The following is a 115,343-nucleotide window of genomic DNA, read 5'->3' as shown; positions in this document are numbered from 1 at the left end:
CCGGATCAACAGCATCATAGCGGTAGCCGCTGCGATCCGTGACCCAGCCACACGCGCCGCAACTCGTCATCGCCACCGACATCTGATGGCCGCCCGGGGTCACCATGCGGCGGAACGGCGCCTGCGCCGCGATCGTCTCGATCGCTGTGATAAGCTCCGCCTCCTGCGGCCGCGCGAAGCCGCGCAGCAGCACCGCGCCGGGCGCGAGCTGCTCGCGAGCCGGTCCTACCGCCGCGAGTCCATCGAACAGATCCACCGTCATGCGCCTCACTTCGCATCGTGAAAGATCACGCCCAGCGTATGGCGCCGGCCGGAGCGCAGCCGGCTGACACCATGGCGCATGTTGACGCGGTAGCTGCCGCGCGTGCCCTGCACCGGACGATTGTAGACCGCGAACACCACGGCATCGCCCTGCCGCAGCGGCACCACCTCGGCGCGCGACTGCATGCGCGGCCGCTGCTCGGTCAGCACGAACTCGCCGCCCTCGAAATCACGCCCCGGCTCGGACAAGAGGATCGCGACCTGCAGCGGAAACACGTGCTCGCCATAGAGGTCCTGGTGCAGGCAATTGTAGTCGCCCTCGACATATTGCAGCAGCAGCGGCGTCGGCCTGGTCTGGCCGGCCCGATGGCAGCGCGCGAGAAAATCATCGTGGTCGCCGGGGTACCGGACGTCGATCCCCATCGTCGCGTTCCAGCGGTTGGCGACCGCAACAAGATGCGCGTACAAAAGCGGCCGCAGCCGCGCGATCGGATCCGGCAGCGGATAGCTGAAATATCTGTACTCGCCCCGCCCGAAGCCGTGCCGCGCCATCACCACCCGGCTGCGAAAGCGACTGTCGTCCGGATAGAGCGCCGCCAACGCGCGGCAGTCGTCGGGCGAGAGCAACTGCGTCAACACGGCGCAGCCGCGCGCATCGAGGTCCCGTTCCACCATCGCCCAGTCGATCGCCTCGGGGCGCGGCGTGGGTTCGGGCGACGATGGAGTCATCTTGCGTGCCTTGATCATGCAAGCAATGTGGCCATCAGGCTGGCCCAGCGCCACCCGTTTTCCGGGGTAGAACAAACTCGATCAGAGACAACGCTGCTCGGCAAAAACGAGCTCACGTAGCTCGATACCAAACCGCAGACATGCCGAGCCGCCGCCTCAACCCCGCACCACGCCCTCGATCCCGGCCGCGATCTCCAGCAGCTTGCGGTCGTTGCCGCCGGATTGCGCCAACATCAGGCCGACCGGGACCTCGCCATGGCGATGCGCCGGCAGCGAGATGGCGCAGCCGTCGATCATGTTGATGAAGGTGCAGTTGCGCAGGGCACGGATGTTTTCGCGGGCGAAGACCTGATCGTCGGCGAGATCGGCAATCCTGGGCGACGCGTTGGCGGTGGTCGGCATCACCAGCGCGTCGTACGGCGCGATCCGTGCGGCGGCCCGCTTGACCAGCGAGCGGCGGGCGTTGAGCATCTCGATGTAGTCCGGCACCGTGATCGCCTCGCCGCGCAGGATGCGGACGGAGACGCGCGGATCATAGACGTCGCCCTTGGCGATCAGCAGGAAGCGGTGCCAGGCGTAGCTCTCGGCCGCGGCAAAGCCGCCCTTCATGCCGATGACGCCGACGTCGAGAAACTCCGGAAATTCGATGCGCTCGATCAGCGCGCCCTGCTTCGCCAGGGTCTGCAGCGCCCGCTCGAAGGTCGCGGCGACCTCGGCATCGAGCTCGTCGAGCACGATCGTCGTGGGCACCGCGAGCCGCAGGCCCTTCACCGGTCGCGCGGCCAGCGGCCGGATCGGCTCATCGGCCAGCACGGAGTCGAGGATCGCGCAGCATGCGACGGTGTTGGCGAGCGGCCCAAAACTGTCGAGCGTCGAGGACAGCGGCACGCCGCCGTCGAGCGGCACGCGGGCCTGCGTCGGCTTGAAGCCTGTGATGCCGTTGAAGGCGGCGGGGATGCGGCAGGAGCCGCCGGTGTCGGTGCCAAGCGCGCCATAGGCCATGCGGTCGGCGATCGAGACGGCGGCACCCGACGACGAGCCGCCCGGCACGTGGCCGACCTCGCGCTTCCACGCGCTCTTCGGCGTGCCGTAATGCGGGTTGATGCCGATGCCGGAATAAGCGAACTCGGTCATGTTGGTGCGGCCGATCACGACGAAGCCGGCCCGGCGCAGCCGCGCCACGGCGGGCGCATCGGCCTCGGCCGGCGCGGAGTCGTCGAGCGCGCGCGAGCCGGCGCGGGTCACCTGGCCCTTGATGTCGAACAGGTCCTTGATCGAGACCGGAATGCCGGCGAAGGGCGACGGCGCGGCATTGGCCTTGCGCAGCGCGTCCATGCCGTCGGCGGCCGCCAGCGCGGCGTCCTTGTCGACATGGATGAAGGCGCGCTCCCCCTCACCCGCGGGATCGGCAATGCGGGCGAGACACTCCTCCACCAGCTTGCGCGCGGTGGTGCGGCCGGCGGCGAGATCGTCGGCCAGCGCGGCCAGGGTCGGATTTGAAGCGGTCATGGCGTCCTATCGCGTGTGATCAGCGGCATCGGCCGCGATATCCATATCGAGCAGCGCGGAACTCAGCGACTTGCCGTGCGCATCCAGCGCCAGCGAGCGGGTCACCCCGCCGCCGAGCGCCCGGCTCATCACGAAATTCAGCGCCGCAATGTTGGGCAGCTCATAGCGGACCACCTCGCCCCGGACAATGCCGGCAAAGTGGGCCCTGACCCGCTCGGCCGTCACCTGTGCGCGCAGCAATGGATAATCCTTGGCGTCGTAGGCGATGACCGAGATGTTCGAGGTATCACCTTTGTCGCCGGTCCTGGAATGGGCGATGTCGCGCAGCTTCATCTCGTCTCCGATCATGCGGCCGCATCAAAGACCAATTTTCACCGGACGGCAATTGCTGCCCGGGACACCTCTGCGCTTGCCGGAGAGCGGCATGCGCGGCGTGATGGACCGTTGACGCGTCTGCTTCAAATGGCGCATCACATCCGGCAAATGAGCAGGCGACGGAGCCCGCCACAGGGAGGATCCATCGGATGGCCGAGCCAGCGCGCGCACGTCCCAAGCCGACACCCGAGACCCAGCATTTCTGGGACGGCACCAGAGCCGCTGAATTGCGACTGCAGCGCTGCGACGCCTGCGCCCACGTCTACTTCCCGCCGCGCCCGTTCTGTCCGGCCTGCGCCAGCCGCAAGGTCAGCGTCTTCAAGGCCTCAGGCCGGGGCACGCTCTACAGCTACGTCATCAACCATCGTCCCCCGGCGCCCGGCTTCACGCCGCCCTACGCCATTGCCGTCGTGGCGCTCGAAGAGGGCCCGCGCATGATGAGCAACATCACGGGCTGCCCCCAGACACCGGAGGCATTGGAGCTCGACATGCCGCTCGAAGTCACTTTCGAGCCGCTCGACGAACAAATCACCCTGCCCCTGTTCCGGCCGGCGAAAGGATAGCGCCATGCGTCGAAACCAGGTTGCCGTGGTCGGCGCCGCCGAGACCACCGAGCTCGGTATCATCCCGACGATGTCGCAGATCCAGCTGCATGCGGACGCGGCGCTGAATGCGATCGCCGATGCCGGGCTCAAGCTGTCGGACATCGACGGCTTCGCCACCGCGGTCGAGACGCCGCAGCAGATCTGTCATTACCTCGGCATCACGCCGACCTGGGTCGACGGCACCTCGGTCGGCGGCTGCTCCTTCATGCTGCATGTCCGCCACGCTGCCGCGGCGATCGAGGCCGGCCTGTGCAAGACCGTGCTGATCACCCATGCCGAGAGCGGCAAGTCGATGATCGGCAAGCTGCCGCGATCGATTCCGCCTGACAGCCTGCAGGGCCAGTTCGAGGCACCGTTCGGCGTCTACGGTCCGCCCAGCATGTTCCCGATCCCCGTGCTGCGCTACATGAAGACCTACGGCATCACCCATGAGCAGTTGGCGATGGTCGCCGTCGTCCAGCGCGAATGGGCCGCGAAGAATCCTCGCGCGATGATGAAGGATCCGATCACGGTCGAGGACGTGCTGAACTCGCGCATGATCGCCTATCCGTTCCGGCTGCTGCAATGCTGTCTCGTCACCGATGGCGGCGGCGCGCTGATCCTGACCTCGGCCGATCGAGCCAAGGATTTTCCGCAGAGGCCAGTCTATATTCTCGGCACCGGCGAAAGCGTGGAGACGCCGATGGTCAGCCAGATGGAGACGTTCAATTCGTCGCGTGCCTTCAAGGTCGCGGGCCCCCTCGCCTTCAAGGAGGCCGGCATCGGCCATGCCGACGTCGACCATCTCATGATCTACGACGCGTTCGCGCATCTGCCGCTGTTCGGGCTCGGCGATCTCGGCTTCATGCCGCATGAGGAGACCGGCCCGTTCATCGCTGCCGGACACACACGTCCCGGCGGCAAGCTGCCGCTCAATACCAATGGCGGCGGCCTGTCCTACATGCATTCGGGCATGTACGGCATGTATGCGTTGCAGGAGAGCGTGCGCCAGATGCGTGGCATCGCCCCGGCGCAGGTACCCGGAGCCAAGATCTCGGTGTGTCACGGCGTCGGCGGCATGTTCGCCGCGTCAGGGACGATTATTTTTACGAACGAAAGATAACCACCGTCATTCCGGGGCGCGCGAAAGCGCGAACCCGGAATCTCGAGATTCCGGGTCTGGTGCTGCGCACCAGCCCGGAATGACGGGGCAAAACAAGGAGACCTCCCCATGACCAAATCGCTCCAGGACAAAGTCATCATCGTCACCGGCGCCGGCCGCGGCATCGGCCGCGAGATCGCGCTGCTGTGCGCCGCCGAAGGCGCCAAGGTCGTGGTCAACGATCCCGGCGTCGCCTCCGACGGCTCGGGCACCAGCGCAGCGCCGGCGGAGGAAGTGGTCGAGGAAATCAAGAAGCGCGGCGGCACGGCGGTGGCGAATTTCGAGAGCGTGTCCGAAGCGATCCCGGCCAGCAAGATCGTGAAGGCCGCGACCGACCACTTCGGCAAGCTCGACGGCGTGGTCAACAATGCCGGCATCCTGCGCGACATGATCTTCCACAAGATGAGCATCGAGGCGTTCGAGGCCGTCATCAAGGTCCACCTGATGGGCTCGTTCTATGTCGCTCACTCCGCCGCGCGGCTGTTCCGCGAGCAGGAGAGCGGCTCCTTCGTCCATTTCACCTCGACCTCAGGCCTGATCGGCAATTATGGCCAGGCCAACTACGCCGCGGCAAAGCTCGGCATCGTCGGCCTGTCGAAGTCGATCGCGCTCGACATGGGCCGCTTCAACGTGCGCTCCAATTGCGTCTCGCCGTTTGCCTGGAGCCGCATGATCGGCACCATCCCGGCGGAGACCGAGGCCGAGAAGGAACGCGTCGAACGCATGAAGCGGATGGGGCCCGAGAAGATCGCGCCCGTCGTCGCCTATCTGCTCGGCGATGCCTCGAAAGACGTCACCGGCCAGATCTTCGCCGTTCGCATGAACGAGATCTTCCTGATGAGCCAGTCGCGCCCATTACGCTCGGTGCACCGCGGCGAAGGCTGGACGCCGCAGACCATTGCGGAGCATGGCATGCCGGCACTGAAGCCGTCGTTCTACAAGCTCGATCGTTCCGCCGACGTGTTCGGCTGGGACCCGATCTGAGATTTGCAGCGCCAAAATCCGCTTGCAGCGCACACCATCTCAAGTTGTTTTTTGTCTAAACGACCCGCGCGCCGCCATGATTTCGTCGTATGGTCGCCTCCCAACAAAAGTCGGGAGGACATAGATGACGAATGCACGACACGACATCACGCAGGATTCGCCGGCCGGAACTGACGGCTTCGACCGGCGCATGCTCCTCAAGGGCGTCGCCGGCTTTGCCGCGGCGGCAGCGGCAGTCTCGCCGGCCGGTGCCCGCGATTTCGGACCGGGCGCGCAGCCGCAACGCTATCCGGATCCCGACATCGTTGTGATCGACGAGAAGCGCTTCAAGGCCAAGGTTGGCAACACCACGATCAAGCGTCTGTTCACCGGCTGCCTGTGGGCGGAAGGTCCGGCCTGGAACGCGCAGGCGCAGTATCTGGTCTGGAGCGACATCCCGAACAACCGACAACTGCGCTATCTCGACGACGACGGCCACATCTCCCAGCAGTTCCGCAAGCCATCGAACGAATCGAACGGCAACACCTTCGATTATGAAGGGCGGCAGATCACGGCCGAGCGGACCCGCCTCGTCCGCTTCGAGCACAACGGCTCGGTCACCGTTCTCGCGGAGAAGGCGAACGACAAGCCCCTCAACGGCCCGAACGACATGGTCGTCAATCCCAGCGACCAGTCGATCTGGTTCACCGATCCCGGCTACGGCTCGATCAACCTGTATGAAGGGCAGAACGCCCGCAACGGCTCCAATCAGCCGTTCCAGAAGGAAGCCGTCTACCGCGTCGATGCGCAGTCCGGCGCGATCACCAAGGTCGCGGACGAGCCGTTCAAGCCGAACGGCATCGCCTTCAGCCACGACTACAAGAAGCTCTACGTCTGCGACACCGGCATCACGCACTATCCGAACGCCAAGAACGTGATCTGGCAGTACGACGTCAATGGCGACAAGCTGGCGAACCCGAAGGCGTTCATCGACATGACGCTCGACGGCAAGTCGGGCTTCGCGGACGGGCTGCGGGTCGACATCGACGGCAACATCTGGGTCGGCGCCGGCTGGGTCGGCGAAGGCTATGACGGCGTCCACATCTTCGCGCCGGACGGCGTCCGCATCGGCCAGATCAAGCTGCCGGAGATCTGCGCCAATGTCTGCTTCGGCGGCAAGAAGCGCAATCGCCTGTTCATGACCGCGAGCCAATCGCTCTATGCGGTCTATGTGGAGACGCAGGGCGCGCATATCTGTTAGGCCGGAAAACCGCCCTTGCTACGAGGCGTCCCTGCGAAAGCGGGGATGCCTCGTCAACGATGGGGCCACACTCACACTGCCGTCCCGGACAGGCGCGCGGTACGCGCGCGCAGATCCGGGACCCATACCCCCAGGGAGACGTGCGAGGCACGATGGTCGATCCTCCTCGCCCAGCCACATCTGCCTGCGGCTCCGGGTCCGAATCAAGACCGGGACCCGACGAACGGACGCACCTCGCCTTCTGAAACGAATAAAGCGCTTGCTATTTTTCGGAAATCATGTTCTTCTCTCGCCATCCCGCCTCATGCAAGGGGCGTAGCGCGCGATCGTCACGACACGCGAGGCGGGGATGCGATGGCCGCGGTTGAGCCGCAGCGTGTCCCTGGATGCGCGGACGAACGGCTTTGCCGCGGACGTGAAATCGCGTGGTCCTGGCGCCCCGAAGCAGGCGTCAAGTCCGTGGTGATGCCCAGCGCATCGCGCGGGCGACGGTGTCTACGAGCCGGCACACCGGGGAGATCGCGTATAAGCGTGAAGACATCGCGCGGGGAATGCCGGATGTTCGGCTGAACCTGTGGTGACTGCCGCCTGCTTTCTTTTCTGCAGGCGGGCCATGGGTGAGGCCTTCACCCGGCATTCCCCGCGCCCTTGCACGCTCGTGAGGGACATGTTCGCTGCATGCACTCGGGCGCGAAACGCCGCGAGGACGAGATCGTATGTCATTTGCTGCTTGAGCCGCAAATCAGTCGCACCACCGCTGTCGTCCCGGGCAAGCCACGATGCGCGCAGCGCGTCGTGGCGCCGACCCGGGACCCATACGCCGCGGCGGCCGTGATAGGCGAAGGTCGACAACGCATTCGCCCCAAACTACTCCCTGGGGTTATGGGTCCCGGCGTTCGCCGGGACGACAGAGAGTCTGTGGTTACAGCCGAGCTATCCCGTATTTCTCAACCCCGCCGAGATGCCGTTGATCGTCAGCTGAATCCCGCGCAGCACCTGCTCGTCCGGGTTCTGCGCGCGGTGCTCCTTGAGAAGCTCGACCTGCACGTGGTTAAGCGGATCGAGATAGGGAAAGCGGTTGCGCACCGAGCGCTCCAGCAGCGGATTGCCCTGCAGCAAGCGCTCCTGTCCCATGATATCGAGCAACGTCTCGATCACCAGATTCCATTCGCGCCGGATGCGGCCAAAAATCTTTTCACGCAGGGCCTCGTCCGGGACCAGCTCGGCATAGCGCGAGGCGATGGCGATCGAGCTCTTGGCGAGCACCATGTCCATGTTCGACAGCAGCATGCGGAAGAACGGCCATTCCTGATAAAGCTCGCGCAGGAATGGCATGCCCTGCTCCGGATTTTCCGCGATCCAGGTCTCGACCGCGCTGCCGAAGCCGTACCAGCCCGGCAGCATCAGCCGGCACTGCGCCCAGGAGAACACCCAGGGGATCGCACGCAGGTCCTCGATCGCGCGGGTTTTCTTGCGCGAGGCCGGGCGGCTGCCGATGTTGAGGGTGGCGATCTCGTTGATGACCGTCGAGGCCCAGAAATATTCGACGAAGCCGTCGGTTTCGTAGACGAGGCCCCGATAGGCCTTGAAGGCGAGCTCCGAGAGCCGGTCCATCGCAGTGAGATATTCGCGCTTCGGCGCCGGCTGCCGCGGATGCAGCAGGCTGGCCTCGAGCGTCGCGGCGGCGAGAATTTCCAGATTGTTACGTCCGACCTCGGCGTTGGAATATTTGCTGGAGATGATCTCGCCCTGCTCGGTGATGCGGATCTGGCCGTTCACCGCGCCGCCGGGCTGGGCGATGATGGCGTCGTAGCTCGGACCGCCGCCGCGGCCGACCGATCCGCCGCGGCCATGGAACAGCCTGAGCCGGATGCCATGGCGTTCGAAGATGTCGACCAGGCCGATCTCGGCCTTGTAGAGCTCCCAGCCCGAGGTGACGAAGCCGCCGTCCTTGTTGCTGTCGGAATAGCCGAGCATGACCTCCTGCACGGCGCCGCGGCTGTCGACCAGGCGGCGGTAATCGTGCAGCGCCAGCATGCGGTCCATGATGGCGCTGGAGGCCTGCAAATCCTCGATCGTCTCGAACAGCGGCACGATGTTGACGGCGCAGCGGCCCGATGGATCGATCAGGCCGACCTCCTTGAGCAGCAGCGCCACCTCGAGCATGTCGGACATGCCCTTGCACATCGAGATGATGCACTGGGGGATCACGTCGGCGCCGAAGGTCGCGTGCGCCTCGGCAGCGGCGCGGAACAGCGCGAGCTCGCCGACGGTCTCATCGCTGTACTTGACGAATTGCGATACAAGCGGCCTGGCGTTGCGCAGCTCGCTGACAAGCAGGCCGACCCGCGCATCCTCGCTCAGCGCCATATAGGACATGCCGGGCATCGCGGTGTCGATCAGCTCGGCGACGGTGCGCTCGTGCACCGCCGAATTCTGGCGGATGTCGAGCCGGGCCAGATGGAAGCCGAAGCAATCCAGGGCACGCCGCAGCAGCCGCAGCCGCCCGCGGGCGATCACCTCGGCATTGTTGGCGATCAGCGAGTGATGCAGCACGTCGAGATCATCCTGCATCTGCTTGACGCTGTCGTAAGGCGCCACCGCCGCCACGGGAAGGCGGCTGATCGGGATACTGAGCTTCTTCGCCGTCGCCGCCAAGCGCGCATAGATGCCGGACACCGCCAGGCGATATGGCTCGCCGTGACGATGCGGCGACGTGTCCGGCGAGCGCTCGGCCAGCGCACGCAGCTCCTCGGAGACATCGGCGAGATGCGCGGCGATGGACAGCTCGCTGCCGAGCAGGTGCAGTTCCTCGAGATAGTAGTGCAGCGCCAGGCTGGATTGCAGCTTGAGCGTTCCGCGCATCACCTCGGCGGTGACGAACGGATTGCCGTCGCGATCGCCGCCGATCCAGCTCCCCATGCGCAGGAACGAGGCGAGATCGCCCGCCACCTCCCCTCCGTCATTGAGCCGATCCTCGAGCGAGCACAGCAGACGCGGCACCTCACGCAGAAACGTGTAGTCGTAGAACGACAGCCCGTTGGTGACCTCGTCGAGCACCGTCAGCTTGGTCCGGCGCAGCAGGTTGGTCTGCCACAAGGTCAGCACGGCGCGGCGCAGCGCCTCGTCATTGGCCTCGCGCTCATCCGGCGTCAGCTGCATCCGCTCGCGGCGGTCGAGCAGCATCGCGATCTCCATCTCGCGATCCATCGTGCTCTTGCGCCGCACCTCTGTCGGGTGCGCGGTCAGGACCGGGCTGACCAGCGCCGTCGAGAAGAACTTGCGCAGATCGGAAGCCTCGAATCCGGCGGATTTGGCGTGAGCGAGCGTCGCCGCCAGCATGCCGGCCCCGCCATTGGAATCGCTCTTGGCACGCATGCGCCGGATGTTGTTCTGGTCCTCGGCAATGTTGGCGAGGTGCGAGAAATAGCTGAAGGCGCGAACGATGCGGACGGTCTCAGCCGTCGTCATGCCGTCGAGGATCTGCTCCAGCTCGCGCCGCGCCTGGCGGTCCTCGTCGCGGTGGAAGCGCACCGAGGTCTGGCGGATGCGCTCGACGAGGTCGAACAATTCGGCGCCTTCCTGGTCGCGGACGGTATCGCCGAGGATGCGGCCGAGCAGCCGGATATCGTCCCGCAGCCGCGCATCCTCCTCCATCGCCTGCACCTCGGCAGCGCGGTTGGGACGGATTTCCTCGCTCATGGTTTGCGGCGACATGGATGCGCTCTCCAGCAGCTGCCCATTTACGGGTCAGTCTGCCGTATCTATACCGCAGCGCAAGATCAAGAAAGAGGCGTCGCCTGCCCTATTCAATGCTCACGTGACGTCTTCTCATCGCTGAGAGCCGCCAATCGATCAGATCTTTCGCCCTGCCTGCGCCCAATAGGGGTCGCGCAGCCGCCGCTTGAAGATCTTGCCGGAATCCTCACGAGGCAATTTGTCCTGGATTTCGATGTGCTTGGGCACCTTGTAGTCGGCCAGAGAAGCCCTGAGCCGGTGTCTGATCTCGCCGGTATCCAGCACGACGCCGGGCTGCGGCTCGACCACGGCCATCAGGGCTTCCCCGAACTCGGCATCGGGAATGCCGAATACGGCGCAATCGTGCACGCCGGGCACGGCATGCAATACGGCTTCGATCTCGGCCGGATAAATGTTGACGCCGCCGGAGATCACCATGTCGCGCTTGCGATCGCACAGGAAGACGTAGCCCTCAGCGTCCATGTAGCCGACGTCCCCGGACGTAATGAAGCCGTCGCGGTCGATCTCGGCACGCTTCTCCGGCTTGTTGTGATAGGCAAAATCCGGATTGCCCGCGATACGCGAATAGATCTCGCCAACCTCGCCCTGCGGCAGGATGCGGCCGTCCTCGCCGAGGAAACGCAGCTCGGCGCCCGGCGCGACCTTGCCGACGGTGCCGGGCTTGCGCAGCGCGTCCTCCGAGGTTGCGAAGGTGACGGCGCCGGATTCGGTCGAGCCGTAGAACTCGTAGATGACCGGCCCCCACCAGTCGATCATCGCGCGCTTGACGTCGGCCGGGCACGGCGCGGCAGCGTGAATGACATGGCGCAGCGACGATACGTCGTAGCGGCGGCGAACCTCCTCCGGCAGCTTCATCAGCCGGATGAACATGGTCGGCACCATGAAGATCGTATCAATCCGCTCTGTCTGGATGATGCCGAGAAATTCTTCCGGCTCGAAGCGCGGCATCAGCACCAGCGCGCCGCCGAGACGTCCGGCACGCAGGCCGAACGCATTCGGGGCAGAATGATACAGCGGCCCCGGCAAGAGCGCGCGCGAGCCCGGCTTCAAGCCGTAGATCAGCGCTCGCATGCGCTCGGCCGAAGCCGCCTGCTCGACCGTCGGCGCATTGCGGCGCACGCCCTTGGGATGACCGGTCGTGCCGGAGGTGTAGATCATGTTCTGCGGCTGCGGCACCTGCGGCCCCTCGTAAGGACCCTGTTGCATGAGCCAGCTTTCCAGGTCGGTCGCGAACTCCGGTGTTGCGAGCAGATCCGCGCCGATCTTGTAGTTGGACAGGATCTCCGGCGGCGTCGGCACGCTGAGCACGGTGCCTCCGGGTGGAATCAGGCCGCGAAGCTGATGCAACAGATCGGCGTGACCGATCAGCACCTTGGTCGCGGAGTCCTTGAGGATGTAGTCGATCTCCTCCGGTTTGAAGTGCCAGTTCACCGGCACGCCATAGGCGCCGAGCCGCATCGCGCCATAGGCGGCCTCGATGAAGGCGATGTCGTTGCGCATGAGAATGCAGACGCAATCGCCCTGGCCCACGCCGAGCTTCGCGAGGCCGCTGGCGATCCGCGCGGCGCGGTCGGCGATTTCGGCGTGGCTGCGCCGGCGCTCGCCGGAGATGATGCCGCAGAACAGGGAGGACGTTTCCATTTTCTTTGTTATCCGATCTGGCGTCGGTTTGAGTTTCGGCCGTCATTCCGGGGCGATGCGCCGCGACAAAACGGCGGAGCCGTCTTGCGCGGAGCATCGAACTCAGGTGCGCAGTTGCGCACCGGAGAATCTCGAGATTCCGGGCCTGCTCCTTCGGAGCATCCCGGAATGACGGACTCAGTCCGCAAACTTCGGCGCGCGCTTCTCGATGTTGGCGCGCACCGATTCGAGCTGGTTCGGACTGCCGATCAGCTTCTGCTGCTCGACCGATTCGGCGAGCAGCGCCGGCCCCGGATCGACCGAGAGATTGTTCAGCATCCGCTTGGCGGCGCGGATCGCATCCGGATTCTTGCCGGCGATCTCACGCGCGGTCTCCAGCGCAGCCGCGCGCGGATCGGCGCAGATGCGGGTAACGAGGCCGTAGGACTGGCCTTCCTCCGGCGAGAACACCCGGCCCGTGTAGGTCAACTCGCGCAGGATGTCGTCGCGCATCAGGGTCGCCAGGATCGGCGTGCCCGCCATGTCGGGCACCAGACCCCACTTGATCTCCATGATCGACATCTTGGTGTCGGGCGCGACGTAGCGCATGTCCGCGCCGAGCGCGAGCTGGAAGCCGCCGCCATAGGCGACGCCATGCACTGCAGCAATCACCGGCACCGGCAGCTGCCGCCAGCCCCAGACAGCCTGCTGGGCGAAATTCGCCTTGCCGTGGGTGCGAATGGTGAGGTCGCGCTTCTCGCCGCCGGGTATGCCGTTGCCGCCGGACTCCTTCATCGCGGCGAAGCGGCCCATGTCGAGGCCCGCGCAGAAGGCACGCCCCTCGCCGGACAGCACCACCGCCCGCAGTCCCTTCTCCTTCGACAGCCGGTCGGTCGCCGCGACCAGCGCCTCGAACATCTCCATGTCCAACGCATTCATCTTGTCGGCGCGAACCAGGCGAACGTCGGCGACGCCGTCCTTGATCTCGATCGCGAGGCGGTTGTCCATCGAGCGGTCTCCCTACGGATGTCTTTGTGACTTTACAGAATGCTGTCGGAGCGATTTAGTCAATCGACCAATTAACTCACAACATGTCAGGCGGAAACTCCCATGTTCAAGGACAATCTCCTCGAAGGTCGACGCATTCTGGTGACCGGCGGCGGCACGGGCCTTGGCAAAGCGATGGCTGCCCGCTTCCTGCAACTCGGCGCCGAAGTGCATATTTGCGGCCGGCGGAAAATCGCCTGCGACGAGACCGCGACCGAACTGATGGACCTCTACGGCGGCCGCGTGACCAGCCATGGCGTCGACATCCGCAATGCCATGGCGGTGGAGGAAATGATCGAGGCCATCTTCCAGGAAGGCGGTCTCACCGATCTGATCAACAACGCGGCCGGCAACTTCATCTCCCGCACCGAGGAATTGAGCCCGCGCGGTTTTGACGCGGTCGCCAACATCGTGATGCACGGCACGTTCTACGTGACGCATGCCGTCGGCAAGCGCTGGATCGCCGCGAAGCAGCCGGGCAACGTCGTGTCGATCACGGTGACGTGGGTGCGCAACGGCTCGCCCTATGTGGTGCCATCGGCGATGAGCAAGTCGGCGATCCACGCCATGACGATGTCGCTCGCGACTGAATGGGGCCGCTATGGCATCCGCCTCAACACCATCGCGCCCGGCGAAATCCCGACCGAAGGCATGAGCAAGCGCATCAAGCCCGGCGACGAGGCCGGCGCGCGGACCAAGGCGATGAACCCGATGGGTCGCGTCGGCACCATGGAGGAGCTGCAGAACCTCGCGGTGTTCCTGATCTCCGGCGGCTGCAACTGGATCAACGGCGAGACCATCGCGATGGACGGCGCCCAGGCGCTGGCGATGGGCGGCAACTTCTATCAGTTGCGCGACTGGAGCGACGACGACTGGACCAAGGCCAAGGAGTCGATCAAGGCGCAGAACGAGAAGGACCGCGCGACGCGCACGAGCTGACGGCCGAATCGCCCGGTTGATCGGCGACGTGCGCCCTGTAGACTGATCGAGAGATGCTTGCTCCGGCGCGATCCGGGGCGAGGACCACGACAAGACATCAAACAAAGAACAAGACGCAATCGGAGGGGAAACATGTCCGTCTCGACGGCATCGTCGACGCTCGTCGACGTCGTGCGCGACAGAGCGCAAACGCTGGGCTCCGCCACCGCCTATGAGTTCGAGGGGCGCATCACCAGCTTCGCCGCGTTCGACCGCAAGACCAACCAGGTCGCCAACGCGCTCCGGGCCCTCGGCCTCAAGCCGAATGAGCGGATCGCCTATTTCGGCAAGAACAGCGACGTCTATTTCGAGCTGCTGGTCGGCGCCATGAAGGCCAATGTCGTGATGGCACCGGTCAACTGGCGGCTCGCCGGACCCGAGGTCGCCTTCATCGTCGAGGACTGCAAGGCCCCTGCACTGTTCGTCGGACCGGAATTCACTACGATGATCCGCAACATCCGCGACCAGATCCCGAGCGTGCGGCACATCATCACCACCGAGGGCGGCGCGCCGGAATGGCAGGACTACACGGCTTGGCGCGACGCGCAGAGCGCGGATGATCCGGGCGTTCCGATCACGCCGCAGGACATCGCGCTGCAGCTCTACACCTCCGGCACCACCGGCAAGCCGAAAGGCGCGATGCTGTCGCACGCCAACTTCCTCAACCTCGTCAACGCCGGCAATCCCGAGGAGAAACCGGACTGGAACAAATGGTCGACCGAGGACGTCTCGCTGATCGCGATGCCGATCTTCCACATCGGCGGCTCCGGCTGGGGCCTGATGAGCCTCTATCACGGCGCCCGCGGCGTCATCGCGCGCGAGTTCGATCCGACGAAGATCCTCGACTTCTTCGAGCAGTCCGGCATCACCAAGCTGTTCATGGTGCCCGCCGCGATGCAGTTCGTCGTGCGGCAACCGCGGGCGCGCGAGGTGGATTTCTCGCGCCTCAAATACATGCTCTATGGCGCCTCGCCGATCCCGGCGGCGCTGCTGAAGGAGTGCATCGAGGTCTTCAAATGCGGCTTCGTGCAGATGTATGGCATGACCGAGACCACCGGCACCATCATCGCGCTGCCGCCCGAGGACCATGTCGAGGGACTGGAGCGCATGCGCTCCGCCGGCAAGCCGTTGCCCGGCGTCGAGGTCGCGATCATCGATCCCCTCGGCAATCCGCTGGGGCCGCGGCAGGTCGGCGAGATCGCGACGCGCTCGGGCTCCAACATGACCGGCTACTGGAACCTGCCGGAGGCGACCGCACGCACGCTCGGCAAGGACGGCTGGCTGCGCACGGGTGATGCCGGCTACATGGACGAGGACGGCTACGTCTACATTCACGACCGCATCAAGGACATGATCATCTCCGGCGGCGAGAACATCTATCCGGCCGAGGTCGAGAGCGCGATCTGCGATCATCCCGATGTCGCCGAGGCCGCGGTGATCGGGATTCCCGACGACAAATGGGGCGAGGCCGTCAAGGCGATCGTCGTGATGAAGCCTGGCACGCGCGCCACCGAGATCGACATCATCAATTTCACCCGCACGCGCATCGCCGGTTTCAAGACGCCGAAGAGCGTCGACTTCCTCGACGCCCTGCCGCGCAACCCCTCCGGCAAGATCCTGCGAAGGAATCTGCGCGACCCCTATTGGGCGGGCAAGGATCGGCAGGTCAATTGAGTGCACGCACCGCCATCCTGGATCGCTTCGCTTGCGCTCGCGATGACGCCGTGGAGAGAGTGCGCGCTCCCTCTCCGCCGTCATTGCGAGGCGCCTTGCGCCGAAGCAATCCAGGGCTCCGGAGACGACGCTCGATTGCATCAATTGCGCTTGCGACAGGGCCCTGCCGCTCAACAGCGTGTCACCGCTTGTTCACCCCCATGTAGCCGAACAGGAAGCCGGCGACCTTCCGCATCTGGATCTCCTCGCTGCCCTCGGTGATGCGGTAGCGGCGGTGGTGGCGGTAGATGTGCTCGAACGGCTTGTGGCGCGAATAGCCCATGCCGCCATGGACCTGGATGGCGCGGTCGGCCGCCTCGCAGCACAGACGGTTAGCCCAGTAGTTGCACATCGAGACCTTGTCCGAGAGTGTGTGCTCGACCTGGGCCTGGGTGAGCCGGTCCATCTCCCAGGCCGTCTTGCGGATCAGCAGCCGCAGCATCTCGGCCTGGGTCGCCAGCTCGACCAGCGGCCACTGAATCGCCTGGTTCTCGGCCAGCGCCTTGCCGAACGGCTTGCGCTCACGCGCGTAATTCACACTCTCATTGATGCAGTAGACGGCCGCGCCGAGCGAGCTCGCCGCCTGGCGGATGCGGTTCTCATGGACGAAGCATTGCGCCAGCGACAGCCCGCGCCCGACCTCGCCGAACTGCGCATCCTCCGGCACGAACACGTCGGTGAAGCTGACGCGCGGATGATCGGTCGGCATGTTGAAGGTCCAGAGATACTCCTCGACCTTCACACCCTCGGTCTTGGCCGGCACCAGAAAGCAGGTGATGCCGCGCGCGTCACCATCATTGCCCGAGGTGCGCGCGAACAGTGCACAGTGGGTGGCGACGTGCATGCCCGTCGTCCACATCTTCTCGCCGTTGATCAGCCAGCCCTTGATGTTGTCGCGGGTGGCCGGAACGGCCTTGGTTTCCATGTGGGTCGCGTCCGAGCCGTGATGCGGCTCGGTGAGACCGAACGTGATGCGGTACTTGCCGGTGATCGAGCCGTCGATCATCGCCTTCTGGTCGTCGCGGCCGTACCGGTCGAGCATGGTGACGATCGGCAGATTGCCGACGATCGAGTGCTCGTTCTGCAGGTCGTTGTGCAGGCCGAGGCCCTTGGAGGCGAAATGCTCGCGGATCACGGCCATCCAGAGGTTGGACCCGTCCTTGCCGCCATAGCGCTTCGGAATTGCAAAGCGCAGATGGCCGGCCGCATCGGCACGATCCTTGGCCTTGCGCAGCAGTTGCTCCCATTCATGCCGCGGCAGGCCGCCATTCTCGAAATCGGTGCGCGCCCATTCGCGGCGATGATCGAAGAAGCGGATGTTGTCGTCGGCCTGCTCCAGCGGCTTGATCTCGGCGGCGATGAAGCGATCGAGCTCGTCGAGATAGGCGACCAATTCCTTCGGCAAGGAAAAATCCACGGCGTGTCTCCCAGTGTGTTTCGTTGTTGTTGTTGATCCTGGTCGGCGCGACCTCCCGTCGCGTGCTTGTGGCGCGCAGCGCCGTTGCGTATTTGGATGACTGCAACACCTGCGCAGGCGCTAAGCTGATGCGCGACAGCCAATCAGAAGACAGGAGGAACAGCCGATGGAGCTGAAGTTTTCGAGAGTGACGCGCAAGGGGCCGATCACGATCGTCACCCTGGCGCGCCCCGAGGTCTACAACGCCCTGCACATCGAGGCGCATCATGAACTCGAGCGCGTGTTCGACGCCTTCGCCGCCGATCCCGAGCAGTGGGTCGCGATCGTCACCGGTGAGGGCGACAAAGCGTTCTGCGCCGGCAACGACCTGAAATGGCAGGCGGCCGGCGGCGCGCGCGGTTGGGGTAAGAGCGGCTTCGCGGGGCTCACCTCCCGCTTCGATTGCGACAAGCCGATCATCGCCGCCGTCAACGGCGTCGCAATGGGCGGCGGCTTCGAGATCGCGCTCGCCTGCGACCTGATCATCGCCTCCGAGAATGCGACCTTCGCGTTGCCCGAGCCGCGCGTCGGCCTCGCCGCGCTCGCCGGCGGCCTGCAGCGGCTGCCGCGCCAGATCGGCATGAAGCGCGCGATGGGCATGATCCTCACCGGTCGACATGTCGGCGCCCGCGAAGGCCATGAGCTCGGCTTCGTCAATGAGGTGGTGCCGCAAGGCGAGGCGCTGGCGGCGGCGGAGCGATGGGCCGAGACGATCGCCAAGAACTCGCCGATGTCGATCCGCGCCTCCAAGCAGGCGATCGAGAAGGGCCTTGCGGTCTCGCTGGAGCAGGCCATCACCGAGCAGCGCGACTACCCGGCGGTGCAGGCGATGATCCATTCGCAGGACTACATCGAGGGACCGAAGGCGTTCTCGGAGAAGCGGCCGCCGAGGTGGCTCGGGCGGTGAGTTATCCGATACTTCGCATGCTCTGGGCCTGATCGCGCCGGGTTGTCTCCGCTCCGTCATGGCCGGGCTTGACCCGGCCATCCACGTCTCGCAGCAGACTCGTGAAGAGATGGATGCCCGGGTCAAGCCCGGGCATGACGCCGGTGGGTTAGGAGCCATCGGTGCTCCTCCCAGCTTCGCGCTTGTAGGACGCGTAGTTCGGCTGATCGACGGCGAGCTTGGCGAGAGTGGTCCGCCAGAGGTGCTGCTTCAGGCCCGGTGTCTGGAGACCAACGGCGCCGCTGGCGATCTGAGCCGCGAGCGCTCGATTGAGTTCGAGTAGATCACCATCCTGTCCCAGCAATTCTCTCAACCGCGCATGCTCCGCCTCATCTGCCGCAGCCGCCTGTGTGAGCTGTCGCACCACGAGATCGAGCGCGTTGATGCCCACGCGCAGCTTGAACGCCTGGTGCCCCGAGATCAGCGGCGCGATGTCGTTGCGCAGGAAGTCGGCGACGGATTGCACCAGCTCGGTCGGCGTCGGCTCGTCCTGCATCAGCCCTCTCCCCTCGGCGCAAGCAATCGCAACAGATCGATCTCGGTCTCCGACGCGCGGCGGCCGATCATGGCGCGCTCCATCGAATGGTCGGGACCGATGCGAAAACGCTGCATCATGCCGCAGCACATCACGCCCCAGCGCAGCGTGCCCATGACCTCCCAGAACTTCACTCTATCAGCGTCGACCTTGCGGCCCCCGCCCTCGTAGCCCGCGAACAGCTCCTCACGCGATCCGAAGCCGCCGACCGGCTTGTCGATCTCGCCGAAGCGCCAGGAGTTGACGCAGATCCAGCCGAGATCCTCCATGGGATCGCCGAGATGGGCGAGCTCCCAGTCGAGCACGGCGCGCACGCCATCGCGGCCGATGATGAGATTGCCATTGCGGAAATCACCGTGCACCAGCGTGATCTCGGCCGGGGGACCGGGATCGTTCTGCGACAGCCAGCGCAGGGCCAGATCGAACACCGGGCGCGGCCAGTCGAAGCTTTGATATTCCCGTGCGAGCTCCGCGATCTCCTTGGTCGCGGTCATCCCGCGCAACGCGGGCAGCGTCTCGCGTCGAATCCCGTGGATGCCGGCGGCGATGCCGCCCAGCTGGCGCGCGAGGCGCGGCCTCGCCTCGGCGAATTCGGCATCACGCAGGATCTTGCGCGCGATGGTCTCGCCCTCGACGCGGCGCATGATGAAACCGGCGCCGAGATCGTCCTCCGGCCGCAGCACGTGCAGGACCTCGGGCGACGGCACGCCGGCGGCATAAGCGAGCCGCATCAGCGCCGCCTCGTTGTCGAGCCCGGCGGCACGCCCGGGCGCGGCGCCGTAGCCTTTCGGCGAGCGACGCAGAATGGCGCCGACCTCACCGACGGGATGGACGATGTCGAAGCGCCATGTCTCCTGGCTGGCGCCGCCGGAGAGTCTTGCGGCGCCGCTCACACCGGTCGCCCCCGGCATGAACGAGGCGACGCAGCGGGACAGCTCGGTCTCGATCATTGGCCCTTGAACTTGGCCGGGCGCTTTTCGAGGAACGCGGTGACGCCTTCCTTGAAATCCGAAGTGCTGCCTGCGACGCGCTGCGACTGAAATTCCGCGTTGAGCTGCTCCTCGAAAGAGTTCTCCGGGCTGTCCCAATACAGCTGGCGGATCTGCGCCAGCGCCACCGTCGGCCCGTTGGCGAGCTCGTGCGCGAGCTTCATCGTCTCCTCCTTCAGGACCGCATCGTCATAGACGCGGTTGACGAGGCCCCATTGCAGCGCCGTCTCGGCCGGCAGCTTCTCGCCCAGCAGCGACAGCTCGATCGCGCGGGCCTTGCCGACGAGGCGCGGCAACAGCCAGGTCGAGCCGCAATCAGGCACCAGTCCGATGCGGCGGAAGGCCTGCAGAAAGTAGGCGGACTTCGCGCACAGGATCATGTCGCCCATCAGCGCGAAGCTCATGCCGGCGCCGGCGGCCGGGCCATTCACCGAGGTCACGATCGGGCAATGCAGATTGCGCAAGCGGCGCAGGAACGGATGGAAGGCGGTCTCGAGCGCGGCGCCGGCATTGCTGCGGCCGGGCTTGGCCTGCGCATTGCGGCCCTGCAGGTTGGCGCCGGTGCAGAACGCGCGGCCGGCGCCCGTCACGACGAGGCAGCGCACCGCAGCCTTCTTCTCCTCGATCTCGTCGAGCGCTTCGGCCAACCCGCCGAGCATGTCGATCGAGACCGCATTCATCACCTCCTGATGGTCGAGCGTGAGGATGGCGACGGGCCCGTCGAAATCGAGCGTGACGTGCTTGTACTGCATGGTTTCCTCTCAAGAGCTTTTCGGTCGCTGCATTCTTCGCGGCGGAAATTCGAAGCGCAGCCCGGTTCGGTCAGCATATTTGATTTTTGCGCTTCGCTTGTCCATGGTTGCATCATCCAAATAACCGAAGCGACGCGCAGCGCGCTCACATCATCACGGAAACGCCCGAGAGAACCCCATGACCATGTTCGACCTCACCGGCCGTGTGGCCGTCGTCACCGGCGGTAATGGAGGCATAGGCCTCGGTATTGCCCAGGCACTTGCGTCCAGTGGCTGTAACGTCTCGATCTGGGGCCGCAACGCCGAGAAGAACAAGGCTGCGGCGGCGTCGATGGCCGCCGGGCCCGGCAAGGTCGACACCCGTATCTGCGACGTGACCAGCGCCGCTTCCGTCAACGAGGCGATGAAGGCCACGCTCGACACGTTCGGTCGGGTCGACGGCTGCTTTGCCAATGCCGGCATCGGCGGCGGTGGCCGCAAGCCGTTCATCGAGCGCAGCGAGGAGGAATGGCGCACGATGTTCGCAACCAATCTCGACGGCGTGTTCCATGCGTTTCAGGCTGCCGCGAGGCACATGACCGCGCGCGCCGAAGCCGGTGACGCGTTCGGCCGGCTGGTTGCCACCTCGAGCCTGGCCTCGCTGTTCGGCACCGCGCGCAACGAGCATTATGCAGGGACCAAAGCCGCGCTGAATGCGCTGTGCCGCGCGCTCGCGGTGGAGCTGGCGCGCTATGGTGTCACCGCGAATGCCATCCTGCCCGGCTGGATCAAGAGCGACATGACCGCGGGCATCATGGGCAACGAGAAGTTCGTCGCCAACGTCATGCCGCGTATCCCGGTGCGCCGCTTCGGCGAGCCGTCGGATTTCGGCGGCATCGCCGTCTACCTCATGAGCAAGGCGTCGTCCTATCACACCGCCGACTGCTTCGTGATCGACGGCGGCTATACCGCATTCTGATCCCTCGCAGCGGGTGGTGAGCCGGTGCGCCGGCTCACCAGACGGGGATCGTTCCGTGCTGCGCTCCAAGATTTCCGAAATTTAATCCGCCTCTGGCTGCCACGCCCCCGTGACGCCGGCGTTGTCACCCATCACATAACGGAGAGAATTCCCAGGAAGGATGCCATGAAGCGCGGTGTGACGGTTTTGGCCTGTGTGTCTGCCCTGGCTGTGGCCGGCTACTTTGCGATGGCAAAGTGGGGCATCCAGCACGAGAGCCGCGAGTTCTTCGATGCTGCGCGGCAGCGGTCGATCAATGTCGATGTCGCGGTGCGCAAGGACTACGAGATGAAGGCCAATGCCGGGCTGTGGCGGCTGCCCGTGGCCATCATCAGCAACGGCAACACGGTCAAGAACACCGAGTACTCGTTCCTCGCGAACGTGTTCGCCGCGCGCGGCTACCTCGTCGCCAGCGTCCAGCAGGACCTGCCGACCGATCCGCCGCTCGTCACCAAGGTCGGGATGCCATATGTCGGCCGGCTCGACGTCTACCAGAAGGGCGAGGCCAACATCCTCTGCGTGCTGAACGAGATGAAGAAGCGTCATCCGAATGCCGACTACGATCACCTGACCCTGGTCGGCCACTCCAATGGCGGCGACACCGCGATGTATTTCGCCAAGGAGCATCCGAACATCGTCTCGCAGGTGGTGACGCTCGACAACCTGCGCGTGCCTTTCGTCATCAGGGACAAGCTAAAGATCCTGTCGTTCCGCTCGGATGATCCGCAGTTCAAGACCGACCCCGGCGTGGTGCCGACGCATGTCGACAAGAAGAGCGGCATCGACATCATCAAGACCGAGTTCCAGCACACCTGGATGAGCGACCGTGGCCCCTACACGGCGCGGGAACGGATCCAGGCGACGCTCGACAAATATCTCGGCGGCGATGCGACGAGCGAGCTGGCCCCGGCAGATACCGACAATCTGATCGTGACCAACGGGGCAGCCGCCCTTCCCTGATCTGGCAATCAGCGCGACGGCACGACCGGCGAAATGCGAAGGGCGGCCGCGCAATCGCGCAGCCGCCATCGCAGACGTCAGTCCTGCGGTTTCTTGGCCGGCGGGCCGCTCTTGTTCCCCGGCATGCCCTTGATGTTCGACGGGTCCTGCGCGCTGACGTCCGGATTATGGCGGTTGATCGTGGACGAGCCCACCGTGCCGCTTCCCGTCTCAGTGCCCGGTCCGTTCTTGTTGCCCGGCGCGCCCTGGATGCCTGCTCCGGAATTCTGCGCACTCGGCGGCGGCGCGGTCTGTGGGCTGCCCTGCGCCAGCGCGGACGTGGCCGAGACGACGAATGCGCAAGCAATCAGACTGATCATTGGTTTCATGGCGCGACCTCCATTTGTCGTTGCCGTGCTGTCCGAACGTAGCGCTGGCGGAGCCGTTCCCGGGAACATCGAATTTCCGCGAAGACGGCGCTGATGTGCGCAACCCCTGCCCGCTTTATTGGCTTCCGCATCGCGTCACAGCCCACTACGGTCGGGGAACCGACGCACCAGAGGCCTCTAGATGGAATACCTCTCCACCGATCTCAGCCCGCGCGAGCGCTACAAGATTCTGACCTCCTTCGTGCTGCCGCGGCCGATCGCCTGGGTGACGACGAGAAGCGAGACCGGGATCGTCAACGCCGCGCCATTCTCGTTCTTCAACGTGCTCGGCGAGGACCCGCCGCTGTGCGTGTTCGCGATCAACCTGCGGCCCGATGGGCGGGTCAAGGACACCCTCGTCAACATCCGCCGCGGCGGCGAGTTCGTCGTCCACATCACCGACGAGCCGCTGGCGCAGGCGATGCACGAGACCGGCGGCGACTTTCCACCTGAGATCGGCGAGCCGGATCACCTCGGGCTCAAGCTTACACCGTCGCGGATGATCGGCGTTCCGCGGTTGGCGGAGGCACCGTTCGCGATGGAGTGCAAGACCTGGCAGCTCATCGACGTCAATGGCGATCGCGTGCTGGTGCTCGGCGAAGGCCTCGCTTTCCACATCCGCGACGAATTGTGGGACACCGAAAAGATGCGGGTCGAGATGGAGCTGTTCCATCCTGTCGGGCGCATGTTCGCCGACCGCTATTGCCGCACCAATGACCGGATGGATTTCCCGCCGGCGAAGGGCGCCGCCTGAGCGTTCCCGGCCGCCGGCACGGGCAGTCAGTAGGTCGCGGCGAGATAGTCGACGATCTTGCCGACATCGGCCGCGTCGATCGGGGCGCCATAGACCTTGATCATCTTGGTGACTTCGGCCTGCCAGAACTCCTTCCTGTTCTGCATCGGCGGCTGGGTCTTGATGTAGTCGGAGGAGTGACAGGCCGTGCAATTGCCCTGCACGACGGCGAGATCGGGCCCCGGCTTGAAGGCCGCCGTCTCCTGCGGAACCTGATAGTTGACCGGGGCTGCCGTGAGCGAGGTGGGGCGGCCCGCCAGGCAGCCAAGTCCGACGGCCAGCGTGGCGATGAGGAAAGACGTCCGACGCATGGTGATGCTCCTCAGGCCGCCGTGACGCGGACGGTTTCGACGACATTGCGCAGATAGCCGGCCGGATTCCAGCGCGGCGTCTCCGGCTGGGTCTCGCCGGAATTGCTCGTGGCACGCACCTTGAGATCGTGGGACCCCGCGGCAAGCTTCACCGGCAGCTTCCACTCGCGGAAGGAATATTTTCCGAGATCCTTGCCGAGCTTGGCGTCGGTCCAGGTTTTTCCGCCGTCGGTCGAGACCGCGACCTGCTTGATTCCCGTTCCGCCGTCGAATGCGAGGCCGCGCAGCATTGCCCTGCCCGCCTTGAGCTTTGCGCCGTCGGCCAGGCTGGTGATGAACGAGCGGACCGTGAAGCGGTTGATCGGGATCGTCGCTTTCGGCGTGGTTCCGGGCTCGACGGCATTGTTCGGCGTGTCCGGAATTCGATAGGCCGATTTCATCCAGAAGCCGTCAAAGACGTTGTCGATGACAGTGATCTCGTTGAGGTGCTTGACCCAGTAGGTGCCGTAGTAGCCGGGCACGATCAGGCGCAGCGGAAAGCCGTTCAGGAACGGCAGATCCTCGCCGTTCATGCCGTAGGCCAGCATCACCTCGCCATCCATGGCGTGATCGAGGTCGAGCGCCTTGACGAAATCCGGCGTCTTGTCGATCACCGGGCCGTCCATGCCGCCGAAGGTGACCTGCCTGGCGCCGGCCTGAACACCCGCCATGTCGAGCACGGTCTTGAGCGGCACGCCACGCCAGCGCGCATTGCCCATGGCGCCATTGCCAAGCTGGCCGCCTGCGACGCGCGGCTCGAAGAAGCCGCGGCTGTTGCCGGAGCATTGGTTGACGGCGACGATCTCGGTCGCCTTCATCTTGCGGATGTCCTTGAGCGACAGCTTGAGCGGCTTGTCGACCTTTCCCTTGATCGCGAGCGTGAACTTGTCCGGATCGAGATCGTAAGGCAGGCCCGCCAGATGATAGCGGACGAAGAAGGCATTGTTCGGCGTGATCACGCCGTCATTGAACACCCCGAATGGCGTTTCGAGTTGCGGCGGCCGGCTGGTCAGACCGATCATCGGTCGCTTCTGCGGATATTTCACCAGCGGGCGCTCGCCATTGGCGAAGGGCAACGTCACCGTCTCCTCGGCCAGCGCACGGGTCGTGCCGAAGCTGCCCAGCAAAGCAGCCATCCCCGCTCCCTTGAGCAGATCACGTCTGTCGATCATGCAACTCCCTCCGGAGTGGTCGTTTTGAACCCGCGGTCATCACCGCCGGCTCTCATCGAAATCTGGCGGCATGCACGGCCGCTGCGAATTGATCGTTGCACATTCTCTCACTGCGAGAAAAGCCGTGAACGTCCGCAATCATGGCATCGCAGCGCGGCAACGGACGAGACTTCGCACGTGCAACAAGAGCAATCGTGCATCGAACCGCAGGGCGGGCAAGCGGGGCCGTCAGGCGGCGCGTGCCCACCGACGGCGCCGGCGAGGGACGACGTTGGGCACGGCTCACTCCACAGTCGTTGCACGCCGCGATGAGCTCGCCGCGCCTTTGTGCACCCTACACGCGCAACTACGTGCCCTGCCCGATCTTGTCCTGTGTCTTCTTGTCCTGTGTCTTGGTGTCGAAGTCGCTGGCGTCGTGGCGCTCGTGGAGCTGGCTCTTTGGATCGCCGGAGACGCGGTTGACCATGCGGCCGCGCTTCACAGGGGTGCGCTGCGCGATCTGCTCGGTCCAGCGCTGAACATTCCTGTAGTCCTGCACCGAGAGGAACTCGCCGCCTTCGTAGAGCAGGCCCTTGGCGAGCGCGCCGTACCACGGCCACACCGCGATGTCGGCGATGGTGTAGTCGGGGCCGGCGAGATACTCGCTTTCGGCGAGACGGCGGTCGAGTACGTCGAGCTGGCGCTTCACCTCCATCGCGAAGCGGTCGATGGCATACTCGATCTTGGTCGGCGCATAGGCATAGAAGTGGCCGAAGCCGCCGCCGAGATAGGGCGCAGCTCCCATCTGCCAGAACAGCCAGGACAGGCATTCGGCGCGCTTGGCCGGCTCGGTCGGCAGGAAGGCGCCGAACTTCTCGGCCAGATACACCAGGATCGCGCCGGACTCGAATACGCGGATCGGTTCGGTCCCGCTGCGATCCAGCAGCGCCGGGATCTTGGAATTGGGATTGATGGCGACGAAGCCCGAACCGAACTGATCGCCCTCGCCGATCCGGATCAGCCAGGCGTCGTATTCGGCGCCGCTGTGGCCGAGCGCCAGCAGCTCCTCGAGCATCACTGTGACCTTCACACCGTTGGGCGTTCCCAGAGAATAAAGCTGCAAGGGATGACGGCCGACAGGCAATTCCTTCTCGTGCGTCGGACCTGCGATCGGCCGGTTGATGTTGGCGAAGCGGCCGCCGCTGGCCTTGTTCCAGGTCCAGACCTTGGGCGGCACATAGCTGTTCTGTTCAGACACGGCAGACTCCGGCGTGAGCGTCAGGAGCGAGCGTTTTAGGCGCATCTGCCGTGAAGCGGAAGCCATGCTGCGCGCGGGCGCCATCAGCATTTTCTGCATTGCGCGGTCGAACCTGCGATGACAGAACGGAGACAAGACAACAATGACGGTCCGTCACGGGCCGGCTCTTGGAAACGCCGATGACTGCAAGTAACCTGCCCCCCGACCGCATTCCCGTGATCGTCGGCGTGGGCGAGATCGTCGATCGTCCCAAGGATATCGGCGACGGTCTCGAGCCGCTGACGCTGCTCGAACAGGCGATCCGCCGTGCGGAAAATGACGCGGGCGCCAAGCTCATCCACGACATCGGCTCGCTCGACGTCGTCAACTTCCTGAGCTGGCGCTACCGCGATCCCGAGCAGCTTCTCGCGCAGCGGCTCGGCGTGACGCCGGCGCACTGCCACTATGGTCCGGTCGGCGGCGAGAGCCCGATCCGCTTTCTGCACGAGGCCGCCTTGCGCATCGCGCGCGGCGAATGCGAGGTCGCGGTGGTCTGCGGCGCCGAGGCGCAATCGACCGCGACCAAGGCCGAACGCGCCGGCGTACCCCTGCGGTGGACGCCGTTCGCCCACGACGTCGAGGAGCCGAAGCGCGGCGCCGCGTTCCAGAAGCCGCTGGCGGTGAAGCTCGGCGTATTCCGCCCGGTCTCGGTCTATCCGTTCTACGAGGTCGCGAGCGCGGCCAAATGGGGCCAGACGCCGCGGCAGGCGCTCGCGGAATCCGGCGAGCTGTGGTCGCGCTTTTCCGCGGTCGCCGCCTACAATCCCAACGCCTGGCTGAAGCGGCACTTCGCGCCCGAGGAGATCACGACTCCGTCGGCCGACAACCGCCCGATCGCCTGGCCCTACACCAAGCTGATGGTCGCCAATCCCATGGTCAACATGGGCGCGGCGCTGATCCTGACCAGCTTGGCCAAGGCGCGTGCGGCGGGCATTGCCGACAGCCGCATGATCTATCCGCTCGGTGGCGCAGCGGCGGAGGATCCGCGCGACTACCTCACGCGCGATCAGTTCGCCGAGAGTCATCCGCAGAACGCCGTGTTGCGGGCAGCAATGAACTTCGTCGGCGGCAACGGCGCGGCGTTCGACGTCATCGAGCTCTACAGCTGCTTTCCCTGCGTGCCGAAGATGGCACGGCGGATCCTCGGCCTCGGCGCCGACGTGGAGCCGACCGTCACCGGCGGGCTGACCTTCTTCGGCGCGCCGCTCAACACCTACATGACGCATGCCGCCTGCGCGATGGTGCGGCGGCTGCGCGGCGGCGCCAGGCGCGGCCTGCTGTACGGCCAGGGCGGCTTCGTCACCAAGCATCATGCGCTGGCGATCTCGCGCGAGCCGCCGTCGTCCCTGTCACAGGAGGTGAGCGTGCAGGCCGAGGCCGATCGGCATCGCGTCGCCGCGCCGGCGTTCGTCAGCGAAGCCGGCGGCGGCGGCCGGGTCGAAAGCTTCACCGCGCTGTTTGATCGCAACGGCGAGGTCGAGCATGGCATTGCGATGCTGCGCACCGAGCAGGACACGCGCACGTTGGCGCGCGTTCCGGCGCAGGACGCAGCCACGCTGGCGCGGCTGATGGATCAGGACAGGACGCCGGTCGGCGCGCTCGGCACGATCACGATGGCCGCCGATGGTGTGCCGGAGTGGCGGACGAATTAGTTCGCTTCCGTCGCCTCACACCTCCCGGGCGTCACGCTGCCAGCGCGCATAGGCCGTGTCCCAATCAGGATCAGGATCGCTGTCCGCCACGAAGCCGAGCGTCCTGCCGCCGCCGAGGTCGCGGAAGCCGATCATGGCGCGGCGGTGCGCGCCGCTTCTGACATAGGCGCGCATGCTGGCTTCGTCGGTCCAGACCGTCAGCGTATGATAGATGCCATTCACCGGACGAAGCTCGACGCGCAGATTCCCGGGAGCCGCACGCGCCTGGCGGACGGCGCGCAACGTGTGCCACCAGAATCGCGCCAGCCGATTGAGGCCGCGATGCGGGCGGAAGCCGGTGACGGAAACGTAAACGCTCATGGCGCGCTCCTGGATCGCAGACCGCCGCGCAATGGAACGGTCGCGCCGACGGGTGTGAGCACAACGCTGCTCGCCGTCTCCCGGATGTCGGAGCGCAGATCACGGTCCGGCGCTCAGCGCCCGCTACGCCTGGGCTTCGCGTCGGCAGGCACCGTGCCCGTGGTCTCCGCCGCCGCCGGAGGCGCGCTGTTGTCGCCGGCCAATTGCCGGTCGCGCCTGCGCGCGAGGGCCTCATCCCGCCGTGCGGCCGCGATCGCCAATTCCGGATCCAGCTTGAGGGCCTGGTTGAAGTCGGCGAGCGCGCGGTCGTAGCGCCCCTTCGCCAGCCACACCGCGCCACGGTCGCTGTACATTCCGGCATCGCTGAAGCCCATGCGCACGGCGTGGTCGAGATCGACGAGGGCCTCGTCAAGATCGCCCTTGCGCTGATGCGCGAGGCCACGATCGTGAAACAGCACCGGGTCGTTCGGATCCAGCCGGATCGCCCGCTCAAAATCGCCAAGCGCGCGGTCGATGCGGCCCATGCGGACCAGATCCCTGGCGCGATAGCGATAGAGATCGGCATTGCGGGGCGCGAGCCGGATCGCTTCGTCGAAATCAGCGACAGCGCGCTCGAGATCGCCCTGCCGGCTGCGGTCCATCCCCCGCTTCAGGAAGGATGCGGCGGTCGTCGGTGCAGCCGGGACGACCTGCTCTGCGGCTCTCGGCTCTGCCGGCGGAGACAGCGCGGGGGCCTCCGCCTCCGGAGGCGGCACCGGCAGCACGGCTCCGGTCGCGTCTTGGACGGCAGGCGCCGGGACGGTCTCACCTGCGACCTTGCGCTGCGGCCCCGATCGGGCCTGCGGCGACGGTGTCACGATCGAGCGCGTCGCCGGACTGCTCATCCAATCACCGGCGGAGGGCAAGAGCAGAATCTCGAGGCCGATCAGGATCGCGCTGAGCACGGCGGTCGCCGCGGTGAACTGCAGGATGGCGTCCCAGCGTTCGCGGCGGACGCGGTCGCGCTCAGAAGCAAGATGGGCGTCGTATTCGGCGCGCAGGTCAGGGTCGCGCAGCACGTTGTAGGCGACGATGATCAACTTGAGCTGATGCTCCGACGCCGGATCGGCGCCGCCCCGGAGGTCGGGATGGTGCGCCTTGGCGGCCTGGCGAAACGCCCGCTTGATCGTGTCGAGATCGGCCCGCGGCGATACGCCGAGCACCTCATAATGCGTCGTCATGGCGCGATCCCGAGCCTCTCTTCCGAGGCCGGTTCGGGATCACGCGGGGAGCAGGTCGAGCGCATAATGGGCGCCATCGCGGGTGAGCCGACCGAACGCGGCCCACGGAAAATGAGATCCACAAACCAACATCTTTTCTGCAACGATACGATCGAGCAATCTGCGCCGGCTGACCTCGGCAGCCGCGCCGTCCTGGTCATAGGCGCCGTGCCATTCGGGATGGCGCAGGCACAACGCCGGCACATAGGCGGTGTCGCCCGAGATCATCAGTTGCTCCGCTCCGGAGCTGAGATGAAACGCGGTGTGCCCCGGCGTATGACCGGGGACGCTGACGAAGCGGATGCCGGGCACCACCTCGTCCTCGCCCTCGACCGGCAGCACGTTCTTCCAGCCCGGGATCACGCTCTGGATGCGGCGCGCCAGCGACTGCCGCCACGGCGGCAGCCGGCTGGTCAGAGATGCATCGGTCCAGAATTTGTATTCGGCCGCAGCCACGATGATCTCGGCGGAGGGAAACACCGGCGCGTTGGTGTCCTCGCCGAGCAGTCCGAAAATATGATCGGGATGGAAGTGCGAGATCAGGATGGTGTCGATGTCCTCCGGGCGAATGCCGGCTGCTTTCAGATTGTCCAGCAGGCGGCCCGAAATGAAGATCGAGTCGGAATTGTAGCCCTGGACCTGACCGCCGCCGCCGGCATCGCACAGCACGGTCTTGCCCTTCAGCCGCACCACGAAGGTGGAGATCGGGACCGGGACGAAGGCGGGGCTCAGACCCGCAGCGCGCAGTGCTTCCTTCACGTCGCTGATGCTGGCATTGTCGATGAAGCCGGCCTCGTGCGGCTTTTCCCATACACCGTCGTAGAGGGCGATCACCTCCGCCTCGCCGATCGTGATCCGGCGATAGCCGTGCGCGGGATCCTCAGTGCGGCGGCGCGGCTTGGCGGCAACCACGGCAAGCCCCGCATCGAGACCCAAGGCGACCGCGGCCGTCGCGGCCGTTAGCACCAGGGTCCTGCGCGAAGGTCTGCTCGCAATCACATTGCCTGCCACTAAATGTACCGCTGGTTGAATAAATATCTAACACAAGTTAATCTCTGCACCTTAGCGGGATTATGGCGCCACAACGGCCTTTCTGGCCGGGGCGTCAGGTGTGGGGAGTCTGCAACGGTGGGGGATGATCCGGTCGAGCGGGGCGCCGCCTGACGAACGGCGCACGCATGAGCGTCCACGTCGACGTGGTTCGCCGCGGCGTCATCGGCTGTGCCCGCGGCTATCGGTCGGGGCTGTGTCGTTCGACTATCGGACGCGACAGCGGGCAATCTCGGCCGCTGTCGCCGGCTTCGTCATGTCGCGGATCAGGCGGCGCGAACCGATTGCAGGAAGCGGCCGACCTCCTGCTTGAGACGCTCGCTATCACCGGAGAGCTGGCGCGCGGCGCTGAGCACCTGCCCCGAGGTGTCGCCGGTCTCGCTGGCGCCGCGCTGGACGTTGGTGATGTTGGCGGACACCTGCTGTGTACCCGCGGCGGCGTGCTGGATGTTGCGCGAGATCTCGGCGGTCGCTGCGCCCTGCTCCTCGACCGCGGCCGCCACCGTCGCGGCGATCTCCGACAGCCGCTCGATCGTCGTCGAGATCTCCCTGATGGCGCCGACCGACTCCTGCGTGGCCCCCTGGATGCCGGAAATCTGTTGGCCGATCTCGCCGGTCGCCTTTGCAGTCTGCTCGGCCAGCGCCTTGACCTCGGAGGCGACGACGGCAAAGCCGCGGCCAGCCTCGCCCGCCCGCGCGGCCTCGATGGTGGCATTGAGCGCCAGCAGATTGGTCTGCCCGGCGATCGTGTTGATCAGCTCGACGACGTCGCCAATGCGGGTCGCCGCCTTCGACAGCTCGCCGACACGATCATTGGTGCGGCGTGCCTGCTCGACCGCATCGGAAGCGATGCGCGCGGACTCCTGCACCTGGCGGCTGATCTCACGGACCGACGAGGTGAGCTCCTCGGTCGCCGACGCGACGGCCTGAACATTGGCCGACGCCTCTTCGGAGGCCGCGGCAACGGTGGTGGAAAGCTCCTGCCCCCGCACGGCGGTGCTCGACAGCGAGTTGGCCGAGCTCTCGAGCTCGCTGGAGGCCGAGGACACCGTATTGACGATGTTGCCGATGGCGCCTTCGAAACCGTTGGCGAGCTCCGACATCTCCCGCTTGCGCGCGGCGGCTGCGCGCCGCTCCTGCTCTCCGAGCTCCCTGTCGTTGAACCGCACCATCGTCTGAACGGTCTGCAGGTTACGCAAGGCGCGGCCGATCTCGTCGTCGCGCTCGATGCGCATGCGGGTGTCGAGCGTGCCCTGGGTGATGCTCTCCATCGTCTCGTTCAGATGATCGAGCGGCGCCACGATCACGTTCATCGTACGCAGCCCAACCAGACCACACAGCACGACACCAGCGGCAGCAATCGCCACGGCGGTCATTCCGACGAGCCCGCCCTCCCCGAACGAGATGACGCCAAGCACGAGCAGGAACAGCGTCTGCAATCCGACCAGCGTTCGCAGCCTTGCCGCGATCGTGCCGGTGAACATCGAGAGATGGTCGAACACCGAGCGGCGGCGGACGATGCCGTCGTCGATCTTGTAACCATGTGGCCGCTTTTCGCGGATCGCCGCATAGACCTGCTCGGCCTCCGCGCGCTGGTCGGCGGGCAGCTTGGTGCGCACCGAGGTGTAGCCGACGACTTGGCCGTCTTTGCAAATCGGCGACGCCGTCGCCAGCACCCAGTAATAGTCGCCGTTCTTGCGGCGGTTCTTGACCGCGCCGACCCAGGGTCGGCCGGCCTTGAGCGTGGTCCAGAGATTGTCGAAGGCTTCAGGCGGCATGTCGGGATGACGCACGATGTTGTGCGGCTGCCCCATCAGCTCGGCTTCGGTGAAGCCGGCCGCGTCGACAAAATCCTGGTTGAAGAAGGTCAGCTTGCCCTTCGTGTCGGTCTTGGACACGATCAGCGTGTCATCCGTGATCGGATACTCGACGTTGGTGACCGGCAAATTCTTACGCATGGCGAGTCTTTCGAGCCATGCCGGCATCGGCATGGCTAATTTTGCTGCAAACGATGCGTCCATTGTCGCAGTCGCCGATTAACCTAAGATAAAGTGCCGCAACCGTTGAAATACGGATCGCTGGACCCCATTCATGGGCGGTTGCCGTTGTCCGGCGGGCAAAGCAAAGGGCGCAGCTTGCGCAGCCGCGCCCTCCTATCATCGGCGGCCGCGCGCACTCAGGCGGCGCGGACAGTCTCCAGGAATTGGCTGACTCCGGCCTTCGACCGGTTGCTGTCGGACGACAGCGCCTGCGCGGCGGACAACACCTCGGACGAGGCGGAGCCGGTTTCATTGGCGCCGCCCTGCACCTCGATGATGTTGGACCAGACGTCCTTGGTGCCCTGCGAGGCGTGCTGGACGTTGCGGGAGATCTCCTGCGTCGCCGCCCCCTACTCCTCGACCGCAGCAGCGATGGTCGAGGCGATCTCCGAGAGCCACTCGATGGTGCCGGAAATCTCCTTGATGGCGCCGACCGATTCCTGGGGCGCGCTCCGGATGCCGGAAATCTGCTGACCGATCTCGCCGGTCGCCTTCGAGGTCTGCCCGGCCTGCGCCTTGACCTCGGTGGCAACCACCGCGAAGCCGCGGCCGGCTTCGCCGGCGCGCGCCGCTTCGATGGTGGCCTTGAGCACCAGCACGTTGGCCTAGCCGGCGATGGTGTTGATCAGTTCGACGACGTCGCCGATCCGCGCGGCGGCCCTGGACAGCTCGCTCACCTGGTCGTTTGTCCGCCGCGCCCGGTTGACGGGCTCGCTCGCGATGCGGGCCGATTCCGGCACCTGGCGGCTGATCTCGGTCACCGAGGAGGACAGCTCCTCGGTGGCCGACGCGACCAGGAAACGTCCGACCTCGCGCCTGAGGGGGTGTCGCCCGACGGCATCTGCAGCCGATGGCCGAAGAAATCGCCGACAGCATCTCGATGATTGCGAGCTGCTGCATCTCGCGCTTGCGATGCGGCCGCCATGGGCCGCACATGCTGGCGCTCGCTCCCCCTTTTTAGCCCGCGCCGCGGGTCACTCCAGCTCGATCGCCTGATAGGCGCCGGTCTCGTCGAGCGCCGTGCCCCAGATCTTGTGCGAGGCCTGATGTTCGGCGGGGCCGAAGTTGAGCAAGGCTCCAAGACCGAGATCGATGTTACGCATCGACTCGAGGGTATCGATCAACCGCTCGGTATCGAGCTGCGGACCGGCCTTCTTCAGGGCTTGAATCAGGATGCTCGCCTCGATGTAGCCCTCGAGCGAGGTGTAGTCCGGCGGCTCGCCGGGGAAATGCTTCGCCAGCGCGGCCTTGTAGTCGAGCACCACGCTCGAATAGCCGGAGACGGCGGGAACGGTCTGGGTCACGATGACCCCGGAGGCGTATCGCGAACCAAGCAGCATGAGCTCGTTGGCAAGCGCCGATGCACCGACCGCCGACACATTGACGAAGACGACGCCGGGAAGCGCGTCGCGCGCCTTTTCGATGAACTTCGCTGCCGCGCGCGAAGTCGCGACCATGATGACCGCACGGACGGGCACCTTCTGTGCCTTGAGCTGGTTGATCGCGGGCTCCACATCCACGGTGTTGCGGGTGTAGTTGACGCGCAGGATCGCAGCGTCGCTGAGGCCCAGGACGCGAAATGCCTTCGCCACGCCGGCAAAGCCTGCATCCCCGAACGAATCATCCTGCGCGAACAGCGCGATCTGGCGCGGCGGCACTCGGCGCAGCTTCACCAGGTAACGGACCAGCGCATCGGCTTCTTCCGAATAGCTCGGGCGATAGTTGAAGACGTAGCGGTCCGGCGGATCGTGGCGCGAGACGTTCGCACCGGTGTAGGGGCTGAAGAACAGCATCCGGCGCTCGAGCGAATATGGAATTGCAACGGCCGCGGTCACGGTCCCGAAACTGCCGACGAAGCCGAACACGCGCTCCTTCTCGTAGAGCTGCTTCATGGCATCGAGCGTGCGGTTCGGATCATAGCCGTCATCGGCGACGGCGAGCTTGAGCATCCGGCCATTGACCCCGCCGGCGTCGTTGGCATGGTTGAAGGCGGCTTCGATACCGACCTTGAGCAGACGTCCTGATTCCTTGTTCGCGCCCGACAGCGGCAAGACGCTGCCGAACGTGATGTCACGCTCCGTGACGCCGCGAACCGATGGAGCAGGCACAGCACTCGTCGCGCCAGCCGCAGCGACCGGGAGCGTCGCATCCGGCGGCGCGCCGGCCGCCGTTGCGGGTGCGCCGATCGATCGCTCGATGTCTCCGAGCTGGAGCTCGGCCCGTCGGCAGTCCTGGCGGCCACTCGCCACGGCCGCGCGACCGTCGGCGATGAAGCGGTCGAACTGGCGCGTCAGCTCGTTTCGATCGCCGTCGTTGTTCGAGGCCTCCCGGATGACGGCCTGGAACTTGCCGATGATGGCTTGGATACGCGGCCGAGGGATATCGCTGCAGGCAAGGGCCCCCCCGATGACGGGACCGATCCTGCCACTGAGGTCGCGCACGACGGCGAGGTTGTCGCCGGGCGCTGCATGGATCGATGTAGTGAACATGAGGGCGAGGATGATCGCCGAGGAATTCGCGAACGATCGCATCCGGCTTACCACCTCGTGGCGGGGCCGGAAGTCAAGAAAGGTGATCATGGCGGAGCTTCAAACTCGTTGAGACACGTTGGTTGGATCGCTGATTTAGCTGATGAGATTGCTGCCGGCCTCTCAGGCCGCGCGGACCGTCTGCAGGAAGCGGCTGACCTCGCGCTTGAGGCGGTTGCTGTCTGTCGACAGACCCTGGGCCGCCTCCAGCACCTGGGTCGACGCCGAGCCGGTCTCGGTCGCGCCGCGCTGCACGTCGGTGATGTTGACGGAAACCTGCTGCGTGCCGTGCGCCGCCTGCTGCACGTTGCGCGAGATTTCCTTGGTCGCGGCGTTCTGCTCTTCGACGGCGGCAGCAATCGTCGAGGAAACCTCCGACAGCCGCTCGATGCTGCCGGAGATCAGCCTGATCGCCGCGACCGATTCCTGTGTCGCCGCCTGGATGCCGGCCACCTGCTGGCCGATCTCGTCGGTCGCCTTGGCGGTCTGCTCCGCCAGCGCCTTGACCTCGGCGGCGACCACGGCAAAGCCCCGCCCCGCCTCGCCGGCACGCGCCGCCTCGATGGTGGCGTTCAGCGCCAGCAGATTGGTCTGCCCGGCAATGCTGTTGATCAGCTCGACCACGTCGCCGATGCGGCTCGCCGCGCGCGACAGCTCGCTCACCCGCTCGTTGGTCTTCTTCGCCTGCTCGACCGCTTCATTGGCCATGCGCGCCGATTCATGCACCTGGCGGCCGATCTCGGTGACCGAGGACGTCATCTCCTCGGTGGCCGAGGCGACGGATTGCACGTTGGTGGACGCTTCCTCCGACGCGGCCGCCACCGTGGTTGCGAGCTCGCCGGCGCGGACCGCCGTCTTGCTCAACGTGTCCGCCGACACTTCCAGCCTGGACGAAGCCGACGAGACCGTCTCGACGATCTCGCCAACGGCGCTTTCGAAGTCGTCGGCCATCTTGTGCATGTCGGCCTTGCGGCGGGCCAGCGCCCGCTGCTCGGCTTCCTTCTGCTCCGCTTCCAGCGCGTGACGTGCGACCGCATTGCTCTTGAACACCTCGACGGCGCCGGCCATCTCGCCGATCTCGTCGCCGCGTCCCACGCCGGGGACCTCGACGTCGAGACGGCCGCCGGCGAGGCTCTTCATCGCGCTGGTCATGCGATGCAGCGGGTTGGTGATGCCGCGCCCGACGAGCGTCGACACGACGAGCAGGATCAGCAGCACGATTCCGGCCGCCGTCAACGACTGCCGCGTCGAGGCCCAGGCCTGCGCCGAGAGGTCATCGATATAGACGCCGGTTCCGACCAGCCAATTCCAGGCTGCGAACCCCGCGACATGGGTCAGCTTGGGCTGCGGCGTCTCGGAGCCGGGCTTCGGCCAATCGTAGTCGACGAAGCCGCGGCCATGCTGGCGAACCACATCGATCATCTCGATGAACAGCTTCTTGCCGTTCGGATCCTTCATGTCCGCGACGTCCTGCCCGACCAGCTTGGTCGAGATCGGATGCATCAGCATCTTCGCGGTCATGTCCGTGACGAAGAAATACTCGTTGCCGCCATAGCGCAGCTGGGAGGCGCGCTCGAGAGCGCGCTTCTGCGCCTCGGCGACCGAGATCGTCCCCTTCTGCGCGGCCGCATGCTCCTCGGCGAAGATGCCGAGCGCGAGCTCGGTCAGATGCCGGAGCTCGAGCTGCTTCTGCTGCTTGAGGCCTGCGGCGAGCTCGCGGGAATTGAAGGCAGTCAGGCCGATCAGGCCGAGGAAGCTCAGACCGATCAGGGCATAGATCTTGATCCCGATGGTGAGCTTGAGGCGATGGGGCATTGCAAAGGACATGTCGGTCTCCACGGCGCGACTCATGCTGGGGGCGCTCGGGGACAGATCACGTCGACGGGCGTGGGCCCGCCTCGTCGTCACGCAAACGGGCCCGCAGCCCACGCGTGGAAGCTACGGGAGCCAAAATTAAGTCTGGTTAAGACCGTGTCCGTGCAAATACGGAGCAGCGATCGAAAAGTGATCGTTGCCCGTCCAGATCGGTAACGCGCTCCGGCTTGGCCGTGCGGCGCGTCATCTCATGCCGTGCGACCGAACGAGAGAAGCGCCGTTTGCCCGTGGGGCTCGACTGCGCGTTGGCCGCGAATGACCAGACCCTACACGCCGACTCTTAATGCAAGTTAAAAACACAGATTGACTATGCAGGTTAGTTTTCCGGCGTCGATGTAGCGCGAACAGAAAAGCCGCGGGCGACGGGGCCGCGGACAGTCCCTGTTGGGCCAGAAAACGCAGAAGGCCGGAGCGTTCGATGCTCCGGCCTTCCAATCCCCCGCGCGACCAGCAGTTCGTCGCTTCCGCGGCTCAGCGTTATGCTGCCCGCACCGAGCCGAGGAAGCTCGCGACCTCCTGCTTGAGGCGATTGCTGTCGCCGGACAGCGCCTGTGCCGCTGAGAGCACCTGGGCCGAGGCCGACCCGGTCTCGGCCGCGCCGCGCTCGACATCGGCGATGTTGGACGAGACCTGCTGCGTGCCATGCGCGGCCTGCTGAACGTTGCGTGAGATCTCCTGCGTCGCCGCACCCTGCTCTTCGACCGCCGCTGCGATGGTCGAGGAGATTTCCGACAGCTTCTCGATCGTGGAGGAGATCTCCTTGATGGCGCTGACCGACTCCTGCGTCGCGACCTGGATGCTCGAGATCTGCTGGCCGATCTCGCCGGTTGCCTTCGCGGTCTGCTCCGCCAGCGCCTTGACCTCGGAGGCGACGACCGCGAAGCCGCGGCCGGCGTCGCCGGCGCGCGCCGCCTCGATGGTGGCGTTGAGCGCCAGCAGGTTGGTCTGGCCGGCAATCGTGTTGATCAGTTCGACGACATCGCCGATGCGGGTGGCCGCCTTGGACAGCTCGCTGACACGCCCGGTCGTGGTGCGGGCCTGGCCGACGGCGTCGTTGGCGATGCGCGCCGATTCCTGCACTTGGCGGCTGATCTCGGTGACCGAAGAGGCCATCTGCTCGGTCGCAGACGCCACCGACTGGACGTTGGTCGTTGCTTCCTCCGAGGCGGACGCAACCGCCGTCGTCAAGCCCTGCGAGCGCGTCGCGGCCTGGGTCAGCGTGGAGGCGGACTGCTCGAGCTGGCTCGAGGCCGACGAGACGGTGTTCACGATTTCGCCGACCGCGGCTTCGAACTGCTCGGCCAGCCGCTGCATGTCGGCCTTGCGCTGGCGCGCCGCGATCGCGTCCTGTGCATTCTTCGTTTCGGCCTCGGCACGCGCCTTCTCCTCCGCGTTGCCCCGGATCACCGTCACGGTCTTGGCAAGATCGCCGATCTCGTCGCCGCGCGATGCACCGGGGATGACGATGTCGAGCCGGCCACGCGCCATCTCGCCGAGCGCAGCATTGAGCCGGGTCAACGGACGGGCGATTCCCAGGAACGAGAAGACGACCGAACCGATCACCGACAACAGAACCGCCAATCCGACAAACAGCGTGATATAGCTCGCCTGCGCGGCGACCTGGTCTGCCTCGAACCGCGCGCTCGCGTTGCGCGCGCGCGCATCCTGGATCGCAGAGGACATCAGCTCGCCGGCCTCGCCGAGATAAATGAGCGTGCGGTCGCGCAGCACGGCCTCCTTGATCCCCTCGGTCTTCACCACCTCGTCGTTCGCGGCGACGAAGTCCGAGGCGAGGCCATTGAGCTTGGTGATCGTGGCCTGGATCTCGCGATCGTCGGCCAGCATGCGGGCGTCGGTCAGCGAGCTCTTCAGCCCCGGCACCGTCTGCTTCACCGTCAGGATCGTCGCGGCATCGCCAGTCATACCGAACCGCCAAGCCTGCGACCGCATGTAGTTCAACTTGGCATCGGCGGCGTGAAGCTGGCGCTCGACCCGCTCGCGGAAGGCGAGCTTCGGCAGCGACGGCGAGGCGAGCAGCGCCTTCAGGCTGGTGTTCCAGTCGTTGGAGACGGCACTGCGCTTCTCGATCTGCGTCAGCAACTTCTTCTGCGCCTCGGCGAGATCGACCGCTCCCGCGGCATAGCTCGTCATCAGCTCCTTGATCCGGGTCAGCCGGGCGCGATTGTCGGCGGTCGACACGTTGGCGAGCGCGGCGTCGATGTCCGTCACCATCCCGGTCGAGAACTGCTGAATGTCGGCGGCTGCCTTCTCTGCCTCGGCCGGCGCACGCGCCAGCCGCGCCGAACGGCCACCGAGCTGGGTCTGCTGCATGTTGATGCTGGCCGACAGCACGCTCTCGACGACGCGCCGCGCGCGCTCGGCCTGCTGATTGGCGTGGTTGACCGCTCTTTCCGCCATCAACTGGTTAGCGATCATGCCGACGGCGAGAGATGCGCCGATGGCGCCAGCGAGCCCGAGTTTGTAGCCGATCCGATTCAGTTTCATTGCCCCTACCCACAGATGGACGCGTCACGCGACGGTCCGTACCGGAGGTATAGCGGTGAGGTCCCTAGAGACCGTTAATTTACGGGAGTTATCGGGCATTACACGCAAAAAACTTCTGCTTTTTCGGTGTGCGTCCCGATGCTTATGGCGGCACGGCGGCGCTGCCGTGCCGAGCGACGGCTCACAAACTAAGCAGATGATGAGATCGGGACCGAGGCCCAGCACGTCGTTCCAAAATCCGGCACAGGCCGACGCAGCCGGCAGTCGGCTGACGCGCAGTTAGCGCATCAGCCCGAGCGCGTCGGCGAAGAACTGCGGCCCGCCGAAATTGCCGGACTTCAGCGCCAGCAGCATGTCGCCGCCCTGCGCGCCGATTGCGCGAAGCACTGGCACGCCGGCCGCGATCTCTGGACCAACGAGGAAGCCGGGAATCCCCAGCCGGTCAACGACGGCGCCCGAGGTCTCGCCGCCGGCGACGATCAACCGCCGCACGCCGGCCTCAATCAGCCCCTCGGCGAGATCGGCCATCGCCTGCTCGATGGCGTGCCCCGCCGCTTCGCGGCCGTGCCTGGATTGCAGCGCGCTGACCTGATCCGGCGTCGCGCTGGAGGCAATCAGCACAGGCCCCTTGGCAATGCGCTCACGCGCCCAGGCCAGCGCTCGCTGCGCCTCGTCCGGACCGGCGACTAGGCTCGCCGCATCGAGATGCAGCACCGGCATGATGGTCTCGGCCTGCGCGATCTGCTGCAGCGTCGCCTGCGAGCAGCTTCCGGCGAGGCAGGCGGCCATGCCGCCGACGGGTGCATCCGCGTGATGCGCCAAGCCGTGGGCATGCACGTGCCCGGCCTCGACCAGAGCGCGCGCCAGCCCGAGCCCGATGCCGGACGCGCCGACAGAGACCCGGTTCTTCAAGGCGGCCGCGCCGATCGCAATCAGGTCGGCGTCGAACACGGCGTCGACGATCGCCGCACCAATGCCCTGCGCGGCCAATTCCTGCAGCCTGTGGCCGATCGCCTCCGGCCCGTGCACGACGGCGGCGAGGTCGACCAAGCCGATTTTCCTGCGGCTCTGGCGCGCCAGCACGCGCACCAGATTGGCGTCGTGCATCGGGTTGAGCGGATGATCCTTGAGCGGGCTCTCGTTGAGCGGCACGCTGCCGACGAAGAGGTTGCCTTGATAGACGGTCCGCCTGGTTTCCGGGAAGGCCGGGGTCACCAGCACGATGCCGTCGCCCGCATCACCGGCGAGCGCGTCCATGACAGGGCCGATATTGCCGGCGTCGGTGGAATCGAACGTCGAGCAGATCTTGAACAGCACATGGTCGGCCCCCCGTGCGCGCAGCCATTTGTCGGCCTCGCGTGAGCGGGCCACGGCAAGCGAAGCCTCGATCGACCGGCTCTTCAGCGACACCACGACGGCATCGACCTCCGGCAGCGTGAGGTCATCAGCCGGCACGCCGATCGTCTGCACCGTGCGCAGGCCGGCGCGGGTCAGCGTGTTCGCGAGGTCGGAGGCGCCGGTGTAGTCGTCGGCGATGCAGCCGAGCTTCAAGGTCACGGCTTCACTCCCTTGTAGGGCGCAAACCAGTTGAGCCCGTCCTCGGTGCGACCGCGCGGATTGTACTCGCAGCCGACGAAGCCGGCATAGCCGAGCCGGTCGAGCTCGGCGAACAGGAACGGATAGTTCAGCTCCTCGCCGTCGGGCTCGTTGCGCGAGGGGATGCTGGCGATCTGGATGTGGCCGATGATGTCCATCATCTCGCGCAGCCGCATGGTGACGTCGCCATGGATGATCTGGCAGTGATAGATGTCGAATTGCAGCTTGAGATTTGGAATCTTCAGCTCGCGGATGAGATCGCGGGCGAAGCCGAAATCGTTGAGGAAGTAGCCGGGCACGTTGCGCGCATTGATCGGCTCGATGACGACGTCGAGGCCATGGGGCGCGAAGAACTCCGCCGCCCAGGCCACCGACTTGGTGTAGGCTTCCACGGCCTTCGCCTCACTACGTTCGGCGATGCCCGCCATCATGTGCAGCCGCTTCACGCCGGTGGCCTTGGCATAGGGCAGCGCCGTCTCGAGGCTCGCCTTGAGATCATCGAAGCGCTGGGGCAGCGCGGCAAAGCCCTTCTCGCCGGCATCCCAGTTGCCGGGCGGCAGGTTGAACAGCGCTTGCGTCAGGCCGTTGCCGTGCAGCCGCTTGCCGACCTCCTCGGCCGGATAATCATAGGGAAACAGGAATTCGACCGCGGTGAAGCCGGCCTTGGCGGCGGCGGCGAAGCGGTCGAGGAACGGATGCTCGGTGAACATCATCGAGAGATTGGCGGCGAAACGGGGCATGGCGTGAAAACTCGTCGTACTGCTTGCTACTTGGAGGAGCCCGGCAGCGTCGTGCCGGTGACCTGCGCGTACATCCGCGCCACCGAGGCGTCGTCGTCGCGGCCCATGCCGGCGGCCGACGTCATCAGGAACATCTGCAGCGCGGCGGCCGAGACGGGCACCGGAAAACGATGGCTGCGCGCCATGTCCTGGATGATGCCGAGATCCTTGACGAAGATCTCGACCGCACTGCGCGGCGTGTAGTCGCCGTCGAGGACGTGCGGCATGCGGTTCTCGAACATCCAGGAATTGCCGGCCGAGGCTGTGATGACCTCATAGACCTTGCGGATGTCGAGGCCCTGCTTGGCGGCAAAGGCGATGGCCTCGCTGGCGGCTGCGATGTGCACGCCGGCGAGCAGCTGGTTGATCATCTTGAACGCGGCGCCCTGCCCGGCCGCATCGCCGAGCTCATAGAGCTTGGCCGCCATCGCATCGAGCGCCGGCCGCGCCTTGGCAAACGCAGCCGCGCTGCCCGAGGCCAGGATCGTCAGCTCGCCCTGCGCGGCGCGCTGCGCGCCGCCGGAGATCGGCGCGTCGAGGTAGTGCCGGCCGGTGGCTTCGAGCTGCTTCGCGAGCCGCCGCGCGACGTCAGGGTCCATGGTCGCGGAGGAGACGAACACGGAGTCCTTCGGCATGGTTTCGGCAGCACCGCCGGGGCCGAACAGGATGGCTTCCGTCTGCGCCGCGTTGACGACGACACTGACCACGATGTCGGCACCTCGCGCCGCCTCGGCCGGGCTCGCCGCGCCTTTGCCGCCGTCGGCGACGAGGCGCGCTACGGCATCCGCCGAGACATCGCATCCGGTCACCTCGAAGCCTGCGCGTTTCAGCGAGGTCGCCATGCCGAACCCCATCGAGCCGAGCCCGATCACGGCGACTTTCAATTGCGATGGCGACGGCATGCGGCAGATCCCTGAAGCGTTTCCTGGTGACGTCCGGTTGCCCCGGACTGCACTCTGGGTATCACGGCTTGGCCGCGTTGCCAAAGCGTGAGACAAAGCGGCCAAAGAGCGAAATGCGAGGAAAGTCCCGTGGCGGAAACTGCGATTCGCGAGGCCATCTGCCGGTTCGGCCGCTCGCTGTTCGAGCGCGGGCTGACGCCGGGCTCTTCCGGCAACATCAGCGTGCGGCTCGATGATGGCGGCTGGCTGGTGACGCCGACCAATGCCTCGCTCGGCTTCCTCGATCCGGCCCGTTTGTCGCGGCTCGATGCCGCGGGAAAGCTGGTCTCGGGCGACGCGCCGACCAAGGAGGTGCCGCTGCACACCGCGCTGTACCAGACGCGCAATGCTGCCCGCGCCGTGGTGCATCTGCACTCGACCCATTCGGTCGCGATCTCGATGCTGCCGGACATCGATCCGCGCGCCGCGCTGCCGCCGCTGACACCTTATTATTTAATGCGCTGCGGTCAGACCGCGCTGGTGCCCTATCATCGTCCCGGCGATCCCGCGGTAGCCGATGCCATCAAGGGTCTCGCCGGCAAATACGCCTCGGTGCTGCTCGCCAATCACGGGCCGGTGGTGTCCGGCGATACGTTGGAAGCCGCCGTGTTCGCGATGGAGGAGCTCGAGGAGACCGCAAAGCTGTATCTGCTGCTGCGCGGACTCAACCCGCGTCACCTCTCGCCGCAACAGGTGGACGATCTGGTGAAAGTGTTCGGCCTCAGCCTGCCCGATCACAGCGATCATCACTGATCCCACCGGTCCGGATGGATGGGCATGCAATATCCCGCAACAACGCCAGCCGAGATCGATGCCGCTGTCCGGGTGCTCTATGAGGAGGCCCGCTTCTATCGCTGGTTTCCGATCGCAACCGACTCCTATGACGCGTTCGCCGCCTCCGATCCAATCGCGGTCAGCGAGCTGCGCGACATCGCCGAGCGCATGCTGGTGGCCGCCGCGCAGGCCAGATCGCGGGCACGGCGGGTCTAGCGTCCCGCCGACCTGCCTGCATGCCGCGGAGCCTGCGCCGCCTTGTCACTGATCAAGCTGCCTTGCCTCCAGACGGCAACGATGCCTAATATTGAGGCAAGATAAGGCTGCGGCAGCAATCACGGGCGGATCGATCGAACAAGGACGGCACCGGCAGCACACCACTGCCGCGGCGCGAGGATGCGCCCCGCCCTTCCACCATCGATTGCAGCCCATCGCGCAGCACGCCCGGAGCACGAAAGGACAAGGGCAAAATGCCTCCACATCGGCGTGGGCGCGGCTGTTTGGCCGGATCGGCGCCCGATCTGAGCGGGCTGCCGCCGGGACCGGGGAATGCCCTTTCGAGCGTTGCATACGCATCTCACCCAACGCGCAATCTTCACGCACTGCCCCGCCCCCACGGCGACCCTTGGCATATCCGTTGCAGACATCAGACGGGTCGGATCGCAGCCGCCCGATGGAGCGAGCCGCGATCATGACCGACACGCGACAGGACGACGGAGGGCGGATGGCGGCGGGCGCGAGCTTGGAACTGGTGAGGGTGACGAAGATGTACGGTCACGTCACCGCCGTCGACGCGATCGATCTGCGGATTCCCGCCGGCTCCTATTGCTGCCTGCTCGGTCCGTCCGGCTGCGGCAAGACCTCCACCCTGCGCATGGTCGCCGGCCACGAGTCGGCGACATCGGGCGACATCATCGTCGGCGCCAAGAACGTCACCGAGCTGCCGCCCGCCGGGCGCGGCACCGCGATGATGTTCCAGTCCTACGCGCTGTTTCCGCATCTCTCGGTCATCGACAACGTGGCGTTTGCGTTGAAGATGAAAGGCGTGTCCAAGCCCGAGCGCCACGCCAAGGCACGCGAGCTGCTCGAGCTCGTGGACATGCAGAGCTATGCAGGCCGACTTCCGGCGCAACTTTCCGGCGGCCAGCAGCAGCGCGTGGCACTGGCCCGCGCGCTGATCACCTCGCCGCAGATCCTGCTGCTCGACGAGCCGCTGTCGGCGCTCGACCCGTTCCTGCGCCTGCGCATGCGCGCCGAGCTGAAGCGGCTCCAGCGCGAGCTCGGCCTCACCTTCGTCCATGTCACCCATGGCCAGGACGAGGCCATGGCGCTGTCCGACCTCGTGGTGCTGATGAATGGCGGCCACATCGAGCAGCAGGGCAGCCCGCGCGAGATCTTCAATCATCCACGCACCGAATTCGCCGCCCGCTTCATCGGCGGTCACAACGTGATCCCGCTGAACGGCGAGACCTTTGCCGTACGCGTCGACCGCATCCAGCTCAAGGCGCCGACTGCGGCGGTCGACGGTCCGGGCGTGCCGGGCACGATCAGCAAGATCGAATATCAGGGCACCTATGTGCTGGTCGCGGTGACGACCGATGGTGGCCCCGAGATCTCGGCGCAGCTCAGCGACGATCAGTTCGATGCACAGACCCACAGCATCGGCGAGCGCGTCGTCGTCACCTGGAATCCGGCGCTCGCCGATGCGCTGACGACCCGTCCCGCAGCAGCAGCCGCACCGGCCGCTGAGCTGGTCGCCTGATTTCGTTTGCTCGTTTTCCCAAGGAGATGATCATGACCGACCGATCGAAGACAACATCCATCAGCCGCCGCGCGCTGCTCAAGGGCGCGGCGGGCGTCGCCGGTCTCGCCGGCTCGGGCACGCTGCTCAGCGCGCCCTATGTCCACGCCGCCGACGCCAAGGTGCTGCGCTATCTCGGCACCGCCGTGAACGAGGGCGACGAGATCTCGAAGAAGTGCCTCGCCGACACCGGCATCAAGATCGAATACATCACGGCGACGACCGACGACGTGACCAAGCGCGTCATCACCCAGCCGAACTCCTTCGACGTGCTCGACACCGAATATTTCTCGCTGAAGAAGCTGGTGCCGTCCGGCAACATCTTTCCGCTCGATGCGCGCAAGATCAAGGAGTTCGACAACATCACGCCCGTCTTCACCAAGGGCGAGCTGCCGAACGGCAAGAAGATCGGCGGCCAGGGCACCGCGCCGTGGAAGGTGCTCTATCTCGACGGCCCGAACTCCAAGACGTTCTCGGCGACGCCGACCGAGTTCGTCACCTTGATCCCGACCGTGTACAATGCCGACACGCTCGGCATCCGCCCCGACCTGATCAAGCGCCCGATCAACTCCTGGGCCGAGCTGCTCAACCCCGAATTCAAGGGCAAGGCCTCGATCCTCAACATCCCCTCGATCGGCATCATGGATGCCGCCCTCGTCGTCGAGGCGACCGGCCAGTACAAATATGCCGACAAGGGCAACATGACCAAGGCCGAGATCGACCTGACGATGAAGGTGCTGACCGAGGCCAAGAAGGCTGGCCAGTTCCGCGCGTTCTGGAAGGACTTCAACGAGTCCGTCAACCTGATGGCCTCGGGCGAGACCGTGATCCAGTCGATGTGGTCGCCGGCGGTCACCAAGGTGCGCTCGATGGGCATCCCCTGCACCTTCCAGCCGCTCAAGGAAGGCTACCGCTCATGGGCCTCGGGCTTCTGCGTCTCCAAGGCGGTGGGCGGCAGCCCGAAGCTCGACTGGGCCTATGAGTTCGTCAACTGGTACCTGTCCGGCTGGGCCGGCGCCTACCTCAACCGCCAGGGCTACTACTCGGCCGTGCTCTCCACCGCCAAGGCCAACATGACCGAGGACGAGTGGGGCTATTGGATGGAAGGCAAGCCGGCGAAGGCCGACATCAAGGCGCCGGACGGCACCCTGATGGAGAAGGCCGGCGCCGTGCGCGACGGCGGCTCCTACGAGGACCGCATGGGCAACGTCGTGTGCTGGAACGCGGTCATGGACGAGAACGACTACATGGTCCGCAAATGGAATGAGTTCATCGCCGCCTGATGTGACGATCCCGGCCTGCCGCGCCGTGCTTTCCCGCGCGGCAGGCCTCCTTGTCTCTCTCCCCGCACACAGGACGACAGGTTGCATCCGTGGCCGTGACGATCGACAATTCGCCTGACAGCGTGGCGCCGGCGGAGAGCGCTTTGCGCAAGATCACCATGCGCTCGATCGCCTGGCTGCAGGCCGGCCCGATGATGCTGGTGTTCGCGCTGTTCTTCCTGTTGCCGCTCGTGCTCGTCGTCGTCGTCAGCGCCTGGGACTACAACGAATATGAGATGATCCCGGCGTTCAGCTTCCGCGGCTACACCGACACGTTCGAGGGCTGCGTCGCCAACCTGCCCGAGCTGTGCACCATCCTGAAGACCTATCTCAAGACCCTGAAGCTCTGCCTGCTGACCTGGGGCCTGACGCTGATGATCGGCTTCTGGGTCGCCTATTTCCTCGCCTTCCACGTTCGCAGCAAGACCTGGCAGATCGTGCTGTCGCTGTTGTGCACGATCCCGTTCTGGACATCGAACGTGATCCGGATGATCGCCTGGATCCCGCTGTTGGGGCGCAACGGCCTCGTCAATCAGGGCCTGCAAGGTGTGGGCATCGTCAACAAGCCGATCGAATGGCTGCTGTTCTCCGAATTTTCGGTGGTGCTGGCGCTGGTGCACCTGTTCACGTTCTTCATGGTGGTGCCGATCTTCAATTCGATGATCCGCATCGACAAGCGGCTGATCGAGGCCGCCTATGATGCCGGCGCGTCGGGCTGGCAGACACTGGTCAACATCGTCATTCCGCTGTCGAAGCCCGGCATCGTGATCGGCTCGATCTTCGTGATCACGATCGTCATGGGCGACTTCGTCACCATCGGCGTGATGGGCGGCCAGCAGATTGCCTCCGCCGGCAAGATCATCGAAGCGCGCCTCTCCGCGCTGCAATTCCCGGCCGCCGCCGCCAATGCCGTGATCCTGCTCGGTATCACCATCATCATCATCTCCGCGCTGACGCGGATCGTCGACGTACGCAAGGAGCTCTGAGCCATGGGCGACAAGCGGCCGCGCTCGTTCTACATCCTCGCCTTGTTCTTTTCGGCCTATGTGCTGTTCCTGTACGGGCCGATGATCGCGATCTACATCCTGTCATTCCAGGGGCCTGACGGCGGCCTCACCTTTCCGATGAACGGGGTGTCGCTGACCTGGTTCGGCAAAGTGTTTTCCGGCGGCGGCATCGTCGATATCGGCGCGGCGTTCAAGCGGTCGCTGGCGCTCGGGCTCGTCGTGATGGTGATCACCGTGGTGCTGTCGGTCGCCGCCGGCATGGCCTTCCGCAAGCCGTTCCGCGGCGCCTCGGTGCTGTTCTACACGGCCATCGCCAGCCTGATCATGCCGTCGATCATCACCTCGCTCGGCATAGCGCTCGAATTCCGCCTGATCGACGACTTCGTCAACAAGCACGGCGCCAATGTCGGGCTCGGCTGGCTCGCTGACGGCTATACCACGGCCATGGGCCTGTTCACGTCGGGCCTGGGTGCGCATCTCACCTGGACCTTGCCGTTCGGCCTCCTGATCATGTTCGCGATCTTCAACCGCTTCGACGGCCGGCTGGAGGAAGCCGCACGCGACCTCGGCGCCACGCCCTGGCAGACCTTCCGCCACGTCGTGCTGCCGATCATCCTGCCCAGCGTGGTCGGCATCGGCCTGTTCGGCTTTACGCTCTCCTGGGACGAGCTCGCCCGCTCCAGCCAGGCCATCGGCTCCGTCAACACCCTGCCGCTGGAGCTGCAGGGCCTGACAACGACGGTGACGAAGCCCGACATCTACGCGCTGGGCACGCTGACCTCGGCGGTGTCGTTCGTGGTGATCTTCGCCGCGCTGTCCGTGATCCTGGTGCTGCAGGCCCGCCAGCGCCGCCAGGGCTCCGACGCTGGTAAGGGCATGGTGTAGCTGCATGAAAACGTAGGGTGGGCAAAGGCGCGCCGCGGTCGTCGCTCATTTGCCAAGGTGTCTCGCGCGCCGTGCCCACCGACCTCCCTCACCGGCACCGCCGGTGGGCACGCGGCGCCTAACGGTGCCGCTTTGCCCACCCTACCCGACTACAATCCCAAATACGCCTTCCGCACATCCTTGTTGCCGCTGATCTCAGCCGCCGTGCCCTGCATCAGGACGCGGCCGGTCTGGAGGATGTAGGCGCGGTCGGCGATCTCCAGGCATTCGGCCATGCGCTGCTCGACGATCAGCACGGTCATGCCGGCATCGCGGATGCGCTTGACGGCCTGGAAGATCTCGTCGACCAGCTTCGGCATGATGCCCTGCGACGGCTCGTCGAGCATCAGAAGCCGCGGCCGGGTCATCAAAGCGCGGCCGATCGCCAGCATCTGCTGCTCGCCGCCGGACAAGGTCTCGGCGCGCTGCTCGAGCCGCTCGGACAGCCGCGGAAACAGTGTGAATACGAAGTCGAGCGGCTCCTCGCGGTTGGCCTCACCGCGATACAGATAGCTGCCGAGCCTCAAGTTGTCGCGTACCGAGAGCCGCGGAAACAGCCGCCGGTTCTCCGGCACATAGGCAATGCCCTTGGCCGTGATCAGATGCTGCGCCATGCCGTCGATGCGATTGCCGTCGAAGGTGACGGCGCCGGCACGCGGCCGCTCGGCGCCGGCGATCGATTTCAGAAGCGTCGACTTGCCGGCGCCATTGGCGCCGGCGACGCAGACGATCTCGCCCTTGTTGACGTCGATCGAGACATTCGAGATCGCGACCAGGCCCTGATAGGCGGTGGTGACGTCACGCACCGACAGCATGGCGGTCTCCAAGATAGGCGGAAATGACTTTGGGATCGCGGACGACATCCTTGGGCTTGCCTTCGATCAGCACCTTGCCGAGATCGAGCACGATGGCGCGGTCGACCAGCGGCATCACGATCTCCATGACGTGCTCGACCATCAGCACCGTGATGCCGGTGTCGCGCACGCGACGCACGAGCTCGACGCCCTTTTGTGACTCGACCGGCGTCAGGCCGGTCAGCACCTCGTCGAGCAGCAGCAGCTTCGGCTCGGTCGCGAGCGCGCGGGCCACTTCCAGCCGCCGCTTCTCCGACGGCACGAGGTCGCTCGCCAGCACGTCGGCACGCGTATCGAGCCCGCAGAAGGCCAGCACGTCATGCGCCTTCCGCCGCGCCTCGCGCATGACAGTGGTGCGCACCAGCGCGCCGACGATGACGTTCTCGATCACCGTCATGCTCTCAAAGCTCTTCACGACCTGGAAGGTGCGGCCGATGCCACGCTGGCAGCGCTCGGCTGCCGGCAGCGCCGTGACGTCCTCGCCGTCGAAGATGATCGCGCCTTCAGTCGGCTTGAACGCGCCGGCAATCAGGTTGAACAAGGTCGACTTGCCGGCGCCGTTCGGCCCGATCAGGCCGACGATCTCGCCGCGCCCGACCGAAATCGAGACGTCGGAGTTCGCGGTCAGGCCGGAGAAGCGCTGGGTGATGTTGCGGGTTTCCAACAGCGCGGTCATGACGCCACCGCCTCTCTCGCCGGCTGGGCGGCCGGCCTCGGCTTGCGGGAGAACAGACTGACTAGCCCCTGCGGCCGCGCCAGCGAGATCGCGATGATCAGGCCGCCATAGACGATCAGGTCGACGCCGCGGCCCGAGCCGCCGATATAGGAGCGGGTCAGCTCGGTCAGCGGGATCAGGATGACGGCACCGAGCATCGGGCCCCACAAGGTGCCGATGCCTCCGAGCACGGCAGGCAGCGCCATCAGCAACGAGAACTGGAAGCCCATGACGCTCTCGGGGTCGATATAGGAGACGAACTGCGCATAGAAGCTGCCGCCGATGGCGACCAGGAAGGCCGAAACGGCCGCCGCCCCCATCTTGGAGTTGAACACGTCGACGCCGAGGCTCTCCGCCGCGACCGGATTGTCCTTCACCGCGCGCCACCAATAGCCCCACTTGGAATCCTCGAGCCACCAAGTCACGAACCAGGCGACGCAGGCCAGCGCCAGCGCAAAGTAGAAGTACGGCAGCTTGGAGCGGGTGAACTGGAAGGTCAGCCACGAGTCGCGCCGCACCGGAATGTCGATGCCGAGCGCCGCACCCGCCCAGTCCCAGTTCTGAAACAGCAGCAGCGTGATCTCCGCGATCACGATGGTCGCGATGACGAAGTAATGGCCGCCGAGCCGGAAGCAGGGATAGCCGAGCGCCATGGCGATGACGGCAGAGATCAGACCGCCGGCGAGCATGCCGAACCACGGCAGCACGCCGAACTTGGTGAACAGGATCGCGGTGGTGTAGGCGCCAAGCCCGAAATACAGCGCGTGTCCCAGCGAGATCTGGCCGCAATAGCCGGACAGAATGTTCCAGCTCTGCGACAGCGCCGCATACATCAGGGTCAAGACCATGATGTTCTGGACGTAGACGTCCTTGACGAACAGTGGCACCGCGGCCGCGACCGCGGCGAGGAAGGCGGCGAGGACGAGGTCGCGCCGGCGGCGTTGGATGAATGCCTTGTCCATCAGATCGATCCGAACAGGCCGCGCGGGCGGATGAAGACGACGAGGAGATAGACGCCGTAGATGCCGACGGTCTTGAGTGACGGCGGCAGGATCAGCGTGGTGATCGCCTCGACCAGGCCGACGACGATGCCGCCGGCAAAGGCGCCAAACACGCTGCCGAAGCCGCCGAGCGCGACCGTCACATAGGCGATGGTCGCGAACGACGCGCCGACATCCGGGAAGACGTAGAAGAAGATCGCCATGACCGCGCCGGCAAGACCGACCAGCGCCGCGCCAAGGCCCCAGCCGAGCGCGAACACCTTGTTCTTGTCGATGCCGACCAGCGCCACGGCGCCGGCATCCTCACGCGTCGCCTCCAGCGCGCGGCCGAAATCGGTGCGGTGGATGAAGAAGTACAGCCCGGCGAAGGCCGCGATCGCGATCAGCGCGCCGACCAGCTGCGGCTGCGGCAGGTAGATGCCGGCGATCGAGATCGTCTTGCCGCCGAGCCAGGAGTGCGGAATGCTGCGATAATCCGGCGTGAAGAAATACTGCGCGACCCCGCGCATCAGCACCGCGAGCCCGAAGGTGGAGAAGATCTGCACCATGCCGGTATTGGCCTTGGCACGGACCGCGAATCTGACGATCAGCAGATAGACCACGGCCCCGAACACGAACAGAGCGGCGGCGACCAGCGGCGCCGCAAGCAACGGGTCGAGCGCAAAGAACGCGAACAGGAAGAAGGTCGCGTACATCGCGATCATCAGGAACTCGCCATGGGCGAAGTTCACGACGTCCATCAGCCCGAAGATGAGCGCCAGCCCCACGGCGATCAGGCCGTAGAGCAGGCCCATCAAGAGGCCGCTGGCGAGACTTTGGATGATTGTTTCTGCTGTCACAGATATTGCCCCACTCTCGATGTGACACTTGGTGTCGTCCTGGCGAAAGCCAGGACCCATAACCACGACTGTTTTTGTGGGGCACGACGACGACCAATCATCGTCCAACCACGGCCTCGGAGTATGGGTCCCGGGTCGGCGCCGCCACGCGCTGACGCGCGTCGCGGCTTGCCCGGGACGACACTCGAGGTTGCTACTTCATCGGCCAGGTGGCTTGGGCCACCGCGGCCTGGGTCGGGAAGATGGTGACGAACTTGCCGCCGACATATTGCAGCAGCACCGGATCGGCGTCGTTGTTCTGGCCGCTCTCGTCGAACTTCACCCGCTTCCACGGCATGATGGTCTGCTCGCCCGGCATGTCGGTCGCGGCCAGCGCGTCGCGGATCTTCTCGCCGTCAACAGACTTGGCGCGGTTGATGGCATCGGCCATCACGATCAGGCCCATGAACTGGCGCGACGAGTAGTCGTTGAAGTCCTTGCCCGACTTGGCCTTGAACATGTCGTTGATCTTGCCGACCATCGGCCGCTTGGCGGCGAGATCGAGCGAGAACGAGCCGCGCGAGATCACGCCTTCGAGCTTGTCGCCGACCGCGTCATACAGCGCCTTCTCCGAGAAGCCGGCGTCCTGCGCCACGATCGCATTCGGCTTGTAGCCGAGCTCGGCCATGGTCTTGACCAGCAGGATGCCGTCGGTGGTGTAGCTCGACGGCATCAGCACGTCGGCATTGGCCGCCTTGAGCTGCTGCACCTCGGCCGACAGCGACGGCGAGTTGGCGCGGTATTTGATGTCGGCGACGACCTTGTAGCCGCGCTCGTTGGCGAGCTTGAGCTGGGCGTTGCTCGAATCCGTGCCGAAGATGGTGTCCTCGTGGAACAGCGCGAGCGTCTCGATCTTGGTGCCCTTCTTCTTCATCGCATCGAAGAAGTCGAACATCGCCTGCGAGAACATCTCGTCATGCGGCGCGGCGCGGAAATAGTATTTCAAGCCGCGGCGATGCAGGCTCGGCGAGGAGTTGTCGGCGGAGAGATATGGGATCTGGTAGCGCTCGCAGATCTGGCTCGCGGTGACCGCGACGGCACTCTGATAGGAGCCGATGACGGCTGCGACCTTCTCCTGCGTGATCAGGCGCTCGGCCTCGGCGCGGCCCTTCTGCGGATCCGCCTGATGATCGGCGAACACCAGCTTGATCTTGGCGCCGCCGAGACCCGGCAGACCTTCGGTGCGGGCGAGCGGCAGGTCGAAATCGTACTTGCCGTTGATGATCTCGGCCGCGGTCTCGAACGCGCGCTGCGCGTCGACGCCGATCTGGGCGCTGGCGCCCGAGAACGGATAGATGACGCCGATCTTCACTTCCGATGTCTGGGCGCGGGCGGCGATCGGACCGAAAGCAGCGGCAGCGGTGGCTCCAAGCAGGACGTTACGGCGCGTAATGGTCATGGCAAGATCCTCTGATGAAAGCGCATCGATGAAGCGGTTGACGTCGGTGGTAAAGGCTCAAAAAGCAGCACAAGCTGCTGATTAGAGGACGGCGAGATCCTTGTTCCTGAGATCGGTGATCAGCATCAGGCCCGGCGCGTGGGTAATGGCGAAGGGCAGCTTGGCCGCGGCAATGACCGCCTGCGGTGTGACGCCGCAGGCCCAGAAAACAGGGATTTCGTCCGCGGCGACGGGCACCGGATCGCCGTAGTCCGGCGTGTTGAGATCAGCGATGCCGATCTGCTCAGGATGACCGAGATGCACCGGCGCGCCGTGCACCGCGGGAAAGCGCGTCGTGATCTGCACGGCGCGGATCGCCTGCGCCGACTTGAACGGGCGCATCGACACCACCATCGGCCCCGCGAACGGCCCCGACGGCGTGCAGGCGATGTTGGTGCGGTACATCGGCACGCGACAGCCCTGCTCGATGTGGCGGATCGGCAGACCGTCCGCCATCAGCGCCTCCTCGAACGAGAACGAGCAGCCGAGCACGAAGGTGACGAGATCGTCGCGCCAATGAGCAAGCAGATCGGTCGGCTCCTCGACCATCTCGCCATCGCGCCAGACGCGATAGCGCGGCACGTCGGTGCGGATGTCGAGGTCGGCGCCGAGCGCCGGAATGAAAGGATTGCCCGGTTCGGACATGCCGATGATCGGACACGGTTTTGGATTGAGCTGGCAGAAGCGGTGGAAGGCGCCAGCGTACGTCTCGGGGATAATCGCCAGATTGCCCTGGACGAAGCCGTTTGCGACCCCCGCCGTGCTCCAGCCCCTGCCGGTGCGATAATCCAGGCGGGCTTGATGGCTCGGGAGAAGTTCACTCCCACCCGCTGATTGCTGCAATGCCGCAGAAACAGTCATTTGTGCCACTTGCCTAATATCTCGACAAACTCACTGAACATCAGCCATGCTATAAAGTCTAATCTTCGTTTTTAATCGGGATCGATAAGACAAATTGATCCGAGCGGGGCGCGATGTTGGATTTCCGTTCCATCGAGACCTTCCTCTGGGTGGTGAAGCTTGGCAGCTTTCGCGGCGCGGCGCAGCGCCTGAACACCACTCAGCCGGCCATTTCCCAGCGGATCGCCCAGCTCGAGCGCGAGCTCGGCGTCAAGCTGCTGAACCGCGACCACCGCGTGGCGTCGCCGACTGCGAGCGGACGGCAGATGCTGGTGTATGCCGAGAAGCTGATCGGCCTGCGCGCGGAGATGCTGGCCGAGGTCGGCGACCGCTCCGCGATGCGCGGCGTGCTCCGGCTCGGTGTCGCCGAGACCATCGTGCACGACTGGCTGCCGCGGCTGATCAAGAGCGTCAACGAGAGCTATCCGAACCTCTCGCTGGAGATCGAGGTCGACGTCACGCCGAACCTGCATGCGCGGCTGCTGGCGCAGGAGATCGAGCTCGCCTTCGCGCTCGGCGCGCCCTCCGAGTCCGGCATCCGCAGCCGCGTGCTGTGCGACTATCCGATCAGCTTCCTCGCCAGCCCCTCTCTGGGTTTCGGCAAAGGCCTGATCACGGCGGAGCAGATGGCACGGTTTCCAATCATTACCTTCCCGCGCAACACCCAGCCCTACGACAATGTGCGCTCGCTCTTCAATCGCCCGCATCTGCCGCCGATGCGTCTGCACGCCAGCGCCTCGCTGGCGACCGTGATCCACATGGCCGTCGAGGGCCTCGGCGTCGCCGTCATTCCCGCGGCGATCGTCGCCAACGAGATCGAGCGCGGACGCCTGCAGGAGTTGAAAACGGATTTGCGGATTCCGCCGCTGACCTTCACGGCGAGCTGGCTGTCATCGCCCGAGATGGTCGCGATCGAGCGCGTCGCCGAGCTCGCAGCCAGGACGGCGCAGACGGCCAGCCATCCGGCGGCATCGGTTGACGCCATCGTCGCGGCGCGCGATGGACAGGATGCCGGAGTACAGGGATTTCAAGCATGAGCCGCGCCGTCACCAATCTGCAGATCGATTCCGCCCGCCTCTGGGACAGCATTCACGAGACCGCCAGGTTTGGCGCGACGCCGAAGGGCGGCGTGCGGCGGCTGACCTTGAGCCAGGAGGACAAGCAGGTCCGCGACTGGTTCCGCAAAGCCTGCGAGGATGCCGGGCTCGACGTGCACGTCGACACGCTCGGCTCGATGTTCGCACTTCGCAAGGGTCGCGACATGGCGAAGCCGCCGGTCGGGCTCGGCTCGCATCTCGACACCCAGCCGACGGGCGGCAAGTTCGACGGCATCCTCGGCACGCTCGGCGCGCTGGAGGTGATCCGCACGCTCAACGACGCCGGCATCGAGACCGACGCGCCGCTCTGCATCGTCAACTGGACCAACGAGGAAGGCTCGCGCTTCGCGCCGGCGATGATGGCGTCGGCCGCCTATGTCGGCGACTTCACGGTCGAGGACATTTTGTCGCGGACAGATGCCGCAGGCATGACCGTGGGCGCGGCGCTGGACGAGATCGGCTATCGCGGCGAGACCAAGGTCGGCACGCAGACATTCTCGGGCTTCGTCGAGCTGCACATCGAGCAGGGTCCGATCCTGGAGGCCGAGAACAAGACCATCGGCGTGGTCGATCACGGCCAGGGCGTGTTCTGGTACGACGGCAAGGTCACCGGCTTCGAGAGCCATGCCGGCTCGACGCCGATGCCGCTGCGCCGCGACGCGCTGCTGGCGCTGTCGGAGTTCGCGCTCACCCTGGAGCAGATCGCGCTCAAGCTCGGACCGAACGCGGTCGCCACCATCGGCGAGGCCGTGATCGCCAATCCCTCGCGCAACGTGATCCCCGGCGAGATCGCCTTCACCATCGACTGCCGCAGCGCCGACGCCGATACGCTGGACGCGCTCGATGCCAGCCTGCGTGCGGCGGCGAGCGAGATTTCCAAGAAGCGCAAAGTCGAGATCGCGATCGACCAGGTCTGGCGCAAGCCGCCGACGCACTTCGATCCCAAGCTGGTCGATGCCGTCGAGCGCGCTGCCGGCACGCTCGGCTATTCGCACCGGCGCATCACGTCGGGAGCGGGCCATGACGCCTGCAATCTCAACACGATCACGCCGGCCGCGATGGTGTTCGTGCCCTGCAAGGATGGCATCAGCCACAACGAGCTCGAGGATGCCACGCAATCCGACTGCGCCGCCGGCGCCAACGTGCTGCTGCACACCGTGCTGTCGCTGGCGGGCGTGGCGTCGTGATCTACTGCTTCAATCTACTCCACTATCAATGACTAATCATAAGCCTGAATAGCGCGGGCACGCTGGGCTCCCCTCCCCCTTGCGGGGAGGGGTCGGGGGTGGGGGTCCACAACGGCGGTGTCGCCCGGGGCTCCCCCCTCCCCAACCCTCCCCCACAAGGGGGGAGGGAGCACAGCTTCGTCGGCGCGACTGCTCGGCACATCCCGAAAGGAGACCATCACGTGCGCGGAGTTTTCATCGACGCCAACGAGTCGCTTGCCGAGATCTTCGAGCGGCAGCGCAAAGCCGGCGATCCGGAGATGCGCGTGCATCTCGATCCGGACATCAAGCCTGAGGACTGGCCGGCCATCCTCGACGGCGCCGAGATCGGCGTGGTCGATCACACCGCCCTACCGACCGATGTCGCCAGGCAATGCAAGGGCCTCAAGCACGTCGTGTTCCTCGGCACCGGCGCGCGCAGCTACATGAATCCGGAGGAGCTGGCCGAGCTCGACATCACCGTGCACCTGATCAAGGGCTATGGCGATACGGCAGTTGCAGAAGCAGCGATCGCGCTGATGTGGGCCTCGGCCCGCGGCATCGCGCAGATGGACCGCGAGATGCGCGCCGGCAACTGGCTGCGCGATGACGGCATGCAGTTGACCGGCAAGACCCTCGGCCTGATCGGCTTCGGCGGCATCGCCGCGGAGGTCGCGCGCATCGCGTCGGGCAGCGGCATGAAGGTGATCGCCTGGAACCGCTCGCCGAAGAGCCATCCGGGCGTGACGTTCGTCGATCTCGATACGCTGCTGAAAGAAAGCCACGTCGTCTCGCTGCATCTCCTGCTCAACGACGAGACCCGCGGCTTCCTGTCCCGCGACCGCATCGCGCAGATGCGGCCGGGCGTGATCTTCGTGAACACCGCCCGCGCGGCCATCGTCGACGAAGCAGCGATGATCGACGCCCTGCGCTCCGGCCACATCCGCCACGCCGGCCTCGACGTCTTCAACACCGAGCCGCTGCCCGCCGGTCACGTACTGACCACCATCCCCAACGTGACGCTGTCGGCGCATTCGGCGTTCCGCACGCCGGAAGCCAGCGAGAACCTGATCCACGCCGCTTGGGAGCACTGCCGCAGGGTGGCGAAGAAGTAGTTGTTGACGCGTAGGGTGGGCAAAGCGGCCGCCGCTAGGCGGCAGCGTGCCCACCGTCGATCAGCGCGTACGCAGCAAGACGGTGGGCACGGCGCCACCGCGATCTCATGCGGGGATGCAGCAGAGCCGCGCCTTTGCCCACCCTACGGCTCTCTCCTTCGTCATTGCGAGCGAAGCGAAGCAATCCAGAGTCCCCGCGACGGCCCTGGATTGCTTCGTCGCTACGCTCCTCGCAATGACGATGTTGATCGAGCTGCCGCCCCCCCACCGTCGTCCCGGCGAACGCCGGGACCCATACCGCGTGATTTATCTGTGGCGCGCGGTGGCAGATATCGGCGGCTACAATGACGGCCGGTGGTTATGGGCCCCGGCGTTCGCCGGGGCGACATCGAGCAAATAGCGGCGACTAGTCCACCATGTCCGCGACGGCCTTGCCGCACGCCACCGTATCCGCATTGCCGCCCAGATCCCGCGTGCGCAGCGTCCGCTCCGCCAGCGTCCGCTCGATCGCGCCGACGATCGACTGCGCTGCAGTCTTCTCTCCCAGATGCTCCAGCATCATCGCGCCCGACCAGATCATGCCGATGGGGTTGGCAATCCCCTGCCCTGCGATATCCGGCGCCGAGCCGTGCACCGGCTCGAACACCGACGGGAAATTGCGCTCGGGATTGATGTTGCCCGACGGCGCGATGCCGATGGTGCCGGTGCAGGCAGGTCCCAGATCGGACAGGATGTCGCCGAACAGATTGGAGCCGACGACGACGTCGAACCAGTCCGGGTGCAGCACGAAGTTCGCGGTGAGGATGTCGATGTGGTACTTGTCCCACTTCACGCCCGGATAGTTCTTCGCCATCGCCTCGACGCGCTCGTCCCAGTAAGGCATCGTGATCGAAATGCCGTTGGACTTCGTCGCCGAGGTCAGGTGCTTCTTCGGCCGGGATTGCGCGAGCTCGAAGGCGAACTTCAGGATGCGGTCGACGCCGGTGCGGGTCATCACCGTCTGCTGGGTGACGAACTCGCGATCGGTGTCCGGGAACATGCGGCCGCCGACCGACGAATATTCGCCTTCGGTGTTCTCGCGCACCACCCAGAAATCGATGTCGCCGGGCTTGCGACCCGCCAGCGGCGACGGCACGCCGGGCATCAGCCGCACGGGACGCAGATTGACGTACTGATCGAACTCGCGGCGGAACTTGATGAGCGAGCCCCACAGCGACACATGGTCTGCGATCTTGGCGGGCCAGCCGACGGCGCCGAAATAGATCGCGTCATGGCCGCCGATCTGCGCCTTCCAGTCGTCCGGCATCATCTGGCCGTGCTTCTCGTAATAGTCGTAGCTCGAGAAGTCGAAATGATCGAACTGCACCGCGACGCCGTGCTTCTTGGCCGCCGTCTCGATCACGCGAATGCCCTCGGGCATGACCTCCTTGCCGATGCCGTCGCCGGGAATGACTGCGATGCGATAGGGCTTCTTGCTCATCGAGCGGATCCTTGGTCGTTTACGCCGGTACGCCCGGCTGAAATGGCGAATGCCTGAATGAACCAAACCACGCCCAAGCGCAACGCTGCGGTGCAAGATTGACCGCATGGCTGACGCGCCAGACAATCCTATCTCCTCACCCATCCCAGCGAGCACGTCCATGGACCTTCATCTGCGCGGCAAGCGCGTTCTCATCACCGGCGCGTCCAAGGGGATCGGTGCCGCAGCCGCCGAAGCCTTCGCCGAGGAAGGCTGTCACGTCAGGCTTGCAGCGCGCAGTGGCGACCGGCTCGCGGCCCTGGTCGAGCAGCTGCGATCGAAGCATCAGATCGATGCGGCCGCGCATGTCGTGGACCTGCGCAAGAGCGAGGACGTCGCGCGGCTGGCCGAAGCTGCTTCCGATATCGACATCCTCGTCAACAATGCCGGCGACATCCCGGGCGGCGCGATCGACAAGATCGACGAGGCGGCCTGGCGGCATGCCTGGGACCTGAAGGTGTTCGGCTTCATCAATCTGACGCGCCTGGTCTATGCGCAGATGAAGGCGCGCGGTGGCGGCGTCATCATCAACGACATCGGCGCGGCCGGCGAGAAGTTCGACGCCAACTACATCTGCGGCAGCGCCGGCAATGCGGCGCTGATGGCCTTCACCCGCGCGCTCGGCTCCAAGAGCCTCGCCGACAACATCCGTGTGGTCGGCATCAATCCCGGGCCGGTCGGCACCGATCGCCACGTCACTCTGCTCAAGACCCGCGCCAAGCATCAGTTCGGCGACGAGAGCCGCTACACCGAATTCCAGAAGAGCCTGCCGCTCGGCCGTCCCGCGCATGTCAGGGAGATCGCCGACCTGATGGCGTTCCTGGCCTCGGACCGTGCCGGCTACACCTCCGGCGTGATCTATACCGTCGATGGCGGCATCAGCGCAGGGTGGGGTTGATCGCCGCGACCTTTCCACCTCAGCCGAAACATGATCTACGACTTTGCGCCGGGACGCTTCCAATCAGGAGAACTGCACTTTGGCCGACCAGGGATTGATCCGCGAGAGCGCCTGCGCCGTCGTCGACAAGTTGAAGTCCGGCAAGGTCACGCCGCTGGATTGCCTCGACGCGCTGGAAGCGCGCATCGCAGCCGTCGACGGCAAGGTCAATGCGCTGCCGACGCTGTGCTTCGACCGCGCGCGCGATCACGCCAAGGCGCTGATGCAGAAACCGGCTGCCGAGCGCGGGGTGCTGGCCGGGCTGCCCGTGCCGATCAAGGACCTCACCGACGTCGCCGGCGTGCTCACCACCCAGGGCTCGCCGATCTTCAAGGACCGGATTCCGGAACGCTCTGATCTCATGGTCGAGCATCTCGAAGCCAATGGCGGCGTGATCTACGCCAAGTCGAACACGCCGGAGTTCGGCGCCGGCGCCAACACCTTCAACGAGGTGTTCGGCGCGACGCGCAATCCCTGGGACACGTCCCGCTCGGCGGCCGGCTCCTCCGGCGGCGCCGCGGTGGCGCTTGCCACCGGCATGGCCTGGTTGGCGCATGGCTCCGACATGGGCGGCTCGCTGCGCAATCCCGCGAGCTTCTGCGGCATCGTCGGCCTGCGCCCGAGCTTCGGCCGCGTCGCCCATACGCCGGCCGTCGCCATCGACCGCAATCTCGGCGTCCAGGGCCCGATGGCCCGCAACGTCGAGGATCTCGCGCTGCTGCTCGACGCGATGAGCGGCGAGCACGCCGCCGATCCGATCTCGCTGCCCTCGCCTGCGACGTCGTTCCTGGCCGCGGCGCGCTCCGGCAAGAGGCCGGTTCGCGTTGCCTACTCTCCGGATCTTGGCATCACGCCCGTGGATCCGGAAGTCGCGGCGGTCACGCGCAAGGCGGCGCAGCGCTTCGCCGAGTTGGGCGTGATCGTCGAGGAGGCGCATCCCGATTTCAGCGAGGCGCATGAATGCTTCCACGTGCTGCGCGCGCTCGACTTCGCGATGAGCAAGGCTGAGCTGTTGCGCACCAAGCGCGACCTGTTGAAGCCGGAAGTGATCTGGAACATCGAGGAAGGGCTGAAGCTCACGGTCGCGCAGATCGCGCGCGCCGAGGCGCAGCGCGTGGCGATCACCGCGCGCGCCGTCAAGTTCTTCGAGACCTATGATCTGCTGCTGGCGCCGGCCACCATCGTACCGCCCTTCCCGGTCGAGAACCGCTACGTCGCCGAATGTGCCGGGCATAAGTTCGACAACTACGTGCAATGGCTCGGCATCGTCTACGCGATCACGCTGGCCTGCTGCCCAGCCCTGTCGCTGCCCTGCGGCTTCACGGCGTCGGGTCTTCCGGTCGGACTGCAAATGGTCGCGGCACCGCACGCCGACGCCAAGCTGCTCGCAGGCGCCAAGGCGCTGGAGGACGTCCTCGGCGTTGCCGGCTCGACCCCGATCGATCCGCGCGCGCCGAAGGGCTAAGTCATTCCCCTCATCCTGAGGAGCCCGCCGAAGGCGGGCGTCTCGAAGGATGGGCCGCAGCGTGATGCGCCCCCGCCTCGACACTGCTTGTGGCACGCGCGCAGAGTTCCATGCGCTGAACATGGGACCCATGTCCGTTATCGTCTGTGGCAATCGGGGCTGCTGCCGTAGAAGGGCCGCAAATCACGCTTGCCGGAGACCGGATATGACTGACCAGGTGATCGAGCCTGCCGAAGAAGCCACGACGTTCAGCGACGTCGAGCGCCGCATCAAGGCGATCCTGATCGGCTCGGCCGGCAACCTGGTCGAATGGTACGATTTCTATGCCTATACGGCGTTTGCGCTGTATTTCGCGCCGGCCTTCTTTCCATCGAAGGACCCGGTCGTCGAGCAGCTCAACGCCGCGGTCGTGTTCGCCGCGACCTTCCTGATGCGCCCGCTCGGCGGCTGGCTGTTCGGCTATCTCGCCGATCACCATGGCCGGCGGCTGTCGCTGACCGTCTCGGTCCTCTGCATGTGCTTCGGCTCGCTGATCATTGCGGTGACGCCGACCTATGCCACCATCGGCATCGCCGCGCCGATCATCCTGGCGCTCGCCCGCGTCATCGAGGGCCTCAGCCTCGGCGGCGAGTATGGCGCCAGCGCCACCTACCTGTCCGAGGTCGCCGACGCCAAGCATCGCGGCTTCTATTCGAGCTTCCAATACGTCACCCTGATCGGCGGCCAGCTCACCGCGATCATCGTGCTGCTGCTCCTGCAGAAGGTGTTCTTGACAACCGAGGAGCTCAAGGCATGGGGCTGGCGCATTCCATTTGCGATCGGCGCCGGCCTCGCCATCTTCACCGCCGTCATGCGGCGGAACCTGCATGAAACCGAGGCCTTCGTGGAAGCAAAGAAGACGGTCAGTCCGTCGGGATCGATCACCACGCTGCTCAAATATCCGAGAGAGCTGCTGCTGGTGGTCGGCCTGACCGCGGGTGGCACGGCGGCATTCTACACCTTCACGACCTACATGCAGACTTTCGTCAAGCTGTCGGTCGGCCTCACCGAGGACCAGACCACGATGGTGATCTTCGGCTCGCTGCTGTTTGCCTGCGTGCTACAGCCGCTCTATGGCGCGATCTCCGATCGCATCGGCCGCAAGCCGCTGCTGATCTTCTTCGGCGTCGCCGGCACGCTGGCGACGATCCCGATTCTGACCGTGCTGCAGGGCACCAAGGAGCCGTTCACAGCTTTCCTGCTGATCTGCGGCGCCTGGATCTTCACGGCCGGCTACACCTCGATCAACGCGGTGGTGAAGGCCGAGCTGTTTCCGACCAATGTCCGTGCGCTCGGTGTCGGCCTGCCCTACGCGATCACCGTCTCGCTGTTCGGCGGCACCGCACCGGCTATCGCGCTCTACTTCAAGAGCATTGGGCACGAGACCTGGTTCTATTATTATCTCACGGGCGTGATCTTCACGTCGCTATTGATCTATGCGACCATGCGTGACACCAAGCATGCGTCGGCGATGCACCGCCATGAATGAGCTGCCACCACGGATGAGGTGCCGTCATGGCTGACGAGTCCGGGCTACCGCCCGAGAGCAAGCTGACCCGCAGCAAGGAGCGCTGGGCTCACGAGGGCAAATTCCTGACCGGCCGGATCGTGCGGCCCGAGGACCAGCGCCTGCCGCCGGGCCAGCATCTGACCCGCGACTGGCCGGTGCTTGATCTCGGCCTGACGCCCTCGGTCACATCAGAGCGCTGGCGGCTCGACGTCTATGGCGCGGTGGAAAATCCTCTGTTCTGGGATTTCTCCGCCTTCCTCTCCCAGGAGCAGCGCCAGTTCACATCCGACATTCATTGCGTGACGACCTGGTCGCGCTACGACAATCAATGGGAAGGGCTTGCGACGCGCGACCTGCTTGCCGCCTGCCGGCCGCGCGACACAACCGATTTCGTCGTGCTGCATTCCTACGACGGCTACACGACCAATCTCGCACTGGAGGACTTCGCCGCCGAGGACGCCCTGCTCGCGCATAGCTGGTCCGGCGCGCCGCTCACCCAGGAGCATGGCGGCCCGGTCCGCATCGTCGTGCCGCATCTGTATTTCTGGAAGAGCGCAAAATGGCTGAAGGCGATCGAATTCCTAGACAAGGATGCGCCCGGCTATTGGGAGGTGCGCGGCTATCACAACCGCGGCGATCCCTGGGCCGAGCAGCGCTATTCGGACTGACGGGCTTCCGTGGCGCCGAGCGAGCGGAGCCGTAGGGTGGGCAAAGACGCGAAGCGTCGTGCCCACCGCCGTCGCCACTGAAATGAAGCTGAAAAGAAAAGAATGGTGGGCACGCTCCGCTTTGCCCACCCTACGGGCTCAGTTTCCGAACCTGCCAGAGATATCGCATGGAGTTCACCTCAGAAACCGGCAAGATCCCCAAGGGCTACGGGTATCTTCTCAAGCCGAGCGTCATCCTCGCCGCACTGACCGCAAGAGATCTCGGCGGCATTCGCATCCACCTCGTTCGAAGCCACGGCAGGCGTCTGTTCGATGCGCGATATCGGCCGCCGGACGGCGACATTCCTTATGAGCGTCTCAACATCAAAGTCGGCACCGCGCACGAGCGGGACTTGCCTGGACTTCGTCGGCGCGCGAAGGACGAAGCCCTGCCCGCGCTCGTCCAATGGATTTCCGACCTCGTCGCGCAAGACCTGCCGACAGCGATCCGGCACGGCGAACAGGAGATCGAGCTTCTGCCTCCGCGAGACTGATCATTGCTGCGTCGCGTGCGCGATTGATGCTTGCCCGGCCCCCCGGCCCAGAAATATCCCCCTTGCATATTTCTGAAAATCGTGATTTATTAACCGCCATCCCGCCTCGTTGCAGAGGGGCGTATCGCGATCGTCACGGACGTGGAGCGCGGGATGCGGTGGGCGCAACGGGTTGCAGCGTGGTCTTCCATGCGGACGAACGATCCGGTGCGCACGGCGAAATCGTGTGGTCTCGGCGCCGCGGTGCTGGCGTCAAGTCGTGGTGCGGATGACGCGCATCGCGATGACGGGGGCAAGACAGCCGTTCCCCGGAGAGAGCACGTATAAGCCGTTCCAACCATTGCGCAGGGAAGGCCGGGATGTCCTCAGCCGTACCTGTGGTTCTGCCGCCTGCATTTTTTCCGCAGGCGGGCCATGGGGGCGGCAGGCTCCCGACCTTCCCTGCGCCCTCTCGATTGCAGAGGGGCAAAGATCCGCAAAGCTCGGGCCGTTGCAGGGCCGCGAGAATGCGCCATCATGTCTGCTGGAATGGCCTTATCTGTTGTATGACGATGTGCAGTGAAGACGCAACGAATGGGGCCCAAAATGGCGACCGAACGTTTCCAGTTTGAAGGCGCAAGCGGCGAGCAGCTTGCCGCTGCGCTCGACCTGCCCAACGGTTCGCCGCGCGCTTACGCGCTGTTCGCGCATTGCTTCTCCTGCGGCAAGGACACGCATGCGGCGCGGCGCATCGCCATGGCGCTGACGGCGCATGGCATCGCCGTGCTGCGGTTCGACTTCACCGGCCTCGGCTCCAGCGAAGGCGACTTCGCCAACACGACGTTCTCCTCCAACGTCGCCGATCTTGTCCGCGCCGCCAATCATCTGCGCGAGACCCGACAGGCGCCGGCGATCCTGATCGGCCACAGCCTCGGCGGCGCCGCTGTGCTGGCGGCCGCCGGCGCCATTCCCGATGCCAAAGCCGTCGTGACGATCGCCGCGCCTTCGGATCCGGGCCATGTCACCAACATGTTCAAGGACAGCCTCGAGGCGATCCGCCGCGACGGCTCGGCCGAGGTCTCGCTCGCGGGGCGCCCGTTCCGGATCAGCAGCTCCTTCCTCGACGACATCGCCGAGCAGCGCCTGCTCGACAAGGTCAAGCATCTGCACAAGGCACTGCTGGTGATGCACTCGCCTGTCGACGAGACCGTCGGCATCGACAACGCGACCCACATCTTCGTCGCTGCCAAGCATCCGAAGAGCTTCATCTCGCTCGATCACGCCGATCATCTCATCAGCAGCAAGCTAGATGCCGCCTATATCGCCGAGGTGATCGCGAGCTGGGCCGGCCGCTACGCCGCACCGGCGCCGGTCGAGCTTGCGGCCACCGATGGCCCGCGCGACGTCATCGTGCGCGAGACGCGGGCGAGCAAGCTGCAGCAGAGCATCGCGCTCGGGCCCCACCATCTCACCGCAGACGAGCCGCTCTCCGTCGGCGGCCAGGACTCCGGTCCGGGCCCCTACGACCTTCTGCTCGCGGCGCTCGGCGCCTGCACCTCGATGACGATGCGGCTCTATGCCGACCGCAAATTGCTGCCGCTCGACCTGATCACCGTGACCCTGCGTCACAACAAGATCCATGCGGAGGACTGCGCGGCGTGCGAGACCAAGGTCGGGCTGATCGATCAGCTCGAGCGCGAGATCCACATGGACGGCGCGCTCGATGAGGAGCAGCGCAGGAAGCTGATGGAGATCGCCGACAAGTGCCCGGTGCACCGGACGCTGACGTCGGAGATCCGCATCGTCACGCGTGCGACGGACTGAGCTAACGCGCCGCTTCCGGCTCCATCTTCAGCGGCCGCACGCGCAAGGCGCCGCGCAGGCCTGCGGCCGTGCCGATGAAAATGCCGGTGATGGCAACGAACGATGGCAGCGCCAAAGTGGAGAGTCCCGTGAGCCCCTGCCCGACCGAGCAGCCCAGCGCCATCACGCCGCCGATGCCCATCAACGCGGCGCCGCCAACCGAGCGCAACATGTGATTCGGCGAATGAAAGCCTTCGAGCTTGAAACGGCGCGTGACCAGTGCCGTCACGAGACTCCCCGCCAGCACGCCGGCGACCGTCGCGATGCCGAAGTTCACCGTCGAGCCGGTCGACAGCATCACATATTGCAGGCCGTCGGCGATCGGCGCGACGAAGGTCAGGGACGCCACCGGCACCGGGTTGAAATCATCGGCACCGAGATGGCCGGTCGCGAACCAGCCGGCCGCGATCAGCAGGCCGACGACGAGGCCCGCGAGCATCTGCCCCGGTGCGCGCCGGAACGGCGCATGCGCGAAGGCGAACACGATCAACACGCTGCCAAGCGCAAGCGCCGGCAAGAGGCGCGCTGGCGCACCGTGCAGGCCGCCGGCCGACAGCAGCACAGGAAGCGATGCCGCCATGGCCGTGGTCTGCGAGGCCTGCATCAGCGCGATGCGCAACGGCGCGATCAGGCCCTTCAACGTCATCTCCGCTGCGATCGCCAGCACCGTCACCACGACGAAGGAGCGCAGATTGCCGCGACCGAGCAGCACCAGCGCGCGCGAGCCGCAACCGTTGGCGAGCACCATGCCGTAGCCGAACAGGACACCGCCCAAGAGCATCAGCGGCACCGAGAAGGTCGGCTGCAGATAGATCGATTTGCCGAGATCGACGACCCCGTTGGCCGCGAGCAGCTGTGTGGCGACGATGGCGATGCCCATCGCCAGGGCGAAAGTTCGCACCAGCCGGCGGTCGCCGTCGGCCCACCAGCCGCGCAGGCTGCTCATCATGCAGAAGCCGCTGAGCAGCCCGACCACGCCATAGATCAGGCCGATCATGAGACCGGCCATCACGGCCAGATTGGCGGCTTCGGGCACGTTCAGGAATCCTTCCGGTTGCGGACAACACGCGCGTTGCGCAGGCAGCGCTTTCGCTTGACGCGCGCAGAATATTTGCCACGATGTCGCACCTAACTAGATGAGAATGCTTGTTCCAACAAGCATCGACGGGAGAGAACGCCGTGATTTCAGAAACGCATCCTCAGGGGTGGCCGACGCATCGCGCATGCATGGAGGCCGCACGGTGAGCGGCGTGGCGACACTTTCCCCCGACGCTCTCGCCCGCGCCTGCGCCGACGCGATGTGGCAGGATGATCGCGCCAGCCAGGGGCTCGGCATGCACATCGTCGAGATCGGCCCCGGACGCGCCACCCTGCAGATGCAAGTGCAGCCTCACATGGTCAACGGCCATGGCATCGCCCATGGCGGCTTCATCTTCGCGCTGGCCGATTCCGCCTTCGCATTCGCCTGCAACTCGCACAACGACCGCACCGTGGCCGCACAGGGCAGCATCAGCTTCATCCGCCCCGGCAAGCTCGGCGACGTTCTGCTTGCCCGCGCGCACGAGGTGTCGCGCAGCGGGCGCTCCGGCATCTATGATGTCCGCGTTACGGCAGGCGACACGGTGATCGCCGAATTCCGCGGCCATTCGCGCAGCATCGGCGGCACGCTGGTCCCGGCCGCCGCGAGCTGATCCGCTTCCCTATCGCCCCGCGCCCCTGCCGGAGGACCTGACCATGACATCGACCAAGCTTCAATCGACCGGCAGCTACGTTCCCGAGATGGACGAAACCGAGCGGGCCTCGCGCGACGAGATCATGGCGCTGCAGACCCGCCGGCTCGCCTGGTCGCTCAAGCACGCCTACGACAACGTCGCCCATTACCGCCAGGCTTTCGACAAGGCCGGCGTGCATCCGTCGGATTTCCGCGAGCTTGCCGATCTGGGCAAGTTTCCGTTCACGGTGAAGACCGACCTGCGCGACAATTACCCGTTCAACATGTTCGCCGTGCCGCGCGAGCAACTGGTACGGGTGCACGCCTCCTCGGGCACGACCGGCAAGCCGATCGTGGTCGGCTATACCCGCAACGACATCGCGACCTGGTCGGCCGTGATGGCACGCTCGATCCGCGCCGCCGGCGGCCGCAGCGGCATGATCATCCACAACGCCTATGGCTACGGCCTGTTCACCGGCGGCCTCGGCGTCCACTACGGCGCCGAGCAGCTCGGCTGCACGGTGGTGCCGATCTCCGGCGGCATGACCGAGCGGCAGGTGCAGCTGATCAATGATTTCCGCCCTGACATCATCACCGTGACGCCAAGCTACATGCTGGCAATCCTCGACGAGTTCAAGCGTCAGGGCCTCGATCCGCGGCAGAGTTCGCTCAGGATCGGCATCTTCGGCGCCGAGCCATGGACCAATGCAATGCGCGCCGAGATCGAGGACGCATTTGCGATGGATGCCACCGACATCTACGGCCTGTCCGAGGTGATCGGCCCTGGCGTGGCGCAGGAATGCCTGGAAACCAAGGACGGACTGCACATCTGGGAGGATCACTTCTATCCGGAGATCGTCGATCCCGACACCGGCAAGGTGCTGCCCGACGGCGAGATGGGCGAACTGGTGTTCACCTCGTTGACCAAGGAGGCCTTCCCCGTCATCCGCTATCGCACCCGCGATCTGACCCGGCTGCTGCCGGGCACCGCGCGGCCGGGCATGCGACGGATGGAGAAGGTCACGGGCCGCTCCGATGACATGATCATCCTGCGCGGCGTCAACCTGTTCCCGTCACAGATCGAGGAGATCCTGCTGTCGACCGAATGGTGCGGCGGCCATTTCATGCTGGAGCTGACGCGCGAGGGCCGCATGGACGAGCTGACGATCTACGCGGAGTCGCGACCGGAGCATTGGGACGAGACCGGCCTCGGCGCGCACGCCGAGCGCATCTCCATCCACATCAAGAACACCATCGGCCTCACGGCAAAGGTGAAGGTCGTCCCGCCCGACACGCTGGAACGCTCGGCCGGCAAGGCGAAACGGATCAAGGACAAGCGGCCGGTGGGGTAGCCGTTCAGAGATGAAATCGAGATTGAGCGCCGATGACAGTGAGCTCCCTCGCCACGCCTGCGGGGAGAGGGTTGGGGTGAGGGAGACTCTCCACGCACCGAACTCGCGGAGAGTCCCCCTCACCCGGATTGCATCTAACGATGCAATCCGACCTCGCCCCGCCTGCGGGGCGAGGTGCAGCGAGCGAGCCGAGCGGGCGTGCTCACATCAGCCTCGATCAGCGGTCGAAATTTCGCGGCCACTACCTCACACATGATCGTAGTCCACCACCACGCGCTCCGTCACCGGCCTGGCCTGACACGTGAGCACAAAGCCAGCCTGCAGCTCCCATGGCTCCAGCGAGTAGTTCAGCTCCATCTCCGCTCTCCCCTCCACCAGCTTGGCGCGGCAGGTCGAGCACATGCCGCCCTTGCAGGCGAAGGGCAAGTCCACACCGGCGCGAAGCGCGGCGTCGAGAATGGCCTCGCCGTCGGCGACCGGGACCTCGCGGCGCTTGCCGTCGATGATCAGCGCGGCGATCGCCTTGGGGGGCGCCGTATCAGGCACGACAGCTTTCGGTCGCGGCTTGCCGCCGGCGCCCGAGACGAAGCGCTCGACATGGACGCGCTCGTCAGCGATGCCGAGCGCGCGGCAGGTGGCCGCGATGTCCTCGCTCATGCCGGTGGGGCCGCAGATGAAGACATGATCGATGCTCTCGGCCGGCACCAGCGAACGCAGGAGCACGCGCACCTTCTCGCCGTCGAGGCGGCCGTGCAGGATCGGCAGGTCCTGCTCCTCGCCGGAGATGACGTGGAACACCGAGAAGCGGTCGAGGAAGCGATCCTTCAGCTCCTCGAGCTGTTTGCGGAACAGCATGCCTGCGGTGGTGCGGTTGCCGTAGAACAGGAAGAAGCGGCTGTGCGGCTCCCGCGCCAGCACGGCTTTCACGATCGAGAGGATCGGCGTGATCCCGGAGCCGGCGGCAAGGCCGACATGAGTCCGCGCGGCCTCAGGCTGCAGTGCCACGCCAAAACGGCCGGTCGGCGTCATGACGTCGATCTCGTCGCCGCGCCTCAATTCGTCGGTGACGAAGCTGGAGAATGCGCCGCCATCGACACGCTTCACGGCGATCCGGATCTCGTCGTCATCGGGACCGGAGCAGATCGAATAGGAGCGCCGGACCTCCTCGCCGCCGAGCGTGGTCTTGAGCGTGAGGTATTGCCCTGGCGCGAAGCGATAGTCATCGGCAAGCTCGTTCGGAATCGCAAAGGTCAGCGACACCGCATCGGGCGCCTCCCGGCGCAGGTCACGGACGGCGAGACGATGGAAGCGTGGCGTTGTCGACATCGGGTTCATCCTCCCGTCATTGCGAGGAGCGAAGCGACGAAGCAATCCAGGGCTCCGGGCGTGGCCCGGGATTGCTTCGCTTCGCTCGCAATGACGGATGTGGCGGCATCAGTGGCACTTGAAATAATCGAACGGCTCGCGGCACGATCTGCAGCGCCACAGCGCCTTGCACGAGGTCGAGCCGAACTCGGCGAGTTGCTCGGTCTCGATCGAGCCGCATTGCGGGCACGCAACCTCGGCCACGCCAAACAGCGCGCGCCGGCCGCTCGACGGCTGCGGCGGCGCGATGCCGTACTCCCGCAGCTTGCGTCGCCCCTGCTCGCTCATCCAGTCCGTGGTCCAGGCCGGCGACAGCACAGTGCGCACGCTGGCCTCGCGGAAGCCGGCGCGCTCCAGCGCCAGCTCGATCTCAAGCGCGATCATGTTCATCGCCGGGCAACCGGAATAGGTCGGCGTGATCGCGACGTCGACCCGTTCGCCGACCACCTCGACCTCGCGCAGCACGCCGAGATCGTCGATCGTCAGCACCGGGATTTCCGGATCGACCACCGACGCCGCCGCCTCCCAGGCACGCTGGCGCAGCTCAGCCGGGCTCAATTCGGCGACTACCACGACGCACCGGGGAAGCTGCGCTGCATGTATTGCAGCTCGCTGAGGAGATGGCCGAGATGCTCGCTGTGACGCCCGTCGCGGCCGCCCTGCTGCATCCAGTCGTTCTCCGGCAGCACCAATGTCGCCTCGCGCGCGACATGCGAGACGATCGACAGCCATTCCGGCAGCAGCATCGTCGGATCGATCGCGATGCCGGCATCGATCAGGCCGCGCTCCGCATCGTCGACACTGAACATCTCGCCGGTATAGGCCCAGAGATCGTCGATCGCAGCCTGCGCGCGGCGGTGGCTCTCGTCGGTGCCGTCACCGAGCCGGATCACCCATTCGCTGGCATGGCGGAGATGATAGGCGCATTCCTTCTCAGACTTGGCCGCGATCGCCGCCAGGGTCGCATCGGTGGAGCCCATCATGCCCCGCCAATAGAGATCGGCGAACGCCGCGTAGAAGAGCTGGCGCACCATCGTATGCGCGAAGTCACCATTCGGGCGTTCGACCAGCAGCAGGTTACGGTACTGTCTGACGTCGCGGAGATAAGCGAGCTTGTCCTCGTCGTTGTCGCGGCCCTCGACCTTGGCGGCGTAGCCATAGAGCTCGCGCGCCTGGCCGATCAGGTCGAGCGCCGTGTTGGAGAGCGCCATGTCCTCTTCCAGCATCGGCGCATGGCCGCACCATTCGGAGAGGCGATGGCCGAGGATCAGCGCATCGTCGGCGCGGCGCAAGGTGTAGAGCACCAGCGGCGTTTCGGAGACGGTGATCGAGGGTGCGGTCATGGTTGTGATCCGATCAGCCCGCCACGAACTCCGTCATTGCGGCCGCGGCGAAGCAATCCAGGGATTCATCCGAGCAGGCAGTCTGGATTGCTTCGCTGCGCTCGCAATGACGACGACTGAGATCCTCAGCCGATCACATATGCCCGACTTCCTCGGGCACCTCGTAGAACGTCGGGTGGCGATAGATCTTCGACTCCGCCGGCTCGAACATCATGCCCTTGTCGGCGGGATCGGACGCGGTGATCGCGCTCGACGGCACCACCCAGATCGACAGACCCTCGCCGCGGCGGGTGTAGATGTCGCGCGCGGCCTGCAGCGCCATGGTCGCATCCGGCGCATGCAGCGAGCCGCAATGCTTGTGCGCGAGCCCGTTGCGGCTGCGGATGAAGACCTCCCACAACGGCGTGTTCGGCGTCGCCATTTCGATCTCCCTGCTATTCGGCCGCTTGCGCCATCTGGCGCCGCGCGCGCTTCTCTGCATAGGCCGCGGCGGCCTCGCGCACCCAGGCGCCGTCGGCATGCGCCTTGCGGCGCGCCGCCATCCGGTCGCGGTTGCACGGGCCGTTACCGGCCAGCACCTGCTTGAACTCGTTCCAGTCGATCGGGCCGTGGCGCCAATGGCCCTGCTCGTCCTGCTTCATCTCGGGATCAGGAATGGTGAGCCCAAGATACTGCGCCTGCGGCACGGTGGCATCGATGAACTTCTGGCGCAGCTCGTCATTCGAGAAGCGCTTGATCTTCCACTTCGTCGAGGTGTCGCTGTGCTGGCTGGCCTGGTCGGGCGGGCCGAACATCATCAGCACCGGCCACCACCACCTGTTCAGCGCATCCTGCGCCATCGCCTTCTGCTCGGCGGTGCCGCGGCAGAGCGTCAGCATGATCTCGTAGCCCTGCCGCTGATGGAACGATTCCTCCTTGCAGACGCGGATCATCGCGCGCGCATAGGGACCATAGGAGCAGCGGCACAACGGAATCTGGTTCATGATCGCGGCGCCGTCGACCAGCCAGCCGATCACACCGATATCCGCCCAGGTCAGGGTGGGATAGTTGAAGATCGAGGAGTACTTCGCCTTGCCGGCCAGCATCGCATCGACCAGCTCCTCGCGCGAGGCGCCGAGTGTCTCGGCGGCGGCGTAGAGATACAGCCCATGGCCGCATTCGTCCTGGACCTTGGCGAGCAACGCCGCCTTGCGGCGCAGGCTCGGCGCGCGCGTGATCCAGTTGCCCTCGGGCAGCATGCCGACGATTTCGGAATGGGCGTGTTGGGAGATCTGCCGGATCAGCGTCTTGCGATAGGCCGACGGCATCCAGTCATTGGGCTCGATGCGCTCCTCGGCATCGATGCGGGCCTGAAAGCGCGAGGCGCGTCCAGCGTCCTCGGCGAAGCTGCCCTCCTCGGGCGAATTGAGCGCCTGCGTGTACATGCGGCGGCGTCCTCCCAGGACTTGGTTGCCGCCAATATATAACGATATTTTATCCGTGCAATCGAATTCTGTAATATATCAGGGTGCCTCATGCACGTCGGCGAAACGCCGCTGCAGCGCCGCGCCGGCCTCCGGCAACGGGCCCTGATCGTTGGTCGCATGGGCGTCGAGCCAGCGCTCGGAACCCGGCAGCAGCAACCGATAGATCTCGCCACACAGCGCCCGGGCCTGCCGTCCCGGCCAATTCCCCGGCAGCAACTCGGCCGGCAGCAGCGGATCGCGCAGCACGATGCGCCGGTAGTGGTGGATCAGCAGGATCCGCGCGGTGAAGGCCTGGCCGGCGGAGAGCGCCTCGCCGCGCGCGATGCTGTCCTTGAGCGGTGCAAAGGAGGCGGTGAACTTGCGGTACGCCTCCGCCGTCCGCTCCAGCGCCCAGCTCTCCGCGACGAGCCGCCGCGCCATGTCGGAGCCGGCGGAGGCCTGCAGGCGGACAGCCCCCTCCACAGCGTCAGGGACGGCGATGCTCGCGGGGGCCACGAACACGCCGGGCAGCGGGCTGCCGAAACCGGCATCGCGCAGGGCGGCGCGCGCCTGCTCGCGATCATCGGCGCTGCCGATCAGCAGCAGTTCGAAGCTGCCGTTCCATTCCGCCGGCGGCGAATCGTAGATGTGGCGGGTGGCACCGGCGAAGGTCTGCTCGCCGCGCCGGGTCAGGCGATAGAAGCTGTTGCGGCCTATTCTGGTGCGCTCGAACCAGCCTTCCGCCGTCAGCCGCGACATCGCCGTGCGCACCACGCTGCCGTCGATGGCCAGCCCTTCGAAGAAGGCGAGCAAGGTGCCGAGCCAAACGCTGCCGCCCCGCGGCACGATGGCGTCGCCGAACACGGTGATGATCAGCGACCCCGTGCGCGACGGCTCGCTCTTGAGCTGATGGACGATCCGGGACAGCGGCTGCGGCATGGCGAAGGCTTTAGCCGGTTTCACCCGATCGCAAAAGAAAAGGCCCGCACGATGCGGGCCTTGCAGGTTGATCGTCTGACGCGCGAGACGCGCTCAGGCGGTCTTGTTGTAGGCCTTGGCCATGTTCTCCTGGGCGAGCTTGGCACCCTCGGTGACGAGCTTGCCGACATACTCGCTGGTCGACTTGGCGCGCGCGACGAGCGCCTCGCCACGGGCACGGGCCAGCTCACCCTGGATCTGAACGGCCTCGCTGATCGACTTGGCGGACGCCAGCCGGTCGATGCCGTCGAAGAAGGCCTCGGTGTCCTGATACAGCGCCTGCTGAATGTTGCGGCTGATCTTGCCGGCCTCGGTCACGCCGTCGAACACAGCGGTCTCGATCGCCGACGTCACCTTCTCGGAGCCAGCGAGGGCCTCCGCAGCGCGCTCCTTGGCGGTCGACGCGGTCTTCTTGACGAACTCCCGCGCGGACTCCGGCACTTCCATCGTCTGCAGGTTCTTGAACGCGTCGGTCACCGGTGCAAAGGCATCCTTGACGGTGTCGAACACGGTATTGGTCTCGGTGGTCATGGCTGTCTCCATCCTCAATGGTTCTGAGCTATGGGCTCACTCCGTCCCTTATGAAACCGGAGTGGCTCAGCTATATCATTCCGAATGGTGCGTCGCAACATAAATGTTGCAATGCACCATCTTGGGATAAGAGGTAAGGACTCGCCACCTCAGAGCGCCCCGCGCAAGTCGGGGCGTTCGGGCGACCCTCAGTGCTCGGCAGGGGCGCCGCCGTGCTTCTTGTTGCGGTTCTTCCCCGACCGGGCCGGCTCGGCCGGCTTTGGAGCCGCATCATCAGCCTTGGGCGCGGCGTCGACCGGCTGCGACGGCTTCATCGTGTCGAGCATGGCCCGGATTTCGCGCAGCTCTGCCTCGATCGCGACTGTCGGTGACGGATCGGGTGCTTTGGCAGCGTTCAGCGCCTGGTCGAGCAATGCTTTGATCTCGCTCAACTGAGGCGTGACGTCGACGGCGGGTTTTGCCGCCGGTTGCGGAGCCTTGGTTGCGGCAAGAAGCTCGTTGAGCAAGTCCTTGATCCCCTTCAAGTCCGGCGTGACGTCGCGCGGCGGCGCCACGACTGGCGCGGCCGCCTTGGACGCGGAGAGAAGCGAATCCAGCATGCTCTTGATCTCGTTCAACTGCGGAGCGGGATCGGCGAGCGCCTTCGCAGGCACCTGTGTGGAAGCCAGCAGCTCCTTCAACAGCGCCCGCGTCTCCGCCAGCTCGCCCTCGATGGAGGCGAGCCGCTCATTCAAGGCGGTGAGCTGACCACGGCTCGGCACGTTCATGCCGGCGAAGTAGTTTTCCATCAGATCGACCATGGGCTTCTGTCCGTTTCCTGAACCAGTTGCGGGATCATTGGAGGATGGACGGGGCGTCACGCCCATCGGGCGCAGCCGCGTGAAGGCGCTGAAGCTCCTCTGCATCTCACCGACCATCTGCTGCCAGAATGCGATCGGGTCGCCGGATTTGTTCGCCATCGGCACGCTCCTTCAGACCAACACAAGACTCAAACACAACCTCTCATAGCACGCCTTCGTTGCGGTGCGGGAGAACTTGTAGCTTGCTTCTCTCAAGCAACAGACCCATGCCATAGAGGGTTCCAAGGCTTTGAACGAGGGATCAAGTGACTGCAACTGCTCATCAGCTGCCGCAGACTGTGCGCGCCAACGGTATCGACATCTGCTATGAGATCTTCGGCGACCCGGCTGCCCCTCCCCTCGTGTTGATCATGGGCCTCGGCGGGCAGATGATCATCTGGTATGATGAGTTCTGCGAACAGCTCGCAAGCCGCGGCTTCCGCGTGATCCGCTTCGACAACCGCGACATCGGCCAGTCGAGCAAGCTGCATGGCGGTCGCCGGTTGACGCCGTTCGAGCTGATCAAGCTGCGCTTCTTCAACATTCCCGTCTCCGCACCCTACAAGCTGCTCGACATGGCCAAGGACACGGTCGGCCTGATGGACGCGCTCGACATCAAGTCGGCGCATCTGGTCGGCGCCTCGATGGGCGGCATGATCGCGCAGGAGATCGCGATCTCCTTTCCGCATCGCGTGCGCTCGCTGACGTCGATCATGTCGACGACCGGCAATCCGCGCATCCCGCCACCGACGCGCGAGGTCGCGATGCTGCTGATGGCGCCGCCGCCGAAGACCAAGGACGAGTACATCAAGCGCTTCCAGAAGACCTGGAAGGCGCTGCGCGTCGGCTCATTTCCCGAGGACGAGGCAAGTGACGTGGCGCTCGCCGAACGCTGCTTCGCGCGCGGCATCAATCCCGCCGGCGTCGGACGTCAGTTGCGCGCGATCCTGGCCTCCGGCAGCCGCAAGCCGCGGCTGCATCTGGTGACGGCGCCGACACTCGTGATCCACGGCAAGGTCGACCCGCTGGTCCATCCCACCGCCGGCAAGGACACCGCCGAGTCGATTCCAAATGCCAAGCTCCTGATGATCGACGGCATGGGCCACGCCACTCCGCGGCCGATGTGGCCGCAGATCATCGACGCGATCGCCGAGCACGCGCACGGCGCGAATGCGCAGGCGGCTTAGGAGAGCCGACGCGCTGCGTCGGCAGGCTTGACGACACCTGTTGTTGTTTGTTGTTTGGCTCGGCCGCAGCCTCTCACTCGGACGTGCAATCTGCCTCGGCCGTTCTTCAACCGAACCGTCGCCGCCGCCATTCGATCAGCTTGGCGCTGACCTCCACGGGCTGCTCCTGCTGCGTCCAATGGCCGCTGTCGCGGACGAGATGTTTCTCCAGGTCCGGCACCAGCTTCTCCATGCCGTCGGCGGCCGAGGGCGGCAGCACGGCGTCGTTCTCCGCCATGATCATCAGCGACGGCACGCGCACCGTATGATCGAGCCCTTCCGAGCGCTGCCAGTTCCGCGTCATATTGCGATACCAGTTGATGCCGCCGGTGAAGCCGGTGCGTGTGAAGGTGTCGACGAACACCTGCTTCTCCGCCTCCGACAGGATCGGCTGCCGCGTGTCCTTGGCGGCGTCATAGGCCGCGATCATCTGTGGGAACGCCAGGTTGAGCGATGGCGAGGCTGCGATCCCGCCGGCCGGCGGCTCCGTCGGCGGCGCATCGCTGCGCGGCAGCGGCTTGCGCATGAAGGCATCGAAGGTCTCCCCGACGCGGCTGCCGAAGATACGGTCCGGCTCGCGTGCGGGATCCTGGAACTGCACGATGTACATCATGTCGCCGAACCGCTTGCGCATGATGGCAATGGGATCAGCGGGCGCGCGTGGCAGATGCGGCGTGTTGATGCCGACGACGCCGGCGACACGCTGCGGATAGCGCAGCGGCATCTGCCAGACGACGAAGCCGCCCCAGTCGTGACCGACGAAGATCGCCTTGTCGATCTTCAGGTGATCGAGCAGACCGACGAGGTCGGCGGTGAGATGCTCGAGATCATAGGCCTCGACCGGCTCCGGCCGGTCGGTCGCGCCATAGCCGCGCTGATCGGGTGCGATGACGCGGATGCCGGCCTCGGCCAGCGCCTTGATCTGATGCCGCCAGGAAAAGGCCAGTTCCGGCCAGCCGTGACAGAGGATCATCGGCGGCCGGTCGCTGACGGGGCCCGCCTCGTAATAGCCCATGCGAATGCCGTTGGTCGTCGCGAACTGCAGCGCCGGCATCCAAGACGGATCGGTCATGCATCCTCCCCTGAAGCTGTTCAGCCGGCCTTTTTCGACCGGTCTTCGGCGTCGGCGTGGAGCCTGCTCCATGCCGTGACGTCACGCCGCTTCTCTTCGGAGTTCCGCGCAAGCGAAATCCGTGCAGCCGTCGGCCGCGTCAGGCCGACTTCTTGTCGTTCGAGCGGCTGCCGCCGAGGCCCGTCATGGTCAGCATCAGGTCCTGAAACCGTTCGGCCAGGCGGGGATCGAAGGTGAACCAGCTCTGCATGATGGCTTCGGGCGTCAGCTTGTCGATGTTGCTCGTCATCTGGTTCTGCAGCCGGTCCATGACCGCGGCCTGCATCGGACCGACATCGGGAAGTCCGAAAAACTGCCGCGCTTCGAGCGGTGTGCAATCGATCTCGATATTGACTTTCATGTCCGCTCCGCTGTTCGAACCATCCCGACGCCAGCCCCGGGCCGGGCTCCCTTCACCAGGAACGCCGATCCCGGACTCGCGGCAGGGGGTGTCCAGTATCACCGCGCCGCCCCCCTTCTAGCAAGCGGCGCCTTGCTGCAGGTGCGCAATTCCTGGGACATGGTCAATCCGGGAGCCTTCCGCCCATCCCGGACGCCGCCTCCCGCGTGCGCCGCACAGCGGCGGCGGGGGATAACCTTATCGTTTAGGCTTAAACAAACTGCACTTGTGTGCCGCCGCTGAACTCTGGCAACATATTCTGATCGATCTGCCGCGGGTCGTACGGCGCACCGCCAGGCCAGAGCCAACGGGATCAGTTCATTCCGGCGCGGCATCAGACTTGCAAGCATATCGCCCGGCGTCTTGTTGCTTCTTGAAGTTCGTGCAAGAGGCGCTGCAGAAATCACGAACTTCGAAGCAAGGCAGGCCGGACACAATCGCGCCTGCCGAGAAAACAAGCGTCAAACGCGGAGAATTTGAACATATGTCGGGACGCAAATCCCTGCTCATCGCGGCAGCGGTCGCATTCGGCCTCGCCGTCATGCCGGCCTCGGCCCAGACCCTGCGCTACGCCAACCAGGGCACCCTGAAGTCGCTCGATCCCTATACCTTCAAGGAATCGACCACGATTGCGCACCATGCCCACGTCTATGAGGGACTGACCGCGCGCGACAAGGACCTGAAGATCGTCCCCGCGCTGGCCGAGAGCTGGGAAACGCCCGAGCCGACCCGCTGGCGCTTCCATCTGCGCAAGGGCGTCAAGTTCCACAATGGCGAACCCTTCACCGCCGACGACGTGATCTTCTCCGCCGATCGCGTCCGCGCCACCGGCTCCAACTTCCTGTCCAACGTTCCGCCGGACGCAAAATTCATCAAGGTCGACGACTACACGGTCGACGTGAAGCTCGATGCCCCCAATCCCATCCTGATCTCGCAATGGGATACGTGGTACATCATGAGCAAGAAGTGGTGCGAGGACAACAACTCGGTCGCGCCGACGCCGGTGTCGGCAACCACGCCGAGCTACGCCGCGCTGCGTGAGAACGGCACCGGCCCCTTCATCATCGAGAGCCATCAGCCCGGTGTGAAGACCGTGTTCAAGGTCAATCCGAACTGGTGGGGCAAGCCCGAGCACAATCTGAAGGAGATCGTGTTCACCACCATCGCCTCCGACGCCACGCGCGTCGCCGCGCTGCTGTCCGGCGAGGTCGACATCATCGAGCCGGTTCCGGTGCAGGACATCGGCCGCGTCGATTCGAGCCCGAACGCCCAGGTCCTGAAGGGGCCCGAGCTGCGCACGATCTTTCTCGGCATGGACGAGACCCGTGACGAGCTGCTCTACTCCAACGTCAAGGGCAAGAACCCGTTCAAGGACATCCGCGTCCGCGAGGCCTTCTACAAGGCCATCGACATCGAGCTGATCAAGACCCGCGTCATGCGCGGCCTGTCGACGCCGTCGGCGCTGATGATCGCGCCGCAGCTCTATGCGCTGTCGAAGGAGTTCACGCGGCCGAAATACGATCCCGACGCGGCCAAGAAGCTGCTGACGGAGGCCGGCTATCCCGACGGCTTCGATGTCGGCATGGACTGCCCCAACGACCGCTACGTCAACGACGCCGCGATCTGCCAGGCCGTCGTCGGCATGCTCGCGCGCATCGGGGTCAAGGTGAACCTGAATGCGCAGCCCAAGGCGCAGTACTTCGCCAAGGTGCTGAAGCCCGGCGGCTACAACACGTCGTTCTTCCTGCTCGGCTGGACGCCGTCGTCGATGGACGCCCACAACGTGATGCACGACATCATGGGCTGCCGTGACGACGCCAAGGACGCCACCCGCGGCGAAGCCAATCTCGGCAATTACTGCAACAAGGAGTTCGACGCTCTGACCGACAAGGTCCTGGTCGAGACCGATACCGCCAAGCGCGATCAGTTGATCAAGCAGGCCTTCGAGATCGGCATCAAGGATTACGGCTACATCCCGCTGCATCAGCAGGCGGTGGCCTGGGGCGTCTCGAAGAAGGTGAAGATCCCGCTGCGCGCCGACAACGCCGTGCTGCTGTTCCTCGCCACCAAGACCGAGTAGTCCACACGCAACGACTAGTCCCGGAAAGCAGAACTGCTTTTCGGGACTTTTCATTTCCTGCGGCAAGTGCTACGCGCCGCCGCATCTCGAAGGATCTGAAAGGATCAGATGCTCGCCTTCGCGCTTCGCCGAGCAATTCAGGCCATCGGCGTCATGATCGCCGTCGGAATCATCGCGTTCGCCATGTTCCGCTTCGCCGGAGATCCGGTGAGCCAGATCGTGCCGATCGACGCGTCGGCCGCGGAACGGGCCAGCATCCGCCAGTCGCTCGGCCTCGACGATCCGTTCATCGTGCAATTCGGCCGTTATTTGTTCGACGCGGCGCAGTTCAAGTTCGGCGTCTCGTATCAGTTCCGGCAGCCGGTTTCCGATCTGCTCAAGGAGCGCATGCCGGCGACGCTGGAGCTTGCGATCTGCGCGACGATCCTGGCGCTGTTCTTCGGCATCCTGATGGGCGTGTTCTCGGCGCTGCACCGCGACTCCCTGCTCGCCAAGCTGTTCCAGATGGTATCGCTGATCGGCATCTCCTTGCCGACCTTCCTGATCGGCATCCTCCTGATCTATCTGTTCTCGGTCACGCTGGGCTGGCTGCCGTCGTTCGGCCGCGGCGACACCGTCAGGCTCGGCTGGTGGACATCAGGCCTGTTCACCGTCTCAGGCTGGAAGGCGCTGATCATGCCCTCGATCACGCTCGGCCTGTTCCAGATGACCTTGATCATGCGGCTGGTCCGCGCCGAGATGCTCGAGGTGCTGCGCACCGACTACATCCGCTTCGCCCGCGCCCGTGGGCTGACCACGCGCGCGATTCATTTCGGCCACGCGCTGCGCAACACGCTGGTGCCGGTGATCACCGTGGTCGGCCTGCAGTTCGGCTCGGTGATCGCGTTCTCGATCATCACCGAGCAGGTGTTCCAATGGCCGGGAATGGGCCTGTTGTTCGTGCAGGCGGTGCAGAACGTCGACATTCCGATCATGGCGGCCTACCTGATGATGGTGTCGCTGATCTTCGTCACCATCAATCTCGTGGTTGATATCCTCTACACCGTGGTCGATCCGCGCCTGCGCGCGACCATCAGCCGGCCGGCCTGATCATGAGCGACGCAGCCCTTCCTCATCCCACTCCCGTCGAGACGCCGCGCGCCACCGACGGATGGCTGAAGCGTGCGCTTGCGAGCGACCTGTTCTATTCCTTCCGCCGCTCCAAGCTGACGGTCGCCGCGGCCGTGATCACGCTGTTGTTCTTCCTGCTGGCGATCTTCGCGCCGCTGCTGTCGCCGCAGAACCCGTTCGACCCGGCCCAATTGCAGCTGTTGAACTCGCGGATTTCGCCGCTATGGACCGCCGACGGACAGAGCCCGTTTTTGCTCGGCACCGACGAGCAGGGTCGCGACGTGCTCTCGGCCATCCTCTACGGCCTGCGGATCTCGCTCCTGGTCGGCATTCTCGGCGTCGCCTTTTCCGGCGCGCTTGGCATCGGCCTCGGCCTGATCGCGGGCTATTTCGGCGGCCGGGTCGACACCGTGATCATGCGCATCGCCGACGTCCAGCTCACCTTTCCGCCGATCCTGATCGCTCTGCTGGTCAACGGCATCGCCAAGTCGGTGTCCGGCAACCGGCTGGACTGGCTCAGCATGCTGGTCGTGCTCGTGCTGGCGATCGGCCTCTCCTTCTGGGTGCAATATGCGCGCACGGTGCGGAGCTCAGTGCTGGTCGAGAAGAACAAGGACTACGTCGCCGCAGCTCAGCTGATCGGCCTGCCCGCGCCCGTCATCATGCTGCGCCACGTGCTGCCCAACACCACCGGTCCCGTGCTGGTGATCGCCACCATCAACCTGGCGCTGGCGATCATCACCGAGGCGACCTTGTCGTTCCTCGGCTCGGGCATGCCCGAAACGATGCCCTCGCTCGGGACCCTGATCCGGATCGGCAACAACTATCTGTTCGCCGGCGAATGGTGGATCGTCGCCTTCCCCGGCATCGCTTTGGCCGGACTGATCCTCGCCATCAACCTGCTCGGCGACTGGCTGCGCGACGCCCTCAACCCGAAACTGCGATGACCCGCGCGAATGCGTCCTTCCGAGGCTTGAGCTCATGACCGCCCCCGTTCTGTCCGTGCGCAACCTGCAGGTCGAGTTCGCGACCCGGCGCGGCACCCTGCGCGCGATCGACGGCGTCTCCTACGACATCGCCAAGGGCGAGGTGCTCGGCGTCGTCGGCGAATCCGGTGCCGGCAAATCCGTCACCGGCCTCGCCGTGATCGGCCTGATCGATCCTCCGGGCCGCATCTCCGGCGGCGAGATCCAGCTCTCGGGATTGCGTGTCGACAATCTGCCGCCGGAGGAGATGCGCAAGGTGCGCGGCAAGCGCATCGGCATGATCTTCCAGGATCCGCTGACCTCGCTCAATCCGCTGTATCGCGTCGGCGACCAGATCATCGAGACCATCAGGACCCACACCAACCTCACCGAGCAGCAGGCGCGCAAGCGCGCCATCGACCTGCTCGCCGAGGTCGGCATATCGGCGCCCGAGAAGCGCATCGACGGCTATCCGCACGAATTCTCCGGCGGCATGCGCCAGCGCGTCGTGATCGCGCTGGCGCTGTGCGCCGAGCCGGAGCTGATCATCGCCGACGAGCCGACCACCGCGCTCGACGTTTCCGTGCAGGCGCAGATCATCTCGCTGATCAAGCGGCTCGGCCGCGACCACGGCACCGCCGTGATGCTGGTGACCCACGACATGGGCGTGATCGCCGAGACCTGCGACCGCGTCGCGGTGATGTATGCCGGCCGCGTGGCCGAGATCGGCCCGGTGCAGGAGGTGATCAATAACCCGCTGCACCCCTACGCCAAGGGCCTGATGGGTGCGATCCCGACGCTCGCGGGCGAGGAGAAGCGGCTGGTGCAGATCCCAGGCTCGATGCCGCGGCTGTCCGCGATCCCGCCCGGCTGCTCGTTCAATCCGCGCTGCAGCTTCGCCTTCGATCGCTGCCGCGTCGATCGGCCGGAGCCGCTGCGCCAGGGCACGCAGGCGGTCGCCTGTCATCTGTACGATCGCGCCACGGAGACCGCGGCATGACCGATTTCGTCGAGGTCAAGAACCTGCGCCGGGTCTTCGATGTCTCAAAACCCTGGCTCAACCGCGTGATCGAGCGTCAGCCGCAGGAGTTCCTGAAGGCGGTCGACGGCGTCAGCTTCGGGATCAGGAAGGGCGAGACCTTCGCGCTGGTCGGCGAATCCGGCTCGGGCAAGACCACGGTCGCGCGCATGGTGGTCGGGCTGCTGCCGCCGACGTCGGGCGAGGTGATCATCGACGGCGTGTCGATGAGCGATGCGCGCCAGGCCCAGGTGCGGCGCACGCTGCGCCGCCGCATCCAGATGGTGTTCCAGGATCCTTACGCGAGCCTCAATCCGCGCTTCCGCGTCGATAGCATCATCGCCGAGCCGATCCGCGCCTTTGACATCATCGAGGGTGAGCGCCAGATCAAGGACCGCGTCGGCGAGCTGCTGACCCTGGTCGGCCTGCATCCCGACGACGGCCAGAAGTTTCCGCACGAATTCTCCGGCGGCCAGCGCCAGCGTATCGCCATCGCGCGCGCGCTCGCCTCGGAGGCCGAGTTCATCGTCTGCGACGAGCCGACCTCGGCGCTCGACGTCTCCGTACAGGCGCAGATCCTCAATCTGATGCGCGACCTGCAGGACAAGTTCGGCCTGACCTATCTGTTCATCAGCCACAATCTCGCGGTCGTGCGCCACATGGCGAGCCGCATCGGCGTGATGTATCTCGGCCGCATCGTCGAGATCGCGGACGGCCGCACGCTGTTCAGCGATCCGCGCATGCCCTACACCAAGATGCTGCTCGGCGCGGTGCCGGACCTGTCGATGTCGGGCCGCCAGCGCATTCCGGTCAAGGGCGAGATCCCGAACCCGATCAACCCTCCTCCGGGCTGCACCTTCAACCCACGCTGTCCCCTCGCGTTCGATCTGTGCCGGCAGCAGGCGCCCGAGCTGATCGGCGGCGTTGCCTGCCATGCGGTGAACCAGCCGGCCGCGGCCGCTGTGCCGGCCTGAGTTGTGATGAGCGATGAGGCGAAATTTGAATGGATCGTCATTGCGAGGAGCGAAGCGACGAAGCAATCCAGGGCGTCATCCACGGTCCTGGATTGCTTCGCTTTCGCTCGCAATGACGGCGACTCGATAGGATAGGCAAAGCCGGCCATGAGCTTCATCAACCCCGATCCCTTCACGACCCGCCCCGAGATCGACGGCACCTTCGGCGTCGTCACCTCGACGCACTGGCTGGCCACCGCCGTCGGCATGGCGATGCTGGAGCGCGGCGGCAACGCCTTCGATGCCGGCGTCGCGGCGGCCTTCACCCTGCAGGTGGTGGAGCCGCATCTGAACGGTCCCGGCGGCGACGTGCCGATCATCCTGCACGACGTCACGCGCGGACGCACCGAGGTCATCTGCGGCCAGGGCCCGGCGCCATCAGGCGCCACCATTGCGCACTACAAGCGCGAAGGCCTCGACATGGTGCCCGGCACCGGCCTGCTCGCGGCCTGCGTGCCCGGCACCTTCGAGTCCTGGATGCTGCTGCTGCGCGACTATGGCACGATGCGGCTGCGCGACGTGCTGGAGCCGGCAATTTCCTACGCGCGCGACGGCTATCCGCTGGTCGAGCGCGTCTCCGCGACGATCCAGACCGTCGAGCAGCTGTTCAAGACGCATTGGCCGACCTCGGCCGCGCTCTATCTGCCCAATGGCGAGGTACCGAGGCCAGGCACGCTGTTCACCAATCCACAGCTCGCGGAAACCTACGCGCGCATCCTGAGTGAAGGCGAAAGCGCGGGTGGTGATCGCGACGCGCAGATCGAGCGCGCGCGCAAGGCCTGGTCGCAGGGCTTCGTCGCCGAGGCGATCGACCGCTTCTGCCGGACGCAGGAGGTGATGGACGTCTCGGGTTCGCGCCACAAGGGCGTGCTGACCGCCGACGACATGGCGCGCTGGCAGCCGACCATCGAGGCGCCGCTCACCTACGAGTACGGCCGCTACACCGTGTGCAAGGCCGGCGTCTGGAGCCAGGGCCCGGTGCTGCTGCAGCAGCTCGCTTTGCTCAAGGGCTTTGCGCTCGACGGCCTCGATCCAACCGGACCCGACTTCATCCATTGGCAGATCGAAGCGGCGAAGCTGGCGTTCGCTGACCGCGAGGCATTCTACGGCGATCCGAAGTTTGCCGACATCCCGATCGGCACGCTGCTGTCCGATGCCTACAACGACGAGCGGCGCAAGCTGATCACCGACAAGGCCTCGCTCGAGCTGCGTCCCGGCATGCTCGACGGCTACGGCGCCAAGGTCAAGCTGCGCGAGGCCCAAGGCCACCGCGAGGCCGTCGGCGCAATGGGCTCGGGCGAGCCGACCGTCGGCCGCTTCGGCGAGGTGCGCGGCGACACCGTGCATTTCGACATCATCGATTCCCAAGGCAACATGATCTCGGCGACGCCCTCCGGCGGCTGGCTGCAATCATCGCCGGTCATCCCCGAGCTCGGCTTCTGCCTGGGGACGCGCGCGCAGATGTTCTGGCTGGAGGAGGATCATCCGGCCGCGCTGGTGCCGGGCAAGCGTCCGCGCACCACGCTGTCGCCGACCATGGCGCTGCGCGACGGCGAACCCTACGTCGCCTGGGGCTCGCCCGGCGGCGACCAGCAGGACCAGTGGAACACGCAGTTCTTCCTGCGCCACGTCCATGCCGGCACGAACCTGCAAGAGTCGATCGACGCGCCGGCGTGGCACTCCGAGCATTTCCCGATCTCATTCTGGCCGCGCACCGCGCGCCCCGGCGTGCTCGTGGTCGAGGGCCGCGTGCCCAAGGCGACCGTCGAGGAGCTGCGCCGCCGCGGCCATGTGGTCGAAGTCGGCCCCGACTGGTCGGAGGGCCGCCTCACCGCGGCCTCCCGCGTGGGCCGCCGCCGCCGCGCCGCGGCCAATCCGCGGGGCATGCAGGGTTACGCGGCCGGACGATAAGAGAGCGACGCGACGATGACCTGGTCGATCATTGCCAAGGACGATCTCACCGGCCAGATCGGCATCGCCGTCGCCACCCGCTTCTTCGCCGTCGGCGCGCGCGTGCCCTTCATCGTCGCCGGCCACGGCGGCATCGCCACCCAGGCGCTGGTCAATCCCTATTACGGCATCGACGGCGTCACGCTGCTGCGCGACGGCCGGCATCCGCGCGAGATCGTGCAACTGCTGACATCTGCCGATCCCGGCCGCGAGAGCCGCCAGCTCCACATCCTCGATCGCAACGGCCAGATTGCCGCCCACACCGGCCGCGACTGCATCGACTGGTGCGGCCATCTCGAAGGCCGGGGCTTTTCAATTGCCGGCAACATGCTGGCCGGCCCGCAGGTGCTGAACGAGACCGCAAACGCCTTTCTCGCCAGCCACGCCCTGCCCTTCGCGGAGCGTCTGATCGCGGCCATGAAGGCCGGTGAGGCCGCCGGCGGTGACAAGCGCGGCAAACAGTCGGCCGCCCTTCTGGTCCACGGCAAGGAGGAATGGTCCGAGCTCGATCTGCGTGTCGATGATCACCCCGATCCGCTGGCAGAGCTCGAACGACTGGAGAGCGTCAGCCGCAAGCATTGGGCCGTGTTCCGGCAGTTCATGCCGACGCGCGACAATCCTGCAGGGATCACGGATCGCGCCACGATTGATGCCGGCATCGCCGCCGCGCTCGCGAACCAGACATGACCAAGCCGGAAGCATGGCACGTGATCGGGGTTGGTATTGATAGTGCAACAACGCAGGCTGCATTCGCGTGAGGGACATCGGATGATGAGGAACTGGTGCTTGGCCGCGGTCGCGGCCGTTGTCGTGGCCTCTTGGGGGCCGGTCGCGCAGGCGCAGACCACCTTGCGCATCGGCCTTGCCGAGGACCCCGACGTTCTCGATCCGACCATGGCCCGCACCTATGTCGGCCGCATCGTCTTCGCCGCGACCTGCGATAAGCTGTTCGACATCGACGAGAAGCTGAACATCGTGCCGCAGCTCGCGCTGTCGCAGGAGACCTCGGCCGACGGCAAGGAGGTCATCATCAAGCTGCGGCCCGGCGTGAAATTCCACGACGGCGAGCCGTTCGACGCTGAGGCCGCGAAATTCTCGCTCGACCGCCACCTCACCTTCCCCGGCTCGTTCCGCAAGCCCGAGCTGGCGTCGCTCGATCATGTCGACGTCGTCGATCCCCTGACAATCAAGCTCGTCCTGAAGGCGCCATTCTCGCCGCTGATCGCCCAGCTCACCGACCGCGCCGGCATGATGGTGTCGCCGAAGGCGGCCAAGGAGGCCGGCGACAAGTTCGGCCTGCGCCCGGTCTGTGCCGGTCCCTACAAATTCGTCGAGCGCGTCCAGCAGGACAAGATCGTGTTCGAGAAGTTCGCCGACTACTGGAACAAGGACAACGTCTTCATCGACAGGATCGTCTACCAGCCGATCGTCGACGCCACGGTGCGGCTGGCGAACCTGAAATCCGGCGCGCTCGACCTGATCGAGCGCGTGCTCGCCACCGACATCAAGGACGTGCGCGCCGATTCCAGGCTCGCGCTCTCGACCGCGATCGAGCTCGGCTATCAGGGCATCACGCTCAACATCGGCAAGGACAAGGCCAAGGGTCCGCTCAGCCAGTCCGCCAAGGTGCGGCAGGCGCTCGACCTCTCGATCGATCGCGAGGCGCTCAACCAAGTCGTCTTCAACGGCGAGTTCATGCCGGGTAACCAGTGGGTCAATCCCTCGCATCCCTACTATCAGAAGGCCTTCCCGGTCCGTGCTCGCGATGTCGAGAAGGCAAAGGCGCTGCTGAAGGAGGCCGGCGTCATGCCGCCTGTCGCCGTCGATTTCATGGTGCCGAAGGGCGCCGAGACCGAGGCCGCCGCCCAGGTCGTGCAGTCGATGGCTGCCGAGGCCGGCTTTGACCTGAAGATCCGGGTCACCGAGTTGGCGACCTCGCTGAAGCAGGCCGAGGCCGGCGACTATCAGGCCTTCATGCTGTCATGGAGCGGCCGCATCGATCCCGACGGCAACAGCTACGTGTTCCTGCACCGCAACGCGCCGCAGAACTACAGCGTCTGGGCCAACGCCGAGGCCGACAAGGCGCTCAGCGACGCGCGGCTCGTGACCGACATGGCCCAGCGCAAGGCGCTCTACGAGAAGCTGACGAAGCTCGAGATCGAGGACGAGCCGATCCTCTACCTCTATCACCGCCGTATCCTGATCGCGCACACCAAGAAGCTCGAAGGCTACAAGCAGATGCCGGACGGCCTGGTGCGCGTGGTCGGGCTGAAGCTGAAATGAGCGGTCGGGTGGCCTCTGTCCGCCGGGACGCGCAGCCGACGCGGCGAACTCCCTCTACTCCCTCCCCCCTTGTGGGGGATGGTTTGGGTGGGGAGTGCCACGAACTCCGACCTTCCTTGGGGCACCCCCCTCCCTGTCCCTCCCCCACAAGGGGGGAAGGAACGCTAGAGGCACGACCTGCCTCTGATCCCCGGCATCTTCAGGACTGCGCGAGGGATATGCCATGCTAACCTTCCTCGCTCGCCGCCTCGGCCAAATCATCCCGACGCTGATCTTCGTCTCCATCCTCATCTTCTCGCTGCAGCAACTCCTGCCCGGCGACCCCGCGCTGGTGATGGCCGGCGAGGAGCGCGATCCGGCGGTGATCGAGCAGATCCGCAAGCAGTATCGCCTCGATCAGCCCCTGCCCGTTCAATACGGCTACTGGATCAAGGGCGTGCTCTCGGGCGATTTCGGCGAGTCGCTGCGCATCAAGATGCCGGTGCGCGATCTCATCCTGCAGAAGCTGCCCGTGACCCTGCAGCTCGCCTCGATGGCGATCGTGATCGCGTTCCTGATCGGCATTCCCGCCGGCATCATTTCCGCCGTGAAGCGCGGGACGGCCTGGGACTATGCCGCCAATCTGTTTGCGCTGTGGGGCATCTCGACGCCGAACTTCTGGCTCGGCATCATGCTGATCTTCCTGTTCTCGATCCAGCTCGGCTGGCTCCCCGCCTCCGGTTACGTCTCGCCCGCCGAGGACTGGCGGGCCAGCCTCGCCGCCACCATCATGCCGGCCTTCGTGCTCGGCAATGCCATCGCCGCGATCCTGATGCGCCACACCCGCAGCGCGATGCTGCAGGTTCTGAGCAGCGACTACATCCGCACCGCGCGCGCCAAGGGCATCTCCGAACGCCAAGTCATCCTCGGCCATGCGCTGCGCAACGCCTTGACGCCGGTCATCACGCTGGGCGCGCTCGAGCTCGGCACGCTGTTGTCCGGCGCGGTGCTGACCGAGCAGATCTTCTCGATCCCCGGCTTCGGCAAGCTGATCGTCGATGCCGTGTTCAATCGCGACTACGCGGTGGTGCAGGGTGTCGTGCTGGTCACCGCCACCGTCTACATCATGCTGAACCTGATCGCAGATCTCGCCTATGTCCTCGTCAACCCGCGGCTGAGGAGCTGACATGGTCGAGACGACGCTGTCAGCTCCGCACGGAGCCCGCACCCTCGCCCCGCTCGAACGGCCGATGCAGCGCACCCTGCGTCGCCTCGTCAAGCGCAAGGGTGCCATGGTCGGGCTCGGCCTGATCACGGTCTTCATCCTGCTCGCCGTGCTTGCGCCGCTGGTGGCGCCCGCCGATCCCATCAAGACGAGCTGGGCGCTGGTGCGCAAGGCGCCGTCGGCGGCGCATTGGTTCGGCACCGACGATCTCGGCCGCGACGTATTGGCCCGCGTCATCTACGGCGCGCGGGCCTCGCTGCTGGCCGGTGCGATCTCTGTCGTCATCGCGCTGTCGATCGGCGTCCCCATCGGCATGCTCGCAGGCTATCGCGGCGGCTTCATCGATGCCCTGATCAGCCGCATCACCGACGCGATGCTGGCCTGCCCGTTCCTGATTCTGGCGATCGCGCTGGCGGCGTTCCTGGGGCCGAGCCTCGGCAATGCCATGATCGCGATCGGCGTCTCGGCGACGCCGATCTTCGTCCGGCTGACCCGCGGCGAGGTGATGAGCGTCAAGGTCGAGGAGTATGTCGAGGCCGCCCGCAGCGTCGGCGACACCGACCTGCAGATCGCGGTCAGGCACATCCTGCCGAACATCATGCCGGCGCTGCTGGTGCAGGCGACCTTGTCGGTCGCCGCCGCCATCATCGCCGAGGCCGCGCTCTCGTTCCTGGGGTTGGGCCAGCAGCCGCCGGCGCCGTCCTGGGGCAGCATGCTCAACGCCGCCCAGCGCTTCCTCACCAACGCGCCATGGATGGCGATCTGGCCGGGGCTTGCGATCTTCCTCGTCGTGCTGTCGCTCAACCTCCTCGGCGACGGCCTGCGCGACGCGCTCGATCCGCAGCAGGAGCAGTGAGCGAGGTCTCTCCATGCTAGCTCGAATGGCTGAGGATCTCCTGCGATTGTTGACGATCGTCGACATGGGGGCTGGCGTCGTAATCTGGGCGCTGGCGTTTCGCGAGCGGGTCTTGATGGCGAGCCATGCACCGGAATGGCGCGGCTGGTTCACGCTCCGCCGTGTGACTGCCGACGAATATTCCCGCGCCTATCGCGCGCACTTCCATCGGTCCTTGCATTACGCCTTCGCGTTTTTCATCATCATCGGCATCGCCGCTCTGCTGATCCTGCTCGACCATCTGTTCTTTAAGAGGCCGCTGTGCTGAGCGCCGCGGCGGGCGCCGCCGGCCGTGACGACAGTAAGGGGAGTAAGAGACGGCCCGACAAAAACGGCGACTGCCAGGAGCAGCCGCCGTTGATCTTCAGCAACCCAAAGAAACTGCTCACGTCGCCTTCAGCGCGTGGTCGGTCTCGGCGTCGAACTGGGCGATCTGCCGGGCGCGCTGCGACTTGGCGGCGGCCTGGTGGTCGGTGGCGATGACGGTGTAGACGGCCGGCAGCACGAACAGCGTGAACAAAGTGCCGATCGACATGCCGGCGACGACGACGAGGCCGATCGAGAAGCGGCTGGCGGCGCCGGCACCGGTCGCGGTCAGCAGCGGGATCAGGCCGGTGACCATCGCCGCCGTCGTCATCAGGATCGGCCGCAGGCGGATGCGTGCGGACGTCTCGATGGCGGTGCGGCGGTCCATCCCCTCGTTGAGCTGCAGCTCGTTGGCGAACTCCACCATCAGGATGCCGTGCTTGGTGATCAGGCCGACCAGCGTCAGCAGGCCGACCTGGGTGTAGATGTTCATGGTCGCGAGGCCAAAGAACAGCGGGATCAAGGCACCGACGATCGCCATGGGCACGCTGATCATGATCACGAACGGATCGCGCAGGCTCTCGAACTGCGCCGCCAGCACCAGGAAGATGATGATCAGCGCGAAGCCGAAGGTGATGGCGAGCTGGTTGCCTTCCTGGACGTATTGACGGGCGTCGGCGAGATAATCGTGGCTGAAGCCGGACGGCAGGTTCTTGGCCTGCTTCTCCAGGAAGTCGACCGCCTGCCCGACCGTGACGCCGGGCATCGGCACGGCGGAGAAGGTCGCCGAGTTGAGCTGGTTGAAATGCGTCAGCGAGTTCGGGTCGGTCGCGGTCTCGATGTTGACCACCGTCGACAGCGGCACCTGCTGGCCGGCGGCGGTCGCGACATAGTAGCCCGACAGCGATTCCGGCGACAGCCGCTTGTCGCGCGGCACCTGCGGGATCACCTGATAGGAGCGGCCTTCGAGGTTGAAGCGGTTGATGTAGTTGCCGCCGAGCAGCACCGCGAGCGTGTTGCCGATCGACTGCATGGTGATGCCGAGATCGCTCGCCTTGCTGCGATTGATCCAGACCTTGACCACCGGCTGGTTGAACTCGAGGTCGCTGTCGGAGACGATGAACATTCCGCTCTTGCGCGCGGCGTCCTTCAGCTTGGCCATCTGCTCATAGACCGCCTGGAAGCCGCTGGTCGAGCTGATCACCATCTGCACCGGCAGACCGCCGGGGCCGCCCGGCAGCGCCGGCAGATTGAAGGCGAAGGCGTTGATGCCCTCGATCTTCGACAGCTCCGCCTGCACCAGCGGCTTCAGCTTGATCGAGGAGCGCGTGCGCTCGTCCCAGGGCTTGAGCAGCATGCCGGCAAAGCCGCCCTGCGGGCCGAGGATGCCGTTCAGAACGAAGCGAAGGTCGGTCTCGGGGAACTTCGCGAACGCCTTGTCGACCTTGTCGGTGTAGAAGTTGATGTAGTCGATGTTGGCGTATTTCGGCGCCTTGGTGATCGAGAACACGATGCCCTGATCCTCCTCCGGCGCCAGCTCCTTCGAGGTGTGCATGTAGAGGAAGCCGACCAGGCCGAGGATCGTCAGCGCGAACAGCGCGGTCACCGGCCGGTAGTCGAGCGAGCGGTCGAGCCGGCGGCCGTACCAGCGCGTCATCGCGCCGAACACCCGGTTGACGAGGCGCGCGAAGCGGCCCTCATCGGCGCTCTTCAGCAGCACCGAGCACATCATCGGCGACAGCGTCAAAGCAATGACTCCCGACACGATGACGGAGCCGGCGAGCGTGAAGGCGAACTCACGGAATAGCGAGCCGGTCAGACCGCCGAGGAAGCCGATCGGCGCATACACCGCCGCCAGCGTGATCGTCATCGAGATGACCGGACCGACGATCTCGCGCGCGCCCTGCAATGCAGCCTGCACCGGCGCCTTGCCCTCCTCCAGATGGCGGTGGATGTTCTCCACCACGACGATGGCGTCGTCGACGACGAGGCCGATCGCCAGCACCATGGCCAGCAGCGTCAACAGATTGATGCTGAAGCCGAACGCCAGCATCATCGTGCAGACGCCGATCAGCGACAGCGGGATGGTCACCACGGGGATGATGACCGAGCGCAGCGACGCCAGGAACAGGAAGATCACGACGATGACGATCAGCACCGCTTCGCCGAGCGTATGCTCGACCTCGTCGATCGAGGACTGGATGAATTTGGTGGAATCATAGGCCACCTTCATCTTCATCGATGGCGGCAGGTTGCGCTCGAGGTCGGGGAACAGCGCGCGCACACCCTTGACGATGTTGAGCGGGTTGCCCTGCGGCGTCGCGTCGACGCCGATGAAGATCGCGCGCTCGCCGCTGAAGGCGACGCTGGCATCGGTGCTCTGCGCCGCGAGCTCGACGGTGGCGATGTCCTCCATGCGGACGAAGCCGCCGTCCTTGGCCTTGACGATCATCCGCTTGAACTGGTTGACGTCGGTCAGGCCGGTATTCGTCGTGATGTTGGAGACGATGAAGTAGCCCTTGGCCTGGCCGGCCGCGGACTGGAAGTTGTTGGCCGCGATCGCCGCCGCGACATCCGTCGGCGACACGTTGCGGCCGGCCATCTTCTCGGGGTTCAGCCAGATCCGCATCGCGAAGGTCTGGCCGCCCAGAATGTTGGCCGCAGCGACGCCGTCGACCGTCGACAGCACCGGCTGCACCACGCGCGTCAGATAGTCCGAGATCGCCGATCCCGACAGCTCCTCGCTGGAGAAGCCGAGATACATCACCGACGTCGTCTGCCCAGTGGTCTTGGTCACGATCGGGTCGTTGGATTCCTTCGGGATGAGGTAGCGGACCGAGTTGACCTTGGCGAGCACCTCGGTGAGCGCCTGGTTCGGATCGAAGTTGAGCTTGATGAAGACCTGGATCGTGCTGGTGCCCTGCACCGAGGACGAGGTGATGTAGTCGACGCCCTCGGCGGACGCGACCGCCTGCTCCAGCGGCGTCGTGATGAAGCCCTGGATGAGGTCGGCGGAGGCGCCGGGATAGACGGTCGTGACGTTGACGACCGTGTTGGACAGCTTCGGATATTGCCGGATCGGCAGCTCGAACGCCGCGCGCAGGCCGAGCAGCAGGATGAGCAGGCTGACGACGACCGACAGCACCGGGCGCTTGATGAAGATATCGGTGAAACGCATCGCGGCAATCTCGTCAGCAGGAGGCGGGTGAGGTGCGGGCGGGCCGCCTCATGGAGGCGGCCCGGCATTGGCTCAGAGGCTCGCTCAGTAGCGCGGCGGCTTCGCCGGCACCGGCGGCGGCGGATCGGTCGAGATCGCGACGGCAGCGCCGGACTGGATCTTGAGCTGGCCGACGGCGACGACGCGATCGCCCTCCTTCAGGCCCTTCAGGACCACCGCGCGACCATTGATGCGATCTCCGGTCTGCACATAGATCCGGTCGGCCGTGAGCGCGGTCTTGCCGTCGTCGGTCTTCTTCTCGTTGATCACGAACACCGAGTCGCCATAGAGCGTGTAGTCGACCGCGGTCTCCGGCACCGTCAGCACCGGCGGCTTCTCCGGCAGCACCACGGTGGCGGTGGCGAACATGCCCGGCTTCAGGATGCGCTCCGGATTGGCGATCGTCGCCTGCACGCGGATGTTGCGGGTGTCGGTCGCGATCTGCGGCTCGATCGTGGTGATCTTGCCTTCGAAGGTCCGGCCCGGATAGGCATCGACGCCGATGCGGACGGTCTGGCCGACCTTGAGCTGGCCGCTGTCCTTCTCCGTCACGGTGAAGTTCACCCACAGCTCCGACAGATCGGTCAGCGACACGATCTGCGTGCCGGCGCTGAGATACTGGCCGACCTCGACCTTGCGGACGCCGAGATCGCCGTCGAACGGCGCGCGCACCAGCTTCTGCGCGATCAGCGCCTCGGTCTTGGCGATGCCGGCCTGGGCCTGGTCGTAGGCGGCCTGGGCCTGGTCGACGGTCGCCTGCGGCCCGAACTGGCGCGATGCCAGCTGCTTGGCGCGATCGAGCGACAATTGCGCCACGGTCACCTGGGCCTTGTAGTTGGCGAGATCGCCCTGATCTGGCGCGTCATAGAGCTGCACCAGCGGCGCGCCCTGCTTCACCGTGGAGCCCGGGGTGAACATGATGTCGGTGATGCGGCCGCTGACGTCCGAGGTCACGTTGACCTGGTGCACGGCGGCGAGATCGCCGACGGCCGTCAGCAGGTTCGGCACGGTCTCCGGGCTCGCGGTCGCGACGGTGACGCTGATCGGCGGCGGCTTCATGTTGGCGAAGAACTGCGCGATCATCTTGTCGCGGAACATGTTGAACCATACGAGGCCGCCGACCAGCGCCGCGAGCAGGCCGCCGATCACGATGAACCACAGCACCGGGCGGGTGCGCTTGCGCGGCTTGTCGTCGACCGGCTTTCCGGAGAGCTTGGGTTCGGTCGCAATGTTCATGTCATGCACTTTCTGCCGTCGCCGGCCGGACCGGAGGTTGCGACAATTCGTGATCGAGGTAGCACGCAATGGCGGCGTCGGTCAGTCCGATGCCGCGCAGGATGAATTCGCTGAGCTGGCGCTCCAGGCTCGCCGCAGTTCCATACGGCACACATGGAACGGATGGAAGCCGCGTCAATGCCGCCATCAACACGGTGTGATGCGCGAACCAGAACAGGTCGCGGGGCGCGGCCACTAAGCGCACGGCGTCACCGGAGGCAACGGCTGTCACCAGCGAGTCAACGAACTTGGCGCCGATGAGATCATCGATCTTCGCATACAGCAGCCTTGCGAATTCGCCATCATCGAGATGGCTCGACGCCATCAGCCGCAGCCGCTGCTCTTCTTCCTCATTGGGGCCGTCGGCAATGCCGAGGAAATGCCGGACCATCCCGGCCATCAGCATGACCAGCGTCGCGGTCGAAGGTTCCTGGCTGAGCAGCACCTCGAAATCCGGGTCGGTCTCGCACTCCTCGGTGAGGATCTCCGCATACAGCGCCGCCTTGGAGGGGAAATGCTTGAACAGCAGCGCTTCCGAGATCGCCGCTGCGGCAGCCACGCTCTTGGTCGTGGTGCCGGCATAGCCATGACGCGCGAAGCAGCGCTTGGCTGCACCGAGGATCAGCTGCCTGCGGAGATCGCTTGTCATGCGCAAAGTGGACATCGGCCGTGAGTAAATACTCACTTGATCTATGTCAAGAAAGATGCCGCGGCGCAGCAGGGTTTGGCGGCCAAGTCCCTGAAATCGCTGGCGGGATTTCACCGTCGCCAAAGGCAATTCTATACCTCTGAAAGCGGCGGATCTGCGGCAGGGCGGGCGGTCCGATCCTGCCCTCGGTGCCCGGCGCTGCCGGGTCGCACATTTTCTTCTGCTGCCGACCGTGCGACGGTCGCAGCAACAAACGAGACTCGGACGGGAGGACCATCGATGACCGACGACGCAGCGCTCGCCAGCCAGTTCGATCTCGAGCGCCTGACGCCTGAGTTCTACGCCGATCCCTACCCGACCTACCGCGCGCTGCGCCAGCATGCGCCGGTCAAGCGCCTCCGCAGCGGCTCCTATTTCCTCACCCGCTACGACGATCTCGTCACCGCCTACAAGGCGACGAAGACGTTCTCGTCCGACAAGAAGCGCGAGTTCGCGCCGAAATATGGCGACACGCTGCTCTACGAGCATCACACGACGAGCCTCGTGTTCAACGATCCCCCGGCGCACACGCGGGTGCGCCGCCTGATCATGGGCGCGCTGTCGCCGCGGGCGATCGCCGAGATGGAGCCCGCTCTGATTGCGCTCGTCGATGGGCTCCTGGACCGGATTGCAGCGAAGGACAGATTCGAGTTGATCGAGGATTTCGCCGCGGCGATCCCGATCGAAGTCATCGGCAACCTGCTCGGCGTGCCGCACGAGGAGCGCGGCCCCTTGCGCGACTGGTCGCTTGCCATCCTCGGCGCGCTGGAGCCGGTGCTGACGCGCGAGCAGCTTGCCCGCGGCAACCAGGCGGTCGGCGATTTCCTCGCCTATCTGGAAACGCTGGTCGCACGCCGCCGCGCGGCACCCGGCAATCCGGAGCGCGACGTGCTGACGCGCCTGATCCAGGGCGAGGCCGACGGGGAGCGGCTGAGCGAAAAGGACCTCCTGCACAATTGCATCTTCCTGCTCAATGCCGGACACGAGACCACCACCAATTTGATCGGCAACGGCCTCGTCCTGCTGTGCCAGCATCCGGCCGAGCGCGAGAGGCTGATCGAGGCCCCCAACCTGATCCGCACCGCCGTCGAGGAAATCCTGCGCTACGAGAGCTCGAACCAGCTCGGCAACCGCATGACCACCGAGCCGGTCACGCTCGGCGACATCACGCTCGAGCCCGGCACCTCCGTTACCCTGTGCATCGGCGCTGCCAACCGCGATCCCGCCCAGTTCGACGATCCCGAACGCTTCGACATCACCCGCCTCGCCAACCGCCACCTCGCCTTCGGCACCGGCGCCCATCAATGCGCAGGGATGGCGCTGGCAAGGCTGGAGGGCACGGTGGCGATCGCGCGCTTCGTGAAGAGGTTTCCGAACTACCAGTTGGACGGCGCCCCGGTGCGCGGCGGCCGGGTGCGGTTTCGGGGATTCATGAACGTGCCTTGCGTGGTCGGCTGAGGCGAGGATCACGTTGTGCGGAGTGACCGGAGCACCTCAGTCTGTGATTTGTAGGGCGGATGAGCGAAGCGTAATCCGCCGCTGACACGGCCGGATGCTGTCGAAAGACCCGCATTTCATCAGCGATATCTCCTCGCCGGTCACAACCAGCGCTCAAGCGACGCCTTGTGACATGCATGTTCACTGCTGCCGGCGCGGCGGACTACGCTTCGCTCATCCGCCCTACGCGCTGCTGTCGGAAAGTCTGACCGGCTACATAAAGAAGGCGATACTCGCCCGCTCCGGCCGACACCCACTCCTCGAAAAAATCTCTTTCTTTTTTTCAGAATTGATGTATACGTTCTCCCGTCCCGCCTCACAAGAGGGGCGCTTCGCGGTCGTCACGAACGTCGAGTGCGGGATGCGGTGGGCGTGTTGGTGCTGCAGCGTGGGTGATTCCTGCGCCGACGAACGGCAGCGATGCGCACGGTCAAGTCGCGTGGTCCTGATACCCCGATGCTGGTATTACGCCTGCGTTGGCGCTCACGCGTCGCGCGGGCAACGGTGGCCAGAAAGCCCGGCGCACCGGGGAGAACGCGAAGCAGCCGTCAAACCATCGCGCGGGGAATGCCGGGTGTTCTCGGCTGAACCTGTGGTTCCTGCCGCCTGCATTTTTTTCGCAGGCGGGCCATGGGTGCGGCCAGCGCCCGGCATTCCCCGTGCCCTCTTCCCAAGGAGGGCAGGACGATCAGCAAAGCTCGGACGCGAAAACGCGCCGCGAGATGGGGACCTTCATGTCTCACTTCCGTCAGCTTAGGTCTCACCGCCCCGACACAACTCTCACCATCGTCATTGCGAGCGAAGCGAAGCAATCCAGGGCCGCGCACGCGACTCTGGATTGCTTCGTCGCTTCGCTCCTCGCAATGACGGGGAGACAGACGGGACTCAACGGTCGGGCGGACGATCGAGTAGGTCAGCCCCTGCTCCAGCAGATGCGCTTCGAACGCCAGCTTGGCCTTCTGGAACGCCAGCAGCGGCTTCTGCACGCAGATGGCGGACAGCAGGACGAAGTGACTCACACCAGCACTCCGCGCAGCATCCAGCGCGTTCACATGGGCTTGATAGTCGATCGCCTGGGCATCCGTCGGCTCCGCTTCGACCTCACGCCGCCGCGCGCGGCGTCTTCTCCAAAATCAGCGTGTGGATGCCGCAGGTGCCGCTGTAGAGGCTCATCACCCGCGTGCCCGGCTTGCGGCCGGCGCGCGGCTCGGAGACCTGCAGGCCGGCGGCGAGCAGCCGCGCGCGCGTCGCCTCGATGTCGGCGACACGCCAGCTCAGGCCCCACAGCTTGTCATGGGCCTTGTCGTTGCCGGCGACCGGCCGCTTCACCACCTCGACGATCAGGTCGCCGCAGCGGAAGAACATCAACTGCCCCCATTCCTGATGGCTGCGGTCGAGCGCCATGTCGAGCCCGAGCCGCGCGCCGTAGAGCGCGGCGGCGCGTTCGGGATCCTCGGTCGAGATCACGATATGGTCGAGGCCGAGCACGGCCGTATCGGCGGTCTTGGCGGACGGCGGGCGCGGCTCGGCAAGCTCGAGGAAGAACATGCGCACGCCACGCGTGAGATCGGTCATGGCGCGGGTGCGCTTCCAATGCAGCGTCTGGCCCGAGACGCGATCGGTGTTCTCGACCTCGGTGATCGGGTCCGGCTTCAGCGCCACGCGCTCCAATCTGCGATGCATCTTGGCGATGTCGTTGGTGGCAAAGCAGATGCTGGCGAGCCCCTCGCCCCAGATCTTGATGACGTTGCGGATGCGGTCGGCCGCCACGCTCTGGCCCATCGGGGCCATCAGCTCCAGGCTCATATTGTCGAGCGTGAACAGGACGCGATCGGCGCCCTCGCCCGAATTCTGCCAGGACGGCTTGCGCGCCAGCAGCGTCTCGAACGCGGCGCTGCCGGCCTGGACGTCCTGCAGCAGGACGACGACGTGGTCGAGCCCGGTGATCACGGAAACAGCCCTCGCGAGTTCTTGGCGGCGCGCACCTTCTCCACTCCGATCGCCATCGCCGCGGTCCGGTGGGAGATGCCGTCGGCCTTGCCGCGCGTCAGCATGCGCTCGAAGGCACGGTCGAGGATCTGGTACTCCCTGCGCATTACCTCCTCTTCCTCCCAGAACAGCTGCTGCAGATCCTGCACCCATTCGAAATAGCTGACGATGACGCCACCGGAATTGCAGAGAATGTCGGGAATGAGGAAGATCTCGTTGCGGCGCTGGTCGAGCACCAGATCGGCATCTGGCGTGGTCGGGCCATTGGCGGCTTCCGCAACGACGCGGCATTTCAGGTTCGCCGCCACCTTGGCGTCGATCACGCGCTCGACGGCCGCCGGCACGAGGATGTCGCAGGCCAGGGTCAGGATCTCCCGCGGATCGAAGGCGAGCTCGGTGGAGAAGCCGGCAATGCTGCCGTGCCTGGCGGCGTGCGCCATCAAGGCCGGGATGTCGAGACCGCGCGGATCATGGAGGGCGCCGGTGTGATCGCTGACCGCAATCACCTTCATGCCCATCTGGTGGAAGCCGAGCGCGGCATAGGAGCCGACATTGCCAAAGCCCTGCACGACCGCGGTGGACTTGGTCGGGTCGATGCCCAGCTCATCCATCACCCGCCTCGACACATGGGCGACGCCGCGGCCGGTCGCCTCGCGGCGACCCAAGGTGCCGCCGGAGAACACCGGCTTGCCGGTCACGATCTCCATCACCGTCTGCCCCTGGTACATGGAATACGTGTCCATGAACCACGCCATCACCTGCTCGTTTGTGCCCATGTCGGGCGCCATCACGTCGGTGTGCGGCCCGACGAACGGGATCATCTCCTGCATGTAGCGGCGGGACAGCGATTCGAGCTCGCGCCGGGACAGCTTGGACAGATCGACGTTGACGCCGCCCTTGGCGCCGCCATAAGGCAACCCGACGAGGGCGCACTTCCAGCTCATCCAGATCGCCAGCGCCGCCACCTCGCCGATGTCGACGGTGGGAGCAAAGCGCGTGCCGCCCTTGGTCGGTCCCATGGTCAGGAGGTGCTGGACCCGGTAGCCTTCATAGACCGCGATCGTGCCGTCATCCTTGTGGATCGGACACGAGACGGTGATCGCCCGCTTCGGCAAGAGAAGCCGGTCCCGCTCGTCGGCTGGGATGCCAAGATGGTCGGCGATCACGTTGAACTGATTGGTGGCCATCTCGAAGACCGGACCCGCATAGACAGTCATATTCCACTCCCGAATCTGCGTTTCTGCAGGCCGGCAACCATAGCGCGACCCGAGCGCCGGCGGCAGGGGGCCACCGGTAGCAGAGGGCCGATCTCGACCACCATGGTGACGATTTGACGAAGAATTTCAGCGTTGATCCGCTTTGATCGCTTGCTAATCTGCGGCGCCGGGGCCGCAATCACCCCTTAGTGAGACAGAAATGGCAATGCAGGCCCTCTTCATCGGACAGACCTACATCGACGTGACGTTCATCACCGACCACATGCCGACGGGGGACGAGAAGCACGTGGCCTCCGACTATGCCGTCTCGTTCGGCGGCAATGCGGTGACTGCGGCATTTTGCTGCGCCAAGCTCGGCATCGTGCCCGACCTGATCGCCACCGTTGCGAATGACTGGCTCGGGCGGATGTTCCAGGACATGACCGCGAAATACGGCATCTCCGTCCACCCCCGGAAGGTCAATGCCTCCTCGCTGTCCTTCATCATGCCGAAGGACGGCAAGCGCGCCATCGTGCGTTGCCGCGACGATGCGCATATCCACCCGTTCCCGCTGCTCAATCTCGGCAATTGCCGGGCGCTGCATGTCGACGGCCACCAGCCCGACGCCGCGTTGCATTATGCCAAGCTGTGCCGCGAGGCCGGCGTCCTGACCTCGCTCGACGGCGGCGGCCTGCGCACCAACACCCATGAGCTCCTGGAATATATCGACGTCGCGATCGTGGCCGAGCGGCTGTGCGAGCAGATGGACCTCACGCCGGAGAAGATGCTCGACTACCTGAAGAGCCGCGGCTGCCGCATCGGCGGCGTCACCCAAGGCGAAAAGGGCCTGCTCTGGTATGACGAGGTCGGCGCCGTGCATACGCTGCCGGCCTATCCGATCCCGCGCGAACGCGTGATCGACACCAACGGCGCCGGCGACGTCTTCCACGGCGCCTATGTGTATTCGTACCTCGCCAATCCGGCGAAGGGCTGGAAGGAGCATTTCGAGTTCGCGCGCGCGGCCTCGACGTTCAAGATCCAGAAGCTCGGCAACGAGGCCGGCCTGCCGACCCTCGCCGACATCGAGCTGGTCAAGCAGGAATTCGAGGCGCGCGTCTAGCGGTTGTGGGGAGCAAGCGGATGGGGCGGGTCGTCGTCGCCGGCAGCATCAACATGGATGTGGTGGCGGCGGCCGAGCGCCATCCGCGCATCGGCGAGACCGTCGCCGGCCGGTCGGTGACGTACTTTCCCGGCGGCAAGGGAGCGAACCAGGCGGTCGCCGCAGCCAAGCTCGGCGCGCCGACGGCGCTGATCAGCCGGCTCGGTCGCGACGCCTTCGGCGAGCAGTTGCGCGCATTTCTCACCGGCCAGGGCATCGATCTCGCCGCCGTCAAGGACAGCGCCAGCGCGTCGACCGGCACCGCGATCATCACGCTGGCCAAGGCCGACAACACGATCGTGGTGATATCAGGCGCCAACGCCGAGGTCAGCGCCGACGATGTGGCACAGGTGTCTCTTGGCTCGGGAGACGTGGCCGTCAGCCAGTTCGAAATTCCGCAGGCGACGATTATAGCGTTCTTCCAGCGTGCCAAAGCGGCCGGCGCCACCACGATCCTCAACCCCGCCCCGGCGAGCGCCTTCGACAGCACGCTGTTCGCGCTGGTCGATGTGCTCGTGCTGAACGAAACCGAGCTCAGTTTCCTGGCCGGGATCGAACTCGGCAACGCGCCGACGCCGCAGCAGGTGAATGAGGCGGTTCGCGCGCTCAAGCCTCGCGACGACCAGACGGTCTGCGTCACGCTCGGCGCGCGTGGCGCGGTCGCGGTTTCTGGCGCCGAGGCCCGGCTGGTCGAAGGCCGCGCGGTCAAGGCCGTCGACACCACCGGCGCCGGCGACTGCTTCGTCGGCGCGCTCGCCGCGCGGCTGTCGCAGGGCGCGGCGATCGCGGATGCGATCGGCTATGCCAACATCGCCGCATCGATCTCGGTGCAGCGGATGGGTGCCGGCCCTTCGATGCCGACCGCAGAGGAGGTGCGCGCGCTGCTCTAAGCGAGAGCGCTCTTCAGGTCGAAGCTGGGATCAGCGGCTTTGGCTGCATCCAAGGTGCCGCCCGCAGCCAGCAACTTGCGGCCGAACATATGGTCGCCGGCACGGTTGACGGACTCGATGCCGACCAGCCGGCCCTCTTTGTAACAGAACGCTGAGAATGCCTTTTGCGTGGGATCACCGCGCAGCACGACCTGGTCATAGCCGGTGGTGAGCCCCGCGATCTGGAGCTTGTCATTGCCCTGGTCGCTCCAGAACCACGGCTGTCCGTCATAGGGCTTGACGTCGCCCGTCAGCCGCGCCGCGACGCAGCGGGCGTGATCGGTGGCGTTCTGCACCGACTCCAGCCGCAGCGTCCCGCCGAAGCGCTGGCTGACGAACAGGGCGCAGTCGCCGATGGCCGAGATGTGCGGATCGCTGGTGAGCAGATATTCGTCGACGACGATGCCGGAGGCGACCTGCAATCCAGCCTCGGCGGCGAGCTCAACATTCGGCAGCACGCCGACGCCGACCACGACGAGGTCAGCGGGGATGTGCCGACCATCGCTGAGGCTGACGCCGGTGACCTTGTTGCCGTCGGCCTCGATGCTGGTGGCCTGCACGCCGAGATGGATGCGCACGCCGGCTTCCGCATGCTGCCTCTGGAAGTAGTCCGAGATCTCGGCGGTCACGGCCCGCGCCATCACCCGCGCGCCGAGCTCGAGCACGTCGACCTCGAGCCCTTTGATGCGTGCGGTCGCCGCGAATTCGAGACCGATGAAGCCGGCGCCGATCACGACGACCCGCTTGGCATCGCCCAGCAAGGTCCTGAGCGCTTCGCTGTCGTCGAGGATGCGCAAGTAACGGACCGCCGGGAGGCTGGCATTGGGAATGTCGAGCAGGCGGTTGCGCGCACCGGTCGCGAACACGAGGTGCCCATAGTCGAGCGTCCTGCCGGAGGCGAGCAACACCTTGCGCTGATCGCGCTGAACAGAGACGGCACGATCATAGACGAGATCGATGGTCTGGTCCGCGTAGAACTTCTGCGGCCGAAACATCAAGGTTTCGGGACCGCCGGTGCCCTTCAGATACGCCTTCGACAGCGGCGGGCGCTGATACGGAAGATGCGGCTCGTCGTTGATCAGGTGAATGGGATCGGCAAAGCCTGCCTGACGCAGCGAGGTCGCGAGCTGGAAACCCGCATGCCCCGCACCCACGATCACAACCGGTCCCTTCGTCACTGCGTCCTGCCCCATTCTGTCCATATCCCGTGTTTGCACGCCTTGTCTGCTGCGGGTTTACCTCCCGTCATGCCAGCCGAGCCGGGTTGTCGCAGACTTCCCCGGCATTGTCACCGGCCTGCTGTGCGCTTTAAATGCGGCAACAACCATGCAAGGGAGGATTGAATGTCGGACGCAGCCGCGGACCCCGCTCGCCTGAGCATTGACGGCCCGATCGCGACCATCACGCTGGACCGACCGGCAGCGTTCAACGCCATCAACCTCGCCATCGCGCAGCGCCTGGAACAGCTCGCGGCGCAGGTCGAGGCGGACCCGACCATCCGGGTGCTCGTCCTCAAGGGCGAAGGCCGCGCCTTCTGCGCCGGCGGCGACCTGCAGACGATCGGCGCTGCCGCCGAGGCCGACACCATCACGCCTGTCGTGAGCGAGCTGCTGCACCACTACCACGCCTTCATCGCGAGCCTGCGGCGCATGCACAAGATCGTGCTCGCCAGCGTTCACGGCTCCGCCGCCGGTGCTGGGATGTCGCTGGCCTTCGCGGCCGATCTCTGCATTGCGGCCGAGGATGCGCGCTTCACGCCGGCCTATGCCAAGCTCGGCGTCTCGCCCGACGGCGGCGGCACGGTCGGTGTCGTTGCGACCGTCGGTGTGCGGCGCGCGCTGCAGATCTTCCTGGCCGAGGACAGCTTCACGGCGGCGCAGGCTTACGAATGGGGACTGATCGCGAAAATCGTCCCGGCCTCCGAGCTCGTCGCAGCTACCGACGCGCTGGCTGCGCGGCTGGCGCAGAATGTGCCGGCGGGGATCGCGGCGACCAAGGCGCTGATCCATCGCGCACCGACCAGCGCGGTCGAGGATCAGCTCGCCGCCGAGCGCGACGCCATCATCAACTGCATGAACACGGATGAATTCCGCGCCGCCGTGAAGCGGTTCACCAGCAAAGGAAAGTAGGACCGCGCTCACCCCTTCCCTTTCCGGCGCATGAAGTCGAAATCGCAGCCGTCGTCGGCCTGCAGGATCGTCTCATGAAAGAGGTGCGCATAGCCGCGCTCCGCCCATTCCGGCGTCCGGGCTTGCTTCAGCGCAGCTCGGCGCCGGTCCAGCTCGGCGTCGTCGACCAGCAGGTCAATGCTGCGCTTGGCGACGTCGAGCCGGATCATGTCGCCGGTCCGGACCAGCGCCAGCGGCCCGCCGACGGCGGACTCCGGCGTGATGTGAAGGACGATGGTGCCAAAGGCGGTGCCGCTCATGCGCGCATCGGAGATGCGCACCATGTCCTTGGTGCCGCCGCGCGCGAGCTTCTTCGGGATCGGCAGATAGCCGGCCTCCGGCATGCCCGGGGCGCCTTTGGGGCCGGCATTGCGCAGCACCAGCACGTCGTCGGCCGACACGTCGAGATCGGGATCATCGACCCGCAGGGTCATGTCCTCGATCGACTCGAACACGACGGCGCGCCCGGTGTGCTGCAGCAGCTTGGGGCTCGCGGCCGAATGCTTGATGACGGCTCCGCGCGGCGCCAGGTTGCCGCGCAGCACCGCGAGCCCGCCCTCCGGCTTGATCGCGTCGTCGCGCGAGCGGATCACGTCCTGCCCCGGCACGTCCTCGGCGGCTGCCACGATGTCGCGCAGCGGTTGGCCGGTGATCGAGCGGCAATCGAGATCGATGAGATCACCGAGCTGCTTCATCAGCTTCGGCACGCCGCCGGCGTGGTGGAAATGCTCCATGTAGTGATCGCCGGATGGCTTGAGATCGACCAGCACCGGCACCTCGCGGCCGATGTGGTCGAATACATCGAGATCGATTGTGTGCGGGGTCCGGCCAGCGATCGCGGTGAGATGCACCAGGCCATTGGTAGAGCCGCCGATTGCCTGCAGCACCACCTGCGCATTCTTGAAAGCGGACGGCGTCAGCAGCTCGCTCGGTTTCGGCCCCTTGGCCTTGGCCATCTCGGCCGCGACGCGTCCGCTGGCTTCGGCCGAACGGAAGCGCTCGGCATGCGGCGCGGGAATCGTTGCGCTCATCGGCAGCGACAATCCGAGGGCCTCGGTGATGCAGGCCATGGTCGAGGCCGTTCCCATCACCATGCAGGTGCCGACCGACGGCGCCAGCCGGCCGTTGACCGCCTCGATCTCGCTGCCGTCCATCTCGCCGGCGCGATACTTCGCCCACAGCCTGCGGCAATCGGTGCAGGCGCCGAGCACCTCGCCCTTGTGATGACCGACCACCATCGGACCAACGGGGATGACCACCGTCGGCAGGTCGGCCGACACCGCCGCCATGATCTGCGCCGGCAAGGTCTTGTCGCAGCCGCCGATGACGACAACCGCATCCATCGGCTGGGCACGGATCATCTCCTCGGTTTCCATCGCCATCAGGTTGCGCAGATACATCGAGGTCGGATGCGCAAAGCTCTCCGCGATCGAGATGGTCGGAAACACGAACGGCATCGCGCCGGACAGCATGACCCCGCGCTTCACCGCTTCTAGGATCTGCGGGACGTTGCCATGGCAGGGATTGTAGTCGCTGTAGGTGTTGGTGATGCCGACGATCGGCCGGTCGAGCGCGTCGTCCGAATAGCCGGCGGCCTTGATGAAGGCCTTGCGCAGGAACAGCGAGAAGCCGGCATCGCCGTAGGCGGTCAGTCCCTTGCGCAGGCCATCGGTCATGGTCTTCTCTTCTTTCATTCTCAACGTCATTCCGGGGCGCGCGAAGCGCGAACCAGGAATCCAGAAGTTGTCTTGCGCTCTCACATCGAGATTCCGGGTTCGCGTCCTGCGGACGCGCCCCGGAATGACGACGCCCAATTACCCCCAGTCGATGATCCGGCTGGTGTCGCCATCGAACTCGGTGGTGCAGAAAGCGCCGCCCTGGAAGTAGTCGCCGATCGGATCGGCGGGCAGCTTGGCTTGCTCCGCAAAAGCATGCTCGCGGAAATCCTCGGCGCGGCCGGTCGGGCGATAGCCGAGATCGTAGGCGCGCTGATTGTCCCACCAGGCGCGCTCGTTCAACGAGGCGCCATAGAGCACATCGAAATGAATGTCCGGATGCTCGAGGCCGATGCGGCAGAGCTGGACCAGATCCTCCGGCTTCAGCCAGATCGACAGCCGGCGCCGGTCGAGCGGCTTGTCGCCGAAATTGCCGATGCGGATGCACGTCACCTTCAGCCCGTGCTTGTCGGCATAGAGCGAGCCGAGCGCTTCGCCGAACACCTTGCTGACGCCGTAGCGGCCGTCGGGACGCGGTTGCACGTCGTTGTCGATCTTGCGATGGCGCGGATAGAAACCAACCGCGTGGTTTGACGACGCGAACACCACGCGCTTGACGCCCTTGCGGCGAGCCGCCTCGAACAGGTTGTAGCCGCCGATGATGTTGGCCTGCAGGATGTCATTCCATGGACCTTCGACCGAATAGCCGCCGAAATGGATGATGCCGTCGATGCCATCGCACAGTGCTTCGACCTGGGAGAGGTCGGCAAGATCGGCCGCCTTGAACGTCTCCTGGCTGGAGAGATCGGCAGGCGGTCGGAGATCGCTGAGCAGAAGGTCCGGATAGATCGGCGGGAGCAGCTTCCGCAAGGAAGTGCCGATTCCACCGCTCGCTCCGGTCATCAAGATACGTGGCATTTCATCCCTCGTGTTCGGCCCGCAGGTTTGCGGTCATTGCTTGCGGATGATAGCAGAGATCGTAACGGTGCAATAACAGGACCGGCCAGATGTCCGACGGAAACGCTCACGCCCAGGGCTTTCGCCCTGCCACCTTCTATCCCGATCCGGCGATCCAGACGCTCGATCCGCGCTTCGAGAAATACTGGCTCAAATTGTCGGCCGTCGAGCGGCTGGCGACGGGCCTGCGCTGGGCCGAAGGGCCGGTGTGGTTCGGCGACGGCCGCTATCTCTTGTGCAGCGACATTCCCAACCAGCGCATCCTCAAATGGGAGGAGGAGACCGAGGCTGTCTCGGTGTTCCGCAAGCCCTCCAACTTCGCCAACGGCAACACCCGCGACCGGCAGGGCCGGCTGGTCACCTGCGAGCATGGCGGCCGCCGCGTCACCCGCACCGAATATGACGGCTCGATCACGGTGCTGATCGACAGCTTCGACGGCAAGCGGTTGAATTCGCCGAACGACGTCGTGGTCAAATCCGACGGCTCGATCTGGTTCACCGATCCGACCTTCGGACTGCTCGGCAATTACGAGGGCTACAGGGCCGAGCCCGAGATCGACGCCAACGTGTACCGCATCGACGGCACCACCGGCCGGGCGACCATCGTCGCCGAGGGCGTGCTGGGACCGAACGGGCTGTGCTTCTCGCCCGACGAGAGCATCCTCTACGTCGTCGAATCCCGCGGCGCGCCGACCCGCAAGATCCTCGCCTACGACGTCTCCGGCGACGGTACCAACCTTACCAACAAGCGCATCCACATCGATGCCGGCCCGGGCACGCCGGACGGCATGCGCTGCGACATCGACGGCAATCTCTGGTGCGGCTGGGGCATGGGCACGCCCGAGCTCGACGGCGTCATGGTGTTCGCGCCCGACGGCGCGCCGATTGGCCGCATCGCTTTGCCCGAGCGCTGCGCCAATCTCTGCTTCGGCGGGCTGAAGCGCAACCGGCTGTTCATGGCCGCCAGCCAGTCGATCTACGCGCTCTACGTGAATACGCAGGGCGCGCTGGGGGGATGATCCCCACCAGCTCTGTTGTTGGCGTGAATGGTGGGCACGCTGCGCTTTGCCCACCCTACGCACTCTCACCGATCAGGCCGCGTTGTAGCCCGCGACCGCCTTGACCTCGAGATATTCCTCGAGACCGAAGCGGCCCCATTCGCGGCCGTTGCCGGACTGCTTGTAGCCGCCAAACGGCGCGGTGCGGTCGTTCGGGACACCTTGAAGGTTGACGTTGCCGGCGCGGATCTTGCGGCCGACCTCGCGGGCCTTCTCGATCGTCGGCGCGGTGACGTAGCCGGCGAGACCATAGGGCGTGTCGTTGGCGATCTTGACCGCCTCGGCCTCGTCCTTGGCGGGGATGATGACCAGCACCGGCCCGAAGATCTCCTCGCGCGAGATCGTCATCTCCGGCTTGACGTCGGCGAAGATCGTCGGCCGCACGTAGAAGCCCTTGTTGACGCCCTCGGGCAGGCCGGGACCGCCGGCGACGAGCGTGGCGCCCTCCTCGATGCCCTTGTTGATCAGGGCCTGGATCTTGTCCCACTGGCCGCGATTGACGACCGGGCCGATCGTGGTGCCTTCGCCACGCGGATCGCCGGCCTTGGTCTTGTCGGCAACGCCCTTCGCGATGGCAGCCACTTCCTTCATCCGTGCGGCCGGCACGATCATGCGCGACGGCGCGTTGCAGGACTGGCCGGAATTGTTGAACATGTGCATGACGCCGCCCGTCACCGCCTTGACCAGATCGGCCCCCTCCAGGATCACGTTCGGCGACTTGCCGCCAAGCTCCTGGCTGACGCGCTTCACGGTCGGCGCGGCGCGCTTGGCGACGTCGATGCCGGCGCGGGTCGAGCCGGTGAACGAGATCATGTCGATGTCCGGATGCTCGCTCATGGCGGCACCGACCTCCGGCCCGAGGCCGTTGATCAGGTTGAACACGCCCTTCGGCACGCCGGCCTCGTGCAGGATCTCGGCGAAGATCAGCGCCGAGGTCGGGGTGAACTCCGACGGCTTCAGGATCATGGTGCAACCCGCGGCCAGCGCCGGGGCGACCTTGCAGGCGATCTGGTTGAGCGGCCAGTTCCAGGGCGTGATCATGCCGACAACGCCGACCGGCTCGCGCACCACCACGGACGCCGGCAGCGTCTCCTCGAACTCATATTTCTTCAGCACATCGAGCGTCGACATCAGATGGCCGAGACCGGCGCCCGCCTGCAGCTTCTCCGCCATCGGCAGCGGCGCGCCCATCTCGTCGGAGATGGCAGCACCGATTTCCTTCATGCGGCCCTTATAGACGGCGATGATCTTCTCGAACAGCGCGACGCGCTCCTCGCGCGAGGTCTGCGAGAACGTCTCGAAGGCGCGCTTGGCGGCGGCGACCGCCTTGTCGACATCGGCCTTGGAGCCCAGCGCAACCTCGTACATCGCCTCTTCAGTCGCCGGATTCACGACCGGCGTGGACTTCTTGACGACCGGATCGACCCAGGCGCCGTCGATGTAGAATTGCAGGCGATTGACCATCGGAAAACCTCTTCACGTGGAAGCATCTGGAGGGGGCGGCAGCACGCGGCCGGCATCCTGGCACGCGCGATCCGCGGGATGAACCCGCCACATGCGGGGACCGGGGTTGCGTCTCGGGTCGGATATAGGAGCAAGGCCGCGACCGGCGCAAGCCGACGGATCTGCGTTTCGTCGCCGCTCCATTTTGCATTGCAACAAATGCGATTGCGGCGATCATTCCGGATGGCAGAATTCCCAGTCCTGCAGATTCATTTTCAACATGTGAACTGCTTCACATCGTGGCCCGGTCGTGCCGATTACTCTCTCCTTCATAGACAGCCCAGCATCTCGAAAGGACGCTGGAAAACATTTCACAACGAATGACTTCGCCAGCTTTTATTGCGTAGCTTTTCAGCACCTAGCCCTTTTGCTCCAAGTTGCGACGCCGTCTCCTTCATCCAGGTGGGGGAGACGGCGCAGCTGTTTTCAGCCCCCTCTTCCCCCCGCCCTCACACCGCCATCTTGCGATGCCGCACCGGAGCGCCGGTGAGGCTCTCGGCCGCATCGATGATCGCGTTGGCATCCATGCCGTTGTGGCGATAGAGGTCGTCAATCGTTCCGGTCTGGCCGAACTTTTCGACGCCGAGCGCCTCGACACGATGGCCGCGCACCGACCCGAGCCAGCCGAGCGTCGCCGGGTGGCCGTCGATCACGGTGACGATGCCGCAGTCGCGCGGCAGCGGCGCCAGCAGCTGCTCGATATGGCTGAGATGCTGCACGCCGCGGCGATGCCGGCGCAGGCTGCGCGCCGCCGTCCATCCCGCATGCAGCCGGTCCGCCGAGGTGATCGCGAGCAGGCCGACGTCGCGCCGGGATTCGCCGATCAGGCCGGTCGCCTCGATCGCCTCTGGAGCAAGGGCGCCGGTATAGGCGACGATCACCTCCGCATTCGGCCCCGGCTTGCGCAGCCAATAGGCGCCGGCGGCGATGTCGGATTCCAGCTCCGGCGTCATGATCCGCTGCGGCTGATCGATGGTGCGCGTCGATAACCGCAGATAGAGCGAGCCGCCCTCGCCTGCCTCGCGCTGCATGTGGGCAAAGCCCCATTTCATGATCGCGGCGAGCTCATCGACGAAGGCCGGCTCGAACGACGACAGCCCGTCCTGCGCCATGCCGATCAACGGTGTCGCAATCGACTGATGCGCGCCGCCTTCCGGTGCCAGCGTCACGCCCGACGGCGTCGCCGCCACCATGAAGCGGGCATCCTGATAGCAGGCGTAGTTCAACGCATCGAGGCCGCGCTCGATGAAGGGATCGTAGAGCGTCACGACCGGCAGCAGCCGGGCGCCATTGATGGCATGCGACAGGCCGAGCGCGGAGGCCATGATGAACAGGTTCATCTCGGCGATCCCGAGCTCGATGTGCTGGCCCTTCGGCGATGCCGCCCAGTTGAAGGTCGACGGGATCTTCTCGCTACGGAATAGGTCGGCCTTCTCGGCGCGCGCGAACAGGCCGCGGCGGTTGACCCAGGCGCCGAGATTGGTCGACACGGTGACGTCGGGCGACGACGTCACGATGCGCGAGGCCATCGCGGTGTCGCTGCGCGCGAGATCGTTGAGAACAAGGCCAAAGCCCTGCTGCGTCGACATCTGCGCCGCGGCCGTGAAGGTCAGCCGCTCCGGCACGTCGAACACGGCATCGTCGAGCCGGCGGCCATCGCGATTGAACGGCACGGCGGCGAGAAACGCCTCCAGCTTGGCCGGGTCCTGCTTCAGCCCTTCGAACTTGTCCCACTCATGGCCGGGGCGGATGTTCTGCTGGGCGCGCCATTTCTCCATCTGCGCCACCGTCATCAGGCCGGCGTGATTGTCCTTGTGGCCCTGGAACGGCAGGCCAACACCCTTGATCGTGTAGGCGATGAAGCAGACCGGGCGGTCGTGATCGATGGACTCGAACGCCTCGAGCATGCTCGCCATGTCGTGGCCGCCGAGATTGGACATCAGCGCCAGCAGCTCGTCGTCGCTGCGCTTGTCGAGCAGCCGCGTGACGTCGCCCTGATCGCCGATGTCGTCCTGGATGTGCTTGCGGAAGGCGGCGCCGCCCTGGAAGCACAGCGCCGCGTAGAGCGCGTTCGGGCAGTTGTCGATCCAGCGCTTCAACGCCTCGCCGCCGGCTTCCGCAAACGCCTCACGCATCAGCCGACCGTATTTCACGATCACCACGTCCCAACCGAAATTGCGGAACATGGTCTCGAACTTCTCCCACAGGCCCTCGCGCACGACGGCGTCCAGGCTCTGGCGGTTGTAGTCCACGATCCACCAGGTGTTGCGCAGGCCGTGCTTCCAGCCCTCCGCCAGCGCCTCGAAGATGTTGCCCTCGTCCATCTCGGCATCGCCGACCAGCGCGATCATGCGGCCTTCGCGGCGGTCCTTCATCCAGCCATGCGCCTTGACGTAGTCCTGCACCAGCGACGAGAACAGCGTCTGAGCGACGCCGAGGCCGACCGAGCCGGTCGAGAAATCGATGTCGTCGATGTCCTTGGTGCGCGAGGGATAGGACTGCGCGCCCTTGAAGCCGCGGAAATTCTCCAGCTTCTCGCGGGTCTGCCGGCCGAACAGATACTGGATGGCGTGGAACACCGGGCTGGCATGCGGCTTCACCGCGACGCGGTCCTCCGGGCGCAGCACCGAGAAGTACAGCGCCGACATGATGGTGGCGAGCGAGGCCGAGGAGGCCTGGTGGCCGCCGACCTTGAGGCCGTCAATGTTCGGCCGGATGTGGTTCGCGTGATGAATGGTCCAGGACGACAGCCACAGCGCCTTGCGGGCCAGCGCGTTCAGCATGTCGAGACGGTCTGACGGTGCGGATGGCGTGGCCATGGCGCTGATCCCCGGGAGTTTTGTTGGATGAGCTGGATTCTAGGCCTCTTGGGTCGGCCATTATTCTCAATTTTTCGCGTGCAGAGGACCATTATTGGGATATTTTCCCACTCAACAGCCACTTTCAGCGATTTGGTCCCAATGCCCGACCTCGATGCCATCGACCGCAAGATCCTCGGCCATCTCCAGGCCGACGGCCGCATCACCATGCAGGAGCTCGCCGACAAGGTCGGCCTGTCCGTCTCGCCCTGCCATCGCCGCGTCAAGCTGCTGGAGGAGCGCGGCGTCATCACCCGCTACATCGCCACCGTCGACCAGAAGGCGCTGGGGCTGCACGTCTCCGTTTTCATCTCCATCAAGCTGGCGCGGCAGAAGGAGGAGGATCTGAAGCGGTTCGAGAAGGCGATCTCGGCCTGGCCCGAGGTGCTGGAGTGCTATCTGATGACGGGGAATCGCGACTACCTCTTGCGCGTCGTCGCCACCGATCTCTCGTCGTATGAGGCGTTCCTGAAAACCAAGCTGACTCGTCTCGACGGCATCGCCTCGATCGAAAGTAGCTTTGCGCTGAGCCAGGTGAAGTATTCGATCGCGCTGCCGGTGTGAGGCCAGCTGCCTCAGCAATCTCAGCTGTCGTCCCGGCGAACGCCGGGACCCATACTCCGCGGCAGTTATTGTGAAGAAAGACTGGGTCGACATCGTGCGCAACAACATCTCCCTGGGGTTATGTGTCCCGGCGTTCGCCGGGACGACACTGGAATCCTGGGCGAGAGCGCTCGTCCCCCAACGCCGGCGATCTATCGCCACATGCGTTCGCAGTCCCGCGGCGGGTTGCGCCCGAGCTATGCTGATCGCTTCACCCTCCTCGACAACAGAGGGCGCAGGGAAGGCCGGGCGCTGGCCGCGCCCGTGGCCCGCCTGCGAAAAAAAATGCAGGCGGCAGGTACCACAGGTCTGGCCGAACACGCCCGGCCCTCCCTGCGCGATGGTTTTGACGGCTGCTTCGCGTTCTCCCCGGTGCGCCGGCTTTTGGCCACCGTGCGCGACGATGCGCTTTGCGCGCTCCGCCGCGGGACACCAGCATCGGGGTGCCAGGACCGCGCGACTTGACCGTGCGTGCATCGCTGTTCGTCGGCGCGAATGATCACGCTGCAACGACACACGCCCATCGCATTCCGCTGCCGACGTCCATGACGACCGCGATACGTCCCCTCCGACGCAACGGAACAGGCGGGACTTTAATGCTGATTTTGCGAAATCGACAAGCTATCTATTTTTCCGCACAGGGCTGGACAGGATTTTTCGCGCACGACCCGATTTGCCCGACGG

General features: G+C 65.6%; 101 protein-coding genes and 2 pseudogenes (1 of these 103 only partly in view). 48 read left to right on the top strand and 55 right to left on the bottom strand.

What is annotated here, in order from left to right:
- The 4 genes from alkB to QX051_RS13605 all read right to left on the bottom strand — a co-directional run.
- Positions 1–262, bottom strand: partial view of a DNA oxidative demethylase AlkB gene (alkB, locus tag QX051_RS13620; protein WP_315776469.1) — the start only. Its footprint begins 392 nt before the window's first position; 262 of the gene's 654 nt are visible here — the first part of the coding sequence; it begins with the start codon at positions 260–262; its stop codon lies off the left edge, out of view.
- Between the two features lie 5 nt (positions 263–267).
- Positions 268–936 (bottom strand): 2OG-Fe(II) oxygenase, encoded by a 669-nt coding sequence (locus QX051_RS13615; protein WP_409998097.1) that lies wholly within the window; start codon positions 934–936, stop codon positions 268–270.
- A 210-nt stretch (positions 937–1,146) separates the two neighbouring features.
- Complete coding sequence (locus QX051_RS13610; RefSeq protein WP_315776467.1) at positions 1,147–2,499, bottom strand: amidase; 1,353 nt, start codon at positions 2,497–2,499, stop codon at positions 1,147–1,149.
- A 6-nt stretch (positions 2,500–2,505) separates the two neighbouring features.
- The gene (locus QX051_RS13605) at positions 2,506–2,832 is read right to left on the bottom strand and encodes a hypothetical protein (RefSeq protein WP_315772505.1); all 327 of its coding nucleotides are present in this window, start codon (positions 2,830–2,832) and stop codon (positions 2,506–2,508) included.
- A 191-nt stretch (positions 2,833–3,023) separates the two neighbouring features.
- Between QX051_RS13605 and QX051_RS13600 the strand changes: the two genes are divergently transcribed.
- The 4 genes from QX051_RS13600 to QX051_RS13585 all read left to right on the top strand — a co-directional run bounded on the left by QX051_RS13600 (position 3,024) and on the right by QX051_RS13585 (position 6,844).
- Complete coding sequence (locus tag QX051_RS13600; RefSeq protein WP_315776466.1) at positions 3,024–3,437, top strand: Zn-ribbon domain-containing OB-fold protein; 414 nt, start codon at positions 3,024–3,026, stop codon at positions 3,435–3,437.
- Positions 3,438–3,441: 4 nt separating this feature from the next.
- Positions 3,442–4,581, top strand: coding sequence for a thiolase C-terminal domain-containing protein (locus QX051_RS13595; protein ID WP_315776465.1), 1,140 nt, complete (start codon positions 3,442–3,444; stop codon positions 4,579–4,581).
- 108 nt (positions 4,582–4,689) lie between these two features.
- A complete protein-coding gene (locus tag QX051_RS13590; RefSeq protein ID WP_315737265.1) occupies positions 4,690–5,604 on the top strand; it encodes an SDR family oxidoreductase in 915 nt (304 codons plus the stop codon).
- A gap of 124 nt (positions 5,605–5,728) precedes the next feature.
- A complete protein-coding gene (locus QX051_RS13585) occupies positions 5,729–6,844 on the top strand; it encodes an SMP-30/gluconolactonase/LRE family protein (protein WP_315737264.1) in 1,116 nt (371 codons plus the stop codon).
- A 933-nt stretch (positions 6,845–7,777) separates the two neighbouring features.
- Here the strand turns inward: QX051_RS13585 and ppc are convergent.
- The 3 genes from ppc to QX051_RS13570 form a co-directional block, all read right to left on the bottom strand.
- Entirely contained in the window at positions 7,778–10,561 is a 2,784-nt protein-coding gene (ppc, locus tag QX051_RS13580) for a phosphoenolpyruvate carboxylase (protein ID WP_315776464.1), read from the bottom strand.
- A 138-nt stretch (positions 10,562–10,699) separates the two neighbouring features.
- Positions 10,700–12,244, bottom strand: a complete 1,545-nt coding sequence (locus QX051_RS13575) for an acyl-CoA synthetase (RefSeq protein WP_315776463.1) — start codon at positions 12,242–12,244, stop codon at positions 10,700–10,702.
- A gap of 177 nt (positions 12,245–12,421) precedes the next feature.
- Complete coding sequence (locus QX051_RS13570; protein WP_315776462.1) at positions 12,422–13,231, bottom strand: crotonase/enoyl-CoA hydratase family protein; 810 nt, start codon at positions 13,229–13,231, stop codon at positions 12,422–12,424.
- Positions 13,232–13,333: 102 nt separating this feature from the next.
- Between QX051_RS13570 and QX051_RS13565 the strand changes: the two genes are divergently transcribed.
- Positions 13,334–14,209 (top strand): SDR family oxidoreductase, encoded by an 876-nt coding sequence (locus QX051_RS13565; RefSeq protein WP_315776461.1) that lies wholly within the window; start codon positions 13,334–13,336, stop codon positions 14,207–14,209.
- Between the two features lie 132 nt (positions 14,210–14,341).
- Entirely contained in the window at positions 14,342–15,922 is a 1,581-nt protein-coding gene (locus QX051_RS13560) for a fatty acid--CoA ligase (RefSeq protein ID WP_315776460.1), read from the top strand.
- Positions 15,923–16,103: 181 nt separating this feature from the next.
- Here QX051_RS13560 and QX051_RS13555 read toward each other — a convergent pair whose 3' ends face one another.
- The gene (locus QX051_RS13555) at positions 16,104–17,378 is read right to left on the bottom strand and encodes an acyl-CoA dehydrogenase family protein (protein WP_315776459.1); all 1,275 of its coding nucleotides are present in this window, start codon (positions 17,376–17,378) and stop codon (positions 16,104–16,106) included.
- Positions 17,379–17,544: 166 nt separating this feature from the next.
- Between QX051_RS13555 and QX051_RS13550 the strand changes: the two genes are divergently transcribed.
- The gene (locus QX051_RS13550; RefSeq protein WP_315737258.1) at positions 17,545–18,324 is read left to right on the top strand and encodes an enoyl-CoA hydratase-related protein; all 780 of its coding nucleotides are present in this window, start codon (positions 17,545–17,547) and stop codon (positions 18,322–18,324) included.
- A gap of 148 nt (positions 18,325–18,472) precedes the next feature.
- Here QX051_RS13550 and QX051_RS13545 read toward each other — a convergent pair whose 3' ends face one another.
- The 3 genes from QX051_RS13545 to QX051_RS13535 are packed head-to-tail and all read right to left on the bottom strand — an operon-like array spanning position 18,473 to position 20,639.
- Positions 18,473–18,859: a DUF6285 domain-containing protein gene (locus QX051_RS13545; RefSeq protein ID WP_315776458.1), complete on the bottom strand. Its 387-nt coding sequence runs from the start codon at positions 18,857–18,859 to the stop codon at positions 18,473–18,475.
- A complete protein-coding gene (locus tag QX051_RS13540; RefSeq protein ID WP_315776457.1) occupies positions 18,859–19,848 on the bottom strand; it encodes a phosphotransferase family protein in 990 nt (329 codons plus the stop codon). Before QX051_RS13540 ends, QX051_RS13545 begins: the two co-directional genes overlap by 1 nt.
- Complete coding sequence (locus QX051_RS13535) at positions 19,845–20,639, bottom strand: enoyl-CoA hydratase/isomerase (protein ID WP_315737255.1); 795 nt, start codon at positions 20,637–20,639, stop codon at positions 19,845–19,847. The genes QX051_RS13540 and QX051_RS13535 overlap by 4 nt, the downstream gene beginning before the upstream one ends.
- A 178-nt stretch (positions 20,640–20,817) precedes the next feature.
- Between QX051_RS13535 and QX051_RS13530 the strand changes: the two genes are divergently transcribed.
- Together QX051_RS13530 and QX051_RS13525 are read left to right on the top strand one after the other, a co-directional pair.
- Complete coding sequence (locus QX051_RS13530) at positions 20,818–21,597, top strand: SDR family oxidoreductase (protein WP_315737254.1); 780 nt, start codon at positions 20,818–20,820, stop codon at positions 21,595–21,597.
- 165 nt (positions 21,598–21,762) lie between these two features.
- A complete protein-coding gene (locus QX051_RS13525; RefSeq protein WP_315757762.1) occupies positions 21,763–22,596 on the top strand; it encodes an alpha/beta hydrolase in 834 nt (277 codons plus the stop codon).
- A 77-nt stretch (positions 22,597–22,673) separates the two neighbouring features.
- On the opposite strand, the gene QX051_RS13520 is transcribed toward QX051_RS13525, so the two are convergent.
- Positions 22,674–22,964: a hypothetical protein gene (locus tag QX051_RS13520; RefSeq protein ID WP_315757763.1), complete on the bottom strand. Its 291-nt coding sequence runs from the start codon at positions 22,962–22,964 to the stop codon at positions 22,674–22,676.
- A gap of 181 nt (positions 22,965–23,145) precedes the next feature.
- Here QX051_RS13520 and QX051_RS13515 point away from each other — a divergent pair, with 181 nt between their 5' ends.
- Positions 23,146–23,757, top strand: coding sequence for a flavin reductase family protein (locus tag QX051_RS13515; RefSeq protein WP_315772482.1), 612 nt, complete (start codon positions 23,146–23,148; stop codon positions 23,755–23,757).
- A 26-nt stretch (positions 23,758–23,783) separates the two neighbouring features.
- Here the strand turns inward: QX051_RS13515 and QX051_RS13510 are convergent, their stop codons facing one another.
- The 3 genes from QX051_RS13510 to yghU all read right to left on the bottom strand — a co-directional run bounded on the left by QX051_RS13510 (position 23,784) and on the right by yghU (position 26,555).
- Positions 23,784–24,107 (bottom strand): cytochrome c, encoded by a 324-nt coding sequence (locus QX051_RS13510; RefSeq protein ID WP_315776456.1) that lies wholly within the window; start codon positions 24,105–24,107, stop codon positions 23,784–23,786.
- An 11-nt stretch (positions 24,108–24,118) separates the two neighbouring features.
- Positions 24,119–25,318 (bottom strand): molybdopterin-dependent oxidoreductase, encoded by a 1,200-nt coding sequence (locus tag QX051_RS13505; protein ID WP_315776455.1) that lies wholly within the window; start codon positions 25,316–25,318, stop codon positions 24,119–24,121.
- A 346-nt stretch (positions 25,319–25,664) separates the two neighbouring features.
- Positions 25,665–26,555: a glutathione-dependent disulfide-bond oxidoreductase gene (gene yghU / locus QX051_RS13500; protein WP_315776454.1), complete on the bottom strand. Its 891-nt coding sequence runs from the start codon at positions 26,553–26,555 to the stop codon at positions 25,665–25,667.
- Positions 26,556–26,734: 179 nt separating this feature from the next.
- Between yghU and QX051_RS13495 the strand changes: the two genes are divergently transcribed.
- Complete coding sequence (locus tag QX051_RS13495) at positions 26,735–28,246, top strand: acetyl-CoA acetyltransferase (RefSeq protein ID WP_315776453.1); 1,512 nt, start codon at positions 26,735–26,737, stop codon at positions 28,244–28,246.
- A gap of 15 nt (positions 28,247–28,261) precedes the next feature.
- On the opposite strand, the gene QX051_RS13490 is transcribed toward QX051_RS13495, so the two are convergent.
- The 11 genes and pseudogenes from QX051_RS13490 to ltnD all read right to left on the bottom strand — a co-directional run bounded on the left by QX051_RS13490 (position 28,262) and on the right by ltnD (position 43,148).
- Positions 28,262–28,606 (bottom strand): antibiotic biosynthesis monooxygenase, encoded by a 345-nt coding sequence (locus QX051_RS13490; RefSeq protein ID WP_315737246.1) that lies wholly within the window; start codon positions 28,604–28,606, stop codon positions 28,262–28,264.
- 113 nt (positions 28,607–28,719) lie between these two features.
- On the bottom strand, positions 28,720–29,826 hold the full coding sequence (locus QX051_RS13485; RefSeq protein ID WP_315776452.1) for a J domain-containing protein: 1,107 nt from the start codon (positions 29,824–29,826) through the stop codon (positions 28,720–28,722).
- 39 nt (positions 29,827–29,865) lie between these two features.
- Entirely contained in the window at positions 29,866–30,831 is a 966-nt protein-coding gene (locus QX051_RS13480; protein WP_315737244.1) for an MBL fold metallo-hydrolase, read from the bottom strand.
- Positions 30,832–31,181: 350 nt separating this feature from the next.
- Positions 31,182–32,873 (bottom strand): methyl-accepting chemotaxis protein, encoded by a 1,692-nt coding sequence (locus QX051_RS13475; RefSeq protein WP_315776451.1) that lies wholly within the window; start codon positions 32,871–32,873, stop codon positions 31,182–31,184.
- A 218-nt stretch (positions 32,874–33,091) separates the two neighbouring features.
- Positions 33,092–33,748: pseudogene (locus QX051_RS13470) on the bottom strand (methyl-accepting chemotaxis protein); the annotation flags it as partial.
- A gap of 180 nt (positions 33,749–33,928) precedes the next feature.
- Positions 33,929–35,485 (bottom strand): ABC transporter substrate-binding protein, encoded by a 1,557-nt coding sequence (locus QX051_RS13465; RefSeq protein WP_315776450.1) that lies wholly within the window; start codon positions 35,483–35,485, stop codon positions 33,929–33,931.
- A gap of 120 nt (positions 35,486–35,605) precedes the next feature.
- Positions 35,606–37,309 (bottom strand): methyl-accepting chemotaxis protein, encoded by a 1,704-nt coding sequence (locus QX051_RS13460; protein WP_315776449.1) that lies wholly within the window; start codon positions 37,307–37,309, stop codon positions 35,606–35,608.
- Between the two features lie 525 nt (positions 37,310–37,834).
- Positions 37,835–39,862 carry a methyl-accepting chemotaxis protein gene (locus tag QX051_RS13455; protein WP_315737240.1) on the bottom strand — a complete coding sequence of 676 codons (2,028 nt, stop codon included), beginning with the start codon at positions 39,860–39,862 and terminating at the stop codon, positions 37,835–37,837.
- Between the two features lie 279 nt (positions 39,863–40,141).
- Entirely contained in the window at positions 40,142–41,419 is a 1,278-nt protein-coding gene (otnK, locus tag QX051_RS13450; protein WP_315776448.1) for a 3-oxo-tetronate kinase, read from the bottom strand.
- Positions 41,416–42,198 (bottom strand): 2-oxo-tetronate isomerase, encoded by a 783-nt coding sequence (gene otnI, locus QX051_RS13445; protein ID WP_315776447.1) that lies wholly within the window; start codon positions 42,196–42,198, stop codon positions 41,416–41,418. Before otnI ends, otnK begins: the two co-directional genes overlap by 4 nt.
- A 26-nt stretch (positions 42,199–42,224) precedes the next feature.
- Entirely contained in the window at positions 42,225–43,148 is a 924-nt protein-coding gene (gene ltnD, locus QX051_RS13440; protein WP_409997724.1) for an L-threonate dehydrogenase, read from the bottom strand.
- A gap of 120 nt (positions 43,149–43,268) precedes the next feature.
- Here ltnD and QX051_RS13435 point away from each other — a divergent pair, with 120 nt between their 5' ends.
- From QX051_RS13435 to QX051_RS13410, 6 genes are all read left to right on the top strand, one after another.
- Positions 43,269–43,931 (top strand): aldolase, encoded by a 663-nt coding sequence (locus tag QX051_RS13435; protein ID WP_315776446.1) that lies wholly within the window; start codon positions 43,269–43,271, stop codon positions 43,929–43,931.
- Positions 43,932–43,955: 24 nt separating this feature from the next.
- Positions 43,956–44,168, top strand: coding sequence for a hypothetical protein (locus QX051_RS13430; protein ID WP_315737235.1), 213 nt, complete (start codon positions 43,956–43,958; stop codon positions 44,166–44,168).
- A gap of 508 nt (positions 44,169–44,676) precedes the next feature.
- On the top strand, positions 44,677–45,714 hold the full coding sequence (locus QX051_RS13425; RefSeq protein WP_315776548.1) for an ABC transporter ATP-binding protein: 1,038 nt from the start codon (positions 44,677–44,679) through the stop codon (positions 45,712–45,714).
- A 32-nt stretch (positions 45,715–45,746) separates the two neighbouring features.
- A complete protein-coding gene (locus tag QX051_RS13420) occupies positions 45,747–47,036 on the top strand; it encodes a PotD/PotF family extracellular solute-binding protein (RefSeq protein WP_315776445.1) in 1,290 nt (429 codons plus the stop codon).
- An 89-nt stretch (positions 47,037–47,125) separates the two neighbouring features.
- Positions 47,126–48,061, top strand: a complete 936-nt coding sequence (locus QX051_RS13415; RefSeq protein ID WP_315757781.1) for an ABC transporter permease — start codon at positions 47,126–47,128, stop codon at positions 48,059–48,061.
- Positions 48,062–48,064: 3 nt separating this feature from the next.
- Positions 48,065–48,967 (top strand): ABC transporter permease, encoded by a 903-nt coding sequence (locus QX051_RS13410; protein ID WP_315737232.1) that lies wholly within the window; start codon positions 48,065–48,067, stop codon positions 48,965–48,967.
- Positions 48,968–49,116: 149 nt separating this feature from the next.
- On the opposite strand, the gene QX051_RS13405 is transcribed toward QX051_RS13410, so the two are convergent.
- From QX051_RS13405 to QX051_RS13380, 6 genes are all read right to left on the bottom strand, one after another.
- A complete protein-coding gene (locus QX051_RS13405; protein ID WP_315776444.1) occupies positions 49,117–49,821 on the bottom strand; it encodes an ABC transporter ATP-binding protein in 705 nt (234 codons plus the stop codon).
- Positions 49,805–50,536 carry an ABC transporter ATP-binding protein gene (locus QX051_RS13400; RefSeq protein WP_315776443.1) on the bottom strand — a complete coding sequence of 244 codons (732 nt, stop codon included), beginning with the start codon at positions 50,534–50,536 and terminating at the stop codon, positions 49,805–49,807. The genes QX051_RS13405 and QX051_RS13400 overlap by 17 nt, the downstream gene beginning before the upstream one ends.
- Entirely contained in the window at positions 50,533–51,537 is a 1,005-nt protein-coding gene (locus QX051_RS13395; RefSeq protein WP_315776442.1) for a branched-chain amino acid ABC transporter permease, read from the bottom strand. Before QX051_RS13395 ends, QX051_RS13400 begins: the two co-directional genes overlap by 4 nt.
- A complete protein-coding gene (locus QX051_RS13390; protein WP_315737227.1) occupies positions 51,537–52,415 on the bottom strand; it encodes a branched-chain amino acid ABC transporter permease in 879 nt (292 codons plus the stop codon). The genes QX051_RS13395 and QX051_RS13390 overlap by 1 nt, the downstream gene beginning before the upstream one ends.
- 193 nt (positions 52,416–52,608) lie before the next feature.
- A complete protein-coding gene (locus QX051_RS13385; protein WP_315776441.1) occupies positions 52,609–53,853 on the bottom strand; it encodes an ABC transporter substrate-binding protein in 1,245 nt (414 codons plus the stop codon).
- A gap of 81 nt (positions 53,854–53,934) precedes the next feature.
- Positions 53,935–54,753: a putative hydro-lyase gene (locus QX051_RS13380; RefSeq protein WP_315776440.1), complete on the bottom strand. Its 819-nt coding sequence runs from the start codon at positions 54,751–54,753 to the stop codon at positions 53,935–53,937.
- Positions 54,754–54,866: 113 nt separating this feature from the next.
- On the opposite strand from QX051_RS13380, the gene QX051_RS13375 reads away from it, so the two are divergent.
- The 4 genes from QX051_RS13375 (at position 54,867) to QX051_RS13360 (ending at position 58,609) form a co-directional block, all read left to right on the top strand.
- Positions 54,867–55,829, top strand: coding sequence for a LysR family transcriptional regulator (locus QX051_RS13375; RefSeq protein WP_315776439.1), 963 nt, complete (start codon positions 54,867–54,869; stop codon positions 55,827–55,829).
- On the top strand, positions 55,826–57,076 hold the full coding sequence (locus QX051_RS13370) for a Zn-dependent hydrolase (RefSeq protein WP_315776438.1): 1,251 nt from the start codon (positions 55,826–55,828) through the stop codon (positions 57,074–57,076). Before QX051_RS13375 ends, QX051_RS13370 begins: the two co-directional genes overlap by 4 nt.
- Before the next feature lie 221 nt (positions 57,077–57,297).
- Positions 57,298–58,209 carry an NAD(P)-dependent oxidoreductase gene (locus tag QX051_RS13365; protein ID WP_315776437.1) on the top strand — a complete coding sequence of 304 codons (912 nt, stop codon included), beginning with the start codon at positions 57,298–57,300 and terminating at the stop codon, positions 58,207–58,209.
- 46 nt (positions 58,210–58,255) lie between these two features.
- Complete coding sequence (locus QX051_RS13360) at positions 58,256–58,609, top strand: hypothetical protein (RefSeq protein ID WP_315776436.1); 354 nt, start codon at positions 58,256–58,258, stop codon at positions 58,607–58,609.
- Positions 58,610–58,615: 6 nt separating this feature from the next.
- Here the strand turns inward: QX051_RS13360 and QX051_RS13355 are convergent, their stop codons facing one another.
- Positions 58,616–59,689 (bottom strand): tartrate dehydrogenase, encoded by a 1,074-nt coding sequence (locus QX051_RS13355; protein ID WP_315776435.1) that lies wholly within the window; start codon positions 59,687–59,689, stop codon positions 58,616–58,618.
- A gap of 160 nt (positions 59,690–59,849) precedes the next feature.
- On the opposite strand from QX051_RS13355, the gene QX051_RS13350 reads away from it, so the two are divergent.
- The 6 genes from QX051_RS13350 to QX051_RS13325 all read left to right on the top strand — a co-directional run bounded on the left by QX051_RS13350 (position 59,850) and on the right by QX051_RS13325 (position 66,683).
- A complete protein-coding gene (locus QX051_RS13350; protein ID WP_315776434.1) occupies positions 59,850–60,626 on the top strand; it encodes an SDR family oxidoreductase in 777 nt (258 codons plus the stop codon).
- Positions 60,627–60,705: 79 nt separating this feature from the next.
- Positions 60,706–62,130, top strand: coding sequence for an amidase (locus QX051_RS13345; RefSeq protein WP_315776433.1), 1,425 nt, complete (start codon positions 60,706–60,708; stop codon positions 62,128–62,130).
- Positions 62,131–62,335: 205 nt separating this feature from the next.
- Entirely contained in the window at positions 62,336–63,658 is a 1,323-nt protein-coding gene (locus QX051_RS13340; RefSeq protein WP_315737218.1) for an MFS transporter, read from the top strand.
- 26 nt (positions 63,659–63,684) lie between these two features.
- Complete coding sequence (locus tag QX051_RS13335) at positions 63,685–64,347, top strand: sulfite oxidase-like oxidoreductase (RefSeq protein ID WP_315737217.1); 663 nt, start codon at positions 63,685–63,687, stop codon at positions 64,345–64,347.
- Positions 64,348–64,514: 167 nt separating this feature from the next.
- Complete coding sequence (locus QX051_RS13330; RefSeq protein ID WP_315737216.1) at positions 64,515–64,880, top strand: hypothetical protein; 366 nt, start codon at positions 64,515–64,517, stop codon at positions 64,878–64,880.
- A 585-nt stretch (positions 64,881–65,465) separates the two neighbouring features.
- The gene (locus QX051_RS13325) at positions 65,466–66,683 is read left to right on the top strand and encodes a bifunctional alpha/beta hydrolase/OsmC family protein (protein ID WP_315776432.1); all 1,218 of its coding nucleotides are present in this window, start codon (positions 65,466–65,468) and stop codon (positions 66,681–66,683) included.
- A 1-nt stretch (position 66,684) separates the two neighbouring features.
- On the opposite strand, the gene QX051_RS13320 is transcribed toward QX051_RS13325, so the two are convergent.
- Entirely contained in the window at positions 66,685–67,731 is a 1,047-nt protein-coding gene (locus tag QX051_RS13320; RefSeq protein WP_315737714.1) for a YeeE/YedE family protein, read from the bottom strand.
- Positions 67,732–67,945: 214 nt separating this feature from the next.
- Here QX051_RS13320 and paaI point away from each other — a divergent pair, with 214 nt between their 5' ends.
- Together paaI and paaK are read left to right on the top strand one after the other, a co-directional pair.
- Entirely contained in the window at positions 67,946–68,413 is a 468-nt protein-coding gene (paaI, locus tag QX051_RS13315) for a hydroxyphenylacetyl-CoA thioesterase PaaI (protein WP_409998096.1), read from the top strand.
- 43 nt (positions 68,414–68,456) lie between these two features.
- Positions 68,457–69,785 carry a phenylacetate--CoA ligase PaaK gene (paaK, locus tag QX051_RS13310; RefSeq protein ID WP_315737213.1) on the top strand — a complete coding sequence of 443 codons (1,329 nt, stop codon included), beginning with the start codon at positions 68,457–68,459 and terminating at the stop codon, positions 69,783–69,785.
- A 246-nt stretch (positions 69,786–70,031) separates the two neighbouring features.
- On the opposite strand, the gene paaE is transcribed toward paaK, so the two are convergent.
- The 8 genes from paaE to QX051_RS13270 all read right to left on the bottom strand — a co-directional run bounded on the left by paaE (position 70,032) and on the right by QX051_RS13270 (position 76,406).
- Entirely contained in the window at positions 70,032–71,111 is a 1,080-nt protein-coding gene (gene paaE / locus QX051_RS13305) for a 1,2-phenylacetyl-CoA epoxidase subunit PaaE (protein ID WP_315776430.1), read from the bottom strand.
- 108 nt (positions 71,112–71,219) lie between these two features.
- Positions 71,220–71,723 carry a 1,2-phenylacetyl-CoA epoxidase subunit PaaD gene (paaD, locus tag QX051_RS13300; protein ID WP_315776429.1) on the bottom strand — a complete coding sequence of 168 codons (504 nt, stop codon included), beginning with the start codon at positions 71,721–71,723 and terminating at the stop codon, positions 71,220–71,222.
- The gene (paaC, locus tag QX051_RS13295; protein WP_315776428.1) at positions 71,717–72,493 is read right to left on the bottom strand and encodes a 1,2-phenylacetyl-CoA epoxidase subunit PaaC; all 777 of its coding nucleotides are present in this window, start codon (positions 72,491–72,493) and stop codon (positions 71,717–71,719) included. Before paaC ends, paaD begins: the two co-directional genes overlap by 7 nt.
- A 133-nt stretch (positions 72,494–72,626) precedes the next feature.
- Positions 72,627–72,914, bottom strand: a complete 288-nt coding sequence (paaB, locus tag QX051_RS13290) for a 1,2-phenylacetyl-CoA epoxidase subunit PaaB (RefSeq protein ID WP_315737209.1) — start codon at positions 72,912–72,914, stop codon at positions 72,627–72,629.
- Between the two features lie 13 nt (positions 72,915–72,927).
- Positions 72,928–73,917: a 1,2-phenylacetyl-CoA epoxidase subunit PaaA gene (gene paaA / locus QX051_RS13285; RefSeq protein WP_315772472.1), complete on the bottom strand. Its 990-nt coding sequence runs from the start codon at positions 73,915–73,917 to the stop codon at positions 72,928–72,930.
- Positions 73,918–73,995: 78 nt separating this feature from the next.
- Positions 73,996–74,877, bottom strand: a complete 882-nt coding sequence (paaX, locus tag QX051_RS13280; protein WP_315737207.1) for a phenylacetic acid degradation operon negative regulatory protein PaaX — start codon at positions 74,875–74,877, stop codon at positions 73,996–73,998.
- A gap of 93 nt (positions 74,878–74,970) precedes the next feature.
- Complete coding sequence (locus QX051_RS13275; protein ID WP_315715766.1) at positions 74,971–75,447, bottom strand: phasin; 477 nt, start codon at positions 75,445–75,447, stop codon at positions 74,971–74,973.
- Positions 75,448–75,635: 188 nt separating this feature from the next.
- On the bottom strand, positions 75,636–76,406 hold the full coding sequence (locus QX051_RS13270) for a hypothetical protein (RefSeq protein ID WP_315776427.1): 771 nt from the start codon (positions 76,404–76,406) through the stop codon (positions 75,636–75,638).
- Positions 76,407–76,552: 146 nt separating this feature from the next.
- On the opposite strand from QX051_RS13270, the gene QX051_RS13265 reads away from it, so the two are divergent.
- The gene (locus QX051_RS13265) at positions 76,553–77,473 is read left to right on the top strand and encodes an alpha/beta hydrolase (protein ID WP_315757803.1); all 921 of its coding nucleotides are present in this window, start codon (positions 76,553–76,555) and stop codon (positions 77,471–77,473) included.
- 106 nt (positions 77,474–77,579) lie between these two features.
- Here QX051_RS13265 and QX051_RS13260 read toward each other — a convergent pair whose 3' ends face one another.
- A complete protein-coding gene (locus QX051_RS13260; protein ID WP_315776426.1) occupies positions 77,580–78,584 on the bottom strand; it encodes an alpha/beta hydrolase in 1,005 nt (334 codons plus the stop codon).
- Between the two features lie 139 nt (positions 78,585–78,723).
- Positions 78,724–78,984: a DUF6489 family protein gene (locus QX051_RS13255; protein WP_315715763.1), complete on the bottom strand. Its 261-nt coding sequence runs from the start codon at positions 78,982–78,984 to the stop codon at positions 78,724–78,726.
- Between the two features lie 523 nt (positions 78,985–79,507).
- Here QX051_RS13255 and QX051_RS13250 point away from each other — a divergent pair.
- The 11 genes from QX051_RS13250 (at position 79,508) to QX051_RS13200 (ending at position 91,809) form a co-directional block, all read left to right on the top strand.
- On the top strand, positions 79,508–81,103 hold the full coding sequence (locus QX051_RS13250; protein ID WP_315776425.1) for an ABC transporter substrate-binding protein: 1,596 nt from the start codon (positions 79,508–79,510) through the stop codon (positions 81,101–81,103).
- A 108-nt stretch (positions 81,104–81,211) separates the two neighbouring features.
- Positions 81,212–82,192 carry an ABC transporter permease gene (locus tag QX051_RS13245; RefSeq protein WP_315737202.1) on the top strand — a complete coding sequence of 327 codons (981 nt, stop codon included), beginning with the start codon at positions 81,212–81,214 and terminating at the stop codon, positions 82,190–82,192.
- Between the two features lie 2 nt (positions 82,193–82,194).
- Positions 82,195–83,160: an ABC transporter permease gene (locus QX051_RS13240; RefSeq protein WP_315737201.1), complete on the top strand. Its 966-nt coding sequence runs from the start codon at positions 82,195–82,197 to the stop codon at positions 83,158–83,160.
- Between the two features lie 34 nt (positions 83,161–83,194).
- Entirely contained in the window at positions 83,195–84,178 is a 984-nt protein-coding gene (locus QX051_RS13235; RefSeq protein WP_315776424.1) for an ABC transporter ATP-binding protein, read from the top strand.
- Positions 84,175–85,170 (top strand): oligopeptide/dipeptide ABC transporter ATP-binding protein, encoded by a 996-nt coding sequence (locus QX051_RS13230; RefSeq protein ID WP_315776423.1) that lies wholly within the window; start codon positions 84,175–84,177, stop codon positions 85,168–85,170. The genes QX051_RS13235 and QX051_RS13230 overlap by 4 nt, the downstream gene beginning before the upstream one ends.
- A 147-nt stretch (positions 85,171–85,317) precedes the next feature.
- Positions 85,318–87,120, top strand: coding sequence for a gamma-glutamyltransferase family protein (locus QX051_RS13225; RefSeq protein ID WP_315776422.1), 1,803 nt, complete (start codon positions 85,318–85,320; stop codon positions 87,118–87,120).
- A gap of 15 nt (positions 87,121–87,135) precedes the next feature.
- Positions 87,136–87,846: a DUF1028 domain-containing protein gene (locus QX051_RS13220; protein WP_315776421.1), complete on the top strand. Its 711-nt coding sequence runs from the start codon at positions 87,136–87,138 to the stop codon at positions 87,844–87,846.
- Between the two features lie 84 nt (positions 87,847–87,930).
- Entirely contained in the window at positions 87,931–89,442 is a 1,512-nt protein-coding gene (locus QX051_RS13215; RefSeq protein WP_315776420.1) for an ABC transporter substrate-binding protein, read from the top strand.
- 223 nt (positions 89,443–89,665) lie between these two features.
- On the top strand, positions 89,666–90,607 hold the full coding sequence (locus tag QX051_RS13210) for an ABC transporter permease (RefSeq protein WP_315776419.1): 942 nt from the start codon (positions 89,666–89,668) through the stop codon (positions 90,605–90,607).
- Between the two features lie 64 nt (positions 90,608–90,671).
- Positions 90,672–91,502 (top strand): ABC transporter permease, encoded by an 831-nt coding sequence (locus tag QX051_RS13205; protein WP_315776547.1) that lies wholly within the window; start codon positions 90,672–90,674, stop codon positions 91,500–91,502.
- 25 nt (positions 91,503–91,527) lie between these two features.
- Positions 91,528–91,809, top strand: a complete 282-nt coding sequence (locus QX051_RS13200; protein ID WP_315776418.1) for a hypothetical protein — start codon at positions 91,528–91,530, stop codon at positions 91,807–91,809.
- 117 nt (positions 91,810–91,926) lie between these two features.
- Here the strand turns inward: QX051_RS13200 and QX051_RS13195 are convergent, their stop codons facing one another.
- From QX051_RS13195 to QX051_RS13185, 3 genes are all read right to left on the bottom strand, one after another.
- Entirely contained in the window at positions 91,927–95,025 is a 3,099-nt protein-coding gene (locus QX051_RS13195) for a MexW/MexI family multidrug efflux RND transporter permease subunit (RefSeq protein ID WP_315737193.1), read from the bottom strand.
- An 84-nt stretch (positions 95,026–95,109) separates the two neighbouring features.
- A complete protein-coding gene (locus QX051_RS13190) occupies positions 95,110–96,300 on the bottom strand; it encodes an efflux RND transporter periplasmic adaptor subunit (protein WP_315776417.1) in 1,191 nt (396 codons plus the stop codon).
- A 1-nt stretch (position 96,301) separates the two neighbouring features.
- Positions 96,302–96,988, bottom strand: a complete 687-nt coding sequence (locus QX051_RS13185) for a helix-turn-helix domain-containing protein (RefSeq protein ID WP_315737712.1) — start codon at positions 96,986–96,988, stop codon at positions 96,302–96,304.
- A gap of 279 nt (positions 96,989–97,267) precedes the next feature.
- Between QX051_RS13185 and QX051_RS13180 the strand changes: the two genes are divergently transcribed.
- Positions 97,268–98,485, top strand: a complete 1,218-nt coding sequence (locus QX051_RS13180) for a cytochrome P450 (RefSeq protein WP_315776416.1) — start codon at positions 97,268–97,270, stop codon at positions 98,483–98,485.
- Positions 98,486–99,414: 929 nt separating this feature from the next.
- Here the strand turns inward: QX051_RS13180 and QX051_RS13175 are convergent.
- From QX051_RS13175 to QX051_RS13165, 3 genes and pseudogenes are all read right to left on the bottom strand, one after another.
- Positions 99,415–99,612, bottom strand: a pseudogene (locus QX051_RS13175) (NAD(P)H-binding protein); the annotation flags it as partial.
- A gap of 13 nt (positions 99,613–99,625) precedes the next feature.
- A complete protein-coding gene (locus QX051_RS13170; RefSeq protein WP_315776415.1) occupies positions 99,626–100,474 on the bottom strand; it encodes a VOC family protein in 849 nt (282 codons plus the stop codon).
- Positions 100,471–101,730: a Glu/Leu/Phe/Val dehydrogenase gene (locus QX051_RS13165; protein ID WP_315776414.1), complete on the bottom strand. Its 1,260-nt coding sequence runs from the start codon at positions 101,728–101,730 to the stop codon at positions 100,471–100,473. The genes QX051_RS13170 and QX051_RS13165 overlap by 4 nt, the downstream gene beginning before the upstream one ends.
- A gap of 205 nt (positions 101,731–101,935) precedes the next feature.
- Between QX051_RS13165 and QX051_RS13160 the strand changes: the two genes are divergently transcribed.
- Together QX051_RS13160 and rbsK are read left to right on the top strand one after the other, a co-directional pair.
- Entirely contained in the window at positions 101,936–102,829 is an 894-nt protein-coding gene (locus tag QX051_RS13160; protein ID WP_315776546.1) for a sugar kinase, read from the top strand.
- A gap of 20 nt (positions 102,830–102,849) precedes the next feature.
- A complete protein-coding gene (rbsK, locus tag QX051_RS13155) occupies positions 102,850–103,758 on the top strand; it encodes a ribokinase (protein WP_315776413.1) in 909 nt (302 codons plus the stop codon).
- Here rbsK and QX051_RS13150 read toward each other — a convergent pair.
- Entirely contained in the window at positions 103,755–104,990 is a 1,236-nt protein-coding gene (locus QX051_RS13150; RefSeq protein ID WP_315776412.1) for an NAD(P)/FAD-dependent oxidoreductase, read from the bottom strand. The genes rbsK and QX051_RS13150 overlap by 4 nt on opposite strands.
- A gap of 150 nt (positions 104,991–105,140) precedes the next feature.
- On the opposite strand from QX051_RS13150, the gene QX051_RS13145 reads away from it, so the two are divergent.
- Positions 105,141–105,926 (top strand): enoyl-CoA hydratase/isomerase family protein, encoded by a 786-nt coding sequence (locus QX051_RS13145; protein WP_315776411.1) that lies wholly within the window; start codon positions 105,141–105,143, stop codon positions 105,924–105,926.
- A gap of 8 nt (positions 105,927–105,934) precedes the next feature.
- On the opposite strand, the gene QX051_RS13140 is transcribed toward QX051_RS13145, so the two are convergent.
- Together QX051_RS13140 and QX051_RS13135 are read right to left on the bottom strand one after the other, a co-directional pair.
- Positions 105,935–107,641: an IlvD/Edd family dehydratase gene (locus tag QX051_RS13140; protein WP_315776545.1), complete on the bottom strand. Its 1,707-nt coding sequence runs from the start codon at positions 107,639–107,641 to the stop codon at positions 105,935–105,937.
- A 138-nt stretch (positions 107,642–107,779) separates the two neighbouring features.
- Complete coding sequence (locus QX051_RS13135; protein ID WP_315776410.1) at positions 107,780–108,598, bottom strand: NAD(P)-dependent oxidoreductase; 819 nt, start codon at positions 108,596–108,598, stop codon at positions 107,780–107,782.
- A gap of 89 nt (positions 108,599–108,687) precedes the next feature.
- On the opposite strand from QX051_RS13135, the gene QX051_RS13130 reads away from it, so the two are divergent.
- Positions 108,688–109,656, top strand: a complete 969-nt coding sequence (locus QX051_RS13130) for an SMP-30/gluconolactonase/LRE family protein (RefSeq protein WP_315776409.1) — start codon at positions 108,688–108,690, stop codon at positions 109,654–109,656.
- Positions 109,657–109,728: 72 nt separating this feature from the next.
- Here QX051_RS13130 and QX051_RS13125 read toward each other — a convergent pair whose 3' ends face one another.
- Positions 109,729–111,159 (bottom strand): aldehyde dehydrogenase family protein, encoded by a 1,431-nt coding sequence (locus tag QX051_RS13125; protein ID WP_315776408.1) that lies wholly within the window; start codon positions 111,157–111,159, stop codon positions 109,729–109,731.
- 488 nt (positions 111,160–111,647) lie between these two features.
- The gene (locus QX051_RS13120) at positions 111,648–114,017 is read right to left on the bottom strand and encodes a transketolase (protein ID WP_315776407.1); all 2,370 of its coding nucleotides are present in this window, start codon (positions 114,015–114,017) and stop codon (positions 111,648–111,650) included.
- Between the two features lie 141 nt (positions 114,018–114,158).
- Between QX051_RS13120 and QX051_RS13115 the strand changes: the two genes are divergently transcribed.
- Both QX051_RS13115 and QX051_RS13110 read left to right on the top strand, forming a co-directional pair.
- Positions 114,159–114,620 carry an Lrp/AsnC family transcriptional regulator gene (locus QX051_RS13115; RefSeq protein WP_315776406.1) on the top strand — a complete coding sequence of 154 codons (462 nt, stop codon included), beginning with the start codon at positions 114,159–114,161 and terminating at the stop codon, positions 114,618–114,620.
- A gap of 201 nt (positions 114,621–114,821) precedes the next feature.
- Positions 114,822–115,124 carry a hypothetical protein gene (locus QX051_RS13110; RefSeq protein ID WP_315776405.1) on the top strand — a complete coding sequence of 101 codons (303 nt, stop codon included), beginning with the start codon at positions 114,822–114,824 and terminating at the stop codon, positions 115,122–115,124.
- Positions 115,125–115,343: the final 219 nt, after the last annotated feature.

It is taken from the genome of Bradyrhizobium sp. SZCCHNR1053, assembly GCF_032381235.1.
In the GTDB taxonomy this organism is placed as follows: Bacteria; Pseudomonadota; Alphaproteobacteria; order Rhizobiales; family Xanthobacteraceae; genus Bradyrhizobium.
Note: the sequence above shows the minus strand (reverse complement) of the source record. Positions and strands in the feature narration are given on the sequence as shown.

Bases quoted from the DNA above. Each gene is read 5' to 3' on its own strand.
- QX051_RS13475 (WP_315776451.1), bottom strand. From the start codon at position 32,873: ATGCGTAAGAATTTGCCGGTCACCAACGTCGAGTATCCGATCACGGAT.
- QX051_RS13335 (WP_315737217.1), top strand. From the start codon at position 63,685: ATGGCTGACGAGTCCGGGCTACCGCCCGAGAGCAAGCTGACCCGCAGC.
- QX051_RS13465 (WP_315776450.1), bottom strand. From the start codon at position 35,485: ATGCGATCGTTCGCGAATTCCTCGGCGATCATCCTCGCCCTCATGTTC.
- QX051_RS13235 (WP_315776424.1), top strand. From the start codon at position 83,195: ATGACCGCCCCCGTTCTGTCCGTGCGCAACCTGCAGGTCGAGTTCGCG.
- QX051_RS13525 (WP_315757762.1), top strand. From the start codon at position 21,763: ATGAAGCGCGGTGTGACGGTTTTGGCCTGTGTGTCTGCCCTGGCTGTG.
- QX051_RS13380 (WP_315776440.1), bottom strand. From the start codon at position 54,753: ATGACTGTTTCTGCGGCATTGCAGCAATCAGCGGGTGGGAGTGAACTT.
- QX051_RS13190 (WP_315776417.1), bottom strand. From the start codon at position 96,300: ATGAACATTGCGACCGAACCCAAGCTCTCCGGAAAGCCGGTCGACGAC.
- QX051_RS13425 (WP_315776548.1), top strand. From the start codon at position 44,677: ATGGCGGCGGGCGCGAGCTTGGAACTGGTGAGGGTGACGAAGATGTAC.
- paaA (WP_315772472.1), bottom strand. From the start codon at position 73,917: ATGTACACGCAGGCGCTCAATTCGCCCGAGGAGGGCAGCTTCGCCGAG.
- QX051_RS13350 (WP_315776434.1), top strand. From the start codon at position 59,850: ATGGACCTTCATCTGCGCGGCAAGCGCGTTCTCATCACCGGCGCGTCC.
- QX051_RS13270 (WP_315776427.1), bottom strand. From the start codon at position 76,406: ATGGCGAACAAATCCGGCGACCCGATCGCATTCTGGCAGCAGATGGTC.
- QX051_RS13530 (WP_315737254.1), top strand. From the start codon at position 20,818: ATGACCATGTTCGACCTCACCGGCCGTGTGGCCGTCGTCACCGGCGGT.
- QX051_RS13485 (WP_315776452.1), bottom strand. From the start codon at position 29,826: ATGACGACGCATTATGAGGTGCTCGGCGTATCGCCGCGGGCCGATCTC.
- QX051_RS13250 (WP_315776425.1), top strand. From the start codon at position 79,508: ATGTCGGGACGCAAATCCCTGCTCATCGCGGCAGCGGTCGCATTCGGC.
- QX051_RS13405 (WP_315776444.1), bottom strand. From the start codon at position 49,821: ATGCTGTCGGTGCGTGACGTCACCACCGCCTATCAGGGCCTGGTCGCG.
- QX051_RS13375 (WP_315776439.1), top strand. From the start codon at position 54,867: ATGTTGGATTTCCGTTCCATCGAGACCTTCCTCTGGGTGGTGAAGCTT.
- QX051_RS13125 (WP_315776408.1), bottom strand. From the start codon at position 111,159: ATGGTCAATCGCCTGCAATTCTACATCGACGGCGCCTGGGTCGATCCG.
- QX051_RS13355 (WP_315776435.1), bottom strand. From the start codon at position 59,689: ATGAGCAAGAAGCCCTATCGCATCGCAGTCATTCCCGGCGACGGCATC.
- QX051_RS13330 (WP_315737216.1), top strand. From the start codon at position 64,515: ATGGAGTTCACCTCAGAAACCGGCAAGATCCCCAAGGGCTACGGGTAT.
- ppc (WP_315776464.1), bottom strand. From the start codon at position 10,561: ATGTCGCCGCAAACCATGAGCGAGGAAATCCGTCCCAACCGCGCTGCC.
- QX051_RS13320 (WP_315737714.1), bottom strand. From the start codon at position 67,731: ATGGCCGGTCTCATGATCGGCCTGATCTATGGCGTGGTCGGGCTGCTC.
- QX051_RS13340 (WP_315737218.1), top strand. From the start codon at position 62,336: ATGACTGACCAGGTGATCGAGCCTGCCGAAGAAGCCACGACGTTCAGC.
- QX051_RS13490 (WP_315737246.1), bottom strand. From the start codon at position 28,606: ATGAGCGTTTACGTTTCCGTCACCGGCTTCCGCCCGCATCGCGGCCTC.
- QX051_RS13575 (WP_315776463.1), bottom strand. From the start codon at position 12,244: ATGGAAACGTCCTCCCTGTTCTGCGGCATCATCTCCGGCGAGCGCCGG.
- QX051_RS13110 (WP_315776405.1), top strand. From the start codon at position 114,822: ATGCGTTCGCAGTCCCGCGGCGGGTTGCGCCCGAGCTATGCTGATCGC.
- paaC (WP_315776428.1), bottom strand. From the start codon at position 72,493: ATGACCGCACCCTCGATCACCGTCTCCGAAACGCCGCTGGTGCTCTAC.
- QX051_RS13185 (WP_315737712.1), bottom strand. From the start codon at position 96,988: ATGACAAGCGATCTCCGCAGGCAGCTGATCCTCGGTGCAGCCAAGCGC.
- QX051_RS13245 (WP_315737202.1), top strand. From the start codon at position 81,212: ATGCTCGCCTTCGCGCTTCGCCGAGCAATTCAGGCCATCGGCGTCATG.
- QX051_RS13140 (WP_315776545.1), bottom strand. From the start codon at position 107,641: ATGACCGATGGCCTGCGCAAGGGACTGACCGCCTACGGCGATGCCGGC.
- paaI (WP_409998096.1), top strand. From the start codon at position 67,946: ATGCATGGAGGCCGCACGGTGAGCGGCGTGGCGACACTTTCCCCCGAC.
- QX051_RS13395 (WP_315776442.1), bottom strand. From the start codon at position 51,537: ATGGACAAGGCATTCATCCAACGCCGCCGGCGCGACCTCGTCCTCGCC.
- QX051_RS13210 (WP_315776419.1), top strand. From the start codon at position 89,666: ATGCTAACCTTCCTCGCTCGCCGCCTCGGCCAAATCATCCCGACGCTG.
- QX051_RS13565 (WP_315776461.1), top strand. From the start codon at position 13,334: ATGTTCAAGGACAATCTCCTCGAAGGTCGACGCATTCTGGTGACCGGC.
- QX051_RS13615 (WP_409998097.1), bottom strand. From the start codon at position 936: ATGGTGGAACGGGACCTCGATGCGCGCGGCTGCGCCGTGTTGACGCAG.
- QX051_RS13150 (WP_315776412.1), bottom strand. From the start codon at position 104,990: ATGGGGCAGGACGCAGTGACGAAGGGACCGGTTGTGATCGTGGGTGCG.
- QX051_RS13255 (WP_315715763.1), bottom strand. From the start codon at position 78,984: ATGAAAGTCAATATCGAGATCGATTGCACACCGCTCGAAGCGCGGCAG.
- QX051_RS13560 (WP_315776460.1), top strand. From the start codon at position 14,342: ATGTCCGTCTCGACGGCATCGTCGACGCTCGTCGACGTCGTGCGCGAC.
- paaX (WP_315737207.1), bottom strand. From the start codon at position 74,877: ATGCCGCAGCCGCTGTCCCGGATCGTCCATCAGCTCAAGAGCGAGCCG.
- QX051_RS13505 (WP_315776455.1), bottom strand. From the start codon at position 25,318: ATGATCGACAGACGTGATCTGCTCAAGGGAGCGGGGATGGCTGCTTTG.
- QX051_RS13195 (WP_315737193.1), bottom strand. From the start codon at position 95,025: ATGCGTTTCACCGATATCTTCATCAAGCGCCCGGTGCTGTCGGTCGTC.
- QX051_RS13385 (WP_315776441.1), bottom strand. From the start codon at position 53,853: ATGACCATTACGCGCCGTAACGTCCTGCTTGGAGCCACCGCTGCCGCT.
- QX051_RS13535 (WP_315737255.1), bottom strand. From the start codon at position 20,639: ATGCAGTACAAGCACGTCACGCTCGATTTCGACGGGCCCGTCGCCATC.
- QX051_RS13400 (WP_315776443.1), bottom strand. From the start codon at position 50,536: ATGACCGCGCTGTTGGAAACCCGCAACATCACCCAGCGCTTCTCCGGC.
- QX051_RS13115 (WP_315776406.1), top strand. From the start codon at position 114,159: ATGCCCGACCTCGATGCCATCGACCGCAAGATCCTCGGCCATCTCCAG.
- QX051_RS13260 (WP_315776426.1), bottom strand. From the start codon at position 78,584: ATGACCGATCCGTCTTGGATGCCGGCGCTGCAGTTCGCGACGACCAAC.
- otnI (WP_315776447.1), bottom strand. From the start codon at position 42,198: ATGCCCCGTTTCGCCGCCAATCTCTCGATGATGTTCACCGAGCATCCG.
- QX051_RS13205 (WP_315776547.1), top strand. From the start codon at position 90,672: ATGCAGCGCACCCTGCGTCGCCTCGTCAAGCGCAAGGGTGCCATGGTC.
- QX051_RS13165 (WP_315776414.1), bottom strand. From the start codon at position 101,730: ATGACTGTCTATGCGGGTCCGGTCTTCGAGATGGCCACCAATCAGTTC.
- QX051_RS13420 (WP_315776445.1), top strand. From the start codon at position 45,747: ATGACCGACCGATCGAAGACAACATCCATCAGCCGCCGCGCGCTGCTC.
- QX051_RS13510 (WP_315776456.1), bottom strand. From the start codon at position 24,107: ATGCGTCGGACGTCTTTCCTCATCGCCACGCTGGCCGTCGGACTTGGC.
- QX051_RS13130 (WP_315776409.1), top strand. From the start codon at position 108,688: ATGTCCGACGGAAACGCTCACGCCCAGGGCTTTCGCCCTGCCACCTTC.
- paaK (WP_315737213.1), top strand. From the start codon at position 68,457: ATGACATCGACCAAGCTTCAATCGACCGGCAGCTACGTTCCCGAGATG.
- QX051_RS13410 (WP_315737232.1), top strand. From the start codon at position 48,065: ATGGGCGACAAGCGGCCGCGCTCGTTCTACATCCTCGCCTTGTTCTTT.
- paaE (WP_315776430.1), bottom strand. From the start codon at position 71,111: ATGTCGACAACGCCACGCTTCCATCGTCTCGCCGTCCGTGACCTGCGC.
- rbsK (WP_315776413.1), top strand. From the start codon at position 102,850: ATGGGGCGGGTCGTCGTCGCCGGCAGCATCAACATGGATGTGGTGGCG.
- QX051_RS13455 (WP_315737240.1), bottom strand. From the start codon at position 39,862: ATGAAACTGAATCGGATCGGCTACAAACTCGGGCTCGCTGGCGCCATC.
- QX051_RS13605 (WP_315772505.1), bottom strand. From the start codon at position 2,832: ATGAAGCTGCGCGACATCGCCCATTCCAGGACCGGCGACAAAGGTGAT.
- QX051_RS13275 (WP_315715766.1), bottom strand. From the start codon at position 75,447: ATGACCACCGAGACCAATACCGTGTTCGACACCGTCAAGGATGCCTTT.
- QX051_RS13180 (WP_315776416.1), top strand. From the start codon at position 97,268: ATGACCGACGACGCAGCGCTCGCCAGCCAGTTCGATCTCGAGCGCCTG.
- QX051_RS13160 (WP_315776546.1), top strand. From the start codon at position 101,936: ATGCAGGCCCTCTTCATCGGACAGACCTACATCGACGTGACGTTCATC.
- QX051_RS13200 (WP_315776418.1), top strand. From the start codon at position 91,528: ATGGCTGAGGATCTCCTGCGATTGTTGACGATCGTCGACATGGGGGCT.
- QX051_RS13220 (WP_315776421.1), top strand. From the start codon at position 87,136: ATGACCTGGTCGATCATTGCCAAGGACGATCTCACCGGCCAGATCGGC.
- QX051_RS13545 (WP_315776458.1), bottom strand. From the start codon at position 18,859: ATGCAGGACGAGCCGACGCCGACCGAGCTGGTGCAATCCGTCGCCGAC.
- QX051_RS13540 (WP_315776457.1), bottom strand. From the start codon at position 19,848: ATGATCGAGACCGAGCTGTCCCGCTGCGTCGCCTCGTTCATGCCGGGG.
- QX051_RS13595 (WP_315776465.1), top strand. From the start codon at position 3,442: ATGCGTCGAAACCAGGTTGCCGTGGTCGGCGCCGCCGAGACCACCGAG.
- QX051_RS13120 (WP_315776407.1), bottom strand. From the start codon at position 114,017: ATGGCCACGCCATCCGCACCGTCAGACCGTCTCGACATGCTGAACGCG.
- QX051_RS13135 (WP_315776410.1), bottom strand. From the start codon at position 108,598: ATGCCACGTATCTTGATGACCGGAGCGAGCGGTGGAATCGGCACTTCC.
- QX051_RS13610 (WP_315776467.1), bottom strand. From the start codon at position 2,499: ATGACCGCTTCAAATCCGACCCTGGCCGCGCTGGCCGACGATCTCGCC.
- QX051_RS13145 (WP_315776411.1), top strand. From the start codon at position 105,141: ATGTCGGACGCAGCCGCGGACCCCGCTCGCCTGAGCATTGACGGCCCG.
- QX051_RS13430 (WP_315737235.1), top strand. From the start codon at position 43,956: ATGCAATATCCCGCAACAACGCCAGCCGAGATCGATGCCGCTGTCCGG.
- QX051_RS13230 (WP_315776423.1), top strand. From the start codon at position 84,175: ATGACCGATTTCGTCGAGGTCAAGAACCTGCGCCGGGTCTTCGATGTC.
- QX051_RS13495 (WP_315776453.1), top strand. From the start codon at position 26,735: ATGACTGCAAGTAACCTGCCCCCCGACCGCATTCCCGTGATCGTCGGC.
- QX051_RS13585 (WP_315737264.1), top strand. From the start codon at position 5,729: ATGACGAATGCACGACACGACATCACGCAGGATTCGCCGGCCGGAACT.
- QX051_RS13240 (WP_315737201.1), top strand. From the start codon at position 82,195: ATGAGCGACGCAGCCCTTCCTCATCCCACTCCCGTCGAGACGCCGCGC.
- QX051_RS13515 (WP_315772482.1), top strand. From the start codon at position 23,146: ATGGAATACCTCTCCACCGATCTCAGCCCGCGCGAGCGCTACAAGATT.
- QX051_RS13225 (WP_315776422.1), top strand. From the start codon at position 85,318: ATGAGCTTCATCAACCCCGATCCCTTCACGACCCGCCCCGAGATCGAC.
- QX051_RS13600 (WP_315776466.1), top strand. From the start codon at position 3,024: ATGGCCGAGCCAGCGCGCGCACGTCCCAAGCCGACACCCGAGACCCAG.
- QX051_RS13460 (WP_315776449.1), bottom strand. From the start codon at position 37,309: ATGTCCTTTGCAATGCCCCATCGCCTCAAGCTCACCATCGGGATCAAG.
- QX051_RS13325 (WP_315776432.1), top strand. From the start codon at position 65,466: ATGGCGACCGAACGTTTCCAGTTTGAAGGCGCAAGCGGCGAGCAGCTT.
- QX051_RS13550 (WP_315737258.1), top strand. From the start codon at position 17,545: ATGGAGCTGAAGTTTTCGAGAGTGACGCGCAAGGGGCCGATCACGATC.
- QX051_RS13520 (WP_315757763.1), bottom strand. From the start codon at position 22,964: ATGAAACCAATGATCAGTCTGATTGCTTGCGCATTCGTCGTCTCGGCC.
- QX051_RS13570 (WP_315776462.1), bottom strand. From the start codon at position 13,231: ATGGACAACCGCCTCGCGATCGAGATCAAGGACGGCGTCGCCGACGTT.
- QX051_RS13370 (WP_315776438.1), top strand. From the start codon at position 55,826: ATGAGCCGCGCCGTCACCAATCTGCAGATCGATTCCGCCCGCCTCTGG.
- paaB (WP_315737209.1), bottom strand. From the start codon at position 72,914: ATGGCGACGCCGAACACGCCGTTGTGGGAGGTCTTCATCCGCAGCCGC.
- QX051_RS13590 (WP_315737265.1), top strand. From the start codon at position 4,690: ATGACCAAATCGCTCCAGGACAAAGTCATCATCGTCACCGGCGCCGGC.
- QX051_RS13215 (WP_315776420.1), top strand. From the start codon at position 87,931: ATGAGGAACTGGTGCTTGGCCGCGGTCGCGGCCGTTGTCGTGGCCTCT.